Origin of the sequence: Enterobacter sp. MGH 24 (genome assembly GCF_000493015.1) — a bacterium.
GTDB lineage: Bacteria > Pseudomonadota > Gammaproteobacteria > Enterobacterales > Enterobacteriaceae > Enterobacter.
The window spans coordinates 2,857,633-2,972,975 of sequence record NZ_KI535657.1 but is presented as its reverse complement, the minus strand read 5'-3'; the positions used below and the strand labels follow the sequence as shown (position 1 = coordinate 2,972,975).

106 protein-coding genes and 4 pseudogenes (2 of these 110 only partly in view) are annotated in these 115,343 nt (G+C 54.4%); 58 read left to right on the top strand and 52 right to left on the bottom strand.

The annotated features are described in order from the left end of the window. Nucleotides 1-443, bottom strand: partial view of a type II secretion system secretin GspD gene (gene gspD / locus L370_RS07930; RefSeq protein ID WP_023335083.1) — the beginning only. 1,483 nt of this gene lie to the left of the window's left edge; 443 of the gene's 1,926 nt are visible here — the first part of the coding sequence; it begins with the start codon at nucleotides 441-443; its stop codon lies beyond the left edge, outside the window. Nucleotides 444-456: 13 nt separating this feature from the next. After that, on the bottom strand, nucleotides 457-1,188 hold the full coding sequence (gene gspC, locus L370_RS07935; RefSeq protein WP_032666585.1) for a type II secretion system protein GspC: 732 nt from the start codon (nucleotides 1,186-1,188) through the stop codon (nucleotides 457-459). Between the two features lie 300 nt (nucleotides 1,189-1,488). Between gspC and L370_RS07940 the strand changes: the two genes are divergently transcribed. Both L370_RS07940 and L370_RS07945 read left to right on the top strand, forming a co-directional pair. Then, the gene (locus L370_RS07940; RefSeq protein WP_023335081.1) at nucleotides 1,489-3,054 is read left to right on the top strand and encodes an ExeA family protein; all 1,566 of its coding nucleotides are present in this window, start codon (nucleotides 1,489-1,491) and stop codon (nucleotides 3,052-3,054) included. After that, nucleotides 3,054-3,683: a hypothetical protein gene (locus L370_RS07945; protein WP_023335080.1), complete on the top strand. Its 630-nt coding sequence runs from the start codon at nucleotides 3,054-3,056 to the stop codon at nucleotides 3,681-3,683. Before L370_RS07940 ends, L370_RS07945 begins: the two co-directional genes overlap by 1 nt. On the opposite strand, the gene L370_RS07950 is transcribed toward L370_RS07945, so the two are convergent. The 3 genes from L370_RS07950 to L370_RS07960 all read right to left on the bottom strand — a co-directional run bounded on the left by L370_RS07950 (nucleotide 3,684) and on the right by L370_RS07960 (nucleotide 5,729). Beyond that, complete coding sequence (locus L370_RS07950; protein ID WP_023335079.1) at nucleotides 3,684-4,307, bottom strand: helix-turn-helix domain-containing protein; 624 nt, start codon at nucleotides 4,305-4,307, stop codon at nucleotides 3,684-3,686. A 271-nt stretch (nucleotides 4,308-4,578) separates the two neighbouring features. After that, a complete protein-coding gene (locus tag L370_RS07955; protein WP_023335078.1) occupies nucleotides 4,579-5,409 on the bottom strand; it encodes an N-acetylmuramoyl-L-alanine amidase in 831 nt (276 codons plus the stop codon). Beyond that, complete coding sequence (locus L370_RS07960; protein WP_023335077.1) at nucleotides 5,406-5,729, bottom strand: heavy metal-binding domain-containing protein; 324 nt, start codon at nucleotides 5,727-5,729, stop codon at nucleotides 5,406-5,408. Before L370_RS07960 ends, L370_RS07955 begins: the two co-directional genes overlap by 4 nt. Before the next feature lie 97 nt (nucleotides 5,730-5,826). On the opposite strand from L370_RS07960, the gene L370_RS07965 reads away from it, so the two are divergent. The 6 genes from L370_RS07965 (at nucleotide 5,827) to artJ (ending at nucleotide 10,369) form a co-directional block, all read left to right on the top strand. Next, nucleotides 5,827-6,345, top strand: coding sequence for a lipoprotein (locus L370_RS07965; protein ID WP_023335076.1), 519 nt, complete (start codon nucleotides 5,827-5,829; stop codon nucleotides 6,343-6,345). Nucleotides 6,346-6,571: 226 nt separating this feature from the next. Continuing rightward, nucleotides 6,572-7,300 carry an arginine ABC transporter ATP-binding protein ArtP gene (gene artP, locus L370_RS07970; RefSeq protein ID WP_023335075.1) on the top strand — a complete coding sequence of 243 codons (729 nt, stop codon included), beginning with the start codon at nucleotides 6,572-6,574 and terminating at the stop codon, nucleotides 7,298-7,300. A 19-nt stretch (nucleotides 7,301-7,319) separates the two neighbouring features. Beyond that, a complete protein-coding gene (artI, locus tag L370_RS07975) occupies nucleotides 7,320-8,051 on the top strand; it encodes an arginine ABC transporter substrate-binding protein ArtI (protein WP_008500032.1) in 732 nt (243 codons plus the stop codon). 6 nt (nucleotides 8,052-8,057) lie between these two features. Further along, a complete protein-coding gene (artQ, locus tag L370_RS07980; protein WP_023310941.1) occupies nucleotides 8,058-8,774 on the top strand; it encodes an arginine ABC transporter permease ArtQ in 717 nt (238 codons plus the stop codon). Next, nucleotides 8,774-9,442: an arginine ABC transporter permease ArtM gene (artM, locus tag L370_RS07985; RefSeq protein ID WP_023335074.1), complete on the top strand. Its 669-nt coding sequence runs from the start codon at nucleotides 8,774-8,776 to the stop codon at nucleotides 9,440-9,442. Before artQ ends, artM begins: the two co-directional genes overlap by 1 nt. A gap of 195 nt (nucleotides 9,443-9,637) precedes the next feature. After that, nucleotides 9,638-10,369, top strand: coding sequence for an arginine ABC transporter substrate-binding protein ArtJ (gene artJ / locus L370_RS07990; protein ID WP_023335073.1), 732 nt, complete (start codon nucleotides 9,638-9,640; stop codon nucleotides 10,367-10,369). Nucleotides 10,370-10,453: 84 nt separating this feature from the next. Here artJ and L370_RS07995 read toward each other — a convergent pair whose 3' ends face one another. After that, nucleotides 10,454-11,926 carry a sensor histidine kinase gene (locus L370_RS07995; RefSeq protein ID WP_023335072.1) on the bottom strand — a complete coding sequence of 491 codons (1,473 nt, stop codon included), beginning with the start codon at nucleotides 11,924-11,926 and terminating at the stop codon, nucleotides 10,454-10,456. Then, a complete protein-coding gene (locus L370_RS08000) occupies nucleotides 11,923-12,645 on the bottom strand; it encodes a response regulator transcription factor (protein WP_023335071.1) in 723 nt (240 codons plus the stop codon). Before L370_RS08000 ends, L370_RS07995 begins: the two co-directional genes overlap by 4 nt. 144 nt (nucleotides 12,646-12,789) lie before the next feature. Between L370_RS08000 and L370_RS08005 the strand changes: the two genes are divergently transcribed. From L370_RS08005 to L370_RS08015, 3 genes are read left to right on the top strand one after another with little or no spacing between them, the layout of a single operon-like run. After that, on the top strand, nucleotides 12,790-13,386 hold the full coding sequence (locus L370_RS08005) for a cytochrome b/b6 domain-containing protein (RefSeq protein WP_023335070.1): 597 nt from the start codon (nucleotides 12,790-12,792) through the stop codon (nucleotides 13,384-13,386). A gap of 9 nt (nucleotides 13,387-13,395) precedes the next feature. Then, nucleotides 13,396-14,166: a molybdopterin-dependent oxidoreductase gene (locus L370_RS08010; protein ID WP_023335069.1), complete on the top strand. Its 771-nt coding sequence runs from the start codon at nucleotides 13,396-13,398 to the stop codon at nucleotides 14,164-14,166. Between the two features lie 28 nt (nucleotides 14,167-14,194). Beyond that, a complete protein-coding gene (locus tag L370_RS08015; protein WP_023335068.1) occupies nucleotides 14,195-14,440 on the top strand; it encodes a pentapeptide MXKDX repeat protein in 246 nt (81 codons plus the stop codon). A 40-nt stretch (nucleotides 14,441-14,480) separates the two neighbouring features. Here L370_RS08015 and rlmC read toward each other — a convergent pair whose 3' ends face one another. The 9 genes from rlmC to nfsA all read right to left on the bottom strand — a co-directional run bounded on the left by rlmC (nucleotide 14,481) and on the right by nfsA (nucleotide 23,048). Beyond that, entirely contained in the window at nucleotides 14,481-15,608 is a 1,128-nt protein-coding gene (gene rlmC / locus L370_RS08020; protein WP_023335067.1) for a 23S rRNA (uracil(747)-C(5))-methyltransferase RlmC, read from the bottom strand. Between the two features lie 165 nt (nucleotides 15,609-15,773). After that, on the bottom strand, nucleotides 15,774-16,247 hold the full coding sequence (locus L370_RS08025) for a YbjO family protein (protein ID WP_023335066.1): 474 nt from the start codon (nucleotides 16,245-16,247) through the stop codon (nucleotides 15,774-15,776). Between the two features lie 65 nt (nucleotides 16,248-16,312). Continuing rightward, a complete protein-coding gene (gene potI, locus L370_RS08030) occupies nucleotides 16,313-17,158 on the bottom strand; it encodes a putrescine ABC transporter permease PotI (protein WP_023335065.1) in 846 nt (281 codons plus the stop codon). Then, on the bottom strand, nucleotides 17,155-18,108 hold the full coding sequence (potH, locus tag L370_RS08035; RefSeq protein ID WP_023335064.1) for a putrescine ABC transporter permease PotH: 954 nt from the start codon (nucleotides 18,106-18,108) through the stop codon (nucleotides 17,155-17,157). Before potH ends, potI begins: the two co-directional genes overlap by 4 nt. A 9-nt stretch (nucleotides 18,109-18,117) precedes the next feature. Further along, entirely contained in the window at nucleotides 18,118-19,251 is a 1,134-nt protein-coding gene (potG, locus tag L370_RS08040; protein WP_024907855.1) for a putrescine ABC transporter ATP-binding subunit PotG, read from the bottom strand. 98 nt (nucleotides 19,252-19,349) lie between these two features. Beyond that, entirely contained in the window at nucleotides 19,350-20,462 is a 1,113-nt protein-coding gene (gene potF / locus L370_RS08045; protein WP_023335062.1) for a spermidine/putrescine ABC transporter substrate-binding protein PotF, read from the bottom strand. 351 nt (nucleotides 20,463-20,813) lie between these two features. After that, on the bottom strand, nucleotides 20,814-21,290 hold the full coding sequence (locus L370_RS08050) for a YbjN domain-containing protein (RefSeq protein WP_014169308.1): 477 nt from the start codon (nucleotides 21,288-21,290) through the stop codon (nucleotides 20,814-20,816). Between the two features lie 63 nt (nucleotides 21,291-21,353). Continuing rightward, nucleotides 21,354-22,256 carry a 30S ribosomal protein S6--L-glutamate ligase gene (rimK, locus tag L370_RS08055; protein ID WP_032639049.1) on the bottom strand — a complete coding sequence of 301 codons (903 nt, stop codon included), beginning with the start codon at nucleotides 22,254-22,256 and terminating at the stop codon, nucleotides 21,354-21,356. A gap of 69 nt (nucleotides 22,257-22,325) precedes the next feature. Next, nucleotides 22,326-23,048: a nitroreductase NfsA gene (nfsA, locus tag L370_RS08060; protein WP_023335060.1), complete on the bottom strand. Its 723-nt coding sequence runs from the start codon at nucleotides 23,046-23,048 to the stop codon at nucleotides 22,326-22,328. Nucleotides 23,049-23,232: 184 nt separating this feature from the next. Between nfsA and L370_RS08065 the strand changes: the two genes are divergently transcribed. Then, nucleotides 23,233-23,502, top strand: coding sequence for a GrxA family glutaredoxin (locus L370_RS08065; protein ID WP_006809455.1), 270 nt, complete (start codon nucleotides 23,233-23,235; stop codon nucleotides 23,500-23,502). A 30-nt stretch (nucleotides 23,503-23,532) separates the two neighbouring features. Here L370_RS08065 and L370_RS08070 read toward each other — a convergent pair whose 3' ends face one another. Beyond that, nucleotides 23,533-23,907, bottom strand: a complete 375-nt coding sequence (locus L370_RS08070) for an inner membrane protein YbjM (RefSeq protein WP_023335059.1) — start codon at nucleotides 23,905-23,907, stop codon at nucleotides 23,533-23,535. Between the two features lie 273 nt (nucleotides 23,908-24,180). On the opposite strand from L370_RS08070, the gene L370_RS08075 reads away from it, so the two are divergent. The 5 genes from L370_RS08075 to L370_RS08095 all read left to right on the top strand — a co-directional run bounded on the left by L370_RS08075 (nucleotide 24,181) and on the right by L370_RS08095 (nucleotide 29,102). Continuing rightward, nucleotides 24,181-25,866: an aspartate:alanine antiporter gene (locus L370_RS08075; RefSeq protein ID WP_023335058.1), complete on the top strand. Its 1,686-nt coding sequence runs from the start codon at nucleotides 24,181-24,183 to the stop codon at nucleotides 25,864-25,866. A gap of 252 nt (nucleotides 25,867-26,118) precedes the next feature. After that, nucleotides 26,119-26,439 carry a metalloregulator ArsR/SmtB family transcription factor gene (locus L370_RS08080; RefSeq protein ID WP_023335057.1) on the top strand — a complete coding sequence of 107 codons (321 nt, stop codon included), beginning with the start codon at nucleotides 26,119-26,121 and terminating at the stop codon, nucleotides 26,437-26,439. 40 nt (nucleotides 26,440-26,479) lie between these two features. Beyond that, nucleotides 26,480-27,769 (top strand): arsenic transporter, encoded by a 1,290-nt coding sequence (locus tag L370_RS08085; RefSeq protein WP_023335056.1) that lies wholly within the window; start codon nucleotides 26,480-26,482, stop codon nucleotides 27,767-27,769. Between the two features lie 12 nt (nucleotides 27,770-27,781). After that, nucleotides 27,782-28,213: a glutaredoxin-dependent arsenate reductase gene (gene arsC, locus L370_RS08090; RefSeq protein WP_023335055.1), complete on the top strand. Its 432-nt coding sequence runs from the start codon at nucleotides 27,782-27,784 to the stop codon at nucleotides 28,211-28,213. Nucleotides 28,214-28,331: 118 nt separating this feature from the next. Next, nucleotides 28,332-29,102 (top strand): SDR family NAD(P)-dependent oxidoreductase, encoded by a 771-nt coding sequence (locus L370_RS08095; protein ID WP_023335054.1) that lies wholly within the window; start codon nucleotides 28,332-28,334, stop codon nucleotides 29,100-29,102. Here the strand turns inward: L370_RS08095 and L370_RS08100 are convergent. Further along, nucleotides 29,099-29,650 carry a TetR/AcrR family transcriptional regulator gene (locus L370_RS08100; protein WP_023335053.1) on the bottom strand — a complete coding sequence of 184 codons (552 nt, stop codon included), beginning with the start codon at nucleotides 29,648-29,650 and terminating at the stop codon, nucleotides 29,099-29,101. The genes L370_RS08095 and L370_RS08100 overlap by 4 nt on opposite strands. Before the next feature lie 81 nt (nucleotides 29,651-29,731). Here L370_RS08100 and L370_RS08105 point away from each other — a divergent pair, with 81 nt between their 5' ends. Further along, the gene (locus L370_RS08105; RefSeq protein WP_023335052.1) at nucleotides 29,732-30,946 is read left to right on the top strand and encodes an MFS transporter; all 1,215 of its coding nucleotides are present in this window, start codon (nucleotides 29,732-29,734) and stop codon (nucleotides 30,944-30,946) included. Next, nucleotides 30,936-31,748 (top strand): Cof-type HAD-IIB family hydrolase, encoded by an 813-nt coding sequence (locus L370_RS08110; RefSeq protein ID WP_023335051.1) that lies wholly within the window; start codon nucleotides 30,936-30,938, stop codon nucleotides 31,746-31,748. The genes L370_RS08105 and L370_RS08110 overlap by 11 nt, the downstream gene beginning before the upstream one ends. A 67-nt stretch (nucleotides 31,749-31,815) precedes the next feature. On the opposite strand, the gene L370_RS08115 is transcribed toward L370_RS08110, so the two are convergent. Then, nucleotides 31,816-33,048, bottom strand: coding sequence for an MFS transporter (locus L370_RS08115; RefSeq protein WP_023335050.1), 1,233 nt, complete (start codon nucleotides 33,046-33,048; stop codon nucleotides 31,816-31,818). A 168-nt stretch (nucleotides 33,049-33,216) separates the two neighbouring features. On the opposite strand from L370_RS08115, the gene L370_RS08120 reads away from it, so the two are divergent. The 3 genes from L370_RS08120 to deoR all read left to right on the top strand — a co-directional run bounded on the left by L370_RS08120 (nucleotide 33,217) and on the right by deoR (nucleotide 35,387). Continuing rightward, complete coding sequence (locus tag L370_RS08120) at nucleotides 33,217-33,945, top strand: phosphatase PAP2 family protein (protein WP_023335049.1); 729 nt, start codon at nucleotides 33,217-33,219, stop codon at nucleotides 33,943-33,945. 7 nt (nucleotides 33,946-33,952) lie between these two features. After that, the gene (gene ybjG, locus L370_RS08125; protein ID WP_023335048.1) at nucleotides 33,953-34,561 is read left to right on the top strand and encodes an undecaprenyl-diphosphate phosphatase; all 609 of its coding nucleotides are present in this window, start codon (nucleotides 33,953-33,955) and stop codon (nucleotides 34,559-34,561) included. Nucleotides 34,562-34,628: 67 nt separating this feature from the next. Beyond that, on the top strand, nucleotides 34,629-35,387 hold the full coding sequence (gene deoR, locus L370_RS08130) for a DNA-binding transcriptional repressor DeoR (protein ID WP_023335047.1): 759 nt from the start codon (nucleotides 34,629-34,631) through the stop codon (nucleotides 35,385-35,387). 86 nt (nucleotides 35,388-35,473) lie between these two features. On the opposite strand, the gene dacC is transcribed toward deoR, so the two are convergent. Further along, nucleotides 35,474-36,679 (bottom strand): serine-type D-Ala-D-Ala carboxypeptidase, encoded by a 1,206-nt coding sequence (gene dacC, locus L370_RS08135; RefSeq protein ID WP_023335046.1) that lies wholly within the window; start codon nucleotides 36,677-36,679, stop codon nucleotides 35,474-35,476. 240 nt (nucleotides 36,680-36,919) lie between these two features. Between dacC and L370_RS08140 the strand changes: the two genes are divergently transcribed. After that, nucleotides 36,920-37,546, top strand: a complete 627-nt coding sequence (locus L370_RS08140) for a glutathione S-transferase family protein (protein WP_023335045.1) — start codon at nucleotides 36,920-36,922, stop codon at nucleotides 37,544-37,546. On the opposite strand, the gene L370_RS08145 is transcribed toward L370_RS08140, so the two are convergent. Beyond that, a complete protein-coding gene (locus tag L370_RS08145; RefSeq protein WP_023335044.1) occupies nucleotides 37,547-38,665 on the bottom strand; it encodes a PQQ-dependent sugar dehydrogenase in 1,119 nt (372 codons plus the stop codon). A gap of 106 nt (nucleotides 38,666-38,771) precedes the next feature. After that, complete coding sequence (gene bssR, locus L370_RS08150) at nucleotides 38,772-39,155, bottom strand: biofilm formation regulator BssR (RefSeq protein ID WP_023310914.1); 384 nt, start codon at nucleotides 39,153-39,155, stop codon at nucleotides 38,772-38,774. A gap of 216 nt (nucleotides 39,156-39,371) precedes the next feature. Between bssR and rimO the strand changes: the two genes are divergently transcribed. After that, nucleotides 39,372-40,697, top strand: coding sequence for a 30S ribosomal protein S12 methylthiotransferase RimO (gene rimO, locus L370_RS08155; RefSeq protein WP_023335043.1), 1,326 nt, complete (start codon nucleotides 39,372-39,374; stop codon nucleotides 40,695-40,697). A 59-nt stretch (nucleotides 40,698-40,756) separates the two neighbouring features. On the opposite strand, the gene gsiD is transcribed toward rimO, so the two are convergent. From gsiD to iaaA, 5 genes are read right to left on the bottom strand one after another with little or no spacing between them, the layout of a single operon-like run. Further along, entirely contained in the window at nucleotides 40,757-41,668 is a 912-nt protein-coding gene (gene gsiD / locus L370_RS08160) for a glutathione ABC transporter permease GsiD (protein ID WP_023335042.1), read from the bottom strand. A 1-nt stretch (nucleotide 41,669) separates the two neighbouring features. Then, complete coding sequence (gsiC, locus tag L370_RS08165) at nucleotides 41,670-42,590, bottom strand: glutathione ABC transporter permease GsiC (RefSeq protein ID WP_023335041.1); 921 nt, start codon at nucleotides 42,588-42,590, stop codon at nucleotides 41,670-41,672. A 5-nt stretch (nucleotides 42,591-42,595) separates the two neighbouring features. Next, the gene (gene gsiB / locus L370_RS08170; protein WP_023335040.1) at nucleotides 42,596-44,134 is read right to left on the bottom strand and encodes a glutathione ABC transporter substrate-binding protein GsiB; all 1,539 of its coding nucleotides are present in this window, start codon (nucleotides 44,132-44,134) and stop codon (nucleotides 42,596-42,598) included. A gap of 23 nt (nucleotides 44,135-44,157) precedes the next feature. Further along, nucleotides 44,158-46,029, bottom strand: a complete 1,872-nt coding sequence (gene gsiA, locus L370_RS08175) for a glutathione ABC transporter ATP-binding protein GsiA (protein ID WP_023335039.1) — start codon at nucleotides 46,027-46,029, stop codon at nucleotides 44,158-44,160. A gap of 11 nt (nucleotides 46,030-46,040) precedes the next feature. Further along, nucleotides 46,041-46,979, bottom strand: a complete 939-nt coding sequence (gene iaaA, locus L370_RS08180; protein WP_032639150.1) for a beta-aspartyl-peptidase — start codon at nucleotides 46,977-46,979, stop codon at nucleotides 46,041-46,043. Nucleotides 46,980-47,167: 188 nt separating this feature from the next. Here iaaA and moeA point away from each other — a divergent pair, with 188 nt between their 5' ends. Both moeA and moeB read left to right on the top strand, forming a co-directional pair. Next, entirely contained in the window at nucleotides 47,168-48,400 is a 1,233-nt protein-coding gene (moeA, locus tag L370_RS08185; RefSeq protein WP_023335037.1) for a molybdopterin molybdotransferase MoeA, read from the top strand. 1 nt (nucleotide 48,401) lies between these two features. Further along, nucleotides 48,402-49,154, top strand: a complete 753-nt coding sequence (gene moeB / locus L370_RS08190) for a molybdopterin-synthase adenylyltransferase MoeB (RefSeq protein WP_023335036.1) — start codon at nucleotides 48,402-48,404, stop codon at nucleotides 49,152-49,154. 85 nt (nucleotides 49,155-49,239) lie between these two features. Here the strand turns inward: moeB and fsa are convergent, their stop codons facing one another. Next, nucleotides 49,240-49,902, bottom strand: a complete 663-nt coding sequence (gene fsa / locus L370_RS08195) for a fructose-6-phosphate aldolase (protein WP_023335035.1) — start codon at nucleotides 49,900-49,902, stop codon at nucleotides 49,240-49,242. Nucleotides 49,903-50,030: 128 nt separating this feature from the next. Between fsa and L370_RS08200 the strand changes: the two genes are divergently transcribed. The 4 genes from L370_RS08200 (at nucleotide 50,031) to L370_RS08215 (ending at nucleotide 55,755) form a co-directional block, all read left to right on the top strand. Continuing rightward, nucleotides 50,031-50,930: a glycyl-radical enzyme activating protein gene (locus L370_RS08200; protein WP_023335034.1), complete on the top strand. Its 900-nt coding sequence runs from the start codon at nucleotides 50,031-50,033 to the stop codon at nucleotides 50,928-50,930. Between the two features lie 4 nt (nucleotides 50,931-50,934). Further along, entirely contained in the window at nucleotides 50,935-53,367 is a 2,433-nt protein-coding gene (locus tag L370_RS08205; protein WP_023335033.1) for a formate C-acetyltransferase/glycerol dehydratase family glycyl radical enzyme, read from the top strand. Nucleotides 53,368-53,533: 166 nt separating this feature from the next. Continuing rightward, the gene (locus L370_RS08210) at nucleotides 53,534-54,349 is read left to right on the top strand and encodes a Cof-type HAD-IIB family hydrolase (protein WP_023335032.1); all 816 of its coding nucleotides are present in this window, start codon (nucleotides 53,534-53,536) and stop codon (nucleotides 54,347-54,349) included. A 149-nt stretch (nucleotides 54,350-54,498) separates the two neighbouring features. After that, nucleotides 54,499-55,755, top strand: a complete 1,257-nt coding sequence (locus tag L370_RS08215; protein WP_023335031.1) for a DUF1479 domain-containing protein — start codon at nucleotides 54,499-54,501, stop codon at nucleotides 55,753-55,755. On the opposite strand, the gene L370_RS08220 is transcribed toward L370_RS08215, so the two are convergent. After that, complete coding sequence (locus tag L370_RS08220) at nucleotides 55,752-56,825, bottom strand: LacI family DNA-binding transcriptional regulator (protein ID WP_023335030.1); 1,074 nt, start codon at nucleotides 56,823-56,825, stop codon at nucleotides 55,752-55,754. The two genes, L370_RS08215 and L370_RS08220, sit on opposite strands and share 4 nt — an antisense overlap. A 288-nt stretch (nucleotides 56,826-57,113) precedes the next feature. Here L370_RS08220 and L370_RS08225 point away from each other — a divergent pair, with 288 nt between their 5' ends. Further along, complete coding sequence (locus tag L370_RS08225) at nucleotides 57,114-58,415, top strand: MFS transporter (RefSeq protein WP_023335029.1); 1,302 nt, start codon at nucleotides 57,114-57,116, stop codon at nucleotides 58,413-58,415. Between the two features lie 17 nt (nucleotides 58,416-58,432). After that, entirely contained in the window at nucleotides 58,433-60,796 is a 2,364-nt protein-coding gene (locus tag L370_RS08230; RefSeq protein ID WP_023335028.1) for a glycoside hydrolase family 31 protein, read from the top strand. Between the two features lie 90 nt (nucleotides 60,797-60,886). On the opposite strand, the gene L370_RS08235 is transcribed toward L370_RS08230, so the two are convergent. Beyond that, complete coding sequence (locus tag L370_RS08235) at nucleotides 60,887-62,482, bottom strand: ABC-F family ATPase (protein WP_023335027.1); 1,596 nt, start codon at nucleotides 62,480-62,482, stop codon at nucleotides 60,887-60,889. Between the two features lie 222 nt (nucleotides 62,483-62,704). On the opposite strand from L370_RS08235, the gene ldtB reads away from it, so the two are divergent. After that, entirely contained in the window at nucleotides 62,705-63,625 is a 921-nt protein-coding gene (gene ldtB / locus L370_RS08240) for a L,D-transpeptidase (protein WP_023335026.1), read from the top strand. 43 nt (nucleotides 63,626-63,668) lie between these two features. Here ldtB and L370_RS08245 read toward each other — a convergent pair whose 3' ends face one another. Genes L370_RS08245 through L370_RS08255 form a run of 3 tightly spaced genes read right to left on the bottom strand, consistent with a single transcriptional unit; the run spans nucleotide 63,669 to nucleotide 67,151 of the window. Beyond that, nucleotides 63,669-64,385 carry a GntR family transcriptional regulator gene (locus L370_RS08245; protein WP_023335025.1) on the bottom strand — a complete coding sequence of 239 codons (717 nt, stop codon included), beginning with the start codon at nucleotides 64,383-64,385 and terminating at the stop codon, nucleotides 63,669-63,671. 15 nt (nucleotides 64,386-64,400) lie between these two features. After that, a complete protein-coding gene (locus L370_RS08250; protein WP_023335024.1) occupies nucleotides 64,401-65,723 on the bottom strand; it encodes a PTS sugar transporter subunit IIC in 1,323 nt (440 codons plus the stop codon). Nucleotides 65,724-65,774: 51 nt separating this feature from the next. After that, nucleotides 65,775-67,151 carry a glycoside hydrolase family 1 protein gene (locus L370_RS08255; RefSeq protein WP_023335023.1) on the bottom strand — a complete coding sequence of 459 codons (1,377 nt, stop codon included), beginning with the start codon at nucleotides 67,149-67,151 and terminating at the stop codon, nucleotides 65,775-65,777. 340 nt (nucleotides 67,152-67,491) lie between these two features. Between L370_RS08255 and L370_RS08260 the strand changes: the two genes are divergently transcribed. Genes L370_RS08260 through L370_RS22865 form a run of 4 tightly spaced genes read left to right on the top strand, consistent with a single transcriptional unit; the run spans nucleotide 67,492 to nucleotide 72,937 of the window. After that, nucleotides 67,492-68,340 carry a TnsA endonuclease N-terminal domain-containing protein gene (locus L370_RS08260; protein WP_023335022.1) on the top strand — a complete coding sequence of 283 codons (849 nt, stop codon included), beginning with the start codon at nucleotides 67,492-67,494 and terminating at the stop codon, nucleotides 68,338-68,340. Continuing rightward, the gene (locus L370_RS08265; RefSeq protein WP_032666584.1) at nucleotides 68,327-70,447 is read left to right on the top strand and encodes a hypothetical protein; all 2,121 of its coding nucleotides are present in this window, start codon (nucleotides 68,327-68,329) and stop codon (nucleotides 70,445-70,447) included. The genes L370_RS08260 and L370_RS08265 overlap by 14 nt, the downstream gene beginning before the upstream one ends. A 2-nt stretch (nucleotides 70,448-70,449) precedes the next feature. Further along, nucleotides 70,450-71,913: an AAA family ATPase gene (locus L370_RS08270; protein WP_023335020.1), complete on the top strand. Its 1,464-nt coding sequence runs from the start codon at nucleotides 70,450-70,452 to the stop codon at nucleotides 71,911-71,913. 28 nt (nucleotides 71,914-71,941) lie between these two features. After that, nucleotides 71,942-72,937 (top strand): TniQ family protein, encoded by a 996-nt coding sequence (locus L370_RS22865; RefSeq protein ID WP_023335019.1) that lies wholly within the window; start codon nucleotides 71,942-71,944, stop codon nucleotides 72,935-72,937. 441 nt (nucleotides 72,938-73,378) lie between these two features. Here L370_RS22865 and L370_RS08275 read toward each other — a convergent pair. From L370_RS08275 to L370_RS08290, 4 genes and pseudogenes are all read right to left on the bottom strand, one after another. After that, nucleotides 73,379-74,302, bottom strand: a pseudogene (locus L370_RS08275) (IS5 family transposase). A 445-nt stretch (nucleotides 74,303-74,747) separates the two neighbouring features. Then, nucleotides 74,748-75,137, bottom strand: a complete 390-nt coding sequence (locus L370_RS08280; RefSeq protein WP_023335017.1) for a hypothetical protein — start codon at nucleotides 75,135-75,137, stop codon at nucleotides 74,748-74,750. 145 nt (nucleotides 75,138-75,282) lie between these two features. Further along, on the bottom strand, nucleotides 75,283-75,708 hold the full coding sequence (locus tag L370_RS08285) for a hypothetical protein (RefSeq protein WP_023335016.1): 426 nt from the start codon (nucleotides 75,706-75,708) through the stop codon (nucleotides 75,283-75,285). A 917-nt stretch (nucleotides 75,709-76,625) separates the two neighbouring features. After that, a complete protein-coding gene (locus tag L370_RS08290; protein ID WP_021514818.1) occupies nucleotides 76,626-77,621 on the bottom strand; it encodes a LacI family DNA-binding transcriptional regulator in 996 nt (331 codons plus the stop codon). 240 nt (nucleotides 77,622-77,861) lie between these two features. On the opposite strand from L370_RS08290, the gene L370_RS08295 reads away from it, so the two are divergent. The 7 genes from L370_RS08295 to L370_RS23435 all read left to right on the top strand — a co-directional run bounded on the left by L370_RS08295 (nucleotide 77,862) and on the right by L370_RS23435 (nucleotide 86,460). Continuing rightward, complete coding sequence (locus L370_RS08295; protein WP_023335015.1) at nucleotides 77,862-79,100, top strand: MFS transporter; 1,239 nt, start codon at nucleotides 77,862-77,864, stop codon at nucleotides 79,098-79,100. Nucleotides 79,101-79,119: 19 nt separating this feature from the next. Further along, the gene (locus tag L370_RS08300) at nucleotides 79,120-80,553 is read left to right on the top strand and encodes a glycoside hydrolase family 32 protein (RefSeq protein ID WP_023335014.1); all 1,434 of its coding nucleotides are present in this window, start codon (nucleotides 79,120-79,122) and stop codon (nucleotides 80,551-80,553) included. Nucleotides 80,554-80,645: 92 nt separating this feature from the next. After that, nucleotides 80,646-81,911, top strand: coding sequence for an OmpG porin family protein (locus L370_RS08305; RefSeq protein ID WP_024127736.1), 1,266 nt, complete (start codon nucleotides 80,646-80,648; stop codon nucleotides 81,909-81,911). A 14-nt stretch (nucleotides 81,912-81,925) separates the two neighbouring features. Beyond that, on the top strand, nucleotides 81,926-83,419 hold the full coding sequence (locus L370_RS08310) for a glycoside hydrolase family 32 protein (protein WP_021514816.1): 1,494 nt from the start codon (nucleotides 81,926-81,928) through the stop codon (nucleotides 83,417-83,419). Between the two features lie 12 nt (nucleotides 83,420-83,431). Continuing rightward, the gene (locus L370_RS08315) at nucleotides 83,432-84,445 is read left to right on the top strand and encodes an OmpG porin family protein (RefSeq protein ID WP_000800716.1); all 1,014 of its coding nucleotides are present in this window, start codon (nucleotides 83,432-83,434) and stop codon (nucleotides 84,443-84,445) included. Between the two features lie 113 nt (nucleotides 84,446-84,558). Further along, nucleotides 84,559-85,521, top strand: a complete 963-nt coding sequence (locus L370_RS08320) for an aminoimidazole riboside kinase (protein ID WP_001028756.1) — start codon at nucleotides 84,559-84,561, stop codon at nucleotides 85,519-85,521. Between the two features lie 705 nt (nucleotides 85,522-86,226). Further along, nucleotides 86,227-86,460 carry a hypothetical protein gene (locus L370_RS23435; RefSeq protein ID WP_023335012.1) on the top strand — a complete coding sequence of 78 codons (234 nt, stop codon included), beginning with the start codon at nucleotides 86,227-86,229 and terminating at the stop codon, nucleotides 86,458-86,460. Between the two features lie 76 nt (nucleotides 86,461-86,536). On the opposite strand, the pseudogene L370_RS08325 reads toward L370_RS23435, so the two are convergent. Then, a pseudogene (locus L370_RS08325) lies at nucleotides 86,537-87,460 on the bottom strand (IS5 family transposase). A 516-nt stretch (nucleotides 87,461-87,976) separates the two neighbouring features. Beyond that, nucleotides 87,977-88,894, bottom strand: coding sequence for a TniQ family protein (locus L370_RS08330; protein WP_023335010.1), 918 nt, complete (start codon nucleotides 88,892-88,894; stop codon nucleotides 87,977-87,979). Between the two features lie 755 nt (nucleotides 88,895-89,649). On the opposite strand from L370_RS08330, the pseudogene L370_RS23240 reads away from it, so the two are divergent. Beyond that, a pseudogene (locus L370_RS23240) lies at nucleotides 89,650-90,797 on the top strand (IS3 family transposase). 22 nt (nucleotides 90,798-90,819) lie between these two features. Here the strand turns inward: L370_RS23240 and L370_RS22835 are convergent. The 10 genes and pseudogenes from L370_RS22835 to mntR all read right to left on the bottom strand — a co-directional run bounded on the left by L370_RS22835 (nucleotide 90,820) and on the right by mntR (nucleotide 100,524). Further along, on the bottom strand, nucleotides 90,820-91,119 hold the full coding sequence (locus L370_RS22835) for a helix-turn-helix transcriptional regulator (RefSeq protein ID WP_071787448.1): 300 nt from the start codon (nucleotides 91,117-91,119) through the stop codon (nucleotides 90,820-90,822). Between the two features lie 208 nt (nucleotides 91,120-91,327). Then, nucleotides 91,328-91,658: pseudogene (locus tag L370_RS23710) on the bottom strand (IS3 family transposase); the annotation flags it as partial. A 23-nt stretch (nucleotides 91,659-91,681) separates the two neighbouring features. Further along, complete coding sequence (locus L370_RS08340; RefSeq protein ID WP_023335007.1) at nucleotides 91,682-92,434, bottom strand: deaminase domain-containing protein; 753 nt, start codon at nucleotides 92,432-92,434, stop codon at nucleotides 91,682-91,684. A 127-nt stretch (nucleotides 92,435-92,561) separates the two neighbouring features. Then, entirely contained in the window at nucleotides 92,562-92,723 is a 162-nt protein-coding gene (locus tag L370_RS23820; protein ID WP_285124715.1) for a zinc ribbon domain-containing protein, read from the bottom strand. Nucleotides 92,724-93,515: 792 nt separating this feature from the next. Beyond that, entirely contained in the window at nucleotides 93,516-94,553 is a 1,038-nt protein-coding gene (locus tag L370_RS08345; protein ID WP_023335006.1) for an aldo/keto reductase, read from the bottom strand. 104 nt (nucleotides 94,554-94,657) lie between these two features. Continuing rightward, nucleotides 94,658-96,181: an efflux transporter outer membrane subunit gene (locus L370_RS08350; RefSeq protein WP_023335005.1), complete on the bottom strand. Its 1,524-nt coding sequence runs from the start codon at nucleotides 96,179-96,181 to the stop codon at nucleotides 94,658-94,660. Then, the gene (locus L370_RS08355; RefSeq protein WP_023335004.1) at nucleotides 96,181-97,752 is read right to left on the bottom strand and encodes a DHA2 family efflux MFS transporter permease subunit; all 1,572 of its coding nucleotides are present in this window, start codon (nucleotides 97,750-97,752) and stop codon (nucleotides 96,181-96,183) included. Before L370_RS08355 ends, L370_RS08350 begins: the two co-directional genes overlap by 1 nt. Continuing rightward, a complete protein-coding gene (locus tag L370_RS08360) occupies nucleotides 97,749-98,843 on the bottom strand; it encodes an HlyD family secretion protein (protein WP_023335003.1) in 1,095 nt (364 codons plus the stop codon). The genes L370_RS08355 and L370_RS08360 overlap by 4 nt, the downstream gene beginning before the upstream one ends. Nucleotides 98,844-98,944: 101 nt before the next feature. Beyond that, a complete protein-coding gene (locus L370_RS08365) occupies nucleotides 98,945-100,054 on the bottom strand; it encodes an anion transporter (protein WP_023335002.1) in 1,110 nt (369 codons plus the stop codon). Further along, on the bottom strand, nucleotides 100,051-100,524 hold the full coding sequence (mntR, locus tag L370_RS08370) for a manganese-binding transcriptional regulator MntR (protein WP_023335001.1): 474 nt from the start codon (nucleotides 100,522-100,524) through the stop codon (nucleotides 100,051-100,053). Before mntR ends, L370_RS08365 begins: the two co-directional genes overlap by 4 nt. Nucleotides 100,525-100,707: 183 nt before the next feature. On the opposite strand from mntR, the gene mntS reads away from it, so the two are divergent. Beyond that, the gene (mntS, locus tag L370_RS08375) at nucleotides 100,708-100,836 is read left to right on the top strand and encodes a manganase accumulation protein MntS (protein WP_014831181.1); all 129 of its coding nucleotides are present in this window, start codon (nucleotides 100,708-100,710) and stop codon (nucleotides 100,834-100,836) included. Nucleotides 100,837-101,119: 283 nt separating this feature from the next. Further along, nucleotides 101,120-102,703, top strand: coding sequence for a phosphoethanolamine transferase (locus L370_RS08380; RefSeq protein ID WP_023335000.1), 1,584 nt, complete (start codon nucleotides 101,120-101,122; stop codon nucleotides 102,701-102,703). A gap of 232 nt (nucleotides 102,704-102,935) precedes the next feature. On the opposite strand, the gene ompX is transcribed toward L370_RS08380, so the two are convergent. Then, complete coding sequence (gene ompX, locus L370_RS08385) at nucleotides 102,936-103,454, bottom strand: outer membrane protein OmpX (RefSeq protein ID WP_023334999.1); 519 nt, start codon at nucleotides 103,452-103,454, stop codon at nucleotides 102,936-102,938. Nucleotides 103,455-103,808: 354 nt separating this feature from the next. On the opposite strand from ompX, the gene rhtA reads away from it, so the two are divergent. From rhtA to ybiO, 6 genes are all read left to right on the top strand, one after another. Then, complete coding sequence (rhtA, locus tag L370_RS08390) at nucleotides 103,809-104,696, top strand: threonine/homoserine exporter RhtA (RefSeq protein ID WP_023334998.1); 888 nt, start codon at nucleotides 103,809-103,811, stop codon at nucleotides 104,694-104,696. Nucleotides 104,697-104,995: 299 nt separating this feature from the next. Then, on the top strand, nucleotides 104,996-105,499 hold the full coding sequence (dps, locus tag L370_RS08395; protein WP_010428924.1) for a DNA starvation/stationary phase protection protein Dps: 504 nt from the start codon (nucleotides 104,996-104,998) through the stop codon (nucleotides 105,497-105,499). Nucleotides 105,500-105,861: 362 nt separating this feature from the next. Beyond that, nucleotides 105,862-106,605, top strand: coding sequence for a glutamine ABC transporter substrate-binding protein GlnH (gene glnH, locus L370_RS08400; RefSeq protein ID WP_023310880.1), 744 nt, complete (start codon nucleotides 105,862-105,864; stop codon nucleotides 106,603-106,605). Between the two features lie 84 nt (nucleotides 106,606-106,689). Beyond that, on the top strand, nucleotides 106,690-107,349 hold the full coding sequence (gene glnP / locus L370_RS08405; protein ID WP_010428919.1) for a glutamine ABC transporter permease GlnP: 660 nt from the start codon (nucleotides 106,690-106,692) through the stop codon (nucleotides 107,347-107,349). Beyond that, entirely contained in the window at nucleotides 107,346-108,068 is a 723-nt protein-coding gene (gene glnQ, locus L370_RS08410; protein WP_023310879.1) for a glutamine ABC transporter ATP-binding protein GlnQ, read from the top strand. Before glnP ends, glnQ begins: the two co-directional genes overlap by 4 nt. Nucleotides 108,069-108,192: 124 nt before the next feature. Further along, on the top strand, nucleotides 108,193-110,397 hold the full coding sequence (gene ybiO / locus L370_RS08415; protein WP_023334997.1) for a mechanosensitive channel protein: 2,205 nt from the start codon (nucleotides 108,193-108,195) through the stop codon (nucleotides 110,395-110,397). A gap of 45 nt (nucleotides 110,398-110,442) precedes the next feature. On the opposite strand, the gene rlmF is transcribed toward ybiO, so the two are convergent. After that, nucleotides 110,443-111,354, bottom strand: coding sequence for a 23S rRNA (adenine(1618)-N(6))-methyltransferase RlmF (gene rlmF / locus L370_RS08420; RefSeq protein ID WP_023334996.1), 912 nt, complete (start codon nucleotides 111,352-111,354; stop codon nucleotides 110,443-110,445). 243 nt (nucleotides 111,355-111,597) lie between these two features. Between rlmF and mcbA the strand changes: the two genes are divergently transcribed. The 3 genes from mcbA to ybiJ all read left to right on the top strand — a co-directional run bounded on the left by mcbA (nucleotide 111,598) and on the right by ybiJ (nucleotide 112,799). After that, nucleotides 111,598-111,864 carry a DUF1471 family periplasmic protein McbA gene (gene mcbA / locus L370_RS08425; RefSeq protein WP_023334995.1) on the top strand — a complete coding sequence of 89 codons (267 nt, stop codon included), beginning with the start codon at nucleotides 111,598-111,600 and terminating at the stop codon, nucleotides 111,862-111,864. Nucleotides 111,865-111,986: 122 nt separating this feature from the next. Further along, a complete protein-coding gene (locus tag L370_RS08430) occupies nucleotides 111,987-112,253 on the top strand; it encodes a DksA/TraR family C4-type zinc finger protein (RefSeq protein ID WP_023334994.1) in 267 nt (88 codons plus the stop codon). A gap of 285 nt (nucleotides 112,254-112,538) precedes the next feature. Further along, a complete protein-coding gene (gene ybiJ, locus L370_RS08435; protein WP_023310874.1) occupies nucleotides 112,539-112,799 on the top strand; it encodes a DUF1471 family protein YbiJ in 261 nt (86 codons plus the stop codon). A 116-nt stretch (nucleotides 112,800-112,915) separates the two neighbouring features. Here the strand turns inward: ybiJ and ybiB are convergent, their stop codons facing one another. Further along, nucleotides 112,916-113,878 carry a DNA-binding protein YbiB gene (gene ybiB, locus L370_RS08440; protein ID WP_023334993.1) on the bottom strand — a complete coding sequence of 321 codons (963 nt, stop codon included), beginning with the start codon at nucleotides 113,876-113,878 and terminating at the stop codon, nucleotides 112,916-112,918. A 256-nt stretch (nucleotides 113,879-114,134) separates the two neighbouring features. Here ybiB and L370_RS08445 point away from each other — a divergent pair, with 256 nt between their 5' ends. Next, a complete protein-coding gene (locus L370_RS08445; RefSeq protein WP_023334992.1) occupies nucleotides 114,135-114,671 on the top strand; it encodes a fimbrial protein in 537 nt (178 codons plus the stop codon). Between the two features lie 68 nt (nucleotides 114,672-114,739). After that, nucleotides 114,740-115,343: the 5' portion of a fimbrial biogenesis chaperone gene (locus tag L370_RS08450; protein WP_023334991.1), read on the top strand. It continues 71 nt past the right edge of the window; only the first 604 of its 675 coding nucleotides appear in the window; the start codon lies at nucleotides 114,740-114,742; the stop codon falls past the right edge of the window.

The following is a 115,343-nucleotide window of genomic DNA, read 5'->3' as shown; positions in this document are numbered from 1 at the left end:
GCATCGTTAAGCTGGCGCAGCAGCGGAGCGAGTTCACGTACCGGCACATTTTCCATGCGCACCACGCGGGTGATGATCTCATCGCCTTTGCCCGGGTTTTTGCTGTCCGCCAGCGGCGCGCCGGCGGTGCGGGCTACGCTTGAGCGCACCACTTTCACCATGCCGTTGTCCATCGGGATCACCGACAGGCCGTACAGGTCCAGCACGCTCAGGAAGAACTGGTAGTACTCATCCTCCGTCAGCACGTTGTAGGTTCGCACCGACACAGAGCCCTGAACGGACGGGTCGACGAGAATGGTTTTGTTCAGATTGCGGCCTACAGTATCGATAAACTCGCGGATATCGGTATTTTTAAAGCTCGCGCTAAAGTTGGCTGCAAGCAGCGAACTCGAATATAACGACAATGCGGTCAGCGCCACGCACGCCCATGGAAATTTCTTCATGTCTGTACACTTGTTAATTGTTTAGAACATTAACCCGAATATTTTCAAGGTGAGCGTGACGCCTGACGACGACCTCCGCTTCTTTCATTTTCGACCAGCTGGCAATAATATTTTTTGCCTTAGCTTCATCGGTCATATCGACAGAATTTACTTCTACGGCCACGTCCCCTTTTTTCAGACCCGAATGGCTGTAGAAGGAGGAGGCATTCCTTGGATTAATGTTGTAGCCTTCCAGCTGGCCCTTTTCGATTAACGGCTTTAACACCAGGTAATCATTCAGATGCACGCTTTCCGCACCTGCATCTTTCGTCGATTTGGTCACCGGGCCGCTGTCAACGCCGCCCTTAAAATAATCAGGTTTATTTAATGCCAGTACCTGCGTAGCACCTTCGTAATTAACCACCACATTGTCTTTGTTAATTTCCTGAATAAAAGCATCGTTAAACCCGATCAGCGGCTCGCCTTCACGGTAGCTCTTCTGGCCACCCGGCGTTTTGATAACGGCGAACGAAAGCCAGGCGTCATCGCTGCGAACAATGCCTTCTATCTCCGCTGCCAGCGGGGCGTTTACCGCCGTTGCCGTGTTGTCCTGACGTATTGCTGCCGTGAAAAGGGTGAATGGCTTTTCGTCATGACGTTTTTTCAGCGGCTGCGCATCAGCATTAGCCAACTTATTCGTAACTTTTTTATAATCTTTAAACGTCAGATACCCTTGCTGGCCGCAAAAAATTAACAGCGCAAACATAATGCAAGGCGTTACCCACCGTGACAGAAATGAGAACCTCATTTTTCATCTGGCCTTTAACAAAGCGAAAATAAGCAGCGTCGTGCTGCGCCAATATGTGAGCAAAGAGTAATTTCACGCTGTAAAAACGACCACTGACTTTGCCGCTAACTTTCATACCGAAAAATATTGACCGTATAAAATCCAGATGTTAGGCCTCACCGGCAGGATATTTTTACCCTGTGCGCAAATTGACCACCCTATAGCGTTGCTTTACTTTCTCGTCCTGTTGCTATTCCTAATCAGAGACGGTAAGTCGTTATGTATCAGAGCCACTTTAATTTTAAAAATCCGCCCTTTCGGAAAATAACCCGCTTATCCGGGGATTTTCTGGTGCCTTATCATCAGGACGTGTTCAACCTGCTGAAAGAGAAAACCCAACGGGCGGGAATTACCGGGCTCTTTTCCAGCGATGCCCCGCTGCTGGGCCAGTTCAGCAGTGCCCTGAAATCCGCTAATCCTGGCGTGCTTGCCATCAACGCGTTTCCAAAACTGAGTGCCAGTAGCCTGCTGTACAAACTCAATCCGGGAACGAAAGAGAGCAAGAACCGGCTTCAGGCGGTGGATGCCGTTCTGCGTCAGTGGCAGGAGGGGAAAGCGAAAGCCAAAGTGCTGGTCATCGCCCATACCGAAGCGATGAAAGACAACTGCCGGGAAGTCCTGGCGATGCTGCTCACCCGCGCTCAGGAGCTGGATTTCCGGTTGTCCGTGGTGTTGATGGGCGCGGCGGATCAGGAAGCCGTTCTGAATCAGCAGCCTGAACTGCGTGAATACACGCACACACATCATACCTTGCGTCCCCTGACCTGCCGCGAATTCCTGAGCTATGTTCAGGCGCAGTGTGAGGAGCACGGGTGCGATACTTCGCCGTTAACGCCGGCGCGCGTGCGCAAGATGCATGTCCTGACCAAAGGGAGTATCAGCAACCTGAACGAGCTGGCACACCTGTCGCTGCTGGCCGCCTGGACCGAACGGGCAAGACAGGTCAGCCCGCGTCATTTACGCCTGGCGGCAGGTGAGATCCTGCCCGCGAAAAAACACGGTAAGCGCCTGGCAACCGTGGGATTATTCGCGTCCGTGCTGTTCGCCGCCTGCGGCTGGTATTTAACCTCCTCTATTAGTGCAAGACTGCCGGTTCAACTGCCCGTTCCCGTGAGCTGGCAACACCCGACGCCAAAAGTACAGGCGCCCGTGGTGCCGGTTATCGACAACGAGGTGGTGAATCAGCCGGACGCCATGCATCAGCTTTATCTGATGTGGGGGTATGACGCCTCGGCGGACGATGCCCTGTGTCAAAACGCCGCGAAGGTGAACCTGATGTGTAAGCAGGGGAACGCCTCACCGGACGCGCTGGCGCAGGAAGGCTATCCGTGGGTAAGCGAACTGAAAACCGGCAATCACCTCAACTATGCTGTGGTCGCTCGCGTCGGAGATACCTCACTCGACCTGCTGATGAACAACCGTACCTGGCAGGTGAGCCGCAGCTGGTTTAACCAGCATGCCACCGGGAACTATACCCAGCTGCACCGCCTGACGCCGGAAGGCAAAGACGCCATCAGCGCCGCCAGCGATGCAAAAGACATGGGTTGGCTCGATCGGCAGTTAAGCGTGGCCCTTAACCAGCCGCAAACCCATGCCCAGACCTGGACAACGGAGATGGTGAAACGCACCCGTGAGTTCCAGCAACAAATGCATCTGCATGTGGATGGTATTCCGGGGGAAGATACGCTGATGCAGTTAATGCGTGAAACGCATTCCACGCCGAGCGTATTAATTCAGGCCTCGCGTTCCACGCCGGACGCGAAAAAGCAGGAGAAGCATTCCTGATGTCTACCATCTGTCTTGCTGCTCAGCGCAGCTACGTTTCCGGGGAAGCGGTCTGGTTTTCGTACCGCCTCCCCAGCCTGAGAAAAATCTTTGGCAACGCCTTTTTATGGACGTTGGGCTTGTGCGCCATGCTGATGGCGGGCCTGTACGCGCATACTTACTGGAGCCTGCGCCATCCTGCGCCGGAACCGGTAAAAAAAGCGAGCGTCGCGAAACCCGAAACGCAGCTTTCCGATATGCACTACGTGTATGTCAGCAAGCCGTTCCCGCATCCGCATCCGAAACCGGCGCCGGTGCAGGCCGACGTACCTGACATGCAGGATCTGCCGATTAACAGCGATGATGCCGACTGGCAACAAGCGCCCGACGGCGCCGAACCGCACGATACGTCGCGAGATACATTACCGGGCACCGAAGCGCATGATGCCGCTCCCGCCAGCGCAGGCGGCGAGGATGCTTCTTTAACTGAGCTGTTTAAGCAGGCGTTAAAAGAACAGGAGCAGGATTATTCGCACGGCAAAATTCCCGCGCCGCCGGTGGACGAAACGCAGGATAATTTACAGTCGAGGGTGCGACATAAGGTGGATGACCGATCGCCTTTGAGTCAGAAAGGCGACCGGCTGGAGTAATTAATATTTTTCAGGCAACGTTGTCAGGTTAAGGAGTCGTCCTTTTTCCACAACAATATATTGACCCTTCTTCAGGTCGGAGAGGATTTTAATAATGGTACTACGCGCCAGGTTGGTGTATTCCTGAATATAATCGTAGATATTAATATCACGCTGATGGAGCACAATCAGTTCATTAATCTCGTACAAGAATTCACGCACCACTGAATAAGCGCTGCGGGCAACCAGCACATCGTCACGTTTGCTCAGCATGCAGATGTACCAGGCCAGCACTTTGGTCAGTTCAGGCCATAAATTGTTGTCCGTCATCAGCTGCGCGAAGACCTCTTTTTTGATCGAGCGCACCACGGTGTTAGCGCGAACGAGGCCGTACATATGGGTTGCGCTGTAGTACATAGATGAGAGACCAAAAATGCACTGGCCCGTCACCGTGAACATACACAGTTCGTCGGATTCGCGTCGGAATTCAACTTCACCGCTTACGATAATATGAATATATTGCGAATCAGACGTGGATATTTTCTGCCATTTCTTTAAGGTTTTCTCTTCAAAACCTGACGTTGCAGAAATAATGGCGTCCATTTCATGTTGCGGACGTAATTTTTTTGCATAGATGCTTAACATTGTTATACCCGATTTAAGATGTGGATTTTAAAAATGCAGGCGTAAGGCAAAAAAAGCCTTACAACTCGAATATTTTCCTGATGATGTTCTCAAGGAGAAAAATAAAGAATAAGTTCGATATGATTTTTTGCTGCATTACTTAGCAAGCTATGCATCTATCTTAAATCCGGATAATTTTAAGTCAATTAACTAAAAATGAATTGAGTTTGTACTTAAGATTAATCTGAAGGAATCAAAGAGAAAACGACTCATTCGGGGGTATTCCGAAGGATTACCCCTGTCCGTACTTCTCCAGAAGGGCTTCAGCAATGGCCATCGTTTCGACGTCCGCGACGCCGTTCCACAGGTCAGGCCTGAAATGCATCTGGAACGCCGTGATGATGCGCTTTTGCTGCGCCGGGGTGCTATCAGCCGGCACTTCATAGCCATACCGTGCGAGGAGATCGAGTAATTCCCCGGTATCCACCTGCTGATAGCGCGGACGCCCGTTTATATAGAACGCGACGCGCGCCGGATCGGGCCACGCGCCAATGCCCTGCAGAGCGAGCTGGTGCCACGGGAACAGCGGACCGGGGTCGTCTTTGCGCTGGGGCGCGATGTCCGAATGGGCCACCACGTTTTCAGGCCTGATGCTGTAGCGGGTGATAATGTCTCTGGCGAGCGGCACCAGCGCCGCAATTTGCGCAGGCTCAAACGGGGTAAAGTGCTTAACGCCGGAGGTTTTTTGCCAGCCGCGGTTCTCCAGCTCAATGCCGACAGACGTATCGTTGATGCGGTTGGTGCCGCGCCAGAAGCTGATGCCCGCATGCCAGGCCAGTTCGCTCTCAGGCACCAGCTGCCAGATGCGCGGTTTACCGTCCGGTGCCGGAGGTTTAGCCGGGATCAAATAGTGCGAGCTGACGTTCTTATCCGTCAGCGTGGCCAGCGAGCTGTCAAAGTCATCCGCGGTGTAGTGGATCACCAGCACCTTGATGCGCGGGTAAGCCGCCTGCGCCTGATGTCGCGTATCCAGCTCGTAGGCGCCTTTGTCGATGATCCCTTTTTCGGTGGCACACCCTGCCAGCAGCAGCGCCAGCAGGAGTGTCGCATACGAACGCTTCATCGCAGGGTTTTTACCGCCGTACCGCTTACGCTCACCATCAGCATGCTGGCATCTTTCCCGACCGTTTCGTAGTCGATATCAATCCCCACGACCGTATCCGCGCCGAGGGCTTCCGCCTGCTCGCCAAGCTCTTTAAAGGCGATTTCGCGCGCTTTACGCAGCTCTTTTTCGTATGCGCCCGAGCGGCCGCCAACGATGTCGCGGATACCGGCAAAAAAGTCGCGGAAGATATTGGCGCCGAGAATCGCTTCACCGGTGACCACGCCGCAATACTCGGTTATTGTCTGCCCTTCCAGGGTTGGCGTTGTTGAAAACTGCATGGTTTCTCTCCTTCTTTAGCGTTCAATGCCTTAGGCACAGCATTATCGGTTCGTTACGCTATGATTGAAAGGATAGTTAATAAATAAGGAAATCAACATGCGCTATTCTGCTTTAACACTTTTGGTGCCCTGCGCGCTGGTGCTCAGCGCCTGTACCACCACGGTCACGCCAGCCTTTAAGGATATCGGTACCCGCAGCGGCCCCTGCATCGAGGGCGGCCCGGACACCGTGGCGCAACAGTTCTATGATTATCGCATTCAGCACCGCAGCAACGATCTCACCGGCCTGCGCCCGTATCTGAGCGACGGCCTGGCAAAACTGCTTAACGACGCCACCCGCGATCCGCAGCATAACGCCCTGCTGAAATCCGACCCGTTCTCCAGCCGTACCACGCTGCCGGACAGCGCTGAAGTAGCCAGCGCGTCAACCATCCCGAACACCGATGCCCGCAATATTCCGCTGCGCGTGAAGCTGACGCAGGGAACCCAAACCTGGCAGGATGAAGTGCTGATGATCCGTGAAGGACAGTGCTGGGCGGTAGACGACGTGCGCTACGTGGGCGGCAGCGTTCATGCCCCGGCAGGCACGCTTCGCCAGTCGATTGAGAATCGCTAAACCCGCCGATGCAACCCGGTAACCCCCGTAAAATGTGCGGCATTTCATGCGGAATGCCGACATTTATACTCGCCGACCTTACCGTTCGCTATTTTGTGCTATGTTTAAGAGGAAACACGGGTTATATTTAACTTTTAACGCAGAAATATTGCATAACTATTCTGTCAACGGTACTATCTGCGGCCTCAATTGCTATAGATTGCCTGGATGAGTAAAGACTGCCCCGATGAGTATTAAACTAAACGGCATTAACTGCTTCTACGGCGCACACCAGGCGCTGTTTGACATCACGCTGAACTGCCCGGAAGGCGAAACGCTGGTTTTGCTTGGACCAAGCGGTGCAGGCAAAAGCTCCCTTCTGCGCGTCCTTAATCTGCTTGAAATGCCCCGTTCAGGTACGCTGGCAATTGCCGGTAACCATTTTGATTTCGCGAAAACGCCGTCTGATAAAGCGATTCGCGAACTGCGTCAAAACGTCGGCATGGTCTTCCAGCAATACAATCTCTGGCCGCATCTGACCGTTCTGCAAAACCTGATTGAAGCGCCGTGCCGCGTGCTGGGGTTAAGCAAGGATCAGGCGATTGCGCGTGCCGAAAAGCTGCTGGATCGTCTGCGCCTTAAGCCTTACAGCGACCGCTATCCACTGCACCTTTCCGGTGGTCAGCAGCAGCGCGTGGCCATTGCCCGCGCGCTGATGATGGAGCCAGCGGTACTGCTGTTTGATGAACCGACCGCGGCGCTGGACCCGGAAATCACCGCCCAGATCGTCAGCATCATTCGCGAGCTGGCGGAAACCAATATTACGCAGGTTATCGTCACCCACGAAGTGGAAGTGGCGCGTAAAACCGCCAGCCGTGTGGTCTATATGGAAAACGGTTATATCGTTGAGCAAGGTGATGCGGGCTGCTTCGCGAACCCGCAAACCGATGCCTTCAAAAACTATTTATCTCATTGATTGTGTCAGGGGAAATATAATGAAAAAAGTATTACTTGCCGTGCTGCTTGCTGGCGTTACCCTTTCCGCTACCGCAGCCCAGACCATTCGTTTCGCCACGGAAGCCTCTTACCCTCCGTTTGAATCCATTGATGCGAACAACAAAATTGTTGGCTTCGACGTGGACCTGGCTAACGCCCTGTGTAAAGAGATCGACGCGACCTGTACCTTCAGCAACCAGGCGTTCGATAGCCTGATCCCAAGCCTGAAGTTCCGCCGTATCGACGCCGTGATGGCCGGTATGGACATCACCCCGGAGCGTGAAAAGCAGGTGCTGTTCACCACCCCTTACTACGACAACTCCGCCCTGTTCATTGGTCAGAAAGGTAAATTCACCTCTGTCGATCAGCTGAAAGGCAAAAAAGTCGGCGTGCAGAACGGCACCACGCACCAGAAATTCATCATGGATAAACATCCGGAAATCACCACCGTTCCGTATGACAGCTACCAGAACGCGAAGCTGGATCTGCAAAATGGCCGTATCGATGGCGTATTTGGTGATACCGCGGTCGTGACCGAGTGGCTGAAAGCGAACGACAAGCTGGCGCCTGTGGGCGACAAAGTGACCGATAAGGATTACTTCGGTACCGGTCTGGGGATTGCCGTTCGTCAGGGCAACACTGAGCTGCAGCAGAAATTTAACGCTGCGCTGGAAAAAGTGAAGAAAGACGGCACCTACGAAACCATCTACAAAAAATGGTTCCAGAAGTAATTCCTGATGAATGAAATTTTTCCTTTAGCAAGTGCCGCCGGGATGACCGTCGGCCTTGCCGTTTGCGCACTGATTATCGGCCTCGTGCTGGCGATGTTCTTTGCGGTGTGGGAATCCGCGAAATGGTTCCCCGTCGCCTGGACAGGCTCCGCGCTGGTCACCGTGCTGCGTGGGCTACCGGAAATTCTGGTGGTCCTGTTTATCTATTTCGGCTCCTCGCAACTGCTGCTCACGCTATCTGACGGCTTCACGATCAATCTTGGCTTTGCGCAGATCCCGGTGCAGATGCAGATTGAAAACTTCGACGTCAGTCCGTTCCTGTGCGGCGTGATTGCCCTCTCCCTGCTCTACTCCGCGTACGCGTCGCAAACGCTGCGCGGTGCGCTGAAGGCCGTGCCGCAGGGTCAGTGGGAGTCGGGTCAGGCGTTAGGCCTGTCGAAATCAGCCATCTTCTTCCGTCTGGTCATGCCGCAGATGTGGCGCCATGCCCTGCCGGGCCTCGGCAACCAGTGGCTGGTGCTGCTGAAAGATACCGCGCTGGTGAGCCTGATCAGCGTGAACGATCTGATGCTGCAAACCAAAAGCATCGCCACCCGTACCCAGGAGCCCTTTACCTGGTACATTGTGGCGGCGGCTATCTACCTGGTGATCACGTTGCTCAGTCAGTACATCCTCAAGCGTATTGACCTGCGTGCGACGCGCTTTGAACGGAGACCAGGCTGATGCTTGAATATTTCCCCGAGTTGATGAAAGGGCTGCACACCAGCCTGACGCTGACCGTGGCGTCCATTATCGTAGCGCTGATCCTGGCCCTTATCTTTACCATCATCCTGACGCTGAAAACGCCGGTGCTGGTGTGGATTGTGCGCGGGTACATCACCCTGTTTACCGGTACGCCGCTGCTGGTGCAGATCTTCCTGATTTACTACGGCCCGGGCCAGTTCCCGTCGCTGCAGGAGTATCCGGTTATCTGGCACCTGCTCTCTGAACCGTGGCTGTGTGCCCTGATTGCCCTTTCGCTGAACAGTGCGGCCTATACCACCCAGCTGTTCTACGGGGCGATCCGCGCCATCCCTGAAGGACAATGGCAGTCCTGCGGGGCGCTGGGCATGAGCAAGAAAGACACGCTGGCGATCCTGCTGCCGTACGCCTTTAAGCGCGCGCTCTCCTCTTACTCCAACGAAGTGGTGCTGGTGTTCAAAAGTACCTCTCTGGCCTACACCATCACCCTGATGGAGGTGATGGGTCACGGACAGCTGCTCTATGGACGCACCTATGACGTAATGGTGTTCGGCGCGGCTGGCGTGGTTTACCTGGTGGTTAACGGCCTGTTGACGCTGATGATGCGCCTGATCGAGCGTAGAGCGCTGGCGTTTGAGCGCAGATCGTAGATCGGGCAAGCGCAGCGCCACCCGGCAAGAAGTGCATAAATGTGATTAATCAATGCGGATAACTTTTTGGTTATCCGCTTTTTTTTATCCCAATATAAATATTTACTCATATATATTGCATACAAATTCATTAAATGGCATTGTACATCCATGCCGCAGACACGGCGCATAAATAAGACAGACGGGAGTATTACAATGAAAAAGTTAGTTCTGGCCGCATTACTCACAGCCTTCGCCGCTGGCGCATCCGCTGCTGATAAAATTAATTTTGGCGTGTCCGCCACCTATCCGCCGTTTGAATCGCTGGATGCCAGCAATCAGATCGTGGGTTTCGACATTGACCTGGCGAAAGCGCTGTGCAAACAAATGCAGGCCGACTGCACCTTTACCAACCACGCGTTCGACAGCCTGATCCCGTCGCTGAAATTCAAAAAATACGATGCGGTGATCTCCGGGATGGACATCACGCCTGAGCGCAGCAAGCAGGTCGCGTTCACCGACCCGTACTACGCCAACTCGGCGGTAGTGATTGCGAAGAAAGGCGCTTATACCTCTTTCGATCAGCTGAAAGGCAAACGCATCGGGATGGAAAACGGCACCACGCACCAGAAGTACCTCCAGGACAAGCATCCTGAAGTGAAAACCGTAGCCTATGACAGCTATCAGAACGCGATTATCGACCTGAAAAATGGCCGCATCGACGGCGTGTTCGGCGATACCGCCGTGGTGAACGAATGGCTGAAAACCAATCCACAGCTGGGCACCGCAACCGAGAAAGTGACCGATCCGCAGTACTTTGGTACAGGTCTGGGCATCGCGGTACGTCCGGATAACAAAGCCCTGCTGGAAAAACTGAACGGCGCGCTGAAAGCGATTAAAGCGGACGGCACGTATCAGAAAATCAGCGAGCAGTGGTTCCCGCAGTAAAGTCTTTTGCCGGGTGACGGCTGCGCCTTACCCGGCCTACGGGGGGAGTTGTAGGCCGGGTAAGCGCAGCGCCACCCGGCACTCTCACAACGGCACAAAGAACCTGAACCGTGCCCCGCTCACCGACTCCATCAGCCTGATCCCGCCTCCGTGCAGCTCCAGCATACGTTTCACGATTAACAGCCCTAACCCGCCGCGATTCTCCCGCGATGCCTGTGGGTTTAACGCAGAAGGACGCTGAAACAGATCGTCACGCAATGCACGCTCTATGCCTGACCCGCTGTCCGCCACCTCAACCTGAAGAAGCCCATTCTCCTGCCAGACTTTTAGCAAAATCTCACCTCCTGCCGGAGTATGGCGAACCGCATTATCCAGCAAATTCGTGACCACCCGCTCAATCATCGACACATCGGCATACACCAGCGGCAGTGGGCCAGGGACGTCTATATGTATTCGCAACTGCCTTGTCTGTGTGGTCAGTTCAAATTTCTGTGCCACATCTGAAATCAACTCAGCCATCGCAAAACGCTCGCGCTGCGGTTTAATTCCCCCATGCTCAAGGCGCGCCAGTTCAAACAGCTGTTGAGAGAGATGGCGCACTTTCTGCCCCTGACGCAGCGCGATAGCCAGGTACTGCTTCTGCTCTTCTGGACTCAACGTGGCGGACTTGAGCGATAAGGTTTCAAGATACCCTAGCAGTGAAGTCAGCGGCGTACGAAGATCGTGAGAGATATTGGCGATAAACTCCCTGCGCTGGCGGTCGCTGTCAGCCAGTTGATCCCATTGTGAAGCAATCTTGCGCGACAACTCGATAAACGTATTACGAAGCAGTTCAACTTCGTTTTCAGGTGCCAGATTGACCGGCCGGGCGGCCAGACTTTTTATGGCGCTTATGCTGTCCTGCTCAAGGTCATCTACCTCGCGGGTTAACTGTTCCACTGGACGGGTAACCCATTTTTTGACTAACCACCAGGCCAACGCGCCAAAGATTAATGCCAGTAACAGCGATCCTACGATAGCGTCGGTCAAGGTCTTATGCCACGCGGTATTCGCCAGTGCATTGAGGTTTTCGCCCTGGAGAATAATATACAGGTAGGAATGCAGATTGCCGTTAAGGAGGATCGGCGCAACGCTGAACACCTTGCGCTGATCAAGACTTCTTGGGTCATCACCATACACAGGAAAAGCGGCCCCGGATAAATAGTTGTTTAACGGGGTAAGATCGATCGTTTGGCGCTTCATGTGCCCGACCGGCGCCGCGTCTGCCACAATATGCCCCTGAGGCGACACCACGTAGAGTTCAACGCTGGGATTAAGCGTCATCAGACGATCAAACAGCGATTTGAGATTCTCAGTGTTTGCTTTACCCTGGTTATCCAGAAGCGGTTCACTGTTTACTATCTGCTGCGCCAGCCCCGCAGACAGACGCTGCACCATGGCATCACCATACTGCTTACTGCTATAAAGCTGTACCCCACATGCCACGAACATGCATACAACAAGCGTGGCGCTAAAAAGAAGTGACAGACGCTGGCTTAACGTTAAGTGGCTTATCATACGTGGGGCTCCGCTTTTTCCACGGCAAATTTGTACCCTTTCCCCCACACCGTCAGAATGATATCTGGCTCTGCAGCATCTTTTTCAATTTTGACACGCAGACGGTTAATGTGCGTATTTACCGTGTGCTCGTACCCCTCATGCTGATAGCCCCAGACATGATCCAGCAACGATAAACGGGAAAATACCTCGCCCGGATGACGGGCAAACCAGTAGAGCAAATCAAACTCACGCGGGGTTAAGTCGATGGTTTCCCCTCGCAGGCGAACCTCTCGTGCCAGAGGGTCAATTTCCATGCCGTGACAGCGAATAATGCCCGCCTCGAGACGTAGATTTTGCCCCATTGCTTCCTGACGTCGAAAGAGCGCCTTGACGCGAGCAATCAGCTCCAGAACGGAGAAGGGTTTAGGGAGATAATCGTCAGCCCCCATCTCGAGCCCCAGTACACGGTGCGTCTCGCTGGTGCGTGCGCTAATGATAATGACAGGCAGATAGCGGGTCATCTGGCGGATACGGCGACAGATCTCCAGCCCGTCCACGCCAGGCAGCATCAAATCGAGAATGACTGCATCCCATTGCTGTTTTTCCAGTTGAAGCAGTGCACGTTCACCATCGGATTCGTGCACAATCTCGAAACCTTCATCTTTTAAGTTCAGGCTCAGGAAGGCGGCGATATCGCAATCGTCCTCCACCAGCAATATTTTCTTTGCGTTACTCATGACCCACGTCCACGCCGTTTCATTACAGATGAGCTTACCTAATAACGCCCGCCAGAGTTATCACATTTTATTTAAACTTCCGTGAGGATGTAGTGACCAAATTTATCTTAGGATTTGACCACGCAATGGGATAACGAGGTCACCATGTCTCAGCCAACAGCTGTTATTCATCCCCTTTGGGTCAGGGTGTGTCACTGGATTAATGCCCTTGCCATGGCTGGCATGGTATTCAGCGGATGGCGAATATATAACGCTTCGCCGTTGTTTCCCTTCTCTTTTCCCTCTTCCCTTACGCTGGGAGGCTGGCTGGGCGGCGCGCTGCAGTGGCACTTCGCCATGATGTGGGTTTTAGGCATTAACGGCCTGATCTACTGCACGTTAGGTGTTGTCACCGGTCGCTTTGCACGCACCTTTTTTCCTATATCTGTTAAGGGGTTGCTCAAGGATATGTCGCTGGCCCTGCGGGGAAAACTGCAGCATGCCGATCTCAGCCACTACAACATGGTTCAAAAGCTGGCCTACTTACTGGCCATATTAACTGGGGTAATGCTCGTGCTTTCCGGGCTGGTTATCTGGAAATCCGTGCAATTTCCGCTTTTACGCGAACTCTTTGGAGGCTATGACACCGCACGTTACATCCACTTCTTTTGCATGTCCTTCATTGTTGCGTTTGTCGTGATCCACCTTCTTATGGTGCTGCTTGTTCCTAAAACATTACTGGCCATGCTGCGCGGTCGCTAAGGGTATCTCATGAAAAAGCCTACCTTTCTCTCTTCCCGCGACGCGGAATATCTGGTGAAGGACGCCGAAAAATCCGTAAACGCACAGCGACGTCACTTTCTTAAACAGGGGCTGACGTTAGGCGGGATCATGCTGCTTACGGGGTGTGACCTGAGCGACAACGCCAGTGTTGAAACTGCACTGTTACGAATGTCGCGCTTTAACGATCGTGTCCAGGGGTTCCTGTTTAGCGACCGCCATCTGGCACCTGAATATGCCGAACGCGACATCACCCGGCCTTTTCCGTTTAACGCGTTTTACGACCGCGACCAAATTCCGCAGATCGACGGACGGGATTATCAACTCGCTATTCGTGGCCTGGTGCGCGACACCCGCAGCTGGTCCCTGCCTGAGTTGTATCGCATGCAGCAGGTAAACCAGATCACGCGCCATATTTGCGTCGAAGGGTGGAGCGCCATAGGCCGCTGGGGCGGTATCCCCTTCCACCATTTTCTGCAGGTTATCGGTGCCGACACCCGTGCCAAATACATCAGCTTCCGCTGCGCGGATGATTACTACACCAGCATTGATATGGCGACCGCGCTGCACCCGCAAACGCTGCTTGCCCTGACCTGGGATAACCAAATCCTTCCTCCTGAGTATGGTTATCCCATGAAACTCCGTATTCCGACCAAGCTGGGATACAAAAATCCCAAGCATATTCAGGTCATTGAAATCACCAATCGCTTCCCTGGCGGTTACTGGGAAGACCAGGGTTACAACTGGTTTGGTGGCAGTTAATACAACAACGTAAACGACGAGGAATACCATGAAAAAGATGATCATTGCGGCAACCATGCTTTCTGCTCTGTTTATGGCAAATGTGCAGGCGGCAGATTCCATGAGTAAAGAGACGATGGCGAAAGACAACATGTCCAGACCACACGATAAAATGTGTAAGGACAACATGTGCAAAGACGCCATGAAGAAGGATCACATGGGGAAAGACAAAATGGGCAAAATGGATAACATGAAAAAAGATGAGATGGGTAAAAAAGACGCCATGAGCCAGTAGGCCCGATCGCAGCCGGAGGGCCGCCCTCCGGCTGCTTTGCTTATTGTTTAACGAGCAGCGTCAACACTTCATAATGCGCGGTATGCGGGAACATATCGAAAAGCTGAACGCGTTCAATGCGGTAGCCCGGCAGGCTGGCAATATCTTTCGCCATGGTCTGTGCGTTACAGCTGGAATAGACGATGTACTCGGGCGCCATCTGGCTCAGGTAGTCGCACAGCGCATTCCCAATGCCGCGGCGCGGCGGGTTGACCAGCACCAGCGCCGGCACGTTGCCCTGGCCGGTGGCGAACTGCGTGGAGTCCAGCGCCTGGAAGTGCAGATTCGTTAACCCCAGCTCGGCGGCGGACTGTTTCGCGCAGGCAATCGCTTCGGCAGAAATCTCAATTCCGGTGAGCTGCATCTCGGGCGTGGCGCAGTGCAGGCCAAAGCCGCCCACGCCGCAGAAGAGATCCCACATATGCTGGATGTTTAACGCACGCACCCAGTCGCGGGCGGTGGCGTAGAGGCTGCTAGCCACGGTTGGGTTAGTCTGGAAGAAGCTTTGCGGGCGGATCCACAGCGGCACGCCGTTGAAGTTCTCGGCCAGCGCGTGCTGTTCGGTGAAGAAAATCTCTTTCTCCCCCTCCATGATCGCCATATGCACCGGCTGAATATTCGCCGTAATGACCTTCAGCTGCGGAAGCTGCGCCTGCAGCCACGGCAGCGCCGCGCGAAGCTGCTCCAGCTTGGTTTCGGAGCGCAGCACGACGCGCAGCATCATGCCGCCGTCGATCTGGCTTTCCGTCAGCAGAAGGTATTTCAGCTCGCCGCGCCTGCGGGCGACGTTGTACGGCGTTAACCCTGCACGCGCGATAAACGGTTTCAGCGCGGCAAAGACGGGCTCAAAGGAGGCGGGATACAGCGGACAGTCGGTTAAATCTTCCGGCGTGCCGTCGCGGTGCAGCATCCCCAGCAGCGGTTTTTCCACGCTGCCGCTGACCACCATCTTGGCTTTATTACGAAAACCCTGCTCCGGGCCGCTGACGGGTGCGCACCACTCGCCCACCGCGTGCGCTGCCAGCAGCTGTTGCAGGTCGGCCATTTTGGCGGTGAGTTGTTGAGAGACCGGCTGTTCTATCCACTGACAGGAGCGGCAGCGTCCGGCGTCATAGAGTGCGCACTGCATATGAAAACCTTAAGAATCACGAGGGCTGCGATTATATACACAAAATCATTCAAGTTGTATCAAGGCGGCAAGTCTGAGAATCCCCAGGAGCTTACTCAAGTAAGTGACTGGGGTGAACAGACGCTGCCAACGCAGAGACGGCTTGAAGGATGACGTGTATACACATTATTGCAGGCGGAAGAACCGCCGACTGGAGGCGGGGATAAAAAGCAGGAACAGCACCAGCATATCCGGCAATTTTTGCATAAACAGCGCGCGCAGGATCTCGCGTTTGGATTCACCGGCAATGCTGAACAGCTCCGGGTAGCCGTATCCCAGCGAGGCGGCCCACAGATAGCTGGCGGCAGTCACCTGCGTAAGCAGATAGACCCAGCGCGCCCAGTTGCGCCCTTTGACCAGCGAAAACGCGCAGTAGATCTCGATAAACACCAGCACCAGGCTGCTCAAAAAGACCAGCGTCAGATTCCACGTCTGCACGCTGCGGTGAATAAATTCACCAATGCCGCGCACGCCCAGGGTGTTCAGAATCATCAGCACATCGAGGCAGCGGATCATAATAATGGCGAGCGCCGCCACCTGAACCAGTGCAGGGACGTTAGGACGCGCGTGCGTAGTACGTGATTTTTTTAATAATCCCAATGTTTTACTTCCCTGAAAAACAGTGCCGCGTCATGCGCGGCACATCACTGGAAATTTTAAATCCTTCAGCCGCGTCTTGCACGCTGGATATCGCGCACGCGCTGCTTTTCCGCGCGCGCCATCAGATACCAGGCGATAAATCCGACAATTCCGGCCACGCCGAGGATGATGGAAGCCAGGGCGTTAATCTCCGGGTTGACCCCCATGCGCACGCTGGAGAAGACCAGCATCGGCAGCGTCGTCGCACCCGGTCCGGAGACGAAGCTGGCGATAACCAGATCGTCCAGCGACAGGGTAAACGCCAGCAGCCAGCCGGAGATCACCGCCGGCATAATCATCGGCAGGGTGATGATGAAAAAGACCTTCAGCGGCGTCGCGCCGAGATCCATCGCCGCCTCCTCAATGGAGCGATCCAGCTCGCGCAGGCGCGAGGAGATCACTACCGCCACGTAGGCCGTACAGAAGGTGACGTGCGCCAGCCAGATGGTGAGCATGCCGCGATCCGCCGGCCAGCCGATGGCGTGCGCCAGGGCCACGAACAGCAGCAGCAACGCGAGTCCGGTGATCACGTCCGGCATGACCAGCGGCGCGGTGATCATAAAGGCGAACCCGTTTGAGCCGCGAAAACGCCCGAAGCGCACCATCACCAGCGCGGCGATCGTGCCCAGCACGGATGCCATTGTCGCCGCCAGGGCGGCAATGGTCAGGCTCAGCCCCACCGCGCTCATCATCGCATCGTCGTGGAACAGCTCGCTGTACCAGCGCGTCGACCAGCCCGCCCAGACCGTTACCAACTTAGAGCTGTTGAAGGAGTAGATCACCAGCATCAGCATCGGCGCATACAGGAAGGTAAAGCCGATCACGAGGATCGCAATTCGCCACGGGGAGCGCACTACCGGTAAGTTGTTCATCCGTGGTCTCCCATCTGTTTCTGCTGATGCTTGTGGAACCACATGATCGGCACGATCAGCAGCAGCAGCATGACAATCGCCACCGCAGAGGCCACCGGCCAGTCGCGGTTATTGAAGAACTCCTGCCACAGCACGCGGCCAATCATGATGCTGTCCGGGCCGCCGAGCAGTTCCGGGATCACAAACTCCCCCACCGCCGGGATAAAGACCAGCATTGACCCGGCGATAATCCCGCCTTTGGTCAGCGGGACAATGACGCTGAAGAAGGTTTTTAGCGGGCGGGCGCCGAGATCGAGCGACGCTTCCACCAGCGAGTAATCAATGCGCGTCAGGGCCGTATAGATCGGCAACACCATAAACGGCAGATAGGCGTACACAATGCCGATATAGACCGCGAGGTTAGTGTGCAGGATCGTCAGCGGCTGATCGATAACCCCGAGCCACATGAGAAAGTTATTCAACACGCCGTTGTTTTTCAGGATCCCCATCCAGGCGTAAACGCGGATCAGGAACGAGGTCCACGACGGCAGGATAACCAGCAGCAGGAGGATGTTACGCGTCGACGGCTTGCTGTGCGCCACCGCCCACGCCAGCGGGTAGCCCATTACCAGGCAGCAGAGCGTCGAGATCGCCGCCACCTGCAGCGACTGCAGATACGCTTCGAAATAGAGCGGATCGTCGGTGAGCTGCAGGAAATTGCCCAGGTTTAAGGTCAGCGTCAGCTGCCCGTCGGCCCAGTCCAGCAGATTGGTATAAGGCGGGATCGCCCGCGCCATTTCCGCCAGGCTTATCTTGAAAACAATCAGAAACGGCAGCAGGAACAGCAGGATCAGCCACACGTACGGCATGGCGATCACTAGCTTGCGGCCGTGTTTCATCTGCATGCGCGTCAGAAAACCGGCAAAGGCGCCCGGCTTTTCTGCGCGGGCTGGAGGTTCAAGTGTGCTCATGATCGCTCCTTATACCGTCAGCACGACGCAGCTGTCAGCATCCCAGCACAGGCGCACTTCGTCACCCCAGGTCGGCTGCCCCTTGCGATAGCGATGTTCGTTCTGTAGCTGCGCGCTGAGCATCTGCCCGCTTTTCAGACGCACATGGTAAATAGACAGATCGCCCAGATAGGCAATGTGGACCACTTCGCCCACGGCAAAGTTATAGCCATCGGCAGGCGGATCCTCACAAAGCATGATTTTCTCCGGACGCAGCGCGACGTAGACCGGCACGTTGTCCACCACCGAGTTATCAGGATCGACCTTAAGCGGATGCTGCAGCCCCGGCGATTCAATGACCAGGCCATCTTCCTGACGATCTTTCAGCAGCCCTTCGAAAACGTTAACTGAGCCAATGAACTCCGCGCTGTAGCGGGTGGTTGGGTGCTCGTAAATCTCTTCCGGCTCGCCGATCTGCACGAACTTCCCGCGGTTCATGATCGCAATACGCCCGGCCATGGTCATCGCTTCTTCCTGGTCGTGGGTGACCATCACGCAGGTCACGCCCACGCGCTCGAGAATGTCCACCACTTCGAGCTGCATGCGGTCGCGCAGTTTTTTATCCAGCGCGCCCATCGGCTCGTCGAGCAGCAGCAGCTTCGGACGTTTTGCCAGACTGCGGGCCAGGGCCACGCGCTGACGCTGGCCGCCGGAAAGCTGGTGCGGCTTACGCTTCGCGAACTCCTGCATGTGCACCAGGCTCAGCATCTCGGCCACGCGCGCGGTAATTTCGGCCTTTGGCAGCTTGTCCTGCTTCAGGCCAAAGGCGATGTTCTGCTCCACCGTCATGTGCGGGAACAGCGCGTAGGACTGGAACATCATGTTAATCGGGCGCTGATACGGCGGCACGCTGGAGAGATCCACGCCATCGAGCATAATCTGCCCGGCCGTGGGCTGTTCGAAACCGGCCAGCATGCGCAGCAGCGTCGATTTGCCGCAGCCAGAAGCCCCCAGAAGGGCAAAAATTTCGCCTTTATAGATAGTCAGGCTGACGTCGTCCACGGCATGCTGGCCATCGAAAGATTTGGTGAGGTTACGAATTTCAAGAAGCGGGGTCAGCGCTTTACGGACTTTCGCCTGCGGGCGGGGGATCGCGTCATTCACGGGGTGCTCTCCGGCAGAAATCAAATCATGGTGCAGGCGCACCATAACGGTGCGCCTGTTGCCGGGGGCGATTCGCTTGCCCGGCCTACGACAAAGGGTTATTTACCGCTTTTCACCTTGGTCCACGCGCGGGTACGCACGCGGTCAATTTTTGGATCCTGAACTTTCAGGGTGAAGAGCTTGGCGAACACGTCCGCCGGTGGATAGATAGCCGGGTTGTTACGGATTTCTTCGCTCACCAGCGGCACGGAGGCCTTGTTACCGTTCGCGTAGTATACGTGGTCGCTGATGTGGGCGATCACCTCAGGACGCATCAGGTAGTTGAGGAACTGATAGGCTTCGTCTTTGTTCTTCGCATCAGCCGGCATCGCGAAGACGTCAAAGAAGGCCAGCGCCCCCTCTTTCGGAATGAAGTAAGAGACGTTCACGCCGTTTTTCGCCTCTTTCGCGCGGTTAGCCGCCTGCCACACGTCGCCCGCCCAGCCGATCGCAACGCAGATGTCGCCGTTCGCCAGGTCGTTAATGTACTGAGACGAGTGGAAGTAACGAATGTTTGGACGCAGCTTCAGCAGCAGATCGGTCGCCGGGCCGGTGTAATCATCGGCTTTACTGCTGTTCGGGTCTTTGCCCAGGTAGTTCAGCACGGTCGCGAAAATCTCTTCCGGCGCATCGAGGAAGGAGACGCCGCAGCTTTTCAGCTTCTCCAGGTTTTCCGGCTTCAGCACCACGTCCCAGCTGTCCAGCTTGACGTCCGGGCCCAGCACCGCTTTGACTTTATCCACGTTGTAGCCGATACCGGTGGTCGCCCACAGGTAAGGCATGGCGTATTTGTTGTCCGGGTCATGCTTCGCCACCAGCTTCAGCACTTCCGGATCGAGGTTTTTCCAGTTCGGTAACTTGCTCTTATCCAGCGGCTGGAAGACGCCTGCCGTCAGCTGACGCTCCAGGAAACTTGCAGAAGGCACCACAAGATCAAACCCGGTGCTGCCCGCCATCAGTTTTCCTTCCAGCACTTCGTTGGAATCGAAAACGTCGTAGACCACTTTAATGCCGGTCTCTTTTTCAAAATTCGCCACCGTGTCCGGCGCAATATAGTCAGACCAGTTGTAAACGTGCAGCGTTTTTTGTTCCGCAGCGAGCGTGCCGGCAGAGACGGCCATCAGAGCACCCGCAACCAGACCCGATAACCATTTTTTATTCAAGGCGATCATATCTTTATTCCTTCTGAAAGCTCGTTAACAAACGAACTAAAACTGTGCAATCTGAAGATATGCAATAATCATGCATAGTTTGTCGCTCTGCCTAAAATAAAAAGAAACCTCTTTACCCGGCAGCTTCCGCTCGCTTTTTTAAGCATCGCAAGAATAACTGTAGCCCGTGTCTCCGGCTATAGCCCAGACGAAAAAACGCCTTTTATCAATTTTTTATGCAGGTTATGTCTACGTGATAAGCCGAAACGGCCTTGAGGGAGGTGAAAAATTCTTTAAAGAAAGGTTAAAAGCAGCAGAAAAAATGGCCTTCTGCAGCCGCTATGGCAGCGACTGCGCAAAAGTCAGACAGGCTTAGTGAAGAAAATTGGGAGATGCATCATTATTCTCTGCATCATCTTCCGCGCTATACAGCAGATGATGCGCGTTGGCTTCCATCATGACCATCGAAATTTGCTCTTCACTCAAGCGCATAAACCAGGAGAACTGCTTGAACGACAGCCCGGCACCGGAGAATAAAGACTGGCAAACGACCAGTTTTGGCAGATTATCATCCTGTATGTCGAGAAATGCTTTCACCGTCAAAGAACTGGCGTTGATCGCTGACAGGTCGGAGGCCAGTGCCAGCAGCGCAGACGGCTTCACTTCGGCCAGCGCGGAGAAAAGGATCACGTCGTTTATGAGATCGATTTTGGCATCGAAAATGCCGTCGAAATTCTGCATATGAGGCAGATGCAGCGCCTGGCAGGAATCGCATTCGAAGAACGTAATTCCGGCATCATCAAGCCATTGACGTAACGTATCCAGTGTAGGTACGACCTGTAAATCCATCGCTGTGCAGCCTCTTTAGTAAAAACTTCGCATAGGGTACTCAAAAAGCGCGCGGTAATCCATTTAACCGCCCGTTTTAAGACAGTAGCCCGGCGTGGCATGACGCTCGATCCATGAGATCATTTTACCCGCAATATCGACACCTGTGGTTTTTTCCACGCCTTCCAGCCCCGGCGAGGCGTTCACCTCCATCACCAGCGGCCCGCGCGTCGCCCGCAGAAGGTCTACGCCCGCCACGTCCAGCCCAAGGGTTTGCGCCGCTTTGACGGCAATTTCCCGCTCCCGGTCGCTGATATCAGCGATTCTTGCAATGCCGCCGCGGTGAAGGTTAGAGCGGAAGTCGCCCTCTTTCGCCTGGCGCTCAATGGCCGCCACCACTTCATTGCCGACCACGAAGCAGCGGATGTCGCGCCCTTTTGCCTCTTCGATGTACTCCTGAACCAGAATATGGGCATTCAGTCCCCGGAAGGCGTCAATCACGCTCTCCGCCGCCTGACGCGTCTCCGCCAGCACCACGCCAATGCCCTGCGTGCCTTCCACCAGCTTGATGACCAGCGGCGCACCGCCAACCATATCAATAAGATCGCTGGTGTCGTCCGGGGAATGGGCAATCCCGGTGACGGGGAGATCGATCCCCTGACGGGCAAGCAGCTGCAGCGAGCGGAGCTTATCGCGGGCGCGGGATATAGCGACGGATTCGTTGAGCGGATAGCTGCCCAGCATCTCGAACTGGCGCAGCGCGGCGGTGCCGTAATAGGTGATCTGGGAGCCGATGCGCGGGATCACGGCATCAAAGTGCGGCAGCTTGCGGCCTTTGTAGTGAATCGACGAGGCGGCCGGGTCGATGTTCATATAGCAGGACATCGGGTCCAAGATCTCAACCTGATGCCCGCGTTTCGCCGCCGCGTCTCGCAGGCGTTTACATGAATAGAGCGTTCCATCCCGGGACAATATGGCAATTTTCACCCTGCACCTCTCTGAAGACATGGAAAAAGCCTGCATATCATATACGCAGGCAGGCGCAGGAGGAATGGACTATCGCGTCGCCCAGCCCTGTTTGTGGAGGTAATCAAGAATGAACGGGCGGTTTTCTTTAATGATGGTGCGACGAATATGGTCAGTCCAGGTATCACGACGGTTATTGCTGCCGCGCGTCATGTAGTAGTTCGCCAGCTCTTCATCATAGTGATTCAGGACGTCCTGATCGACCGGCTGGTAGTGGTTTTCGTGCACCAGCATCGCGGCAGGAATGCGCGGCTTGAGATCCGGGTTATCCGCAGGCCAGCCGAGGCACAGCCCGAACAAGGGCAGCACGTGTTTTGGCAGCTTCAGCAGCTCGGTCACGCTTTCGATGTTATTACGCAGGCCGCCGATGTAAACGCCGCCTAAACCCAGCGACTCCGCCGCCGTGAAGGCGTTTTGCGCCATCAGCGCGGTATCCACCACGCCCAGCAGCAGCTGTTCGGCCAGCCCCAGCTCGGCCTCAGGGCAGATCTGCAGGTGGCGGTTAAAGTCGGCGCAGAACACCCAGAACTCTGCCGCCTGGGCCACATGCTTCTGCCCGCCGGTCAGCGTGACCAGCTGTTCACGCATGGCCTTGTCGGTAATGCGGATAATGGAACTGCACTGCAGAAAGCTGGAGCTGGAGGTCGCCCTGGCGCTGTCAATAATCGCGGCACGCTGCGCCTCGGTTATCGGCTCATCGGTGAAGTGGCGAATGGAGCGGTGGGACTGGAGCAGGTCAATCGTTGGTGTCATCTTGTCTCTCTTTGTCTTGCTTAAACCGTATGGCAGCCAGTATAGGCAATGATTTGCGCGGTGTAATTGGCGAAACATAGCCTTACTGTATCAAAGCGACAGGCGAAACCTTCTTTAATGGCGGCCGGTTATCGGGCACTATATGTCCTATTCGCCGTCAGGCTTGTTTTTTGAGGAGAGAGAAATGTTTGCAGTAATTTTTGGTCGTCCAGGGTGCCCTTACTGTGTGCGCGCGAAAGAGCTGGCTGAGAAACTGACCGAAGAGCGCGATGACTTCAACTTCCGCTACGTGGATATCCACGCGGAAGGCATCACGAAGGCGGATCTCGAAAAAACCGTAGGCAAGCCGGTTGAAACCGTACCGCAGATCTTCCTCGATCAGAAACACATCGGCGGCTGCACTGATTTTGAAGCTTACGCCAAAGAGCATCTGGGCCTGTTTGCCGCCCAGTAATGAAAGGACGCCCTCACCGAGAGGGCGTTTTTATTTGGGGTGCCGTCGGTGTAGAAGCAGGCTGCGCACAAATAAGTAGCAGAGCGCGCCAAGAGCGCACCAGAATACGGCGCTCATCAACCATGCCAGCTCCTGCCAGAAACTTCTCGTCGACACATACAGCAAGCGCATCAGCAGCAGACACAGCGGCGCAGCCAGTATGGCACCCAGCAGCGGTTTTGCGACCTCCCCTTTACGGGAGAGAAAACTGGCTGCGGCACCCGGTAGCGTAAAAAAGAGCAGCCCCAGCTCCGGATGACCGGACGCCCTGAATGCCCCTTTCACATTAAAAGCGAGCGACATGCACACGACGGTAAACAGCAAAAAGCAGCTGATCACCCCTGCCCAGTTTCGTTTAATGTTCAAACTATCCTCCTGACTTCTCTCTATCAAATATACCTTCGTCGGGTAGACGCCCAGTCAGATAAAGCAATGCGGCAATCCTTGCCAAAGTACGCACAGGGTGATGCGATAATCAGTAGCTGTCAGTAGCTAATGCGATTAAACTACACGCCAGCTAATGTTTTAGGGAATAAAGCAGGAAACAGGGAGCGTTAACGCCTTTCCCTGACCCAGAAAACAGTAGCCCAAAAAGTCCTTTCATTCAACAACTTACTGGTAAACAAGAAGTTAGCCTCCGTGAATATAAACGTCGCAGACTTGTTAAATGGGAATTACATCCTGTTATTATTTGTGGTACTGGCGCTAGGCCTTTGCCTGGGTAAATTGCGCCTGGGTTCAGTTCAACTTGGTAATTCCATTGGCGTTTTAGTCGTCTCCTTATTATTAGGCCAGCAGCACTTCAGCATTAACACGGACGCGCTCAACTTAGGTTTTATGCTGTTTATTTTTTGTGTTGGCGTGGAAGCGGGGCCGAACTTTTTTTCAATTTTCTTTCGCGACGGCAAAAATTATCTGATGCTGGCGCTGGTGATGGTCGGCAGCGCGCTGCTGATCGCGTTAGGGCTGGGTAAACTGTTTGGCTGGGATATCGGGTTAACGGCCGGTATGCTGGCAGGCTCCATGACCTCCACCCCCGTGCTGGTAGGTGCCGGCGATACCCTGCGCCATTCCGGCATGGCCGGCACGCAGCTCTCTACCGCCCTCGACCACCTGAGCCTGGGCTACGCCCTCACCTATCTGATTGGTCTGGTGAGCCTGATCGTTGGCGCACGTTACCTGCCAAAACTGCAGCACCAGGATCTACAGACCAGCGCCCAGCAAATCGCGCGCGAGCGCGGTCTCGATACCGATTCCAAACGTAAAGTCTATCTCCCGGTGATCCGCGCCTATCGCGTCGGGCCAGAGCTGGTGGCATGGGCAGACGGCAAAAACCTGCGCGAGCTGGGGATTTACCGCCAGACGGGCTGCTACATCGAACGCATCCGCCGCAACGGCATTCTGGCGAACCCGGACGGCGACGCGGTGCTGCAGATGGGCGACGACATCGCGCTGGTGGGTTACCCGGACGCGCACGCCCGTCTCGACCCGAGCTTCCGTAACGGCAAAGAGGTGTTCGACCGCGACCTGCTCGACATGCGCATCGTCACCGAAGAGATCGTGGTGAAAAACCATAACGCCGTGGGCCGCCGTCTGGCGCAGCTGAAGCTGACCGACCACGGCTGCTTCCTCAACCGCGTGATCCGCAGCCAGATTGAAATGCCTATCGACGACAACGTCGTGCTCAACAAAGGCGACGTTCTGCAGGTCAGCGGCGACGCGCGACGCGTGAAAACCGTTGCCGACCGCATCGGCTTTATCTCCATTCACAGCCAGGTCACCGACCTGCTGGCCTTCTGCGCCTTCTTTATTGTTGGCCTGATGATCGGGATGATCACCTTCCAGTTCAGCAACTTTAGCTTCGGCATAGGTAACGCTGCCGGGCTGCTGTTCGCCGGGATCATGCTGGGCTTCCTGCGAGCGAACCACCCGACATTCGGCTACATTCCGCAGGGCGCGCTGAACATGGTGAAAGAGTTCGGTCTGATGGTCTTTATGGCAGGCGTCGGCCTGAGCGCCGGTAGCGGTATCGGCCACAGCCTGGGCGCCGTCGGCTGGCAGATGCTGGTTTCCGGACTTATCGTCAGCCTGGTGCCGGTGGTGATCTGCTTCCTGTTCGGCGCCTACGTGCTGCGCATGAACCGCGCCCTGCTCTTCGGGGCGATGATGGGGGCGCGTACCTGTGCGCCAGCGATGGAAATCATCAGCGATACCGCGCGCAGCAACATCCCGGCGCTGGGGTATGCGGGCACGTACGCCATCGCCAACGTGCTGCTGACGCTGGCGGGTACGCTGATCATCATCATCTGGCCGGGACTCGGATAACTCCTAAGTTTGCGCGTGGTGAAATTATTTTCGTTACGCGCAGAACTTTTTTATCAGGGGGCAGTCATAACTAGTGCCACTGCTTTTCTTTGATGTCCCCAATTTGTGGAGCCCATCAACCCCGCCGTTTTGGTTCAAGGTTGATGGGTTTTTTGTTGCCTGAAATTCCCCTTCCTCTAATCTCACCTTCTCTCTTGTCATCAAAACATATATGATTAAACGCATATAAAAATCACACCTGCAGGAACTCCCATGCTCCACCCGCTCCAGCTCTTCAAAACCCTCTCCGACGAAACGCGGCTCGCCATCGTCATGCTACTCCGTGAAGCCGGCGAACTGTGCGTCTGCGATCTCTGCGCCGCGACAGCCGAATCTCAGCCTAAAATCTCCCGCCATATGGCGCTGCTGCGCGAGTCCGGGCTGGTTATCGATCGCCGTGAGGGGAAATGGGTCCATTACCGTCTCTCTCCCAACATGCCTGCGTGGGCGGCAACCGTTATCGATAACAGCTGGAACTGCCTGCGGGACGAGACGCGCATGAAGCTTAAAAACCGACTTTCAGGCTCGTGCTGATAAAAACACATTCACAAAAACAGATATAACGGAGTAAAGGATGTTTCTGGCAGGGGCAATTTTTCTGTTTACGCTGGTACTGGTCATCTGGCAGCCCAAAGGGCTCAGTATCGGCTGGAGCGCCACCATTGGTGCCGTGCTGGCGCTGGCCAGCGGCGTGATTCACATTAACGATATACCTGTGGTGTGGAATATCGTCTGGAACGCCACGGCAACGTTCATCGCCGTCATTATCATCAGCCTGCTGCTGGATGAGTCTGGCTTTTTCGAGTGGGCGGCGCTGCACGTTGCCCGCTGGGGGAACGGTCGCGGGCGATTGCTGTTTACGTATATCGTGCTGCTGGGCGCAGCCGTTGCGGCACTGTTTGCCAATGACGGTGCGGCGCTGATCCTGACCCCTATCGTTATCGCCATGCTGCTGGCGCTGGGGTTCAGCAAGCAAGCCACGCTGGCGTTTGTGATGGCGGCGGGTTTTATCGCCGATACCGCCAGCCTGCCGCTGATTGTGTCCAACCTGGTCAACATCGTGTCGGCAGACTTCTTTAAGCTGGGGTTCAGCGAATACGCCTCGGTGATGATCCCGGTAGATATCGCCGCGATTGCCGCAACGCTGGTAATGCTGCATCTCTTCTTTCGCAAGGAAATTCCCCCGGAATATGACCTGGCAAAACTTCGCGAGCCCGCCCGGGCCATTCACGACCTCCCAACCTTCAGAACGGGCTGGATAGTCCTGCTGCTTCTGCTCGTCGGTTTCTTCGTACTTGAACCTCTCGGCATTCCGGTCAGCGCCATTGCGACCGTCGGCGCGCTGATTTTATTCGCTGTCGCAAAGCGCGGACATGCGATAAACACAGGGAAAGTGCTGCGCGGCGCACCGTGGCAGATCGTTATTTTTTCGCTGGGGATGTATCTGGTGGTGTATGGCCTGCGCAATGCCGGGCTGACGGACTATCACACAGGCATATTGAATAACCTCGCCGGACACGGGCTGTGGGCCACCACGCTGGGGACCGGATTCATCACCGCGTTTCTGTCATCCATAATGAACAATATGCCCACGGTGCTGATTGGCGCGCTCTCCATCGAGGGCAGTACGGCGACGGGACCCATCAAGGAAGCGATGATTTACGCCAACGTGATTGGCTGCGACCTGGGGCCGAAAATCACGCCTATCGGCAGCCTCGCCACCCTGCTCTGGCTCCACGTGCTGGCGCAGAAGAACATGACGATCACCTGGGGCTACTATTTCCGGACGGGCATCATTATGACGCTGCCGGTCCTGTTTGTGACGCTCGCCGCGCTGGCGCTACGTCTCTCCTTCACACTGTAATGAGCCACTGATATGAGCCACATCACCATTTATCACAACCCCGCCTGCGGCACCTCGCGCAACACGCTGGAGATGATCCGCAACAGCGGCACGGAGCCAGAGATTATCCTCTATCTGGAAACCCCGCCGTCGCACGATACGCTGACCGCCCTGATTGCCGATATGGGCATTTCAGTTCGGGATCTGCTACGTAAAAACGTGGAGCCCTATGAACAGCTCGGCCTTGCTGAAGATAACTTCACCGACGAGCAGCTTATCGATTTTATGCTGCAACACCCGATCCTGATTAACCGTCCGATCGTGGTAACGCCGCTGGGCACCCGCCTGTGCCGCCCGTCTGAAGTCGTTCTCGATATCCTGCCGGACGCGCAAAAAGGGGCGTTTAAGAAAGAGGATGGCGAAGCCGTCGTGGACGCCAGCGGGAAAAAAATCTCGCCAAAGTAACCCATTGATAATGGCGCAGTAAGGCCTGCCAGCCGCATACCCCACCCGCCAGACAGGTTGCATCAGCCGAAACCCGGCACATACTTCTGAGGGTTAATCCTGGTGAGGGTATGCAGGTATGGGCTTGAAAAACAAAACCGCCGTCATCTTCGGCGGCAGCGGCGCCATCGGCAGCGCAGCGGCGCACGCTCTGGCGCGCGAGGGTGCGGATGTCTACCTCGCCGCGCGCAGCCACGCCAGGCTCGAGCAGGTCGCCGACAGCATTCTCGCCGACGGCGGGTCTGCCAGCACGTTTGTTTTCGATGCGCTCGATGATTCCTCGCAGCTCCCCGACCTTGCCCGTATTGATGTCGTCGTCAACGCCACGGGCTTTATGCACGATCAGGGCAAACGCCTGGAGGCGTTAACGCTCGACGAGTTCAGGCAGGGTTTCACCCCCTTCCTGGCCGCGTACTTCAACATTGCGAAAGCCGTGTCGCCCCGCATGGGCGGCGAGCATGGCGGGGCCATCATTACCGTCGTCGCTCCCGCCGCCAACATGGCGATGGCGGGCCACCTCGGGCATATCGTCGGCTGCGCGGGAACGGAAGCCTTGACCCGAGCGCTTGCGGCTGAGCTGGGGACACACAATATACGCGTGCTTTGCGTGCGTTCGCATGCGATAGCCGACGCGGTGCAGGCGGGTTCGTATGTGGGGACCATTTTCACTGCCAAGGCGCAGGCGATGGGGATTACGGTCGAGCAGTTTCTCGGCGGTGCCGCACAAAGTACCCTGACGCATCGCCTGCCGACGCTGGCGCAGGTGGCAGACACGATTGCGTTTCTGGTCTCAGATGCGGCAGGCGCCATCACGGGAACTACCGTCAATATGACCGCGGGCGCAACCTAGCAGCCGCCCTCGCCCGCAATTCTGCCCACCATCGCCCGGATCTCTTCGCGGGTTAACGGCGCCCGGTCGGTGACATAGTGCAGCGTCATCCCTTCGATAAACGCGTCCAGCGCGCGGGTAGTGACCGGGTCGAACCACTGTTCAAGCGTGGTCTGGCTCATCTTCATCCAGTCCTGCATCACCGTTTTGAGCGCCGCGCTGCGGTGCATAAAGGCGTAGAGCTGATACATCAGCGCCATGTTGTGCGGCGTGGTCACCTGGGAGCTGTGGATCAGCGTGGTGATGGATTCACACGCCATTTCCGGCCCGGTGACGCCTGCAAAGAAATCCCGGTACTGCTGCGACATCTGCCGGGTAAACCACGTGAAGGCCTCCTCCAGCAGCGGCTCCATGCCGTCGAAATAGTAGGTCATCGACCCCAGCGGCACGCCCGCGCAGGTAGCGATTTTACGGTGCGTGACGGCGTGAATCCCGTGCTCGGCAATGGTATCGAGCGTTGCCTGCAGGATCTTCTCCCGGCGGTGCGGATCGTTCGGTGGTCTGCTCATAACTTCCTCACGTGGTTTATGTACAAATGTACACAAACTTGCTAGTGTTGTCGCTATTGTTGTACTTCTGGTGCTACCCCAATGACGCTGACCTCTCCCCGCAAAACCCTGCAGCGACGCCTGTGGGCGCTGTTTATGTTCTTCTTTATTCCCGGTCTGCTGATGGCCTCCTGGGCCACGCGCACCCCCGCCATTCGCGATATTTTGTCCGTTTCTACCGCTGAAATGGGCATCGTGCTGTTCGGCCTCTCGATAGGCTCCATGAGCGGCATTCTCTGCTCCGCGTGGCTGGTAAAGCGCTTCGGTACGCGAGCGGTGATCCGCACCACCATGTGCTTTGCCGTGTTCGGGATGGGAATATTGAGCGTGGCGCTGTGGTGTGCGTCGCCGGTGCTGTTCGCCCTGGGGCTGACGGTATTTGGCGGCAGCTTCGGTTCGGCGGAAGTTGCCATCAACGTTGAAGGAGCAGCGGTCGAACGTGAGATGAACAAAACCGTGCTGCCGATGATGCACGGTTTTTACAGCCTCGGCACGCTGGCCGGTGCGGGCGTGGGGATGGCGCTGACGGCCACCGGCGTGAGCGCGAATCTGCATATCCTGCTGGCGGCGCTGGTGTGCATCATTCCGATTCTGACCGGCATCCGGGCCATCCCGGACGGCACCGGTAAGAACTCCGCTGACGAACAGCACTCGGCCGAAAAAGGGCTGCCCTTCTACCGCGACTTCCAGCTGATACTGATCGGCGTGGTGGTGCTGGCGATGGCGTTCGCGGAAGGTTCCGCCAACGACTGGCTGCCGCTGCTGATGGTGGACGGTCACGGCTTTAGCCCGACCTCCGGCTCGCTGATTTACGCCGGGTTTACGCTGGGGATGACCGTGGGTCGCTTCACCGGCGGCTGGTTTATCGACCGCTACAGCCGCGTAGCGGTGGTACGCGCCAGCGCCCTGCTGGGCGGCCTGGGTATCGCGATGATCATCTTTGTGGATGTGGACTGGATTGCCGGGGTCTCGGTGATCCTCTGGGGACTGGGCGCGTCGCTCGGCTTCCCGCTGACCATTTCCGCCGCCAGCGATACCGGCCCGGATGCCCCGACGCGCGTCAGCGTGGTGGCAACCACGGGCTATCTTGCCTTCCTGGTCGGGCCGCCGCTGCTCGGCTTCCTCGGCGAGCACTACGGGCTGCGCAGCGCCATGCTGGTGGTGTTAGGGTTGGTCATCATCGCGGCGCTGGTGGCGCGCGCGGTGGCAAAGCCGGAAACGAATCAAACGACACTGGAGAAGGGATATGAGCGTTAAACTGATCGCCGTCGACATGGATGGTACTTTTTTAAGCGATGCCAAGACCTATAATCGGCCGCGCTTTCTGGTGCAGTACGCCCGCATGAAGGCGCAAGGCATTCGCTTCGTGGTCGCCAGCGGCAACCAGTACTACCAGCTGATCTCCTTTTTCCCGGAGATCGCGCACGAAATTTCATTCGTTGCTGAAAACGGCGGCTGGGTCGTGAGCGAAGGAGAAGATGTCTTTAACGGCGAACTGTCGAAAGCCCATTTCGAAACCGTCGCGAACGTGTTAAGCGACGTGCCGGGCATTGAGATCATCGCCTGCGGAAAAGGCAGCGCGTACACGCTGAAATGCTATGACGAGGGCTTTAAGGATATCGCGGCGAAGTACTACCACCGCCTCGAAATGGTCAGTGATTTTGATAACCTGGAGGATATTTTCTTCAAGTTCGGGCTTAACGTGTCTGACGAAGAAATACCGCGTATTCAGGCGCTGCTGCATGAAAAGCTGAGCGACATCATGGTGCCCGTCACGACCGGCCACGGCAGTATCGATCTGATCATTCCCGGCGTGCATAAAGCCAACGGTCTGCGGATCCTGCAAAAGCGCTGGGGCATAGACGATAGCGAAGTCGTGGCTTTCGGCGACAGCGGCAACGACGTGGAGATGCTGCGTCAGTCCGGGTTCAGCTTTGCGATGGCGAATGCCAGACCGCATATTAAAGCGGTGGCCCGTTTTGAAGCGCCGCACAATAACGATGAAGGCGTTTTAAACGTGATTGAGAAGGTGTTGAACGGGGAGGCGCCGTTTAATTGATACCGTGCGGTCGGATGCCCTCTCCCCTCACCCTGGCCCTCTCTCCAAAGGGGAGAGGGAAGAAAGATTAGGGTTGCAGGGCGTTTCCGACGCGTTTGTCTTTCAGGAACACCACCATCAGGCCAACCCACAGCACGCCGTTGGCGAGGTTAAACAGGCTGAACAGCCCGTTGCCGCCCAGCGCGTAGGCATGCTTGCTCACCTCGATACCGACGGTAAAAATCAGCATCTGCAGCATGCCCATCGCCGCTGAGACCGTGCCTTTACTCATCTCGCTCGCAAACAGCGTCAGGCGCACCAGCCCGGCGTTGGCCACGCCAATCCCGAAGGCATAGAGGCTCAGCCCCGCCGTCATCCACAGATAGGCGTGGGATGACGCGACGGTCGCCACCGCAGCCAGAATCAGCCCTGCCGCAATCGGCCAGCCGCCCATGATAATCAGTGAACGCACGGTGCGGCGTGACGTCAGGCGTGCCAGCACCAGGTTACCGATAATCAGCGCGCCAAAGATCGGCACCTGCAGCAGACCATACTCGTAGCTGCTGAGCTTTTCACCGCTAATGATAATAACCGGAGACTGCGCAATCCACGCCAGCAGCGGCAGGCTAACGAATCCGGTCGCCAGCGCGCCCGCCACAAAGCGGCCATTCTTCAGCACTTCTTTGTAATCCCGACCCAGCTCTTTCAGCGAGAGTTTCTCGCCGATGCGGGTGGCCGTTTCCGGCATCGCGCGGTGCAGGCCAAAGAACGCGAAGGCGGCGAGAACTGCAAAGAGCACAAACATCCCTTCCCACGGCGCAACGTGCACCCACGCGGCCCCCACCAGCGGCCCGAGTAAGGGGGCGATCAGCGCCACGTTCGCCATCAGCGCGGTAATTTTGATGCACACCGCCTCTTCAAAGGACTCCTGAATGGCGGCATACCCCACGGCGCCGATAAAGCACAGGCTCACCCCCTGCAGGAAGCGCAGCAGGGTAAATTGTTCAATGTTTTGCGCCAGCAGCGTGGCGAGACAGGTGACGATAAACCACACCACGCCCGTGAGCATTACCGGACGGCGGCCAATACGATCCGACAGCGGGCCTAACAGCCACTGTAAAAACATGCCGCCGGCCAGATAGGCGGTCATGGAGGTCGGTACCCACTCAATTCCCGCGTTGTACTGCGCCACAACGGCCAGCATACCGGGCTGGATCATATCGTTGCCGATATAGGTAGAAAATTCGTAGAGCACCAGACACAGGGGGAAAAGCAACGCCTGACGACCCAGACGTGAACCAGAAGAAGAACGGTTTAACATGCAATCTCTTAATAATGACAAAATCGCGACGAGTTTAATGAAATGCCGCTGCCCGAGATAGTGATTTATCGAGGATAAACAGAAATAAAGCACATATCGTCTTCGTTTAAGGTTTCCTTAAGTTGACAGATTTATGATAGCCCGATTACTCGTCAACGACCCCAAATTATGGCACTCACTTCCAGCCGTTCAGAATTGTCTAACTTACAGACAAATAAGACAAAACGACTTTACCGCTTGCCGGGCCGCTTTTATGGTTATCAGCTTTTCATACTGATCGCCCTTGCCGTGATTTTCACGTGGCTATCGCGCAATGAAGCGCTCGACAGATGGATCACCGGTTTTTGGTATGACGCAGCAACGCAGAGCTTTCCGCTGCAGAAAGACCACCTGCTGGATCTGCTGAACCACCGTCTGGCGAAGTACATTGCCATCGCCTTAGGCGCCGTGGCGCTGTTTTACGGCGCCTACAAGCGTAACGCAAGGCTGGTCACGGCGGCGCTGCTGATGGGCGTTGGCGCGCTGGTGGTAGGCGTGCTGAAAAGCGTGAGCCATCACAGCTGCCCGTGGGATCTGGTGGAATATGGCGGTAAGGCCGTCTCTTATCCCCTGTTCAGCGCCGTCCCTGCTGACAGCGGTCCGGGGCGCTGTTTCCCCGGCGGTCATGCCTCCAGCGGCTTTATGGTGATGGGGCTGTTTTTTGCCTTCTGGCGCGAACGTCCGCGTCTCGCCTGGTGCTTCGTCGCGCTGGGCGTGGTGTTAGGTTTGGCGATGGGCTACGGCCAGGTCATGCGCGGGGCACATTTTTTCTCTCACAACCTGTGGGCTGGGTGGTGGGTCTGGTTTTCCCAGGTGGTGGTCTACGGACTGGTTTCCGCCCGGTTTGCTAAAGAGTGATAACGCTATGTTAGAGAATTTGAATTATCAGCTGTTTTATCTGATCAACGCCACGCCAGCCTCGCCTGAGTGGACGATCGATTTTGCCACCTTTCTGGCAAAAGATCTGATCGGTATCGTGCCTGCACTGGCTGCCATCCTCTGGCTATGGGGGCCCCGCAGCCAGGTGAAGGCGCAGCGCCAGCTGGTGATTAAAGTGGCGATGGCGCTCGGGGTAAGCGTACTGCTGAGCTACATTCTGGGTCACGCCTTCCCGCACGATCGTCCTTTTGTCGATCATGTCGGCTATACCTTCCTTCACCACGCGCCGGATGACTCGTTCCCGAGCGATCACGGAACGGTGATCTTCACCTTCGCGCTGGCTTTCCTGTTCTGGCATCGCCTGTGGTCGGGTGCGGTCCTGATGGTGGCGGCTCTGGCTATCGCCTGGTCTCGCATTTACCTGGGCGTTCACTGGCCGCTGGATATGGTGGGCGGTTTCCTGGTGGGGCTGATCGGCTGCGTGAGCGCGTCTATTCTGTGGAGTCTCTTCGGTGAAGCGCTCTACCGCACGCTGTCTTCACTCTATCGCGCCATTTTTGCTATCCCGATCCGCAAAGGCTGGATACGTGACTAACCCCAACCTGACAGGTTACACTTGAACCCCCGCCCTGCGGGGGTTCACTTTTTTATCCCGAGGAACTATGGAAACACGTCGCGATGACCGCATTGCTCAGCTGCTACATGCGCTGAAGCGCAGCGATAAGCTGCATCTTAAGGAAGCCGCCAACCTCCTCGGCGTCTCAGAGATGACCATTCGTCGGGATCTGAACAGCGAAAGCGCGCCCGTCGTGCTGCTCGGCGGGTATATTGTGCTTGAGCCGCGAAGCGCCAGCCATTATCTGATCAGCGACCAGAAGACGCGCCTGGTGGAAGAGAAACGTAAAGCCGCCCGGCTTGCGGCCTCGCTGGTACAGCCGCACCAGACGCTGTTTTTTGACTGCGGCACCACCACGCCGTGGATTATCGAAGCCATCGACAGCAGCATCCCTTTTACCGCCGTGTGCTACTCCCTGAATACCTTTCTGGCGCTTCAGGAGAAACCCGAGTGCCGGGTGATCCTCTGCGGCGGCGAGTTTCACGCCAGCAACGCCATCTTTAAGCCGCTTAATCTCCAGGACACGCTCAGCAATCTCTGCCCGGACATCGCGTTTTATTCCGCCGCAGGCGTTAATGTGCGCCAGGGGGCAACCTGCTTTAATCTGGAAGAGCTGCCGGTGAAGCACTGGGCGTTGAGCGCCGCGCAGTACCATGTGCTGGTGGTTGACCACAGCAAGTTTGGTAAGGTGCGTTCGGCAAGAATGGGCGAACTGTCGCAGTTTAACGCCATCGTCAGCGACTGCCGCCCGGACGACGAGATTGTGGCGCATGCGAAGGCGCAGCAGGTGAAGTTGATGTATTGAGGTTATGCCGGGTGGCGGCTTTGCCTTACCCGGCCTACAGCGGCTCGAACGTAGGCCGGGTAAGCGCAGCGCCACCCGGCAAAAACTTAGTTGAACCAGCTGCCAAACCACCCGTGGAATTTCATCATCACGAAGTCCCACATCCGGCTGAAGAAGCCGCCCTCTTCCACCGCTTCCATCACAATCAGCGGACGCTGTTCAATCGACTTGCCGTTCAGCTGGAAATCAATCGTCCCGACCACCTGGCCTTTCTTCAGCGGCGCGGTGAGCTGCGGATCGGTCAGGGTATAGCTGGCCTTCAGGTTTTTCAGCTGACCGCGCGGAATGGTCACCGATCCTGCTTCACCCGCGCCCAGATTCACTTCGCTCTTGTCGCCAAACCAGACGCGCTGGCTGACGAACGTGGCATCCGGTTTAATCGGCGTCACGGTTTCATAGAAGCGGAAGCCCCAGGTCAGCAGTTTTTCTGATTCGTTAAAGCGAATACGGTCGGTTTTGGTCCCCAGCACCACCGAAATCAGACGCATGTCGCCCTGCGTCGCGGAGGCCACCAGGTTATAGCCTGCACCCGCCGTGGTGCCGGTTTTCATCCCGTCCACGTTAACGTTGCTGCTCCACAGCAGACGGTTGCGGTTCGGCTGGCGGATTTTATTGAAGGTAAACTCTTTCTCTTTATGGATGGCGTATTCATCCGGCACGTCGTGAATAAGCGCTTTCCCCAGCAGCGCCATGTCGCGCGCGGTGCTGAACTGGCCCGGCGCATCCAGGCCGTGAACGGTTTTAAAGGTGGTGTTGGTCAGGCCCAGCTTTTGCGCGTAGCCATTCATCAGACCGATAAATGAATCCTGACTTCCCGCGACGTAATCCGCCAGCGCAATACAGGCGTCGTTCCCGGACTGGATAATCACCCCTTTATTCAAATCAGATACGGAAACCTGATCGCCCGGCTTCAGGAACATCACGGAAGACCCGCGCAGCGCCGGGTTGCCGGTCGCCCAGGCATCCTTCCCGATGGTAACCATATCGTCCAGCTTAATTTTGCCCGCTTTCAACGCCTGGCCGACCACATAGCTGGTCATGATTTTGGTCAGGCTTGCCGGATCGAGTTTCTCATCCGCATTCCCTTCCGCCAGCACTTTACCGCTGGAATAATCCATCAGGATCCAGGCGCGCGCATCCACAGGCGGCGCTTCGGGTGCAGCCTGCTCAGCTGCATAGAGAGTTGGTGCAAACAGGAAAAGGAGCGCAGAGCCTGCCGCCAGGCTGCGCAGAGAAGTCATTTTACGCGTCATAAATGCCACCCGAGTGTCCATTCAAAAATTACGTCACATCACCGTGTCGCAAGAAGCGATGAGTAATAGCGCACTAAAACGGTTAAAGAAACCCAACGAGGGTAAAGTTATTAAAGTTTATGCAATAACATCCAGATACGCTTTGATTAAGACGATTTTTTTGTCTTCTGTTGCGTAATTGTTAGGTTTATCTCACCATGGCGAAAGCTGACCCGGATTCACATCTCATCAGGAGTAAATATGATTACGCTTTGGGGCAGGAACAACTCGACCAACGTTAAAAAAGTGCTCTGGACGCTGGAAGAGCTGGATTTACCGTTCAATCAAATCATGGCCGGCATGTCGTTCGGCGTGAACAAAGAGTCCGACTATCTGGCCATGAACCCGAACGGCCTGGTGCCGCTGCTGCGCGATGATGAAACAGACGCGACGCTTTGGGAATCCAACACCATTGTGCGTTACCTCGCCGCCCAGTATGGTCAGGGCCGCCTGTGGGTAGAAAGCCCGGCCCGTCGCGCCCAGGGTGAAAAGTGGATGGACTGGGCGAATCAGACCCTATCGCCAACCCACCGCGTGATCCTGATGGGGCTTATCCGTACGCCGGAAGCCGAGCGCGACTATCCGGCCATTCATGCCGCTCAGGACGCGTGCGAAAACCTGTTTGCGATGATGGATGACGAGCTGGCGAAGCACGCCTGGTTCTCCGGTGAGGCGTTCGGCGTGGGCGATATTGCCGTGGCGCCGTTCGTCTGGAACCTGACCAATATGGGCCTGACGTGGACGCCGCGCCCTCACCTTGAGCGCTGGCTAAAACAGCTGAGCGATCGCCCGGCATACTGCAACGTGGTAATGATCCCGGTCACCTGATCACGCGCCGGACGGGCTGACTTTCAACAGCTGCCCGTCCGTCTCGTCGGTCAGCACATATAAATAGCCGTCCGGCCCCACCCGCACATCACGAATACGTTGATTCCGGTCGCCCAGAATTCGCCCGTCCTCCGTTACCTTATTGCCCTCCACGCTCAGCACGATAACGTCCTTTTCCTTCAGCGCCCCAATAAACAGCTTGTTTTTCCACTGCGGGAAAACGTCGCTGTTGTAGAACGCCATGCCGCTCACGGCAGGTGACACTTTCCAGACGAACAGCGGTTTTTCAGTTCCCTCAACGTGCTCGCCTTTGGCTTCCGGAATTTTCAGACCGCTGTAGTTAATGCCGTGCGTCGCCAGCGGCCAGCCGTAGTTCTTTCCTTTCTCCGGGATGTTGATCTCATCCCCGCCGCGCGGGCCGTGCTCATTCAGCCACAGCGCGTCGCTCCAGGGGTTCATCGCCATCCCCTGCGGGTTGCGAATACCGTAAGACCAGATTTCGGGCCGCGCGCCGGGAGTATTCACAAAGGGGTTATCCGGCGGCACTTTGCCGTCTTCGGTGAGGCGCACCACTTTACCCTGTAATTTGTCCAGGTCCTGCGCCGTGGGCCGCTGGTTATTCTCGCCGAGTCCGATAAAGAGCGCGCCTTTGCCGTCGAACACCAGTCGCCCACCAAAATGGTTACCGGTAGAGAGTTTCGGCATCTGGCGGAACACCACCTGGAAGGCTTCAATGCGCGTAAAGTCGTCGCTTAACCGGCCATAGCCCACCGCCGTGCCGGCTTTGCCGTCACTCCCGGCCTCGGCGAAGCTCAGCCAGATGCGGCGCGATTGTTCAAAATCCGGGGCGAGGACTACGTCCAGTAATCCTCCCTGACCGTTTGCCCAGACCTTCGGCACGCCGACAATCGGATCGGACAGCCCTTTGCCGGCCTGCCAGCGTTTGAGCTGACCGCCCTTCAGGGTCACCAGCAGGCCTTTATTGTCCGGCAGAAACGCCAGAGACCAGGGGTGATCGAGTTTATTTTGCAGCACCTCGACCTTGACGGCCTCTGGCGCGGCAAGAAGCGAAAACGGAATGAACAACGCAGGCAGGGAAATTAGCGAGGATCGAGGCATAACGCGCTCCTTTATCGGCATATGGCATAAAGGTTAGCCACTGCATCCGGGCGCGTTACCACTTTTACAAAAGCTTAATCAGAAGGGGGAGTTGCCTCCCCCTGGGTCAGTGCTGTTCAAGCTTCTCGTGCTCGTTCAGGCACATGATGCATAGAGAGAGCGTGGTCAGGCAGTTTTCAAGCTTCTCCGCGTTAACAGCGATAAAATTCGGGCAGTCGTGGCGTCCATTCATCAAACATACCCCAGCGATGGAGAGCACCTCAGCGGCGCGTCGCAGGGCGATTAGCTCACTTTCGCCGTATTTCGCCTTCAGGGTCGGTGCTTTTTCACGCATGAAATTGCAAAGTTCAAACAGGTTATCACGCAGATGTTCGCTTTCGCTGACTGACATATACCCTTTTGCCTTCCTCAACTGCAGGTACGCGGCCAGGTCGATTCGGGCGTTGATCAGCTTGTTAAGCAGATCGCGTTTTAGTCTGTCAACGGTCATGCTCTTTCCTCCTCTGTCAGCCATTGTGCATAATCAGGATAAGTACATTTTTTGTACAGTTTAATGCCTGGGATCAATTTTTATTAACTGATTAACATTATTTACAATGTTACAACGTCTGCCCGACGCATCCGCCTTGCAAAGAGTGTATAAATCCCCCGCGATACGCTGTAAAATCCCGCCCTGATAACTCCATAATTGATGAATTTTTAACCTATGAGCAATGTTACGCACCAGCCGAAAATCGGCTTCGTCTCCCTGGGCTGCCCGAAAAACCTGGTGGATTCAGAACGCATCCTGACCGAACTGCGCACCGAGGGCTATGACGTGGTGCCAAGCTACGACAACGCCGATATGGTGATCGTGAATACCTGCGGGTTTATCGACAGCGCGGTTCAGGAGTCACTGGAAGCCATCGGTGAAGCCCTGACGGAAAACGGCAAAGTGATCGTCACCGGCTGTCTGGGCGCGAAAGAAGACCAGATCCGCGAAGTGCACCCGAAGGTGCTGGAGATCACCGGCCCGCACAGCTACGAGCAGGTGCTGCAACATGTTCATCACTACGTGCCAAAACCAAAGCACAACCCGTTCCTGAGCCTGGTGCCGGAACAGGGCGTGAAGCTGACGCCGCGCCACTACGCGTACCTGAAAATTTCCGAAGGCTGTAACCATCGCTGCACCTTCTGCATCATCCCGTCCATGCGTGGCGATCTGGTGAGCCGTCCGATTGGTGAAGTGCTGGCGGAAGCTAAACGTCTGGCCGACGCGGGCGTGAAGGAGCTGCTGGTCATCTCCCAGGACACCTCCGCCTACGGCGTGGACGTTAAGCATCGCTCTGGTTTCCACAACGGCGAGCCGGTGAAAACCAGCATGGTGGGCCTGTGCGAACAGCTGTCTAAGCTTGGTATCTGGACGCGTCTGCATTACGTCTATCCATACCCGCACGTTGACGACGTGATCCCGCTGATGGCGGAAGGCAAAATTCTGCCGTACCTGGATATCCCGCTGCAGCACGCCAGCCCGCGTATCCTGAAGCTGATGAAGCGTCCTGGCTCCGTTGATCGCCAGCTGGCGCGCATCAAGCAGTGGCGCGAGATCTGCCCGGATCTGACCCTGCGCTCCACCTTCATCGTCGGCTTCCCGGGTGAAACCGAAGAAGACTTCCAGATGCTGCTCGATTTCCTGAAAGAAGCCCGTCTGGACCGCGTAGGCTGCTTCAAGTACAGCCCGGTAGAAGGCGCAACCGCCAACGAGCTGGCGGACCAGGTGCCGGAAGAGGTGAAAGAGGAGCGCTGGAACCGCTTCATGCAGCTGCAGCAGCAGATCTCTGCCGAGCGTCTGCAGGAAAAAGTGGGCCGCGAGATCATGGTCATCATTGACGAAGTGGACGAAGAAGGCGCGATTGGCCGCAGCATGGCGGATGCCCCTGAAATCGACGGCGCGGTGTACCTGAACGGCGAAACCAGCGTTAAGCCGGGTGATATTATTCGCGTGAAGGTTGAAAACGCGGACGAGTATGACCTGTGGGGTAGCCGGGTTTAATCTCCCCCTCTGTTGTAGGCCGGGTAAGGCGTAGCCGCCACCCGGCACATTTCACTGCCCTACCCCTTAATCCTCGGATCCAGCGCGTCGCGCAGCCCGTCACCCAGCAGGTTAAACGCCAGCACGGTCAGGAAAATCGCCAGGCTCGGGAAGATGGCCACGTGCGGTGCAATCACCATATCCGCCCTCGCCTCGTTCAGCATGGCGCCCCACTCCGGCGTTGGAGGCTGCGCCCCTAACCCCAGAAACGACAGGCTGGCCGCCGAGATAATCGACACGCCGATACGCATGGTGAAATAGACCACGATGGACGACACCGTACCCGGCAGAATATGGCTGAACAGGATCGTGGCGTCGCTGGCCCCCATGCTGCGGGCGGATTCGATAAAGGTCTGCTGCTTCAGCACCAGCGTGTTGCCGCGCACCAGGCGCGCGAACGCCGGAATCGAAAAGACCGCCACCGCGATAATAACGTTCGCCATGCCGCTGCCCATTATTGCCACCACCGCTATCGCCAGCAGAATGCCGGGGAAGGCAAACAGCACATCGCAGATGCGCATGATGATGCGGTCCCACCAGCCTTCGTAATACCCGGCAACCAGACCCAGCACGGTACCGATGGCCGCGCCGATCAGCACCGCGAACACCCCGGCGGCGAGCGAGATCTGCGCCCCGACCAGCACGCGGCTGAAGATATCGCGCCCGAGGGAGTCCACGCCGAACCAGTGCAGCATTGAGGGTCCGTCGTTCAGACGGTCGTAGTCAAAATAGTTTTCCGCATCAAACGGCGCCACCCACGGCGCAACGATCGCCACCGCGATCAGCAGCAGCACAAACAGCCCCGCCGCCATTGCGACCGGCTGACGGCGAAAACGCCGCCAGAATTCTGACCACGGCGTGCGGATATGTTCCGGTTTGAGCCCCGGCATAGCGTTTAAAACGGCCTGACGTCGCCAGTTCAACAATCGCATCTTACTTGTACCTGATGGCCGGGTTAATGGCGGCGTAGAGCACATCCACCACTAAGTTGATAAGGATAAACTCCAGCGAGAAAAGCAGGACTTCCGCCTGAATGACCGGGTAGTCGCGCATCTCGACGGAATCGACCAGCAGGCGTCCCAGCCCCGGCCAGTTGAAGACCTTCTCCACGACGATAGAGCCGCCCAGCAGGAAGCCAAACTGCAGCCCCATCATCGTCACCACCGGGATCATCGCATTGCGAAACCCGTGCTTAAGAATGACCCACTTCTCGCTAACCCCTTTCGCCCGTGCGGTGCGAATATAATCTTCGCTCAGCACGTCAACGAACGAGGCGCGGGTAAAGCGGGCCATTACCGCCGACACGGCAGCCCCCAGCGTCATGGAAGGCAGGATGTAATGCTTCCAGGTATCGGCCCCGACGGTCGGCAGCCAGCCCAGTTCGACGGAGAAGATCTGCATCAGCAGCATCCCCAGCGCGAACGCCGGGAAGGAGATGCCGGTCACCGCCAGGGCCATGCCGAGCTTGTCCGGCCAGCGGTTGCGCCAGACGGCCGCGACAATCCCGGCGCCAAGCCCAAACAAGACCGCCCAGCTCATGCTGGCAATCGTTAACCAGAACGTCGGCATAAAGCGGCTGGCAATCTCCTCCGACACCGGACGGCGCGACACCATCGAGATACCAAAATCGCCCTGCAGAACGTTGCAGATATAATGGATGAACTGCAGATACAGCGGCTGGTCGAGGCCAAGCTGTTTACGCACCATGTCAATAACGGTGGCATCCGCTTCGGGCCCGGCAACCAGGCGCGCCGGATCGCCCGGCAGCATATGGACAAATAAAAACACCAGAACCGCCACAATCAGCAGCGTCGGAATAAGCCCCAGCAGGCGTTTACAAACATAATTCAGCATGAGGTTTATTTTAAATCCGCATCGTCAAAGCTAAAGCCCGTGTCCGGCATGATGTAGAACCCGGTTAACGCTTTGTTATGGGCTGACACCAGTTTCTCCACCACCAGCGGCACCCACGGTGACTCTTTCCAGATAATATCCTGCGCGTCTTTGTAGAGGCGCGCTTTCTCTTCCGGTTTGGTGGTTTTCAGGGCATCGGCCAGGTCTTTGTCCACCTGCGGGTTGCTGTAAAACGCGGTGTTGAACAGGGTTGGCGGCCAGTTCTGCGAGGCGAACAGCGGCGACAGCGCCCAGTCGGCTTCGCCGGTCGAGGCCGACCAGCCGGTATAGAACATCCGCACCCCGCTCTCTTTCTGCCCTTTCCCCTCTACTTCTGCCGCACGCTGTCCGGCATCCATCGCGGTCACCTGCGCCTTGATGCCGACCTGCGCCAGCTGCTGCTGGGTAAACTGCAGCACCTTCTGGGCGGTACTGTGGTTATGCGACGACCACAGCGTGGTGCTGAACCCGTTCGGGAAGCCCGCCTCTTTCAGCAGCTCGCGCGCTTTTGCCGGATCGTACGGCCACGGCTGATAGCTCTGGGCATATGCAATAGCAGGAGGCAGTACGCCGGTGGCCGGGGTGGCATAGCCCGCAAAGGCGACCTTCACCAGTGCCTGGCGGTTAATGGCGTAGTTGATGGCCTCACGCACCTTCGGGTTATCAAACGGCTTTTGCGTGACGTTCATGCTGATGTAGCGCTGCATGATAGACGGGCTGGCGACCAGCTCCAGCTTGCTGTTTTTCTGCAAAATGGCGGCCTGCTCGTACGGGATCGGGAAGGCAAACTGCGCCTCGCCGGTTTGCAGCATCGCCGCGCGGGTGTTGTTGTCCACCACCGGACGCCAGGTGATGGTGTCCAGCTTCGGCAGCCCTTTCTGCCAGTAACCCGCGAATTTCTTCACCTTCACAAAATCGGTCTGGTTCCAGGTGAGCAGTTCGTAAGGGCCGGTGCCAACAGGGTGGAAGCCGATCTCCTTGCCGTATTTCTTCAGCGCGGCGGGGGAAATCATCGCCGTTGCCGGATGCGCCAGAATATTGATAAACGCGGAGAACGGCTCTTTCAGAGTGATTTTTACCGTTGCCGGGTCGACCACCTCGGTGCTGGCGATATTTTTATACAGGTTATAGCGCTTGAGGCTATTTTCCGGATTGCTGGCGCGATCGAGGTTAACCTTCACCGCCTCCGCATTGAAATCGGTACCGTCCTGGAACTTCACGCCGGAGCGGAGCTTAATGGTATACACCAGCCCGTCGTCGGAGACGGTATACCCCTCCGCCAGCACGTTTTTGAGCTTCATCTCTTTATCCAGACCGAAAAGGCCCTGATAGAACGATTTCGCCACCGCCTGAGAGAGCGTGTCGTTGGCGTCATACGGATCGAGCGTGGTGAAATTCGAGCCGACGGCAACCACCACGTCTTTGGCAGCGAACGCGGGGGCAGCGGCCAGGGCTGCCGTCACGCTCGCGGCTAACAACCATCTACGCGCTACAAAAGTAACCATTGTGTTCTCCTGCCTGTTGTAAGTTATAACCGCGAAAACGCATTGTCCTGACGCGGGGGAGCCACGAAATGACCCGGACCGACCTCGCGAAGCGTCACGCGCTCGACGGCCTCGCCGCGTTTACGAATATTGCTCGGCATTTCATCCTGCAGCAGCACGCGCTGGCCGTGACGGTGCGCCGGATCGGCAACCGGGACCGCCGCGATAAGCTTGCGGGTGTACGGGTGCTGCGGGTTCTCAAACACCGCCCTTCGCGGCCCAATCTCCACGATCTGCCCCATGAACATCACCGCCACGCGATGGCTGATGCGCTCGACAACGGCCATATCGTGCGAGATAAACAGGAAGGCGATGCCCATATCCCGCTGTAAATCCAGCAATAAGTTGATGATCTGCGCCCGGATAGAGACATCCAGCGCCGAAACGGACTCATCGGCAATCACCACTTTCGGGTTCAGCGCCAGCGCGCGGGCGATGCAGATACGCTGCCGCTGTCCGCCGGAAAATTCGTGCGGATAACGCCAGGCGTGCTCCGGCTTCAGGCCGACGCGCTCCAGCAGCCAGGCCACGCGACGCTGTGCCGCTTCGCCGTCGAGCAGGTTATGTACCCGCAGCGGCTCCATGATCGAATACCCCACCGTATGGCGCGGATCGAGGGAGGCATACGGATCCTGGAAAATAAACTGAATATCCCGCCGCACCGCCTGCAGCCTGCTGTCCGGAAGGGTATCAATGCGCTCACCGTTAAAGGTAATGCTGCCTTCCTGTGATTCCACCAGACGGAGCAACGCGCGCCCGGTGGTGGATTTACCGCAGCCGGACTCCCCTACCAGCGCCAGCGTTTCGCCCGGCCAGAGATCGAAACTGACGTTTTCCACCGCGTGCACTTCGCGCTTCACGCGGTTCAACACGCCGCTGCGCAGCGGAAAACGGCTGACCAGATTGCGCACCTCCAGAATGGGCTTGCCCGGCACCACGGTGTCCTGCTCGCGCGCATCTTCCTGCGGCTCAGACGCCTTAAGAGAAATCAGGGGGAAGCGGCGCGGCAAATCGCTGCCGTTCATCGCCCCCAGACGCGGAACCGCCGCCAGCAGCGCTTTGGTGTAAGGATGCACGGGCGCGTGGAAAATCTGCTCGACCGGGCCGGTTTCCACCGCGCTGCCCTTGTGCATCACCAGCACCCTATCGGCGATATCGGCGACCACGCCCATATCGTGGGTGATGAAAATCACCCCCATCTCCATCTCCTGCTGCAGTACTTTGATGAGCTGCAGGATCTGCGCCTGAATCGTAACGTCCAGCGCCGTCGTTGGTTCATCGGCAATCAGCACCGCCGGACGGCAGGAGAGCGCCATGGCAATCATCACCCGCTGGCGCATGCCGCCGGAAAGCTGATGCGGGTAGCGCCCCAGAATGGCCTGCGCCTCCGGGATGCGCACCAGCTCCAGCATCCGTCGGGCCTCTTTGAGCGCTTCATCGCCGCTCAGCCCCTGGTGCAGGCGGATAGACTCGGCGATTTGTTCCCCGACCGGAAAAACCGGGTTCAGGGAGGTCATCGGCTCCTGGAAGATCATCGCAATATCCGCCCCGCGCACGCCCTGCATCTGCGAACCGCTTAGCTCATTTAAATCAATGACCTGACGGTTGCGGCGGCGCAGGAGCATTTTCTCACTGCTGATTTGCCCGCCCGTCTGCTCCAGCAGGCGCATCAGCGCCAGCGCGGTGACCGATTTACCGGAGCCGGATTCACCCACAATCGCCAGCGTCTCGCCGCGCCTGAGCGTGAACGATAAATTCTGTACTGCGGGGATGAACTGCCGCTCTTCCTGAAACGCAATATTGAGCTGATGGACAGCCAGCACTTCGCGGTTGTCCAGTTCGTCACTGTGCGGCACGCGCTGCCCCCTTATTCACGATAGATGCCCGTGCTCGGTTCATCACCGGCATAACCCCAGGCGCGATACATGCCTTCACTGTTGAACGGCAACGCCACGTTGCCCTCACGATCCACAGCAATGAGTCCGCCAACGCCGCCCAGGGCAGGCAGTTTCTCCATCACCACGCGCTCGCAGGCTTCGCTGAGGCTTAAACCGCCGTAATCCATCAGCGCGGTGATGTCGTAGGCCGCCAGGGCGCGGATAAAAACTTCCCCGGTTCCGGTACACGACACCGCCGCCGTCGCGTTATTGGCATAGCAGCCGGCGCCCGGCAGCGGGCTATCGCCGACGCGCCCGGGCAGCTTGTTGGTCATCCCGCCCGTTGAGGTCGCCGCCGCGAGGTTTCCGGCCTTATCCAGCGCCACCGCGCCGACCGTGCCCATTTTGGTGGTTTCATCCAGCGGCGCAGTGTGGTCAAGCTGCGTCATGCCCGCCGTACGGGCTTCCAGCAGTTGCCGATAGCGTTCTTCCGTGGAAAACAGATCCGGCGATACCGGTTCCATCCCGTGCTCGAAGGCAAACGCCTCTGCCCCGGCCCCCGTCAGCAGCACGTGCGGGCTCGCTTCCATCACCAGACGCGCCGCCAGCACCGGATTGCGCAGATGGCTCACGCCCGCCACGGCGCCCGCCTTCAGGGTGACGCCGTCCATCACGCAGGCATCCAGCTCGTGGGTTTCATCCCGGGTAAAGACCGAACCGATTCCGGCATTAAAGAGCGGGCACTCTTCCAGCAGGCGCACCGCCTCGGTGACCACGTCCAGCGCGCTTTCGCCCGCTTCCAGCATTCTCTGGCCCGTTTCCACAATGGCGTACAGCGCGTCGATATAGCGCTTTTCCTGCTCGGGACTGAGCTGTGCTCGGGTGATTGCCCCGGCGCCACCATGAATTGCGATTACCGCATTAACCATTCGCATCACCCGTTAGCCTGATTTGCGGCTTTTTCTATAAATATCATTATCGTCGATGAAACTTCAGATGATTTTTGAATATAGAAAGACGTAACTGTGATGTAAAGCGTACACCCATCGGGTCATACAGTTAGCCGCACTTTTCTGCCATAATGAGCGCTTTCGTTGTTACTCCGCAGGAGCCCACCATGGATTTTACCGCCGGACTGATGCCGCTTGAGACGGCACTCACGCAGATGCTTGACCGAGTTTCCCCGCTGCATGACGTTGAGACGCTGCCCCTCGTGCGCTGTTTTGGCCGTATTGCCGCACGCGATATCGTCTCTCCGCTTAACGTGCCGGGGTTTGATAATTCCGCGATGGACGGTTACGCGGTACGCCTGGCGGATCTCCAGACGGGTAACGCCCTGCCGGTGGCGGGTAAAGCCTTTGCGGGGCAGCCGTTTAGCGGTGAGTGGCCTGCAGGCACCTGCGTACGCATCATGACCGGCGCGCCGGTTCCGGCTGGCTGCGACGCCGTGGTGATGCAGGAAGAGACCGAACAGACCGACGACGGCGTGCGTTTTACCGCCAGCGTCAAAGAGGGCCAGAACATCCGCCGCACGGGCGAAGACATCACCCTTGGCGCAACGGTCTTTGCCGCCGGGCAAAAGCTGACGGTCGCGGAGCTGCCGGTGCTGGCCTCGCTCGGCATCGCGGAAGTTGACGTTATCCGTAAGGTGCGCGTTGCCGTTTTCTCCACCGGCGACGAGCTGCAGCTTCCGGGCCAGCCGCTGCAGGACGGCCAGATTTACGATACCAACCGCCTGGCGGTACACCTGATGCTGGAGCAGCTGGGCTGCGAGGTGATTAACCTCGGCATCATTCCTGACGATCCGGAAAAACTGCGCGCCGCGTTTATCGAGGCGGATAACGCTGCCGACGTGGTCATCAGCTCGGGCGGCGTCTCCGTGGGCGAAGCGGATTACACCAAAACCATCCTCGAAGAGCTGGGCGAGATCGCCTTCTGGAAGCTGGCGATCAAGCCGGGCAAACCGTTCGCGTTTGGCAAGCTCACGCACGGCTGGTTCTGTGGCCTGCCGGGTAACCCGGTCTCGGCGGCGCTCACCTTCTACCAGCTGGCGATCCCGCTGCTGGCGAAGCTTTCCGGCAACAAGGCTAACCCGCTGCCGGAACGCCAGCGCGTGCGCGCCGCCACGCGCCTGAAAAAATCCCCGGGCCGTCTCGATTTCCAGCGCGGCATTCTGGCGCGCAACGCGGACGGTGAGCTTGAAGTGAGCACCACCGGGCACCAAGGCTCGCACATTTTCAGTTCCTTCAGCCAGGGCAACTGTTTTATCGTCCTGGAGCGCGAGCGCGGCAATGTGGAAGCGGGCGAATGGGTTGAGATCGAGCGCTTTAACCACCTGTTCGGAGGCTGACATGACGGTGGAACTGAGCGACCCGGAGATGATGCGCTACAACCGCCAGATTGTGCTGCGCGGGTTTGACTTCGAGGGTCAGGAAGCGCTTAAGGCAGCCAATGTGCTGGTCGTCGGTCTCGGCGGGCTGGGCTGCGCCGCCGCGCAGTACCTTGCCGCAGCGGGCGTGGGCAGGATGACGCTGCTGGATTTCGATACCGTGTCGGTGTCTAACCTGCAGCGCCAGACGCTGCACAGCGACGCGACGGTTGGACAGCCGAAAGTGGACTCTGCCCGAACGGCGCTGGCGCGCATTAACCCTAATTGTGAATTCACCCTGATTGACGCGATGCTGGATGACGACGCGCTGTCCGCGCAGATTGCGCAGCACGACCTGGTGCTGGACTGCACCGATAACGTCGCCGTCCGTAACCAGCTCAACGCGGGCTGTTTTGCCCACAAAATCCCGCTGGTCTCCGGCGCGGCGATCCGCATGGAGGGGCAAATCAGCGTCTTCACGTACGCGGAAGGCGAACCCTGCTACCGCTGCCTGAGCCGCCTGTTCGGCGAGAACGCCCTGTCCTGCGTTGAGGCGGGCGTGATGGCGCCGCTGGTCGGCGTGATTGGCTCACTGCAGGCGATGGAAGCGATCAAAGTCCTGGCGCGCTACGGCACGCCTGCCGCGGGGAAAATCGTGATGTATGACGCGATGACCTGCCAGTTCCGCGAGATGAAGCTGATGCGTAACCCGGGATGTGAGGTTTGTAGCAAATAAAAAGTCGGGTGGCGGCTCCGCCTTACCCGACCTACAACGGCTCGAACGTAGGCCGGGTAAGCGCCAGCGCCACCCGGCAACAGCATTAGATAGACGTCCGTCCAAACGCCCCCTGCCAGTCCTGCTCAAACTTCACAATCGCCGCATCCACGGCCGGAGAGGTAATAAACTGCTGCGCCACGTCCAGCGGCAGCGTGATGGACTCGCACCCTGCCAGCAGGCAGTCCAGCGCCTGACGCGGCGTTTTAAAGCTCGCGGCCAGCACTTTTGACTGCGGGGCGTGCAATGTCAGCAGTTGCTGTAATTCCACAACAGTCTGGATCCCGTCTCCGCCCTGCGCGTCCACGCGGTTAACATAGGGTGCCACATACTCCGCCCCCGCCAGCGCGGAGAGCATCCCCTGCGCGGCACCGTATACCGCCGTACCCAGCGTCGGGATCCCTTCCGCTTTTAGCATCTTGATTGCCGCCAGCCCCTCTGCGGTCAACGGCACTTTCACCACCAGGTCGTTAATGATGGCGCGCAGCCTGCGCGCGTCCTCCACCATCCCTTCGGCAGTGGTCGCCATCACCTGAGCAAACAGACGGCCTTTCCCGCCCAGCGCGTCGTGCAGCGCAGGCAGCAGCTCGTCCAGCGGCGTTTTGCCTGCCGCCACAATGCTTGGGTTGGTGGTCACGCCCGCCAGCGGGAAGATACGCGCCAGCTTTTTAACTGCCGCAACGTCAGATGTGTCGAGATAAAGTTCCATGATGTCACCCTCAAATTTAGCCTGCACTTACCCTATCACGACAAAACCTGCTCAGTAGTTGACCTGCATCAAGATAACTTTCATTCGAAAGTCATTTAATCTTCATATGCAAGATGCGAGGCGAAATCATGATCTTCAATATTCAGCGTTACTCTACCCACGACGGCCCCGGTATTCGAACCGTGGTATTCCTGAAAGGCTGCTCGCTGGGCTGTCGCTGGTGTCAGAACCCGGAAAGCCGCTCCCGCAGCCGGGACGTGCTGTTTGATGCGCGTCTGTGCCTGGACGGCTGCGACCTGTGCCAGCAGGCGGCACCGGGCTGTGTCGAACGTGCGCTGAACGGGCTGGTCATCCACCGCGAAAAGCTGAGTGAAGAGACGCTCAATGCCCTCACCGACTGCTGCCCGACTCAGGCGCTCACCGTCTGCGGTGAAGAACAGCAGGTCGAGGAGATCATGGCGACCGTACTGCGCGATAAACCCTTCTACGACCGCAGCGGCGGCGGGATCACCCTCTCCGGCGGCGAGCCGTTTATGAACCCCGAGCTGGCGCACGCCCTGTTTAAAGCCAGCCACGAACAGGGGATCCACACCGCCGTCGAAACCTGCCTTCACGTGCCGTGGCACTATATTGAGCCGTCATTACCCTACGTCGATCTCTTCCTCGCCGACCTGAAGCACGTCGACGGTGACGTCTTCAAGCAGTGGACGGACGGTTCGGCTAAGCGGATCCTGGACAACCTGAAGCGCCTTGCCGCGGCCGGGAAAAAAATCACCATCCGCGTGCCGCTGATCCAGGGCTTTAACGCCGATGAAGCCTCTGTTACCGCCATTACCAATTTCGCTGCCGACGAGCTCGGCGTCGAGGATATTCATTTTCTGCCGTATCACACGCTGGGCATGAACAAATACACCCTGCTCGGCCAACCCTACTCTGCCCCTGACAAACCGCTGGATAACCCTGCCCTGCTGGACTTCGCGCAGCAGTACGCCTGCCAGAAAGGGTTAACCGCGACCTTACGAGGATAAACCTATGACCACCCTGAATCTCAACACCCTCAGCGAGCGCATTAAGGCGCACAAAACGGCCCTGGTGCATATCGTTAAGCCGCCGGTCTGTACCGAGCGCGCACAGCACTACACCGAAATGTACCAGCAGCACATGGACAAGCCGATCCCGGTACGCCGCGCTCTGGCGCTGGCGCATCACCTGGCTGAACGCACCATCTGGATCAAACACGACGAGCTGATTATCGGTAACCAGGCAAGCGAAGTGCGCGCCGCGCCGATTTTCCCGGAATACACCGTCTCCTGGATTGAGAAAGAGATCGACGATCTGGCGGACCGCCCGGGCGCAGGCTTTGCGGTGAGCGAAGAGAACAAGCGCGTGCTGCATGAGATCTGCCCGTGGTGGCGCGGCCAGACGGTGCAGGACCGCTGCTACGGCATGTTCACCGACGAGCAGAAAGGCCTGCTGGAAACCGGCATTATCAAAGCCGAAGGCAACATGACCTCCGGCGACGCGCACCTGGCAGTGAACTTCCCGCTGGTGCTAGAGAAGGGTCTCGACGGCCTGCGCGCTAAGGTGGCCGAGCGCCGCTCGCGCATCAACCTGACGGTGCTGGAAGACCTGCACGGCGACCAGTTCCTGAAGGCGATTGATATCGTGCTGGAGGCGGTGAGCCTGCACATCAAGCGCTTTGCCGACCTGGCGCGTGAAATGGCGTCCACCGAAACCCGCGAAAGCCGCCGCAACGAGCTGCTGGCGATGGCGGAAAACTGCGACGTGATTGCCCACGAGCCGCCAAAAACCTTCTGGCAGGCGCTGCAGCTGTGCTACTTCATCCAGCTGATCCTGCAGATTGAGTCCAACGGCCACTCCGTCTCCTTCGCGCGCATGGACCAGTATCTCTATCCGTTCTATCGCCGCGACGTGGAGCTGAACCAGAGCCTCGACCGCGAGCACGCCATTGAGCTGCTGCACAGCTGCTGGCTGAAGCTGCTGGAAGTGAACAAGATCCGCTCCGGCTCGCACTCCAAGGCTTCCGCTGGCAGCCCGCTGTACCAGAACGTCACCATCGGCGGCCAGAAGCTGGTCAACGGCGAGCCGGTGGACGCGGTCAACCCGCTCTCCTACGCGATTCTGGAGTCCTGCGGTCGCCTGCGCTCCACCCAGCCAAACCTGAGCGTGCGCTACCATGCGGGCATGAGCAACGACTTCCTCGACGCCTGCGTGCAGGTGATCCGCTGCGGCTTCGGGATGCCGGCGTTCAATAACGATGAAATCGTTATCCCGGAATTCATCAAGCTCGGCGTCGAGAAAGACGATGCCTATGACTACGCCGCGATTGGCTGCATCGAAACCGCCGTCGGCGGTAAATGGGGCTATCGCTGCACCGGCATGAGCTTTATCAACTTCGCCCGCGTGATGCTCGCCGCGCTGGAAGGCGGCCGCGATGCCACCAGCGGCAAGGTGTTCCTGCCGCAGGAGAAAGCGCTCTCTGCCGGTAACTTCGACAATTTCGAGGAGGTGATGGCGGCCTGGGACAGCCAGATCCGCTACTACACCCGCAAATCCATCGAGATTGAGTACGTGGTGGACACCATGCTGGAAGAGAACGTCCACGATATTCTCTGTTCGGCGCTGGTGGATGACTGCATTGAACGCGCGAAAAGCATCAAGCAGGGCGGCGCGAAGTATGACTGGGTCTCCGGTCTGCAGGTGGGCATCGCCAACCTCGGCAACAACCTGGCGGCGGTGAAGAAGCTGGTGTTCGAACAGGGCATCATCGGTCAGCAGCAGCTGGCGGCCGCGCTGGCGGATGACTTCGAGGGGCTGACCCACGAGCAGTTGCGCCAGCGCCTGATCAACGGCGCGCCGAAGTACGGCAACGACGACGACAGCGTGGATATGCTGCTGACCCGAGCCTATCAGACCTATATTGAAGAGCTGAAGCAGTACCACAACCCGCGCTATGGCCGCGGCCCGATTGGCGGTAACTACTACGCGGGCACCTCCTCGATTTCCGCAAACGTGCCGTTTGGCGCGGCGACGATGGCCACCCCGGACGGACGTAAGGCGCACACCCCGCTGGCGGAAGGGGCAAGCCCGGCTTCCGGTACGGACCACCTCGGCCCGACGGCGGTCATTGGCTCTGTAGGGAAACTGCCGACGGAAGCGATTCTCGGCGGCGTGCTGCTGAACCAGAAGCTGAACCCGTCGACGCTGGAAAACGACAGCGATCGCCAGAAGCTGATGGTGCTGCTGCGCACCTTCTTCGAGGTGCATAAGGGCTGGCATATTCAGTACAACATCGTCTCGCGCGACACGCTGCTGGAAGCGAAGAAACACCCGGATCAGTATCGTGACCTGGTGGTGCGCGTGGCGGGCTACTCGGCGTTCTTCACCGCCCTGTCGCCGGATGCGCAGGACGATATTATCGCCCGTACTGAGCATACGCTGTAAAAAAACGCCCGGTGGCGCTGCGCTTACCGGGCCTACATTGTCTCCCCGTAGGCCGGGTAAGGCGAAGCCGCCACCCGGCTTTCTGACTTTCATTCGAAATTAAATTTGTGCTCCCCGTCACCTTGTTATTAGAATGTTTCAAAAAGCAGTGACCCAGGAGCACAGTATGACCGTTAAAGTTATCGTCACCGATATGGACGGAACTTTCCTTGATGATGCCAAGCAGTACGATCGTGACCGCTTCCAGGCGCAGTTTGAGCAGCTTAAAGCCCGCGACATTGAATTTGTGGTCGCCAGCGGCAACCAGTATTACCAGCTCATCTCCTTCTTCCCGGAGCTGAAAGACAGGATCTCCTTCGTGGCGGAAAACGGCGCGCTGGTGTTCGATCGCGGCGAACAGATTTTCCACGGCGAGCTGACGCGTCATGAATCGCAGATCGTGATTGGCGAACTGCTGAAGGACAAAGGGCTGAACTTCGTGGCCTGCGGGCTGGAAAGTGCCTACGTCAGCGACCAGGCCCCTGAAGCGTTCGTGGCGCTGATGTCAAAGCACTACCACCGCTTAAAGCGCATCAGCGATTACCGCGACATTGACGACGTGCTGTTTAAGTTCTCCCTGAACCTACCGGATAGCGATATCCCGAATCTGGTGGATAAACTGCACGTCTCCCTGGACGGCATCATGAAGCCGGTCACCAGCGGCTTTGGTTTTGTCGATTTAATTATCCCCGGACTGCACAAGGCCAACGGCATTAGCCGTCTGCTGAAGCGCTGGAAAATCTCCCCGCAGGCGTGCGTGGCCATTGGCGACAGCGGCAACGATGCCGAGATGCTGAAGCTGGTGAAATATTCCTTTGCGATGGGTAACGCGGCGCAGAGCATCAAAGAAATCAGCCGCTACAGCACCGACGACAACAACCATCAGGGCGCGCTGAACGTCATTCAGGCCGTGCTCGACAACCACTCCCCGTTCGACGTCTGATCCTCTCCTCGCCGGAGCCTCGCTCCGGCCTCTCACTCTTTTTCCGTCCTGTGGCTTGCGTCAAGTTTTTAAACTTGCATTAACTTAATTTTAACTTAAAGTATCACTTGTAGATATTTTTACTTTCGAATGAAAGATGCGAGGCGGTTATGACCTTTACCAGTGAAACTTTGCCAGCGGATCACAAAGCGGCAATCCGTCAGTTGAAACGTGAGCTGCGCGCGCAGATCGGCGACGTGCAGGCGGTGTTTAATAAGCTCAGCGATAAAATTGCCACCCGCGTGGCGGAAATCAACGCCCTTAAGAACAAAGGCGAATCCGTCTGGCCGGTGATTCCGTTTGCGGACGTGAAAAACGGCACTATCACCGACGTACAGCGCGAGGCCGTTAAGCGCCGCGGCTGCGCGGTGATTAAAGGTCACTTCCCGCGCGAGCAGGCGCTGGCGTGGGATCGGTCGATGCTCGACTACCTCGATCTGAATAAATTTGACGACGTGTACAAAGGGCCTGGCGATAACTTCTTCGGCACCCTGACGGCCTCCCGGCCGGAGATTTACCCGATTTACTGGTCACAGGCGCAAATGCAGGCGCGCCAGAGCGAAGAGATGGCGCAGGTGCAGTCGTTCCTGAACCGTTTATGGACATTCGAGAGCAACGGCAAGCAGTGGTTCGACCCGGACGTGAGCGTGATTTACCCGGACCGTATCCGCCGCCGTCCGCCGGGAACCACCTCGAAAGGGCTGGGCGCGCATACCGACTCCGGCGCGCTGGAGCGCTGGCTGCTTCCGGCTTATCAACAAGTTTTCGCCCGCGTGTTTGACGGCAACGTCGATAAGTACGATCCGTGGAACGCCGCGCACCGTACCGAAGTGGAAGAGTACACCGTCGATAACACCACCAAATGCTCGGTGTTCCGCACCTTCCAGGGCTGGACGGCGCTGTCGGATATGATCCCCGGTCAGGGCTTGCTGCACGTGGTGCCAATCCCGGAAGCGATGGCCTATATCCTACTGCGCCCGCTGCTGGACGACGTGCCGGAAGACGAGCTGTGCGGCGTAGCGCCGGGGCGCGTGCTGCCGGTTTCCGAGAAGTGGCACCCGCTGCTGATCGAGGCATTAAGCAGCATTCCTGCACTCGAGGCGGGCGATTCGGTGTGGTGGCACTGCGATGTGATCCACTCCGTCGCGCCGGTGGAAAATCAGCAGGGCTGGGGCAACGTGATGTACATCCCTGCGGCGCCGATGTGTGAGAAGAACCTCGCCTACGCGAAGAAGGTCAAGGAAGCGCTGGAAACCGGCGCGTCCCCGGGAGACTTCCCGCGCGAGGATTATGAAAAAACCTGGCAGGACCGCTTTACCGTGAACGATCTCAACATCCACGGCAAGCGCGCGCTGGGCATGGTCTAGCTGTCATACAGCCCTTCCCGCTCCACGGCGGTGCGTCGTTTCCCCTGACGTATCCGCCGTACCGATTCCCGTACGGCCAGCATGCCGTTAAGCAGTAACGTTCCTACCGGCGCGTCCGGACGCATCAGCCGCTGCTGGAGCATATAAACCGCTTCTGTTCCCAGCTCATCGCGCGGAACGTGCACCGCCGTCAGAGGCACATCCTGGATTGCCGCCAGGTTAAACCCGTCAATGCTCATGACCGACACGTCCTGCGGCACGCGCAGGCCGTGGTTTTGTAATGCGCTAATGGTGCCCGCCGCCATAAAGTCACCGCCGACCAGAAACGCCGTCGGCAGGTCTTTTCCCTTCTGCTGGTTAAGCCACTCGCTGACCATCTGTTCCGTTTCGCGAGCGCTGAAGCTGGGCACCACCAGCAGATCGCGCTTGTCGTTGAACGTCAGATTATGGGACTGCCAGGCGTCGCGGATCCCCGACAGGCGCAGCTCCATGGTGTAGCGACGCAGGCACAGCACGTTCATCACCTCACGGTGCCCCATCTCGAACAGATATTCCGCCGCCCGCTCGCCAATCGCGCGATGATCCGGCGCAACGGCAGGCAGACGCATGTGGCGGTCGCGGCAGTTAATCAGCATGCAGGGTTTTCCCACGTCCACCGCCAGATCGTGAATATGGGGATCGTCGATGCCGAGAAGGATTGCCGCCTGGGCGTCCGCTTCATTCATGCGTGCCAGAAACAGCTGCGCGTCGCTGTCGTTCTCCTCCAGCGCGCAGTAGCGAAGGCGCACATCGTGCGAGGCAAGGCCTTTACTCACGCTCTGGATCACGCGGTAGTAAAAGATGTCGGACCGCTCGTCAAACGCCCGCTGCGGGGCAAAAACCACCAGGCTGTTGAGCAGCAGCCGTCCCGCCGCCATGCCGTCCATCACCCCCAGTTCCCGCGCGCACGCCAGCACCTTTGCACGCGCTTTTTCACTGGTATTCGCTTTTCCCGCCAGCACCCGCGACACGGTACTGATCGACAGCTGCGTTCGGGCCGCGATTTCGGTGATCTTTAGCCTTTTGTCCATTTTGTGATCTGGCTCCATTTGCGAAATGAAAAAATTTTCATAGCGTATCCATCAGTAGATAACTGACATAGAGGCCATCATGCCAGAGGGTTTACGTCAGTTATGAGAAATTTTGCACAAAATCCACTTTTGCCCACTGATTTTCTTCCTTAAGGTGAACTTGTCACACAACTTCCATACTAGTTGCATACCAACTTAAGCATATTAAACGGATAGAAATCAAAGGCATAAAAATCCGTGTGACACCTGAACCTCCGTCCCCTTACCGTCCGTCTTGTGGAGAGTAAAATGAGTCAGGACATCAATAACACCGTAGCGACAAGCAAAACCCGTCGCGTCATCAAGAACCTGCGCTGGTACGTGCTGGTGCTGTTCTTACTTGGCGTCACCGTTAACTACATCACCCGAAACTCCCTCGGGATCCTCGCCCCGGAACTGAAAGAGAGCCTCGGGATCACCACCGAGCAGTACTCCTGGATCGTCGGCGCGTTCCAGATCGCCTACACCATTTTCCAGCCCCTGTGCGGCTGGCTGATTGACGTCATCGGCCTGAAGATTGGCTTCATGGTCTGCGCCGGGATCTGGGCGTTGATGTGTATCTTCCACGCGGGCGCCGGAAGCTGGCTGCACCTGGCGATTCTGCGCTTCTTTATGGGTGCGTCTGAGGCCGCGGCTACCCCGGCGAACGCCAAAACCATCGGCGAATGGTTCCCGAAATCAGAGCGACCCGTTGCCGCCGGCTGGGCGGGCGTGGGCTTCTCCATCGGCGCGATGCTGGCCCCGCCTATCATCTACTTTGCTCACGCGTCATTCGGCTGGCAGGGCGCGTTCATGTTTACCGGCGTGCTGGCGCTGCTGTGGGTGATCCTCTGGTGGGCGTTCTACCACAACCCGGAACAGCATCCGAACCTGAGCAAGGACGAGCTGGCGTTTATCAAGCAGGATAATGAACCGCCTGCGGTGAGACTGCCCTTCCTGACCGCGCTGAAAACCGTCTCGAAAAACAAACGATTCTACGGTATTGCCATCCCGGCCTTTATGGCGGAACCGGCCTGGGCGGTGCTGAGCTTCTGGGTGCCGCTGTACCTCGCCAAAGAGCACGGCATGGATCTGAAGCAGATTGCGATGTTTGCCTGGCTGCCGTTCCTCGCCGCCGACCTCGGCAGCGTGGCGAGCGGCTACCTGACGCGTCTGTACACCCGTCTGTTCGGCTGCTCGCGCGTTAACTCGGTCGTTGCCAGCTCCGTGACGGGCGCGTTCCTGATGATCTCGTTGGGCATCGTGGCCATTACCCGCGACCCGTATATCACCATCGTGCTGATCTCCATCGGCGGCTTCGGGCACCAGATCATCTCCTGCATGCTGAGCGCCCTGGTCGTGGAGTCGTTCGACAAAGGCCAGATGGCGACCGTCAACGGCATGCGCGGCTCTGCGGCGTGGATCGCCAGCTTCCTGTTCTCGCTGTTAATCGGTGTGACCGCCGACAAAATCGGCTTTAACCCGCTCTTTATTGCCATGGGCTTCTTTGACCTGATTGGCGCTGTATTCCTGGTAGCATTTATTGCTGAACGTCGCGCCAAGCGCGCCTGATAGTGGATGTATTGCATATGAAAACCCTGAAAAACTGGACCGTAGATAAGCAGTCAGCAAACCATCTGGAACTGCTGGTCGATAACCAGCACCGCCTGTGCCTGTATGTGCTGGAAGAGAACCTGTTCCGCGTGCTGATCAAACGCAAAGGCGAGCTGGCGCTGGACCGCACCTGGAGCATCGCGCCGGAAAAAGACGTACCGTGGGAAGGCCGCTGTCGTGACGACATAAGCGGCTTCTCATGCCCGGCCTGGACCCTGACGCGGCAGGATGAGACGCTAACCGTGGCCACCGAACGGCTGCGCGTGACCGTCCACCAGCCGCTGTGGCTGGAGTGGCACTACCGCAATGAGGCGGGCGAGTGGCAGCCGCTGGTCAACGACCGCCCGACCAGCGCCTACCTGCTGAACGCCCACGGCGACGGCGTGGCGCACTACCTCAGCCGCCGCAAGGACGAGCGTTTCTACGGCCTGGGCGAAAAAGCGGGCGATCTGCAGCGCAACGGCAAGCGCTATGAGATGCGCAACCTCGACGCCATGGGGTACAACGCGGCCAGCACCGACCCGCTCTACAAGCACATTCCGTTCACTATCGCCCGCCGCGACGACATCAGCTACGGCCTGTTCTATGACAACCTGAGCAGCTGCTGGCTGGATCTGGGTAACGAAATCGACAACTACCACACCGCCTACCGTCGCTGGCAGGCGGAAGCGGGCGACATCGACTACTACATCTTTACCGGCACGCGCGTGCTGGACGTCACCAAAGCCTTTGTGCGCCTGACCGGGAAAACGCTGTTCGGACCGAAGTGGAGCCTGGGCTACAGCGGCTCGACCATGCACTACACCGACGCGCCGGACGCGCAAAACCAGCTGATGAACTTCATCCGCCTGTGCGAAGAGCACGCCATTCCGTGCGACTCGTTCCAGCTCTCCTCCGGCTATACCTCCATCAACGGCAAGCGCTACGTCTTCAACTGGAACTATGACAAGGTGCCGCAGCCGAAGGTGATGAGCCAGGCGTTCCACGACGCGGGGCTCAAGCTTGCGGCCAACATCAAGCCGTGCCTGCTGCAGGATCATCCACGCTATAACGAAGTGGCGGAGAGCGGCCTGTTTATTCGCGATTCAGAAACCGATGCGCCGGAACGTTCCAGCTTCTGGGATGACGAAGGCTCGCACCTCGACTTTACCAACCCGCAGACGGTGCAGTGGTGGCAGAACGGCGTCACCACGCAGCTGCTGGAGATGGGCATCGACTCCACCTGGAACGATAACAACGAATATGAAGTGTGGGACGGGGAAGCCCGCTGCTTTGGCTTCGGCAAGGAGATCGCCATTAAGCACATTCGCCCGGTGATGCCGCTGCTGATGATGCGTGCCTCGCTGGAAGCGCAGCAGCGCTTTGCGCCGGAGAAACGTCCGTATCTGATCTCCCGCTCCGGCTGCGCCGGGATGCAGCGCTACGTTCAGACATGGAGCGGCGACAACCGCACCAACTGGGACACGCTGCGCTATAACATCCGCATGGGGCTGGGCATGAGCCTGTCCGGGCTGTTCAACGTCGGCCACGACGTCGGCGGTTTCTCCGGTGACAAGCCTGACGCCGAGCTGTTCGTGCGCTGGGTGCAGAACGGCGTGATGCACCCGCGCTTTACCATTCACTCGTGGAACGATGATCACACCGTGAACGAGCCGTGGATGTACCCGGGCGTCACGCCAGCCATTCGCGGTGCGGTTGAGCTGCGCTACCGCCTGCTGCCGTACCTCTACACCCTGCTCTGGCAGGCGCACGCCGACGACGAGCCGATGCTGCGCCCGACCTTCCTCGATCACGAGCACGATGCCCAGACCTTTGAAGAGTGCGATGACTTCCTGCTGGGCCGCGACCTGCTGGTCGCCAGCGTCGTCGAAGCCGGGCAGCGCGAGCGCCGCGTCTGGCTACCGGATAACGCCACCGGCTGGTACGATTTTTACACCCACGCGTGGTATGCGGGCGGACAATCAGTCGTCCTCGATGCGCCGCTGGAAAAACTGCCGCTGCTGGTGCGTGCGGGAGCCGGTCTGCCGCTGAGCGAGCGCATCACGCATGTGAGTGCCGAAAAAGATACGGCACGCGAACTGAAGCTGTTCCCGGTAAAAGGCGTCGGGACAACCTCCGGCATGCTGTTTGAAGACGACGGCGAAAGCTGGGGCTACCAGAACGGCAGTGCGCTGTGGGTGGAGTGGGAAATGGTGTGCGACGGCGCAACCATCAACCTGAAGGTCAACGCGCGCGGGGATTATCGTCCGGCGTGGAAGGCGCTGAAGGTGTCGTTACCGGCGGGAGAAAAACGCAAGCTGCTGGTGAACGGGGTTGAAGGGAGCGAGTGGGTGATGTAGTGCGGCCTGATGCCCTCACCCTAACCCTCTCCCACAGGGAGAGGGAATAGAACGTAGGCCGGGTAAGGCGAAGCCGTCACCCGGCTTTTTTTAGTTCTCGATACCTTTACTGCGCAGGTAATCTTCATAGTTACCGGTGAAGTCCACCACGCGCTCTGGCGTAATTTCGATCACGCGGGTCGCCAGCGAGCTGACGAACTCACGGTCGTGAGAGACGAAGATCAGGGTGCCCTGATACATCTCCAGCGCCATGTTCAGGGATTCGATAGATTCCATGTCCAGGTGGTTAGTCGGTTCGTCCATCACCAGGATGTTTGGTTTTTCCATCATCAGCTTGCCGAACAGCATGCGGCCCTTCTCACCACCGGAGAGCACTTTAGCCGGCTTTTTGATGTCGTCCTGGCTGAACAGCAGACGACCCAGAATGCTGCGTACCGCCTGCTCGTCGTCGCCTTCCTGCTTCCACTGGCTCATCCAGTCGAAGACGGTGAGGTCGTTTTCGAACTCGTACTCATGGTCCTGCGCGTAGTAGCCAATCTGCGCGTTTTCAGACCACTTCACGGTGCCGTTGTCCGGCTGCAGTTCGCCCACCAGGGTTTTCAGCATGGTGGATTTACCCACGCCGTTGGCACCGAGGATGGCAATCTTCTCGCCCACTTCCAGCAGCAGGTTGAAGTTTTTAAACAGCGGGCCGTTCTCAAAGCCTTTTGCCAGGGCTTCCACTTCCAGCGCGTTACGGAACAGCTTCTTGTCCTGCTCGAAGCGGATGAACGGGTTCTGACGGCTGGAGGCTTTGACTTCGTCCAGCTTGATTTTGTCGATCTGACGCGCACGCGAGGTCGCCTGACGCGACTTAGAGGCGTTAGCGCTAAAGCGGCTGACGAAGGACTGCAGGTCAGCAATCTGCGCTTTCTTCTTGGCGTTATCCGCCAGCAGACGCTCGCGCGCCTGGGTGGCCGCCGTCATGTATTCGTCGTAGTTGCCCGGGTACACGCGCAGCTCGCCGTAGTCCAGATCCGCCATGTGCGTACAGACCATGTTCAGGAAGTGACGGTCGTGCGAAATGATGATCATGGTGCTGTCGCGATCGTTCAGCGTCTGCTCCAGCCAGCGGATGGTGTCGATGTCCAGGTTGTTCGTCGGTTCGTCGAGCAGCAGGATGTCCGGGTTAGAGAACAGCGCCTGTGCCAGCAGCACACGCAGCTTCCAGCCTGGCGCCACTTCGCTCATCGGGCCGTAATGCTGTTCAACCGGAATGCCGACGCCCAGCAGCAGTTCGCCCGCACGCGCTTCCGCAGAGTAACCGTCCATCTCGCCGTACTGCGTTTCCAGATCGGCCACTTTATAGCCGTCTTCTTCGCTCATTTCGGCCAGCGCGTAGATGCGATCGCGCTCCTGCTTCACTTCCCACAGTTCCCCATGCCCCATGATCACGGTGTCGAGCACGGTGAACTCTTCGAAGGCGAACTGATCCTGACGCAGCTTACCGATACGCTCGTTAGGGTCGAGCGATACGTTGCCAAGCGTCGGCTCCAGGTCACCGCCGAGGATCTTCATAAAGGTGGATTTTCCGCTACCGTTGGCACCAATCAGGCCGTAACGGTTGCCGCCGCCAAATTTGACGGAAATGTTTTCGAACAGCGGCTTACTGCCAAACTGCATAGTGACGTTGCTGGTAACTAACACGGGGAGATTCCTGCGAAAAGTGTGATAAACACGTCATTATGCCACAATTCCGAATTGAGATCCCGTGTTGCGGCAATCCGCTAAACTTTAACAAAATCGAAAAAAATGTGATTTCGTACACATCTGAATTCCCTGTGAGCGGGAATGCACATATAATGCGCTCCCATCACAGATTCAGACTTATCAACTCATCGCCGGAATGGCTTAGATACCTCGCACAACATGAACATGAAATTAACAACGCTTTTTGCGGCGGCGTTAGCCGTAGTAGGTTTTTGTAAGACCGCGTCTGCGGTGACGTATCCCCTGCCAACAGACGGTAGCCGTCTGGTAGGCCAGAACCAGGTTGTGACGGTACCAGAAGGTAACTCTCAGCCACTGGAGTATTTCGCTGCGCAGTACCAGCTGGGCCTGTCTAACATGCTGGAAGCGAACCCGGGCGTTGACCCGTATCTGCCGAAAGCGGGTACCGTGCTGAATATTCCTCAGCAGCTGATCCTGCCGGATACGGTTCATGAAGGTATCGTGATTAACAGCGCCGAAATGCGTCTGTATTACTACCCGAAAGGTACCAACACCGTTATCGTGCTGCCAATCGGTATCGGCCAGCTGGGTAAAGACACCCCAATGAACTGGACCACCAAAGTTGAGCGTAAGAAAGCGGGCCCAACCTGGACGCCGACCGCCAAAATGCACGCGGAATACATCGCTGCGGGTGAACCGCTGCCAGCCGTTGTGCCGGCAGGCCCGGATAACCCAATGGGTCTGTACGCGCTGTACATTGGCCGTCTGTACGCTATCCACGGTACCAACGCCAACTTCGGTATCGGCCTGCGCGTGAGCCACGGCTGCGTGCGCCTGCGTAACGACGACATTAAGTTCCTGTTCGAAAACGTGCCGGTCGGTACGCGCGTGCAGTTCATCAACGAACCGGTGAAAGCGACCTCCGAGCCAGACGGCAGCCGCTACATCGAAGTGCACAACCCGCTGTCCACCAGCGAAGACCAGATCAACAACAACGAAGTCGTTCCTGTGACGCTGAACAGCGCGGTGCAGGCGGTGACGTCTCAGCCAGACGTAGAAACGGCGATTGTTGACCAGGCCGTGCAGAACCGCTCCGGTATGCCGGTGCGTTTGAACTGATAATGAAGCATTAAAAAAGCGGGCCTCGTTGCCCGCTTTTTTTTTACCCGTTATTCACGATCACGATCCCGCCGTGGTCGTACCGATAGTGGCAGTGGGCATACTCCAGCGGCGTGCCATCCTCCAGATAAATCACCTGCTCCACTTCCAGTACGGGATCGGTCTGCTCGCAGACCAGATGCTCCCTGTCCAGCGCGTTGGGCTTAAGCGCCCGCACCACCCGATACGACCCCATTATTTTCAGCCCCAGCGTCTCCTGCACGTACTGGAACACTGAACCTTCAAGATGGTTTTTCGTCAGGCCCGGCACCAGATTCATCGGCATCACCGTGGAGTCCAGCGACATCGGCTCGCCGTTCAGCAGGCGGAGTCGAATGAAGTCATAGATCGGCGCATCGGCGTTAACCATCAGCGACGCCTGCTCTTTTTCGTTCGGGAAACGCAGCTCGAAATGCACTACCCGGCTGGTCACCGTGCCCAGATGTTCCCATGTTTTAGTCGCGCCAAAGTAGTCGCTGCCGGAAAGATCCCACTGCGAGAGCTGGAGGAAATTTTTACGGATGAACGTGCCCTGCCCCTGGCGGGTATAGACCAGACCTTCGACGATCAGCTGGCGCATCGCCTGCTGAATGGTCATCCGGCTGGAGCTGAACTCCGCCGCCAGCGCAAACTGGTCCGGCAGGGGTTCGTTGGCGGCGTACTGCTGGCTGATAATGCGTTTCTTAATTTCCCGCGCTATGGTGATGTACTTCGCCGCCATCGTCCTTCCTTTCAGTTAGTTTTCTATCCCGCTGTTTTTCAACGCCACTCTCTCGGCAATCTTGAGGAAAGGCAGGTAGAAGAATACACCAAATACGATGATTGCCAACTGTACCACCACCGCCCGCCAGTCCCCCGCCGTGGCCAGCCAGGCGCTGAGAATGGGCGGCGTGGTCCACGGGATCATCACCACGCAGCGCGACATTAACCCCAGCGTGGTACAGAGCCAGGCGAAATAAATGCCGATGGCGGGCAGCAGCACAAACGGGATCATCAGCGGCAGGTTAAACACGATCGGCAGGCCAAAAATCACCGGCTCGTTGATGTTGAATAAACCGGGTGCCAGCGACAGACGCGCCACCTGCTTCGCCGACTTTTGCCGGGAGAAGATAAAGATGGCGATCAGCAGCGAGATCGTGCTGCCCGTGCCGCCCACCATGCCAAACGTCGGCACGAAGATGTTGTTGATGATGTGCGGGATCGGCTGTCCGTTGGCGAAGGCCAGCATGTTCTCGTTGGTGTTGATCAGCAGGAACGGCTCCAGCACCACGCTGTTAACGACAGACTGATGAATACCCAGCGTGAACAGGAAGTTACCGAAGCTGTAGATGAAGATCGTTCCCGGCAGGCTGGTGTTGATCAGCCGCAGCGGCTGCTGGATAAAGGTCGTAATAAGATGGATCAGGTCCGTGTGCAGCACGTTTGCCAGCACGGCCGCCAGCACCGCAAACAGGGAGAGCGTGAAAATGGTCGGGATCAGCGCGGTAAAGGATTTACTCACCGCCGGAGGCACGTTTTCCCCGAGGGAAATGTGCAGCGCCTTCAGCCGCGAAATGGCGATAAACACCTCCGTTGAGAGCAGCCCGATCAGTACCCCGGCGAAAATCCCGGTTGAGCCAATATTGGCGAACGTCAGCACCTGGGTGACGTTCACCGCGGCGTCGCTGCCGACGGGCGTAATCTGCAGGCGCATCGGCATCATGATGATGAAGCTGCTAACGGCGATAACCACTGCCGAGACCGGATTGTCAAAATCTTTGTTGCGCGCCAGCGACCAGGCAATCATCGGGGCCAGCAGCAGCGCGGCGATGTTTAGCGTGCCGTTGATAATCGCCTCGCCCCACACCTTGAAGTGTGCGAGCGTGTCGCCGTGAAAAATCCACGGAAACACCACGTTGTTCACCAGCACCGCCAGACCGGCAAGGATGAAAATCGGCATCACCGTGGCGAAGGCGTCGCGCAGGGAGCGAAGGTGCACCTGGTTTGCCAGGCGCGCCGAGAACTCAACAAACTTATCGACAAAGGACTGCATGTGCGGTGTTATTTTTGTTTCAGACATAGCGGATAGTTCCCATCAATCAGTCACAAAAACGGCCCGGCAGCGTACGGCTTACATCTCGCGTCCGTTGGTATGGATAACCTGTTTTAACCACGCGTAGCTCTTCTTCGGCACGCGCTTCAGGTCTTTCAGGTCGTGGTTTTCCCGGTTGACATAGACCACGCCGTAGCGCTTACGCATGTCGCCCTGGGAGCTGAGAATGTCGATCAACCCCCAGCCGAGGTAACCGATCACCTCTGCCCCGTCCTCGAACATCGCCTCCTTCATGGCCTCGATATGCGCCCGGTGGTAGTCGATGCGGTAGGTGTCGTTGATCGGGTTTACGCCGTCCCAGGACTCAATCACCCCAATGCCGTTCTCGATCGGGAACACCGGCAGGCGCCAGTCGTTGGCGTAGCGGGTGATGATGGTGCGAAAGCCCAGCGGATCGATCTGCCAGTTCCACTCGGTGGCCTTCAGGTACGGGTTGTTTTTCTCGCCGTGCAGCAGGTAATAGTTCACCGGCGTGCCTTCCGGGATGGCATCGCTGTCCAGCGTTTTGCTGGCGTAGTAGCTGAAGGCCATAAAGTCGTTTCTGGTACGCGCCAGCAGCGCGAGATCCTCGGCGCGATAGATATCGTCAAAGCCCTCCTGCTCCACCACCGCCATCACCGCCGGGCTGTAGCCCTGTCCGGCGAAGACGCGCAGCAGGTTCTGGTTGAGAAATTCGTCGTACTGCTGGGCGCAGAAGATGTCACGCGGTTTGCAGGTGGCCGGATAAATCAGCTGGTGCGCCAGCATGCCGCCCATCAGCTTGCCCGGCTTAGTCTGGTGCAGGTATTCGGTCAGCGCCATGTGCGCCACCATCGCATGGTGCTGAAGCTCGTACAGCTCGCGCAGGGTTTGCTCGCCTTTCATGTAACCGGAAATGCGAAACGCTTCCGGCATATGGAAGATGTTCTGCTCGTTGAAGGTCAGCCAGTACTTCACCCGGTCACCGAAGCAGTCGATCATCTTTTTGCCGTAGCGGATAAAGGCGTCCATTACGCGGCGGTCGTTGAAGCCGTTGTACTCCTGCGCCAGCGCCAGCGGCATATCGAAGTGGTAGAGACACACCATCGGCTCGATGCCGCGGGCGATCAGATCGTCGATAAAGCGGTCATAAAACGCGATGCCCTCGTCGTTAAAATCGCCGTCGCCCTGCGGGCAGACGCGGCTCCATGAAATCTGAAAGCGGTAGCAGTTCATGCCCAGATCCTGCATCAGGTCGAAATCTTCCCGGTAGCGGTGATAGGAGTCGGTCGCGACTTTCCAGTCGGAGATGTTTTCCCCGGCTTCGCGAATGTCGTACACCGACATGCCTTTCCCGCCCTCGTTCCAGGCCCCTTCCGTCTGCATGCTGGATACGGAGTTGCCCCATAAAAAGTTGGCTGGTAGCTGATTATTCATGTTCACTCCCTATATGACTAGTCATTTAAAATCTCATGACTAGTCATATAGGCGAAGATGAAATATGGATCAAAGAGGAGGATCGTTTTTTGTGAGATGGATTGAAATAATGACCAGGGATGTCGTGTCATATTAAAGTTATGTCACTAATGCAGAAGTTATGTCACTAATCAATCTTATCATAAATAAGTTATGTCATTATTTTTACTATAAGTATGATTCATCAATAATTTTTCATCTCTTTCTTTGCCATGTTCACTTTGTAAACTGTGCGTATGCAACTAAACTTAAAAAAGATGAAAGTCGTAACTAATTCGCCTTAGATTTTATCGAGATCGGTATGACTAGAGGAAGACGGTTTACATCTTTTGAGAGCTATGAAAAAGCACTCAGGGACGGGATTGGCCTTGGAACCGGGGAAAACTATCAGCCCTGGATACGGCCACAAGATTTTACAAACTCAACGGGTATCCGCTCAGCCATACGCGGTTTGAAAACGTTCAGACAGCACAACACGCTGTCCGGGATTGAAAGCGAGTTTTATTACCTTGCCGAATTCAATGATTCAGTAATTGACATTCGCGAACAGTTTCCGCTTCTCCCCGTCACGCTAACGCAAAAGATAGCCAACATTCTCAATGTCCCCCATCCGGCATTACGCAGGAAAGTCTGCGACACAGATAAGCCAGCAGTGCCCGCCGTCATGACAACAGATTTCGTTCTGACATTCAGAAACCAGGACGGAACCATCAAATATAAGTCTTATTCAGTGAAACCTGATGAAATCATTTCCAAACGTGATGCCGAAAAACAAGAAATTGAGAGACTGTTCTGGGAGGGCATTAATGTATGTTTTCAGATATATACAGGGTCAGAGGTTACCAGAATAAAAAGTGGCAATATTAGCTGGTTTACTGCTCCTTTCAGGATGAACGGACTGCCCGATTATCATCTTGATGTGTCCTTATTAAGGGAGTTTCCTCCCGGTCAGTATATTCTTCTTCATATGGTAAAAAAAATAGCTTCATCTTTAAGGATCAGCACTGATGATGCCTTCATCGCGCTGAAATTTATGTTAGCAACCAAAAGCATCGAAGTTGATCTCACCTCGGACATCGTTAGCAATGGATGTATTGTCGTTTTACGAAACAGCGCATGTGACATGGGATTAGCATATGAAAATAATTAAGAATTCCGTCTGGTCAGTTTCAAAAACTGAAGGGCTCCCCGATGCCCTGTACCGAGTCCTTGCCCTGTACAAGGAAACAGGAACCATGATTTTGTATGAACTCAACGACAACAAAATCACACGTCCGAAACTGTTTTACATTGAACCATTTAAGTTGGGAGTTCAGGAAAGAAACATTGTGCACTTCAACTATCCTATTCCTGTATGGATGATGGTCACAGACAATGATATTCCGGATAAAAACAGGATCCGGAGAGATAAGAATTTCGCCCTGATTAGCCCACTGTTGTCTGATCCTGATTTTCTCTTTTTGTACGCTCTGAACGAGCGAAGTCCTTTGTTAAGAAATTATGCAAAGGACAACAACGCCAGCTATTCCACAATAAAAAAATTATTATCGAACTGCTGGAAGTACGGAAGAGGTAAACAGTCCCTGACGCCAGCATACGCCAGGAGTGGAGGGAATGGGGTCAAAAAAACAGTTAAGTCTGTTTCTGTTGGTCGTAAAAAGAAAGGGCGCGCCCTCATTGACGGCAGAGCAGAAACCTACATCATGCGAGAACGGGACTCAGCTAGCATAAAAAAAATCCTGAAAAAACACTACCTCAAACCGAAGGGCAAAAGCCAAGCTGAATGCTGGCGCATCTATCTTGAAGAATACTTCCCTCAACTGGCTTCAATAACTCAGGACTGCGCCATTTCCTATCCTTCTCTGGCACAGTTCAGATATCGCATCACTAAACTTTTCTCTCTTACTGAGATTGCACGTCGGCGCACAACAGAAAGAGATTTTTTACTTAACAAACGGGCTTTAGCGGGGTCTTCTGCTGACTCTGATACACTGCCGGGCTCAGTATTCGAAATTGATGCGACAGTTGCTGATGTGCATCTGGTATCTGAATTAACAGGAGATGTGGTTGGACGACCGACAGTGTATCTCGTTGCTGATCGTGCAACCCGGATGATAACCGGCATGCATGTGTCTTATCTTTATGCTTCCTGGCGAGCAGCATCTCAGGCACTTGCTAACTGCTTTTCACCGAAAGGACAGTACTGTAGGTTATTTGGTGTCAATGACATCAGTGACGACCGCTGGCCATGCTCACATGTACCAACAAAGTTACTTTGCGATAATGCAGAAATGTTGGGTCTTAAAACGCAGTCTGCAGTTGTTCCCTTCACGGAATTAATGTTTGCTCCTTCCTACAGGGCTGACCTAAAAGGCGTCGTTGAAAGCAGGTTCCGCATACTTAACCAAAAGGCAATCCATAAGCTTCTGGGTACGACAAGAGGGGGATTTGTTGTCAGGGGTGAGACCCGGCCACAATTAAGGTCATGTTATACGCTTAAAGCGTTTACAGAAATCATGATACGTGCCGTTGATGAGTATAACCATGCCCTGAATACAGAACTTCTGTATATTAACCCTCTTCTTCTTGAGCATAATCTGATCGCTACCCCCGTCAATAGCTGGAATGTCAGTATTAATAACTTCCGTTTTGGTGGTTATCAGATCACTGAGCACGAAATTATATCAAGACTTCTGTACCCGGATAGCGCAAGTATTACTGGCAAGGGAATTCAGTATGGTAATCGATTCTATGAGTGTTCAGAGGATGAGATGGTCGGGGCCAGAAGTTTCGGTCAGACACGTGTTGATGTTCGGATTAATGATAACTCCATGGATAAAATTTATATAAGAAGCGGAAAAGATACCGTTTTTTCGCAACGAGAACTGCTGTCCAGGCGAAAAATATTTCAGGGCCTTCCTCATATGGAAGCAGAAGTTGTTTCTGATATTGTCGATATGCATAAAAGCAGTAATGTTATTACACCTGAGTCGATGGCATTGCGTAATCTGATTGAAGCTAATGAACAGGAAGGCGAGATTTTGCTGGCAGCACTGAGGAAAAAGGGTCGTGGGCGCTATAAAAACATAAGGGAAAATCGTAGAAAAGAAGTGCTGTATGCTCAACAGGGAGACTCCAGAAAGACCAGTGAGAATTACAAACTTCCCCCCGCAAACAACATTGTGATTTTGCCAGGTCCCGAAGCGAGGAAAGCGTGGCTTACAAAACAAAACGATCCTTACAAGAAGGATAAATAGCCATGGCTGTGAATGCAAAATATCACCAGGCAGATTTGCCAGAATACAGAGGTAACCCTCTAATTGAAGCACTCCCTCCCCTGATGTCCCGGGAGGATGTCATGCTGGCTCTCAGCAACTTTCCTGAAATTAATGCAAACGAGCGTGAACTGAGCACTGAGGTGCGTGAACAGTATGTTGATCGTATAGATGCCTTCCGCTGTCCTCAGGGAACATTCTTCGACTGTTACAAGGCAATAGTACGACTTCTGCGAACAGGTTATACAACCCGTAACCCACTTGATATTCACACGGTTCGGTTTCTTCATTACAGCGTAGAGGGAAGCTTAGGTGAAGCTCTCGGCGATGGATTTCATCGACCCCGGGCAGGGACTTTTTCCATTACCGGCATAAGCGGTGTGGGTAAATCAACCATGCTTGAGCAGGTACTGGGACATTTTCCACAGATCATAGACCATAATGTTTATCAGGGCCACGATCTTACCCCTCTTCGTCAGGTTGTCTGGCTTAAAATAAATTGCCCTCCAAATTCGAAAGCACGTGACCTGACGGAAATCTTACTTACCGCTATCGACGATGCACTTGGGCTTGAGCGTACCATCCCGCCATCAAGGACTGGTACGTTACTCCGGCTCATTGCTCAGAAAATTAAGTCGGCCTTCATTGGCGTGCTGGTTATTGACGAAATGCAAAGACTGACCCGCACAAACGGTGATGAACAGCTTATCAATTTTCTTCATGACATCGTCGATACATTAGGTGTCCCGCTAGTCTTTTGCGGAAATCCAGAATTCGAAGACAAAATGCGCCAACGGTTACGTTTCGCCAGACGTGCAGAAACCGCAGGTTTCATTCGTCTTAATCCGCTCGCGTACCAGACGACAGACTGGCAATCTTTCATTCAGTATCTGTGGCGCTATCAGTGGACTAATGTCTACACTCCCCTGAATGATGAGCTCAACATAAAAATGCATAAGCTGTCGAAAGGAAATCTTGCGATAGCACAGCGATTATTTGTTACTGCGCAATTAAAAGTTATTGGTACCGGTAATGAAGTCATTACACCCGCTTTGTTGGGTCTTTCCGAATCAGTATTAACCAGTCGCGCAGACGAATTTATCCAGGCAGATGCTCTCATTTATGGCGAGGAACTGCCAGAATTATCAGAATCTGAAGAGACAGTATTACCTCAGAAGAATAACGGCAAAAGCTTTCTCAAAAGCCGTGAAATCAGGCAAAAACCGGTCAGACGGGTGCATAAATCATTCACAGTCACAGCCGATTTGAACCGCCCCCAGCATGAGGAGTTTGCGGAGGAGTTAAATAACTATACTGCACAAACTGAGGCGATCCTGGCCAAAAGGTGTGAGCCTGTCCTGTTCCGTGCACTCTGGCAAAACAAATGTCGTTACAGTGCCCTGGAACACTACGACCGGCTTTGCAACGATCCTTCAACAGAAACATGATGTATTACATAGGAAGGCGTGGTGGTATATGTTGTTAAAGGCATTCCCGGGAGAAATCCTCTTTAGTCGGCTTTGTAGAAGCTTGTCAGTAAGTGGACTGCCGGTGCAGAAATTTTCAAGGAGCCTCGGCCTGGAAGCCCGGTCCTCGTTTCATCCTTTCCTGACACAACATCTGACAGAGATTGCTCAGACTAGTCACGAAAACGCTGAGCTTCTCTGGGCGGAACAAACCCTGTTCCCTCTATGGGTATGGTCAATGCCCGGTTATGCAAAAGCACTTCGGCAACTGACGGGCCCTCCGGCGCGTTTGCTATGGTTTTATCAGCTTACAGGCAACCACTCATCCCAAAGGATGCAACTTCATTTTTGCCCTGTATGCGCAAGGGAAGATGCAATGGGATATGGTGTCCCTTACTGGCATTGTGAACATCAGATCCCGGGAGTGAGCATCTGTAACCGCCACTGTTGCCGGTTAATGCCCAAGCTGGTTCCACCCAGTCCTCACATTGCTGTTGAATTTTACCCCGACAATTTCAATACCATGATCCTCAGTAAGAACATAGAAAATGATTTTGCAGTCTTTGCCAACCAGATATTGACTCACCTGGCGCATGGTGAAGAAATATCAGATAATTACTTTTCCGGTTTTACCTCGACCAGAACTGATTTGAAGAACATGAAGCACAGCGGCAACGAAAAACTCTTCCTGTCTTTGAATGACCTGATTAGGCATTTGTGGGAGGAAAATTCTGACCCTGTTATCTCTGACAAATCACACTTCCTTTATTACATCATTTCTCATTTTGAAAATATTTTCCCAGCACAAAAATTACTTCTCTTATTTTATTTACAGCGCATGCACAGCATAAGACAAAATGCTAGTAGAGAGCACATCCCCTCAAACAAAATGAATAAAGAAAACACAAACAATGAAATACACAAGCCCGTAATGGAGTTAAATTACCTGATGGTTAGACTTTGGCCTTCAACAAAATTCATCGCCGACCTGAGAACTCAAACATAATATATTCCACAACCAAGAAAACCATCACCCCTTTAAAATATAAATTATTTAACTTTCGACACATAGTAAAAACAAGAGCAGAAAAAATCTAGACATCATTCATAACCGCGCACGCCTAATTAACATTAAAATTTGGACACCGACCATACCATAAAATACCCAACAAGAATCCCCCCTGGTTTTAAATGCTTATCGTATACTATATTTTATGTCGCACTCTGCAATTTCACTTAAGTTACAAGATCAACAATTCAGACAGTTTATGTTTTTTGATTTCATCACTTTAAATCTGAAGTCATCATCACTAGACACGTCATATTTTTCTCTGGCATTTTTTATGGTTTGAGAAAGAAACACACCAAAATCCTTAAGATTAGCATTTTATTGGGCTTTGTTGAATAAATCGGATTTAGATAAAAGCTTCCCTTGTCGCTGACTTCCTCAGGCAATCCGTACGCTTTCTGGCATGCCTGCGCGCGTTATTTTGTTTAATGCGCGGATCATGGCCATCGCCTCCCCAACCTGCGCATCATAATCCCGCAACGTAAGATGCCCACCAAACAGCTGTTTGACACGGTACATTGCCGTTTCAGCCACCGAACGTCGGTTGTAAGCCGTGTGTCATTTCCAGTACGCATTGCTTCCTGTCAGCCGTTGCCGGGCAACCGCCTGATTTCTGTCGGCATATTCAGCCGGCCAGTAACCTGCGCGGGTTCGCGGCGGGATAAGCGCCCTGATTTTCTTCCGCCGCAGTTCGTCGTGGCACCGCCTGGTGTCATAAGCTCCGTCGGCTGAAGCGACCCTGATTTTCCGGTGTGTCTGGCGGATAAGCCCCGGGAATGCCTCTGCATCAGTCACGTTGTTCAGGGACAGGTCAGCACAGATAACCTCATGCGTACCGGCGTCCAACGCCAGATGCAGTTTTCGCCAGACGCGGCGCTTTTCCTGACCGTGTTTTTTCACCTTCCACTCCCCTTCACCGAAGACTTTTAATCCGGTGGAGTCGATAACCAGATGGGCAATTTCGCCGCGTGCAGGACTTTTGAAAGGGATACTGACGGACTTAGCCCGCCTGCTGACGCAGGAATAATCCGGGCAACGGAGCGGGAGCTTCATCAGGATAAAAATGGAATCAATGAATCCCTGCACAGCGCGCAGCATGAGGCGAAAGATGCGTTTGAGCATCAGAACGGTAGAAATAGCCAGCTCAGAATAATGTTGCGGACGACCACGTGAAGAGGTTTTGGGTTTGTCATAGCAGGCCTGAATGGCCGACTCATCAAACCAGAATGTCAGTGAGCCCCGGTTGACGAGGGCTTTGTTGTATAGGTTCCAGTTGGTGATTTTGAACTTTTGTTTTGCCATGTGATATCGCTGCAAGATCGGGAGTGTAGTGATCTGATCCTGACTACGGCCAAAAGTTCGATTTATTCAACAAAGCCCCTGGTACGATAAGAACAACGGCGGTTGGTTTTGAAGTTGGAGTGAGTAACGTCCCTTTCAAAGAACCTTTTGTCCCAGCAGCATCCACGACAGTTTCGGAAAAGGTCACCGGCACAGCCACCAGTCGTACAAATGTACACGCGCTTAAAAAAGCAATGGAAGCGGTAATATGTATCGGTAATGTTCCTGTAATAATTAGCGCACCAGTCAATTTATATTAAAAATATGACCTGCTCTTCATGGATTAATACATCAGCGGCGTTGGTAAAGTCCGCTCTTGGCACACGTCAAAGGTCTCATCCGCATAGTTAAATGCGCCCTGAAGGGACCAGTCGCTCACAGGCTATAATTAGAAGCTTGTGTGTAGTCACTGTAGTTGCTTCAACGGATAAGAATTGGAGCTGCTGGAACCGTCGCTGTAGGCCTCAGTAATAATGATTTTTTTATCCTCAACAGCATATCTGACCGTGCTGTCTGCAGGATCATCCCGCCAGCGACCGGTGCTGTCAGGATTGTCAGATGCCCACATCACTTGATTGCCGATAAGTTTGCACTTGATGGCCCAGCGGGTTCCATCGTTCTGTCGGATATAATGTACGTAAGCAATACCTGACTCGACTTTATCCAGCCGCATGATTTTGAGATAATGGCCGAACATAGCCGCAGAAGCAGCCTTGCAAACCTGCCCCACCGTCACTTCAGAAGCCAGTACCGGAGCAGCAAACACGAGCGGAACAAGAAGCAGGAGTTTCTTCATGCGGATCCATCCTTTTGGTTATGTTCATGAATAACGCTTAATGTATATTTCGGCAACCTGAAGCATTTCTTGACGAGAAATTAGCGTTGCGATGACAGGAGTGACTAACAGGATCCCTGGCGTAATCTCAGACACTCCCCGAATGTCAACCATGCTCCTGCTGTGCATCCTCAGCGTTATACGCGAACAAAACATCGGGCATGAGACCCGTTTTTTCTACCATCGCCAGCACAGACTGCGTTGAAGCCTCGGAGATAACCTTCATCGCCTCATCACGAATTTCAACATACGCAGGGTCTTCACGGGGCACGAAAGGCTCCAGGAGGTGGGCAATGGCCTTACCATTAACAGACAGGCTGAAGGTGCAAGCGGCACGATCCACATTCCAGATGTAGATGAGTGGCCATAACCCCAGATCGTCACATTCGGCCTCACTGCGGATCCCCGGCAGGTACACGGGCATAGACAGCTTTTCATCATTCAGCGTCAATGCGATAAACTGGTTTGCCGTAAGACGGGGGCCTTGCCTGGGCTCAACGTCAGTTTTTTTCTTTTTAAAGAATCCGAACATGGTGCTTTCCTTGTTTATGACGAATCGGAGGGATAATCACTGTCTTACTGAGAGTGTTTATCAGAGCTTCTTTGACCTCAGCGCAGACTCGCGGTAACTCTCATTCAGCAAAAGTTATTTTTACACGGTTCATGCCACCTGAAACGAGAATTACATATCGCTTTTCTTGGCAAGTTAACCGCACGATAACCAACACACAACAGGCGTGGATGATGGCACAGTAATGAAGAAACGAGGGGGGATTTTTCGATTACACTCGCAGCATTGTTCGGCTGCCGCTGTACCAGGCTTGTACATAGTCAATCGTCATAACGTCTCCTAACGCTTTATTCCGCCAGATCGAACCTGATAAAGTTGCTTTCAAATCAGCGATATTCAATGGCGGGCCATGAGTGGTTCACGCTGCATTTCAAAGGCGACAGCCCTATGAGCGAACATTCCGTTCAGAGACCAGCCGTTCATGCAGACCAGATGCCCAAACGTCTTCTTCTTGCTGCAAACCAATCCTGTCACGAATCCATTTGATAAGGCCGCTTTGAGCGATCAACGGACATTGCTAACAACCTTCTGTGTGAATTCTCAGGGAGCAGGTCAAAACGAACTGAACTGAAGGTCCGCTTTGAGCGCGGAGCTGAGCGTTACACTCATCATCACCCTCGGATAGATGCATTACGAATATAGCGCCGCATTAATCAACGGGGCTGCTCAACTTAAGCGTGTACGCTAACTCTGTACTAAGATGCTTAACCAACAGTTACTTTATGATAACCGCGAATCAGCGCCACGCTGTCCAGAATACGTGAATTCTGAATGCATCAAATCACAAAGGCAACAGTGATCGTTATAAACACCTTAGTGAAGTCATCCTCGCAGGTAAGGCAACACATCCGTAAGGTATTTGGCCAAATCAAATACAACTAGATTGACTCGCGGGGAAGCCAGGGACTCTCAACTATCACTTTATCCCGGTGGGTGTCACCATTGATAATGTGCAGTGTACTTAAGCGCCCAATTTCATAATGCGGTAGCTGGACCGTGGATAATGGGGGTAAAAATAAGTTTCCAATGCCTACAAGATTGTCATAGCCAAGAACGGCAATATCCTGTGGGATTCTGATACCCTGCGTTAACAATGTTTGATACACCATAAATGCAATACGATCGTTACCACAGATGACCGAATCAAATCGCGGTTTCCCCTGTTCGATATGCGCCAGCAACATCTCCGGAATATCTCGGTAGTGCTCATCGCCGAATTGCATATAGCAGTGCTCAAGCGTATCAGGATCGATACTGGCTTCCCTGCAGGCGCGATCAAGCCCACGACGACGACGACGCGTCGCCAGATGGTTGACGGGTAAATGCAGGCATAGAGGGCGGCTGTATCCTGCTGCCAGCAGTGCCTGTACGGCCGTATACTGGCCATGTTCATCGTCAGGTATATAGCTGGCAACCGGCTCTCCCTTGTTCTCGCAGTTGGCCAGAACGCAAGGAAGCTCCAGTAACCGGGGAGGAATACTGACTTCACGCAGCCCCATGGTAGTAAAAATGATCCCCCCGGGTCGATGGGCGAGCAGCAGGTCGACAATATCGTCAGGATTATCATCGGTAAACATATTCACCACAAAGCTGTTCCAGCCATACGCCCGCGCGGTTTCTTCAATAGACAGCGTGATTTCTACTGAAAAAGGAGTGGTGACGGTATCCAGCGCAAGCACACCAATCGTTTTGTTCCGGGTGCCAACACGACGAATCTGCTGGGCAGAAAGGTCTGGCACATAATTTAACTGCATGATCGCCTCCTGCACCCGAGCCAGAGTCTCAGGCTTTACGCGTTTCGGGTCATTCAGCACCCGTGAAACCGTCATGAGCGATACATTGGCCAGTTTGGCCACATCCTTTAAAGACGCCATAGTTTTCCATTATCTGAATGCATACACCCGGTAAGGTGTTGTGAGCAAATGCGAATGCCCTATTCTAGGCATGGACACCCAGGGTTATGCAGACCACTCTGATAAATTTGAGCTAGATCTCAACATTTCAATGTTAACGTTAACTTTTGTGATTAACATCGACAAACAAATCAAAATCGGGTGTCCCCCCAAAATGATAACGTTACCATATTAGCATATCCTTCTTACGAGATTACGTAGATGAAAAAACGGCCTACTCGAAGTTACATGCTGCTCAGCGCTCTGCTGTTCTTTTTCTTTGTGACCTGGTCCTCATCAAGTTCACTGCTCTCAATCTGGCTTCACCAGGAAGTGGGGCTAAAAGCATCGGAAACCGGCATTATTTTTTCAGTATTATCCGTCTCCGCGCTCTTCGCGCAGGTCTGTTATGGCTTTATTCAGGACCGACTTGGTCTGCGCAAACATTTGTTATGGTTAATCACCGCGTTGTTGATCCTCTCCGGCCCGGCTTATCTGCTTTTTAGTTATTTGCTGAGCGTTAATATTCTGCTGGGCAGCGTATTCGGGGGCTTATTTATCGGGCTGACGTTTAATGGGGGTATCGGCGTTCTGGAGTCCTATACCGAGCGCGTCGCGCGTCAGAGTACCTTTGAGTTTGGGCGGGCACGCATGTGGGGGTCTCTGGGCTGGGCGGTTGCCACGTTTTTTGCCGGGTTACTGTTTAATATCAACCCTGACCTTAACTTCCTGGTGGCTTCATGCTCAGGGTTAATCTTCTTCTGCCTCCTGGCCCGATTAAAGGTGGCCGCGCCGGCAAGCATGGAGAAACTCGAAATTGGCGCTAAAAAAGTTTCTCTGGAAGACGCCCTGCGTCTGCTTACTCTGCCGCGCTTCTGGGCACTGATATTCTTCGTGGTCGGAACCTGCATTTACGGCGTATACGATCAGCAATTCCCGGTCTATTTCTCATCACAGTTCCCGACATTACGCGAAGGGAACGAGATGTTTGGCTATTTAAACTCTTTCCAGGTCTTTCTCGAGGCCGCAGGTATGTTTTGTGCGCCGTGGCTGGTTAATCGCATTGGTGCTAAAAATGGTCTGATATTCGCAGGAATGGTGATGGCGCTGCGCATGATTGCTTCAGGGCTGGTGGAAGGCCCCCTGCTTATCTCCATTACCAAACTGCTTCACGCGGTCGAACTGCCAATATTGTTAGTCGCCATATTTAAATACAACAGTCTGAATTTCGACAAACGTCTCTCCTCCACCATTTATCTGGTGGGATTTGCCTGCACCAGCTCCGTCATTGGTACCGTATTGTCCCCGCTGGCAGGCTTTAGCTATGAGAGATTTGGCTTCGCCCAATCCTATCTGATCATGGGCATCATGGTGTTCAGCACCACGTTTATTTCCATTTTCCTTTTGCGCTCAACTAAATCCTCATCTGAGCCATCTTTTCTGCAGCAAAAAGCTGTGTAATGTACTGAGAGTAAAGACGATGACATCCTTATTAGAACAGGTTGAACAGGTGCTTGAAAAAGCACAATCCGGGATTAATCCGCGCTGGTATCCGCGCTATCACCTCGCCCCTCGCGCAGGCTGGATGAATGATCCTAATGGCCTGGTATGGTTTGACGGCTGGTATCACGCCTTTTATCAACACCATCCCTACTCCCCGAAATGGGGTCCGATGCACTGGGGGCACGCCCGAAGCAAAGATCTGGTGCATTGGGAACATTTGCCCGTCGCGCTAGCGCCGGAAGGCCCGGCGGACAAAGACGGCTGTTTCTCAGGTTCCGCCGTGGTGGACGGCGATACGCTGGCGCTCATCTATACCGGACATAAATTTCACGGCCCGTCGGACACTGACGACAACCTCTACCAGGTGCAGTGTCTGGCGACCAGTCGTGACGGAATCCATTTTGAACGGCACGGCAAGGTGATTGATACACCGCCCGGACTGCATCACTTTCGCGATCCGAAGGTGTGGCGCGAAGGTGAGTTCTGGTACATGGTTGTCGGTTCCCGCGTGGAAAATACCGGTCAGGTGCGCCTGTACCGTTCCACCGATCTCCGCGAATGGCATGACGAAGGTATTTTCGCCGAGGCTGATGAAGGCAAGGGCTTTATGTGGGAATGCCCGGATTTCTTCCCCCTGGGAGAGAAGCGTGTCCTGATGTTCTCGCCGCAGGGCATGGCGGCGGAAGGGTATCACTATCGCAACCTGTTCCAGAGCGGCTATTTACTTGGGGACTGGCAGCCAGGTCAACCGTTCACCCACAGCGGACAATTTACTGAGCTGGACCACGGCCACGACTTTTATGCCCCGCAGAGTTTCCTGACCCCGGATGGCCGACGCATTGTCATCGGGTGGCTGGATATGTGGGAATCATCGATGCCCGAACAGCAGGATGGCTGGGCCGGAATGCTCTCGCTTCCTCGCGAATTAAGCCTTGTCGATGGTCGTGTGAGAATGAAACCTGCTGCCGAAGTGACCGCGCTGCGTGGCAGCTATTATCCCACGCCCGTCCGCTGTCTGAACAATCAGAACGTCCTTGTCGCGGCAAATGCCGACGCGGTCGAAGTTCAGTTGGCATGGGATTTGAGCGCATCGACGGCTGAACAGTTTGGTATCGCGTTGGGCGACGGGTTGAGAATTTACGTCGATGATCAGGCTGGGCGTCTGGTGGTGGAGCGCCGCTATCCGGAATATTCGCTGGAAGGCACTCGCAGTATTCCGCTTCCAGCAGACAGCGTTCTGTCACTGCGAATTTTTATTGACCGCTCATCGGTGGAAGTTTTTGTTAACGATGGTGACGCTTGCTTAAGCAGTCGTATTTATCCGCAGCCGGGCGAGCGTGATATTTCATTGTTTGCAAATCTGGGGAAGGCCTCATTATACGATGCGGGATACTGGTCTTTAGATAAATAATTCTCCGTTCCGACCGGTTTCTTGCAGGGTGAGTTTTTATTTCTGCCAGTCTCTGGCTGGCATGTTATTGTCTGGAATAATGAGAGAGCAAAATGGATGAAAGCGTAATACCTCAAAATTGCATTACCTCGAAAGATAAAAATATATTTGTTCCAGGAAAACAGATGCTGGCATTAATGGTGACATTAGCAGCATTTCCTGCCATTGCTGAAGACGTTACAGGAAACTATCAAAGCTATTTTCAGGATGAATCAGACACCAACGGTACGAGTGTTTCATTAGCCAATCAAGGCAATGAAAAATCATCCCTTAGCGCTTCATCTTCTCCGGTTGCTGCAGGTCAAAAACCTGAACTCACGACCTCGTCAAAGCCAGTGACGTTATCGGCACCAATGGAGAATAAGAAAACTGCAGTAGAAAAACGTCCTAAAGGGGATAACCCTGAAGATGTCAGTCTGTTGCGTTTAAGGCAGGAAGATCCGCCGGTTCACTGGAACAGTATTGGTCGTAACATGGAAGTGGGTGGCTTGCATGGGAACATTGGATCTCAGATAGAAATTGACGATGTTCGCTGGAGCAATAATAAGAAAAACAGCGGCAAGTTTAAACTCGCCACCATTCAGGCTTTTTTAAGGCACGATGAATTGCCTAACTGGTATTTCGGTTTCTGGAATGCCAGAGAAGACAGTTATAAAGGACAGTTCAGTAATCAGGACTATAAAGGCACCAATACCATCAATGAATTTTTTGTGGGCCATATTTTCGAAACCTGGCGGGGTAATATCGGTACGGAAGTCATGGTCGGCTCCGAAACGGCAACTAAACGCTGGAAAAACCGGTTCAAAGTCTGGCAGGACCTGCGACTGTCCAACAAATGGAGCCTGGCCGGATACGCGTATGGCGAGTATCAGCCTCAGGGGAACGAACCGGGGAATGGCGATCTGGAGCAGTACATTTTCGAAATTGAGCCAGCCATTCAATACCGCGTGAATCCGGATCTCGGACTCTATTTGCGGCCCTATTATTACCATAACCGCCAGGAGCGTCAGAGCTGGGGCGACATTGTAGAAGAAGAATGGAAAGTCACGGCCGGGCTCTGGCGAAACTGGTATCCATTATTAACCTCCCTGTATGTTGGATTTGGCCAGGACAAAATAGATAACGCCAGCAATGCCAGCGAAGTTTTCTATGACGGCCGTTATAAGTTTATCGGTGGAACGCTGAGTTATCCGGTATTTGGTGAGGTGCGATTATATGGTGAATTCAAGGCACAATTTACGAAAGAAACCGGACTTTGGACATCAACCGGTCACTCATGGAATCCGTTTACCGTGGTTGGCGTGAATTATAACTTCTGATATTCAGGTGTAGCATGAAAAAATTAATAGTTGCGGCATCTTTCGCTCTGCTTGCGCTTTCGCTCGGCAATAACCCTGCCTGGTCACAGCCTTCGAAAGAGACATTACAGAATAAAAGCATCACCCATATTAATGGCTTTTTTCCGAGGGTTGAAGGTTCATTCGTGGGCGACCCTATGCCCGTTTTTAACGATGGCAAATTTGATATTTATTATCTTAATGATGTCCGAGGCGGCAGCGATCTGGGGGTACATGCTTTTCATCTCTTGTCGAGTGCCAACTTGTATGATTATCAGAACCATTCGGAAGTGATCCCCTACGTTAACGACGTTGACGATCCTGAACTGTTATTGGGAACCGGTTCGATTATTAAAGTCGGCGATACCTGGCATGCCTGGTACACCGCACACAATGAAAATGTGTTCCCGGTTGAGTCTGTTATGCACGCGACCAGTAAGGACCGCCTTCACTGGGTGAAACACCCGCAGGACACCCTGTTACCCGGCGGTAACTATCGGGGTAATGATTTCAGGGACCCTCACGTCGTTTGGGTTGAGGAAAAGAAAGAATACTGGATGTTAATTACTACGCGCAGTAACGGTCGTGGGGTTATTGCCCGATACAGTTCAACGGATTTAAAGCACTGGGAAGATCGCGGCGTATTTTTTGATAACGACACCATCACCAGCAATGCCAACCTCGAATGCCCGACACTGGTTTACTTCAACGGACGCTGGTATCTCAGCTTTAGCGACCAATGGCCGTTACGCCTGACACAATACCGGGTTGCGGACAATCCGGAGGGGCCGTGGCGGAAACTGGACAATTATGTGGTCGACGGCTCAGGTTTTTACGCGGGTAAACTGGTTCTCAAAAACGATCGGCTGTTTGTTTTCGGCTGGATCCCGACGAAAGCCGGTAACCGTGACAGCGGCAACATTGATTGGGCAGGGAATCTGGTTGCTCATGAGCTCACCGCAGATGCCCAGGGCCAGCTCAACAGCATCCTCCCCCAGGAGCTTCAGAAGGTCATCAGTGAGAATCCTGGTCCGGAAACCACCTTGACGAGCACTAAGACGCTCAAAACGGACACGTCGTTCGGCCCCTTACAGTCGGCGCTGTACCCGGCCTTGCCTGAGCGCGGTGAGTTGAGTGCTACCATCGATGTTCCTTCTGCCGGAATGGTGATGAGCTTTGGTCTGACCGACGACAGAGTCAGTGATGCGATGCTGAACGTTGTGTTCAATAAGAGCAAAGGAAAAGTCTATTTTTTCAACGCGCCGCTAGCGTCGATTCATCAGGCTAACGCGGAATCCTGGGTGGACATTCCGATCGGGGAAAAAATTGAGTTACGCGTTCTCATGCAAAACTCAATTGCTGTCTTTTATATAAACAACAAAGTGGCATTCAGTACCCGGATGTATTCCATGCAGGAGAAACCGTGGAGTATTAGCCTGCCTCAAAACGACCATTTTCACGCGACGTTGAAAATAAAAGAAATGATTTAACGGGATATTATTATGAAAAACTATCATGCCCTGTCTGTTATTTTTACTCTTATGTTACCCGCGCTGGCGAATGCGAGCATGAGCATCATGAAGGATCCGTCTGGAAAGGTTATCGCCGTGGACCCGTGGTCATATCTTGATGAAGATGTTATGTGGACCTCAGCCCGCTCCTCCAATCCTGCCGGTGGCCGCGTTCATGGCCAACTGAAAATGAAATATGCCATTGAGGATAATAACTGGCGTAACAGCCATTTCCACAACGGGAATGATTCGCTGACGTTTGTACAAGGTGTGATGCGGCACGATGCGTTACCCGGTTGGTATCTGGCTTTCTCTGAGGGCAGAACCACTAACTATAACGGGACGTGGGAGGATCAGTCTTACCTCAGCCAAAACCAGTGGACTCAGTTGATCATCGGCCATGAATATTTTTACAAGCGTCTGCGCTATGGCTGGGATGTGATGGGAGGAAGCGCCTCAATCGAAGACCGCTGGCAAGGCCGCGTTAAGTTCTTTACCGATCTTCGGGTTACGGATAATTTCTCATTCTTTAACTACCTGTATCAGCAGATCGATCACCGGCGCAGCGGTGGGTCGCAAAACGACCGTGACGTGCGTTCATTTCAGATTGAGCCGGGCGTGCAATACATTATTAATAACAACACCGGTGTCTGGTTCCGCCAGCAGTTCGCATCTGCCATTTTAGACAGGGCGCAGTGGGGCGATATCGACGAAAAAAGCTGGACCACGTCAGTCGGCGTCTGGCGAAACTGGGGGAAGTTATCCACAACGCTCAGCGGCGGTTATGGTCATTATAAGAAATACAATGCGCAACCTGAGGATGGCGAAGTCTTTCAGAATACCCGCAATCGCTTCCTGAAGGTATCGGCAAATTATCCTTTGACCTCTCGTTTTACCGTGTCCGGAGAAGTTACTGGTTCGTTGATCAAACAGAACGGAAGTTGGGTCACTAACGGTGAGGCCATTACCACTGAGTATAAGCTGATGCTGGATTATAACTTTTAAACCGTACGCTGGATAATCCATGCCACCTGAACACGCTGAAGCGTTAGTAAAAATAGTGACCTTACCGCAGGTCACGTTTAAAAAAACAAGTTAATTATTATTAAGGAAATATCATGAATATCTGGACTCTTGGCGATGCTGTTGTTGATCTTCTACCCCTTACAGATATGCAATTTCGTGCTTGTGCAGGAGGTGCGCCATTTAATGTTGCGATAGGTACTGCACAATTGAAATGTCGTACCGGCTTTATAGGTCGCGTAGGGGATGACGATTTTGGCCATTTCCTGAGAAAAACTCTCGAAGATTCAGGAGTTTCTACACAATGTATCCAAATGGATAAATATCATCGTACAAGTACAGTACTGGTTTCTCTTAAAGATCAGGGAGAACGTGGTTTTACATTTCTTACGAACCCTTCAGCCGACCAATTTCTAACACAAGATGCCCTTCCAGCTTTTAGTGATGATATCCTGCATTTTTGTTCACTTGCGCTGGTTGCTGCAGATTGCCGCACGACTTTGACTAAAGCAGTCCAGGAAGTCATTGACCACGGTGGACTTATCAGCTTTGATGTTAATTTACGAGACCAAATGTGGCGTGATAAGGAAGAAATGTTTGCGACGGTGAGTCAATTCGCTGAAAAAGCCGATATCCTTAAACTCTCTGAAGAAGAGTGGTACTGGTTAATGGGTACACATGATTATACAGAGGCGTTAGAAGCACTCAAAACCCATCCTGCCAGATTAAAAGTGGTCACCTTTGGTGCGAGAGGTTCATTGGTATTATGGCAAGATATGGTGATACATTTCAGAGGATTTAATGTTAAAAGTATTGACACAACAGGCGCTGGAGATGCTTTTATGGCTGGGTTACTTGCCAGCATCGCCAATAAAGGTTTGCCAATGAATTTTCCAGAACTTCAATTAGCAATCACTCAGGCCAGTGCCACCGGAGCGCTCGCAACTACCAAAAAAGGTGCACTTACCGCCCTTCCTGATACAGCCGCACTGGAAACGTTCATTAATCATTTTCCATTACCGGGCTATGAGATCCTTGGAGCAACCGCTACGGTGTAACAACTTTTCATGCTGTATGGTGTAGGAATATAGCAAACGTATCTTCAATTGTTAGTTATGACCTCTAGAAGTATGAGATATCTTTTGTAGATAATCATGGCTGTGTATGGGCAGCCTTATACTGCCCCTTTTTCTATTACCTTAAGAAAGATAAGTACAGCTTGCTTTCCTGGAGATTAATGCATGCTCTGGATAGCAATCCTCAACTATCAGCAGAAAGTAGATAAAATTTCAGGGTGGCCCTATAAAAATCATTAGATGCGTTTCTGACGTTACTTAGGTAAAACTTTAACAAACCACCCGATGATGGACGTCAGAAACGCAGGAGTGTAATTTACTCTACATTATAGGCTTGTCAAACAAACATAATGTAATAGCATGTATAAGTTAGTTTTTACCCAGAATGTAAGAGCCCAGAAGTTGGCCAGTGACTACTATGCCAATGTCCTGATGCAGATGAAGATCGCTACAATCAAAAAGTTACTTAACAACTATCAGTCTGGCATCCCACTAGTTTGTTTCCTGTAAACCGAGCAAACCTACCTGTACAACATTTATTAATAAATTTAATGAGTTAATACATTCATCAAGCCAGCTGCCCCTACAATTAATTCCATATCGCTATCAATAATGATTCTTCAATGCGATTAATAGAGTTAGGTTAATGGAGTATAGTTCTCCTACACCAACTATTGAGGATTAATTATGAAAAACGCTCTTATGACAATACTGCTTTCATCTCTAATTATGTCTTTCTCCGTTAATGCAGAGACAGTTACTGGATGTGGCTATTCAATCGACTCAGCTGAAAATATGATTAAAGAAAAAGCAAAAGCAAAAGCAAAAGCAAAAGCAAAAGAAAAAGGAGTTACAAATTATGTAATTACCTCAGCACACATGGGTAATTATACCACCATGAGCGCAAAATTAATTAAATAACGCCTCGCCATGTATGATTTGCGGCTTTGTTGAATAAATCGGATTTAGATAAAAGCTTCCCTTGTCGCTGACTTCCTCAGGCAATCCGTACGCTTTCTGGCATGCCTGCGCGCGTTATTTTGTTTAATGCGCGGATCATGGCCATCGCCTCCCCAACCTGCGCATCATAATCCCGCAACGTAAGATGCCCACCAAACAGCTGTTTGACACGGTACATTGCCGTTTCAGCCACCGAACGTCGGTTGTAAGCCGTGTGTCATTTCCAGTACGCATTGCTTCCTGTCAGCCGTTGCCGGGCAACCGCCTGATTTCTGTCGGCATATTCAGCCGGCCAGTAACCTGCGCGGGTTCGCGGCGGGATAAGCGCCCTGATTTTCTTCCGCCGCAGTTCGTCGTGGCACCGCCTGGTGTCATAAGCTCCGTCGGCTGAAGCGACCCTGATTTTCCGGTGTGTCTGGCGGATAAGCCCCGGGAATGCCTCTGCATCAGTCACGTTGTTCAGGGACAGGTCAGCACAGATAACCTCATGCGTACCGGCGTCCAACGCCAGATGCAGTTTTCGCCAGACGCGGCGCTTTTCCTGACCGTGTTTTTTCACCTTCCACTCCCCTTCACCGAAGACTTTTAATCCGGTGGAGTCGATAACCAGATGGGCAATTTCGCCGCGTGCAGGACTTTTGAAAGGGATACTGACGGACTTAGCCCGCCTGCTGACGCAGGAATAATCCGGGCAACGGAGCGGGAGCTTCATCAGGATAAAAATGGAATCAATGAATCCCTGCACAGCGCGCAGCATGAGGCGAAAGATGCGTTTGAGCATCAGAACGGTAGAAATAGCCAGCTCAGAATAACGTTGCGGACGACCACGTGAAGAGGTTTTGGGTTTGTCATACCAGGCCTGAATGGCCGACTCATCAAACCAGAATGTCAGTGAGCCCCGGTTGACGAGGGCTTTGTTGTATAGGTTCCAGTTGGTGATTTTGAACTTTTGTTTTGCCATGTGATATCGCTGCAAGATCGGGAGTGTAGTGATCTGATCCTGACTACGGCCAAAAGTTCGATTTATTCAACAAAGCCCCGGCAGCCATGAGTCTGGTTACGCAGACGGAGGATCGTCCAACTACAAGTAAATCATCCAACGCTGCTAACGTAATAGAGAGAAAGCAATAACCCACGCTGTGCTGACAAAACAGCAAAAATCCTCAAGATGGATTGACCTGTAGAATAGCAGGTCAATTTTATTGTTCGTAAATCGGTAGTTGACACCAGCGATATAACCCCTCATACGGAACAACCCCCTGCTGTTCGCTTTTAACTTAAAATCTTCTATAACCGGGCCAGGCGCCAAAGTCATCTCGGCAGCGTAAGTTCGGAGGCCATCGAGCAGATCTTGTCGTGAGGACATAATTTGTCTACTGTTGTGGGGTAAGTCCAAATACCTAAAGTTATCTTGGTATTAATTAATCAGAATTACTTAAACCAAACTAACATTTAAACGACTGAAGGTTCACAATATTTAAAATTTATTTTGCAACTTACAATCCCTCGGCGATAATTTTTCAGCGCAGTCTTTACAATTTATCATCTTTGCCTTTAAACACCGAAAAACAAAACTATCCTTTCGTAATACTCCATACTTTTCTTTTATTACACATGTATTCTGTGCTACATAATCTTTAAAAATAACAAGGCTTTCATCGTGTCTTTTGTGATAAAGTTTTGAGACGTACCATTCAGGGTACAGTGTGAGCTGTTTCAATAGCACGTCCTTTTGGAGATCATATAGCTTTCTCTGAAGCAATTCAGTTAATATAATTCTGTTTGCATAAATCCATTCTTTCATTAAAAATGAAGCACACGGTTTTATATAAAGAGTGGATAAGGGTGTTATCTTCTGTTTTTTTATTCCCTTCAATTTGATTTTCTCCAGGGGAGATATAACAAGAACATCATTTTCAGGTACCCCCCCCTGCATAATATCACTCATAGCTTTAACTGTTTTTATATATGAACAAGAAATGATTTCAGACAACGGCAGTTTGTGTTTAAAACAATACCGAGAAAACTCCCAATCTTTTTTAAGGTAACCCACACCATACTTTTTTTTGCTTTCCAAAATACAAACATTGCAAAATCTGATTGTTCTGTCAGGCCGACCATTAATATAAGCTGTACCATGCTCAGTAAATTCTTTAAACTCTCTCAAATTTGAATATGGGGAAGAAAAAGTGGTGTGTGGATGCTCACTCGAATTTACAACATTAAATAACTTAAATTCATTAAATCGATGGTAAACTGGCAAGAGCTCCTTCCTGGCAATTATTTTATATGCAACCCAGCCGCCAAGAGTAATTAGATTTCTGAAATTATGATAGCCATAAACAAGTTGAGTCCTGTAAAGGAAACTGAACAAACTTTCGTCATTGAAAAACATAATAAACCTCTATCATTATCATTCCTGTTTATCAAATAACTTCTCCACGTTTAGTATAGTATAATCCACCAAGAAACTGTGAATAGTAGCCTGTCTATCCTTTTCGTGTCCAAAGGGTAGCGTCCCTGTGGCAGCGTCCAGGCCAATGTACATAGGCCGGACGGATGTAATTGTCACTTTTAAAACCATCTCATGCAATCCATTGCATGAAAATTTTAATTCCCTGTGATAGGAATAATCACGAGATGTAGCATTAAGCTAGGATACATACCTCTAAGCATTCGAGGTTCTGCAGTTGCATCGTGTGATCAGCATTACCGAGTCGTAAATTCTGAATCGTCAGCCTAGCAGAGCTATCTAAAGCTGGCTGGGGCGAGTCTTATAAAGACGTCTCCCCAATACTGTCTACTAGAATATTCTCCTGGCCCGCAAAGATTTCAGGAAAGTCGCTGACAGTAAGGAAAATTTTATCATCACCGTACCCAGACAGGGGTTCCGGTTTAATGAAACCATGCCGGTAACTGTCAGTGACACCAAAGACAATTTCGCTTCAACTCCAGATGAATTTACGTCTGAATAAAACAGTGAAGAAAATGGCAATCTGTTGTTCAGACAAGATGTTTATTCACTGCTATTACGTCTTGTATTTTTAGTCTCAAAGAACTGGCGAGAAAAAGTCGTTCCATTCAAACTGAATCGCCACAGGTTTAACAGACACCTCAGAGTCATTTAAGATGGCTTAAAGAGAGGTGCCCATGAGCGGTAAGCGTTATCCCGAAGAGTTTAAAATTGAAGCAGTCAAACAGGTTGTCGATCGCGGTTATTCTGTTGCCAGCGTTGCAACACGTCTCGATATCACCACCCACAGCCTTTACGCCTGGATAAAGAAGTACGGTCCGGATTCTTCCGCTAATAAAGAACAGTCAGTTGCTCAGACCGAGATCCGCCGTCTCCAGAAAGAGCTGAAGCGGGTTACCGACGAACGGGACATATTAAAAAAAGCCGCGGCGTACTTCGCAAAGCTGTCCGACTGAGGTACGCCTTTATCCGTGACAACACCTGTTGCTGGCCTGTTCGCCTGCTCTGTCTGGTGCTGGATGTTCATCCCAGTGGTTTTTACGCCTGGCTTCAGCAGCCGCATTCACAACGCCATCAGGCAGACCTGAGACTGACATGACAGATTAAACAGTTCTGGCTGGAATCGGGATGCGTCTATGGTTATCGCAAAATCCATCTGGATCTGCGGGACAGCGGGCAACAGTGCGGAGTGAACAGAGTCTGGCGACTGATGAAACGTGTCGGGATAAAGGCTCAGGTCGGATACCGGAGCCCGCGGGCACGTAAAGGCGAGGCCAGTATCGTGTCGCCCAACAGGCTCCAGCGACAGTTCAATCCGGATGCTCCGGATGAGCGTTGGGTAACGGACATAACCTACATCAGGACCCACGAAGGCTGGCTGTATCTTGCCGTGGTTGTTGATCTGTTCTCACGCAAAATTATCGGCTGGTCCATGCAATCCCGGATGACAAAGGACATTGTCCTGAACGCACTGCTGATGGCTGTATGGCGGCGTAATCCCCAAAAACAGGTGCTGGTTCATTCGGATCAGGGCAGTCAGTACACAAGCCATGAGTGGCAGTCGTTCCTGAAATCACACGGTCTGGAGGGCAGCATGAGCCGTCGCGGTAACTGCCATGATAATGCGGTTGCAGAAAGCTTTTTCCAGTTGTTGAAACGCGAACGGATAAAGAAAAAGATCTACGGAACGCGGGAAGAAGCCCGCAGCGATATTTTTGATTACATCGAAATGTTTTATAACAGTAAGCGTCGGCATGGTTCTAGCGATCAGATGTCACCGACAGAATATGAAAACCAGTATTATCAACGGCTCGGAAGTGTCTAGATTATCTGTGGCTATTCAGATGTCACCATGACTCCCACCTTGCAGGAAGCGCTGTATCTTGCTGCTTTGAAATGAGTTGGGGCTTTGAATCCGCTAATGGTTCCCTTGAGGAAAGTACGAGCTCAACCCCCAGCAGACTAAACACTTTATACAAGCGCTCAAAACTTGCAGTTGCTGGGTTTGCTTCCAAACGAGCATAAGTTTGCTGTGTTACACCCAATCGTCCAGAAAGCTCTTTTTGAGTAAGTCCCCTAGCTTTGCGGAAACCAACCAGAACGGGGCGTAACTGATTCAACGTTTTCAAATAGTATTGAGTGCTCATGATGACAATCCGTACTGATTAATATGAATAAAAAACTTAATGCTTTAACAGTCTATAAGCTGTTAATGCACATAACAGTCCACAAGCTGTTAACCCTTATTAACCAAGTTTTGCAGGGCAACGGAAACAGGGTTTGAAGGCCATTTAGGCATCTTGTAACATTTTACAAATGTTACCTGCTTTTCATCAATGAACATAGGTACTTTAGGGGTTTACGTCGCCACGCGGTCATCAGAAGCGCATATAGGTCAATTTCTTTTGTCATCCGGGGTTGCATTTACCAGCCGATTACCTTGCGTGAAAACAGTCCAACAACTACGGCCAGCCTTCGTGGGTTCGGATATAAGCTATGTCCGTTACCCAACATTTATCCGGTACTTCCGGGTTGAACCGCCGCTGGAGCCTGTTGGTGTCACGATACTGGCTACATCTTTACGAGCTCGTGGGCTTCGCTCCCCGACCTTTGCCTTTATCCCGGCACGCTTCATCAGGCACTAGCCACGGTGAATCCCGCATTGTTGCCCGCGATCTCGCAGGTCTATTCATTCACCTCGAGTTGCAGTCAATTTACCGTCCTGTCTATAACGTCAATTACTCCGCCCCGAAGCTCGATAATATGTTTTACCGACAGACGTCCCAAAATATCGGGTGCGGTTTTTAGTTGCTCGCTAAAGCTCTCATAACCGCGGCCAGACCATGCCCGCCCCGAGGAGTAACAGTACGCCAGAATCAACTTAACATCATGTTGGGTCAGAAAATCGATAATAACCTTTGTACAACTGACGCATGGGATACGTTCAGTTAGTAAAATCACCCGGTCAAAGATGAAGTCTTTGTTCACGATTAGACTATGAATAACATTTAGCAGGATCCTTTCAGAGTCATGAACTCGGTCGTATTCACCTTTATATTCAATTTCATAAAGCGCAAAAGTTGATGCAGGATACGGTGCAGCGACCCAGATAGGATCTGACTGTGAATACCATTCCTGATTTGCCCTACTCTGCCGTAAGGCTAAACTGGCTACCGTAGTGGGTAAAGTATATCCGTGCCGATCCGAGAGCATTTGAATATCTCTGACTTTTTCCGCGCCCTTTACGCTCGTTGCAAACAGGCTATTCATTATGACTGTTTCGCCCATCATCAATGAACAATTTGCATAGTTGGCAGGTAAAAATTTCTGTACAGCGAAAATATCATCATCATTGATAACAGCTTTACTCTGATGTCTAAGATATTCAGCTGGTTTTCTATAACTTAGCAAGTGATTAAAACAATTTATAATTTCACAATATTCCGCAGGGCTAATATCCATTTACCATGATCCGTTATGTTAAGCGAGCGACCATACTTTGACTGCTCCTAGCCCTTTCAGGGCAAGGAGCCCCATATCAAGGCAACCAACCTAATCCCCACTAAGCTACTTCAGGGCTTACAGCCGCTCAGTGGACTAACACTGCCAACTCGGCAGCTTTATTATTTTTCGCGGCATTTACGTCACGATCATGGGTTTCTGCGCATTCCTGGCAATTCCACGAACGAACGTTAAGCACCAGTTTCGGCAGCGTATAGACGCAACCGCCACAAAGTTTCGTTGACGGGATAAACGGGTCAATTGCAACCAGGAGCCGTCCCCACCAATTCGGATTTGTACTTCAACTGGCGCATGAATTCAAGGGCGTTTTTCGTGGTGAGAAGTGAAAGCTACTGGGCTTTCCGAGGTAGGGGACAATATGAAGTGTATAACCAAGTCAAACAATCCAAACAAACACTCAAAGCTTGCAATTTCGGGGTTTGTCTCCAAGTTTGCTGTGTTACCCCCAATCGTCCTGTATGCGCTCTTTTGAAAAGTCCTTTGACTTTGCAAAAACCGACCATATCGATGCGTAAATGATTCTAAATTTTCAAGTTGTATTGTGTATTCGTGATAACCACTTGTATTGATATATATATAAACAAATAGCTTAAAAATAAACAGCCTATAAGCTGTTTATTTATATAACAGATTATAAGCTGTTAAACCTTACTCGCTTAGAAGTGCAAAATACTTACACAGGTTTTATCTGCAGTTTTGGCGACTTATGACGTTTTATGTCTTTTAACAACATTTCATGCCTTTTACCAATAAAGAGATACATTTTCAAGGGTCAACAGTGTAGTCCTCGAAAGATACAATCCACATCGTTTTTTGTCAGCCAGATCTTACGCTCTTAAAAAATAGTGTTCAAAAGGATTCTCAAAGAAGATCTTTGATATAACATCTATATATATCAGATATTTAATATATTTAGTGACATAACTTTAATTGTCCAAAAATGAATAGTGACATAACTCTAATATGACTCCACAAGGGAAGTAGCCCCGGTAAGCGAAGCGCCACCGGGGGAGAAGGGATATTACTGTGCGAGCTGATTGCGGCGATATTCACCCTGCCGCTCCAGCATCCAGCCCGGGTATTCGCGCGGCAGCACGCTCACCGCATCAAGCTGTTTAAGCTCGTCTTCGCTCAGTCGAATCCCGGTCGCGGCGATATTGTCGTCCAGCTGATCGACGCGTTTCGCACCAATAATCACGCTGGTCACGGCTTTTTGATGCAGCAGCCAGGCCAGCGCGATTTGCGCGACGGAGACGCCCTTGCTTTCGGCGATAGTACGCATCACGTCCACGCAGTCGAAGGCGCGATCTTTATTCACCGGCGGGAAGTCGAACTCCAGACGACGACCACCGGCTTCGCTCTGCCCGTCCCGGCCATATTTTCCGCTCAGCAGGCCGCCCGCCAGCGGGCTCCAGACCATCAGCCCGACGCCTTCGCTCTGCATCATCGGCACCAGTTCGCGCTCCAGATCGCGTCCGGCAATGGTGTAATACGCCTGCAACGACGCGAAACGCGCCAGCCCAAGGCGCTCGGAAATACCGAGCGCCTTGGCAATCTGCCACGCCGCCCAGTTCGAGACGCCGATGTAGCGCACGTGGCCGTGCTGCACCAGGTTATCGAGCGCATAAAGCGTCTCTTCGATCGGCGTGGCGGGGTCGAAGCCGTGAAGCTGGTAGAGATCGATATGATCGAGCTGCAGGCGGCGCAGGCTCTCCTTCACGCTGCTGATGATGTGATAGCGCGAGCTGCCGCGCGAGTTCACCCCTGCCGTTCCCGTTTCGCCGAACACTTTCGTGGCGACCACCACGTTCTCGCGCGGGATTTTCAGGTTTTTCAGCGCCTGACCGGTGATCTCCTCCGATCGTCCTTCCGAGTAAACGTCCGCTGTGTCGATAAAGTTGATCCCGGCATCCAGCGCGCGGCCCACCAGCTGCTCGGCCTCACTTTGCTGGAGCTGGCCAATCTTGCCCCACATGCCGCCCTCGCCGCCGAAGGTCATGGTGCCGAGGCACAGTTCAGAAACGAACAGACCGGTGTTGCCCAGTTTTTGATAACGCATCAGTTATTCCTCGCATGTCGATTGGGTACCCAATCGTTATACCCGCCCCTCAGCCCTCGCGAATGTGGTGTTCCTGCTCATTTCTTGCCCAATCCTCTGAATATTTATCCGCGCGGGGCGTCGCCAAAGACGCTGTAGTCCGGTAGTTGCACCTGCTGATACGGCTCCCAGCCGCCGCCGAGCGCCTTATAGAGCGCCACCAGATCGAGCGCGCTCTGGACCTGCGCCTGCGCCCGCTGCTGCTCGGCCTGCGCCAGCTGACGCTGGGCGTCCAGCACGTCGATAAAGCTGGCGATGCCCTGCCGATAGCTGTCGCTCGCCAGGTCAAAGGCGTTTTGCAGGGCGTCGATCGTTTTTGCGAGACCCGCTTCACGCTGCTGGTCGGTGCGATAGCTCACCAGCGCGTTTTCAACATCCCCGAGCGCGGTCAGCACCGTCTGGCGATAGTCCAGCACCGCCGCTCCCTGCTGCGCGCGCGCCACCTTGACGCTGGAGACCAGTCGACCGCCCTGGAAGATGGGAATGGAGACCTGCGGGCCGAAGCTGTAGAAGTGGCTGCTCCAGTCGGTCAGCCAGTTAGTTTCGCTGTTGCGCAGGCCAAACTGCCCGGAAAGCGTAAAGCTCGGGAACAGCTCCGCCACCGAGACGCCGATTTGCGCCGTGGCGGCATGAAGATTCGCCTCTGCTTCACGCACGTCCGGACGACGTCGCGCCAGCGTGGACGGAATGCCCGTTTGCACGATATCCGGCAGCGCGGGCATCGGCTGCGCAGACTGGAGTTCGCCGTCCAGCGCCCCCGGCGGCTTGCCGAGCAGGATCGCCAGGCCATTCATCGCCTGCCGCTCCTGCGCCTGATATTGCGGCAGCTGTGCCTCAAGGTTGCCTAACTGCGCCCGGGCGTTTTCCACGTCCATCTGCGGCGACAGCCCGCCGCGCTGGCGGCTTTCGGTCAGATCCAGCGTCTGCTGCGCGCTTTTAATCTGGGTGTTCAGCGTGGCGATAATGCTCTGCGCCCCGCGCAGTTGGAGCCACGCGCGCGCCACTTCGGCTTCCAGCGACACCAGCGCGTCGTTACGCTGCTCGATAGCCGCTTTCTGCTGCGCTTCGGCGGCTTCCACCTGACGACGCACCTTACCCCACAGGTCGATTTCCCACTGGGCGTCGAAGCTGCCCTGGTAGAGGTTAATCGGCTGCGTCAGCGGCCCCAGCGCGCCTTTCAAATTGGGATCGATGCTGTCCACCTGGTCGTACACGCCGTGGGATTTCAGCTCCCCTTCCAGCCCAAGCTGCTGGCGCGTCGCCTGCAGATTGCCGTTGACCGACGGATAAAACGCCCCGCCCGCCTGGTTAATCTGTTCACGCGCTCCGGCGATGCGCAGCACCGTCTGCTGCAGCGTCAGGTTTCCGGCGATGGCGCGCTCAACCAGGCTGTTGAGCTGCGGCGAGCCGAAGGTCTTCCACCAGCGCGGATTGGTCGCGGCGGAGGTCGTCTGCGATTTCACCGCGCCGTCACCCTTATCGTTCCAGTGCGTAACGGCAGGCGGCGCGGGCGGCTGGTAGTCCGGCCCGACGGCGCAGCCCACCAGCAGCATCATTATCATCAGAGGGTGTAAACGTCTGTGTATCATCAATGTGCTCCTGCACTCCCCTCGCTCTTAACCGGCGAGAGCAACAAACAAAACGGAATCAGTAACAAGGCCACCGCGCTCAGAATGGTGAAGACGTCGATGTAGGCCAGGAAGCGCGACTGCTCAATCATGGTCTGGTACATGCGCCCGGTGGCGATGCCGGTGGGATCGCCCACCTGGGTGGTGAAGTTCTGGATCGCCTGGGCGCTTTCGCGTATCGCCTGCTGGAACTGCTCGTTAAACGGCGAGGCGTGGTACGCCAGATGGGCGCTGTGCGCCTGCGCGCGTTCGGTAATGGCGGCCGTCGAGAGTGAAATCCCAATTGAGCCGGCCACGTTGCGGAACATGGTAAACAGCGCCGCCGCGTCGGCGTTGAGCCGCCTCGGTATCGAGATGAAGGCAATGGTAGTCAGCGGCACAAACAGGAACCCCAGCCCAATCGACTGGGCGCTGCGGAACAGGACCAGCGTTTCGAAGTCGATATCCGGCGTGAGCGTGCGCGACCAGAAGAACGACACCGCCAGACAGGTAAAGCCAAAGGCAATAATCCAGCGCGTCTGCACCACCGGCATCAGCTTCAGCACCAGCGGGATCGTTAAGACGATCAGCACCGCCCCGGGCGACAGCACCAGCCCGGACCAGGTGGCGGTATAGCCCAGGTCCTGCTGCGCCAGCTGCGGGATCACCACCGAACTGCCATAGAGGATCATCGCCATCCCCGCCATCAGCAGGCTGGAAATGGCAAAGTTGCGGTCCTTCATGCAGTGCAGATCCACCACCGGCTTTTTGGCATACACCAGCCAGTAGATGGCGCCGATAATGCCGATAAGCGTTAATACCGCGAAAGTGCGGGTAAAGTTCGAGTTAAACCAGTCTTCATCTTCCCCCCGGTCGAGCATCACCTGCAGGCAGCCCAGACCCAGCGCGATCAGGCCGATCCCCGTCCAGTCGATACTCAGCTTCTCTTTCGATTTGCTCTCCCACGGCGGATCTTCCAGCAGCTGGTAGATCGCCAGCACCGTCACAATCCCCACCGGAATGTTGATAAAGAACACCCAGCGCCAGGAGTAGTTATCGGTGATCCAGCCGCCCAGCGTCGGGCCGAGGACCGGCGCAACGATAATCGCAATGGAGGAGAGACCAAACGCTTTGCCCCTGTCCTCGGGCTTGAAGTAGTCGAGCAGCACCGACTGCTGCGTGGGCTGCAGCCCGCCGCCAAAAAAGCCCTGCATCACGCGGAACAGGATGATCTGCCACAGCTCGGTGGCGATGCCGCACAGGAACGAGCAGACGGTAAACATGACGATGCAGATCAGGAAGAACTGCTTGCGGCCGAACACCCGGCTCAAGAACGCCGAGATGGGCAGCACAATGCCGTTCGCCACCAGATAGCTGGTTAACACCCAGGTAGATTCGTCATAGCTGGACGAGAGCGAGCCTGCCACATGGGGCAGCGCCACGTTGACGATGGTGGTGTCCAGAATTTCCATGAATACCGCCAGGGTGACAACAATCGCCACCGCCCACGGGTTGCTGGCAGGTTTCCAGGTATCGTGGCTGTGATCCGTCATTCCACCGTCACCTTCGGTGCAACCGACAGCCCCAGCGGCAGCGGTTTGTTCGGATCGAGGCCTTTATCAATCACGATTTTGACCGGCACGCGCTGCACAATTTTGACGAAGTTACCGGTGGCATTTTCTGCCGGGAAGGCGGAGAAGCGCGAGCCGCTGCCCTGCTGGATACTGTCGACGTGCCCCTCAAGCTCCATATCCGGCCACGCATCCACGGAGACGGTGACCTTATCGCCGGGCTTCATGCGCTCAAGCTGAGACTCTTTAAAGTTAGCCACCACCCAGACGTTGGGTGAGACCAGCGAGAACAGCGCCGTTCCCGCCTGCACCAGCGTCCCCGGCTGCACATTGCGTTTGGTGACAACGCCGTCGAACGGGGCGCGAACTTCGGTATAGGAGAGGTTCAGGTTGGCCGTTTCCAGCTGCGCTTTAGCCTGATCGACCTGACGCTCGCGCGCTTCAACGTTGGTTTCCTGCTGGCGGATTTGCAGCTGTACCTGTTCCGCCACTTCCAGCTGCGCCTGGGCGCTCGCCAGCCCTGCCTGTGCGCTGCGCAGTTGAGCATTCGCGGAATCAATACTTTGCTGGGTGGTCGCTCTCGGGTCGACGCCGCGCTGGCGACGATACTCCGCCTGCGCGTTGGCCAGATCGGCCTGCGCTTTCAGCACCTGGGCTTTGGCTTCATCACGCTGGGCCGGATACTGGACTTTTGAAAGCGCCAGCTGCGCCTGAGCCTGATGCAGCTGTGCGATAGCCAGCCCAAGCTGGGCCTGGGCCTGATCGCGCTGCGCGGTGGTATCACGCGGATCGATGACCACCAGCAGATCGCCCTTTTTCACGCGCTGGTTATCGCGCACGCGCAGCTCGGTAACGTAGCCTGCCGTTTTCGGGGCAATCGTCACCACGTCGCCGTCGGTAAAGGCGTCGTCGGTCGTCTCTTCGTTACGGGTTAAAAACCACCAGACCAGCGCCACGACGACCATTACCACCACGACAATGCCGAGGATAATTAACGGTTTCTTGCCCGGGCGCTTACGCTCATTATTGTTTTTGTCCTGCTGGTCAGCAGGCGGGTTTTGATCTTCAGCCATAGTTCAGCAACGGTCCTGTCAGTGAGCGGCATCACACTATGCCGTTCACTAAAGCTAGGACGTTGCTATACGTTTGCCAGGAAAAACTGACAAATTGCGCACTATATGAGAAGGAATATTCCGAAACCGATCGCCGCGGCCCAAGCCAGCATCGGAATCGACCAGACGTGGAAACGCCACCAGATACGCCGGTCGTTGGCCATACGCAGGGCAATCAGGTTTGCCAGCGAACCGGGCAGCAGCCCAAACCCGCCGATGTTCACCGCCCAGGCCAGCAGCGTATCGGGCGGAACATAGTTGAGCAGCAGAATGGTGGACGGCACGTTGCTGATAAACTGCGACAGGCCAATCGCCGTCAGCCACAGTCCCGGCTGCGACAGCGTACTGACGCTGTGCAGCACGTTTTGCAGCACCGGAAGCTGGATAAGGAGATGCACATCAATAAACATCGCCATAAAGACCAGCAGCAGCGTCCAGTCCACGCTCACCAGAACGCGACGCGCCAGGACGACAAACCCTGCGGCAACGAGCAGGACGCCCGCCAGCTCATACTTCAGCTCCAGCGCGAACAGAAAGACGATGTATAACCCGAGACAGCTCCACACCAGACGAGGCTGCCACTGCGGGCCCGTTGTGCCGCTGTGGTACTGCAGCTTTTTATCCGGAAACGCAAACCAGCACACCGCCATCAGCGACAGCATCATCACCAGCGCCAGAGGGGCCATCTGCCAGGTAAAGGCGGCAAACGACAGCCCGGACCGTCCCCAGAGAAGGATATTTTGCGGGTTGCCGATTGGCGTCAAAAGTGAGCCGGCATTGACGGCCAGCGCTTCAAAGATGATCAAACGGCTGACCGGGATCTCGCACAGCTTTCGCAGCGTGAGCGTGAGGGGCACGATGATAAACAGCGCTACATCGTTGGTCAGAAACGTCGACAGCACCGCGGCGGAGAACACCATAAACAGGGACAGCCTGCGTTCGGTGGCAAAGCGGCGCACCATTTTACGTCCCAGGACGTCAAAATAGCCGCTCAGCTCGACCCCTTTGGTGAGCATCATCAGCCCGCTCAGGGTAATAATGGTGCGCCAGTCAATCGCGGCGGGCCAGGCGTGTGGGGCAAACGGCACAAAGAGGCTTAACGCTGCGCCAATGAGTAATAAGAGATGGAAGAAACGATCGCGTGCCAGAGCCTGCAGTCCAGGGATTTTCATTCAGCGGAGGGACCATATTTAAGCGTAAATTCACGAAACTTCACCAGCGTCTCTTCGCTAACGTGATGTTCCATTCCTTCCGCATCCCGGCGGGCGATCTCCGGGCTAACGCCCAGCACCAGCAAAAAATTCTCGACGAGCTGATGACGCTCGCGGCTCTCCTGCGCGAGTTTCTCCCCTTCCGGCGTCAGAAAAACACCGCGCCAGGGGATCATTTCGATTAAGCCCACGGAGGCCAGGCGTTTTAACATTTTTGCGACAGTCGGCTGTGAAACCCCCAGCCTGGCGGCCATATCGACCTGGCGCGCTTCACCGACCTCACGAATAAGATCGGAAATGAGTTCAACATAATCATCAATCAGTTCACGCCGGTGCGCTTCACGGACCTGGCGAAAACCTTCGACATGTTCTTCAACATTCACCAGTTGCGTCGTTTTCCTCATTGTTGGCTTACCTGCGCGACGGTTCATTGTACTTCCTCAGTGGGGTGACGCTTCCAGCGCCCGGTATCGAGAGCGCACATTGTAAACCATCCCTTCACAAGCACAAAAAATTAACGAAATAGCCATAGCTATACAATATAGCCTGTGCTATATCTGTATGTAATGCAGTCACCCTTCACGGATCGAAGGGATCAAAACTCAGGAGGTCTTATGAACGAATTCAAGAGGTGCATGACCGTGTTTACCCACTCTCCCTTTAAAGTGCGCTTAATGCTGTTGAACATGCTGTGCGATATGTTTAACAACAAACCGCATCAGGACGATAAACCTTCCCACTAAGCGGCGTTGCGGTACGCCGCTTCATTTTCCCGTCACAATCCCGCTGTAAACTGGCTTCCAGCCGCCTTATTCCCGACCTTTTTTACGGATTTGCAATCCCCTTCGCAAAACATCTGCTTAGCAACTGTTGATATTATTTAGCGCTCGCACTATCTTCTTGCAGCCCTGCACAATTTGCGGCTCGCTGAAGCGGACCCTCATTCCCTCTCCACGCACTGTCAGGCAGGTTATGACCCTTGACGCCAGGGTGAGCACATGGCGTTTTCATCCATGATAGTGACCTATGAATGTAACCCTGATAGATACCGTTGTGACCCGCAGCCGGGCCTTAAGCCCGTGGACGGGTTTTTACTTTTTGCAGTCATTACTGATTAACTTTGCGCTGGGTTATCCCTTTAGTCTGCTCTACGCGGTGGCGTTCACCTGCGTTCTGCATGTGCTGTGGCGAGCCGCACCGCGCGTGCAAAAAGCGTTAATCGGGATCTGTTCGCTGGTTGCTGCACTCTATTTCCCGTTTGGTCAGGCTTACGGCGCGCCAAACTTTAATACCCTGCTGGCGCTGCACTCGACCAATATGGAAGAGTCGACGGAGATCCTGACGATCTTCCCGTGGTACAGCTATGTGGTCGGGCTATTTATCTTCGCGTTGGGCGTTATTGCCATCCGCCGTCAGTCGGGCGAGAAAAAGTCCTGGGGTAAGATCGAAATACTCTGTCTGGTGTTCAGCGTTGCCGTGGCGTTTGTCGCCCCCATCCAGAATATTCCCTGGGACGGTAAGCTCAGGCTCATCAATATCGGCTATCCGGTTTTCCGCTTCGTGAAAGACGTCGTTGTTAATAATAAAGAGGTTCTCGACGAACAGGCGCGCATGGCTGAGCTTTCCAACATGAAAGACACCTGGAACGTGCTGGCCGTTAAGCCGAAATATCACACCTATGTGGTGGTAATCGGCGAAAGCGCACGTCGCGATGCGATGGGTGCGTTTGGCGGACACTGGGATAACACACCGTTTGCCAATTCGGTTAAAGGCACGCTGTTTACCGATTATGTTGCGGCCAGCGGCTCGACGCAGAAATCGCTCGGCCTGACGCTTAACCGGGTCGTCGACGGCAAACCTCAGTATCAGGATAATTTTGTCACCCTGGCAAACCGCGCGGGTTATCAGACCTGGTGGTTCTCCAATCAGGGGCAAATTGGCGAATACGATACGGCCATCGCCAGTATCGCCAAACGAGCCGACGAAGTGCAGTTCCTGAAGAACGGTGACTTTGAAGCCGACAAAAACACTAAAGATGAAGCGCTGTTGAAAATGACGGCACAGGTCTTCGCCACCCCGCGCACCCAGCCTCAGCTGATCGTCCTGCACCTCATGGGGTCACACCCGCAGGCCTGCGATCGGACCGGCGGGAAGTATGCGGAGTTCGTGCAGTCCAAAGAGACGTCTTGCTATCTCTACACCATGACGCAAACCGACGACCTGCTGAGCAAGCTGTACGATCAGCTACGCAATACGGGCGACAGCTTCTCCATGGTCTATTTCTCGGATCACGGGCTGGCGTTTAAAGAGCGTGGTAAAGAGGTGCAGTACCTGGCGCACGATGACAAGTTCCAGCAAAACTTCCAGGTGCCGTTTATGGTGCTGTCGAGTGATGATAAAACGCATCGCGTCATTAAAGCGCGCCGTTCGGCAAATGATTTCCTGCAGTTCTTCTCGCAGTGGACGGGGATTAAAACCGAGCAGATAAAAAACGCTTACCCGTTTGTCTCGAACAAGAAAGCTCCCCCAGTGTACGTTACCAACTTCAAGTTACAGAAAGTTGACTACAACCATCTGGGTACGGATATTTTTGATATTAAGAGCAAGTAGCGGTCTTTTTCCCTCTCCCACGGGGCTGAGGGTTCCCCACAAAATAATGCCTGCACGGACGACTCCCTCTCCCTTGAGGGAAGGGCATCGCTGTAACCCATTCATTTTCCTGAAGCAACGTTCACCGCTTCCGGTTAAAAAATTACCGGGGATCCCTCAGCCCACAGGGAGAAGGAAAAAGACAAAAAAAATCCGCCACATGGGCGGATTTTTTATTAGCTCACCGGAGTGATTAGAAGCGGTAACCTACGCCCGCGATCCAGGTGCCAACGTCAACGTTGCGGATACGGCTCTGCTCATAGGAGAAATCCAGAGCAACGTCCTGGATTGGGTTGAACTGCAGGCCTGCGCCATAGGAGAAGCCATAGTCGCTGTTGCTTGCAGTGCGGTTCAGACCCTGGTTTTCGGTCTGCTGGAATTTACCGTAGCCAACACCTACAACACCGTAGATGCTCGCCCAGTCATTCAGACGGTAAGCTGGACCAGCGGTGATACCGTAGTACTGGCCTTTATTGTATACGCCGTTTTCAGAACGATCTTTCTCGGTGTAGGTGAAAGAACCGATCACGCCCAGTGGGTTGTTATCCTGCTCGTAGCGATACTTCAGGTTGAAGCCGTTAGCTTTGTTCATCACGCCCTGATAGTCGCTCTGAGCGTAACCACCAGTAACAGTAGAAGTAGCAGCTACAGCGGTACCTGCGGAAACAGCCAGTACAGCGGCCAGTGCTGAAAGACATGCAATTTTTTTCATAACCACCTCAAATGTGCTTCAAGTAAGTCCGTAAGTTTTAAATATATCAAAAAAATTTGCGAAACTCTTTGTGATTCGTGATGTCTAATGAAACCTTTCCTGTAACAGAACGTTTCCAGCGTCAGCTATCTCTTTCAAATCACATGCAATTTTCACTACTAAATGCGCATAGTGCGCGCACGCGCCGTTACATTCATCCAGATTATTCCTAATCTATCAGGCGATAAATCCACCAGCGCTTAACCATTTTACGGATTTCACGAGGTTTTTTTTCAACAGCGCCTCAACCGTTGCCGCTTATTTCCTTTACACTGCAACCTTTACCTCATTTGACATAAGCTGACAGGAGAAAGGATGCCTGGGTTATCCCGCACGTCGTCGGTTTGGCTGCCGGTCGCAGTCATACTCATTGCCATGTTGTCCATTCAAAGCGGTGCTTCGCTTGCAAAATCACTTTTTCCGCTGGTCGGTGCGCCTGGGGTGACAGCCCTGCGTATCGTGCTGGGCACGGCGATACTGGTGGTCATTTTCAAACCCTGGCGTCTGCGCTTCAAAAAGGAGCAGCGTTTGCCCCTGCTGTTTTATGGGCTCTCCCTGGGGGCGATGAACTATCTGTTCTACCTCTCTATTCAGACGATACCGCTGGGGATCGCCGTCGCGCTGGAGTTTACCGGCCCGCTGGCGGTGGCGCTTTTCTCCTCGCGACGTCCGGTCGATTTTATCTGGGTCGTGTTAGCCGTGCTGGGGCTATGGTTCCTGCTTCCCCTGGGCCAGAGCGTCGCTGAGATCGATCTGACGGGCGCAGCGCTGGCGCTGGGTGCAGGCGCATGCTGGGCCGTCTATATACTCACGGGCCAGCGTGCAGGAGAAGAGCACGGTCCGGCGACCGTCGCGTTGGGGTCACTGATCGCAGCTATCGTCTTTGTGCCCATCGGCATGGCGCAGGCGACCGAATCGATATGGCAATGGTCGGTTATGCCCATCGGGCTGGCGGTCGCGATACTCTCTACCGCACTCCCCTACTCTCTGGAAATGATAGCCCTTACGCGTCTGCCGACACGCATATTTGGCACCCTGATGAGCATGGAGCCTGCGCTAGCCGCCATTTCAGGAATGGTGTTTCTCGGTGAAACCCTGACGCTGACCCAGACGCTGGCGCTCTGCTCGATTATCGCAGCATCAATGGGATCAACGCTCACCATGCGCCCTGAACCTAAAGTTGAGAAGGTTGATATCAGCTAAGGCCATATATTCTGCATGGCTTCAATGCCATGCAGAATAAAGGCCAGAAAAACAGTCGTTATAATTTCTTACACACTTTGCGCTATTTCCGAAATATCTCTCTGCATTTACGTCCCCCTGCAGCAATTAAGATTGATCTGTATCAATTTAAAAATTACCCATTAATTTCAACACATTAAATTCTCAACTTCCTTCTCGCTATTAAACCGATAGGCACAGCCAAACCGCAGACAAAAAATCCGGTGCTATACTTAGTTCCGTAATTACCTGGGACATAAACATCAAGAGGATATGAGATTATGAGTACCGCTAAACTGGTGAAAACGAAAGCGTCTAATCTGCTTTATACCCGTAACGATGTATCGGATAGCGACAAAAAAGCGACCATTGAGTTGCTGAATCGCCAGGTGATCCAGTTCATCGATCTTTCGCTGATCACCAAACAGGCCCACTGGAATATGCGCGGTGCAAACTTTATTGCCGTTCATGAAATGCTGGATGGCTTCCGCACAGCACTGGTTACCCACCTCGATACCATGGCAGAACGTGCCGTTCAGTTAGGCGGCGTGGCGCTGGGTACCACGCAGGTGATCAACAGCAAAACACCGCTGAAGAGTTATCCGCTGGATATTCATACCGTTCAGGATCACCTGAAAGAGCTGGCGGACCGCTACGCGATTGTGGCCAATGACGTGCGTAAAGCGATTGGTGAAGCCAAAGACGAAGATACCGCAGATATTTTCACCGCCGCATCCCGCGACCTGGATCAGTTCCTGTGGTTTATCGAATCTAACATCGAATAATTCATACGAATTTTCTATCAAACCCTCGCCCTCTGGTGAGGGTTTTGCACATCTATGGTGCACAGTTTTTGCCTGCATACCTGCAAAAGTGAACGAAATGTAATAATCACCTCACACAACCGTTAACGGAAGATTGTTTTTTCGTCAGAATTTACGCTAAATATCTCCCCGTCAGTTGAGCCAAACGAAGCGCACCAAAACAGTGCTCCACTTTGGTGCAATAAAACCTCATTGCCCCATTTATTGTGCAATGCATGACATCATCCCCTTTGCAAAACAATAGCTTGTAAAGTTGGCACGATTTTTTCATTGTGCCACCTGTTCTCGCAGGGGATCGCCCCGTGGATATAAAAGGAAATGCTATGAAGTCTGTATTAAAAGTTTCACTGGCTGCACTTACCCTGGCTTTTGCAGTGTCCTCTCAGGCTGCCGACAAACTGGTTGTGGCGACCGACACGGCGTTCGTTCCGTTTGAATTCAAACAGGGTGATAAATACGTTGGTTTTGATGTGGATCTGTGGGCCGCTGTCGCAAAAGAACTCAAGCTGGATTACACCCTGAAGCCGATGGACTTCAGCGGCATCATCCCGGCACTGCAAACCAAGAACGTCGATCTGGCGCTGGCAGGCATCACCATTACCGACGAACGTAAAAAAGCGATCGACTTCTCCGACGGCTACTACAAAAGCGGCCTGCTGGTCATGGTCAAAGCCGATAATAACGACGTAAAAAGCGTGAAAGATCTCGACGGCAAAGTGGTGGCAGTGAAGAGCGGCACCGGTTCGGTTGATTACGCGAAAGCCAATATCAAAACCAAAGACCTGCGTCAGTTCCCGAACATCGACAACGCGTACATGGAACTCGGCACCAACCGTGCTGACGCTGTTCTGCACGACACGCCGAACATCCTGTACTTCATCAAAACAGCCGGTAACGGCAAGTTCAAAGCCGTTGGCGAGTCTCTGGAAGCCCAGCAGTACGGTATCGCGTTCCCGAAAGGCAGCGACGACCTGCGCACGAAAGTTAACGGCGCGCTGAAAACGCTGAAAGAGAACGGCACCTATAACGAAATCTACAAAAAATGGTTCGGTACCGAGCCTAAATAATAAGACGTAAAAATGACGTTCACTCGGGGGCGACCTTTCGCCCCTGCTATTTTTGAAACACGGTAACAGTAACAGGAAATTATCATGCAGTTTGACTGGAGCGCCATCTGGCCTGCCATTCCACTCTTGCTTGAAGGCGCTAAAATGACTCTGTGGATTTCGGTCCTGGGTCTGGTTGGTGGGTTGATTATCGGTCTTGTCGCCGGTTTCGCTCGCACCTACGGCGGCTGGATCGCAAACCACATCGCACTGGTTTTCATCGAAGTGATCCGCGGCACGCCTATTGTCGTGCAGGTCATGTTCATCTACTTCGCCCTGCCAATGGCATTCAATGACCTGCGCATCGACCCGTTCAGCGCAGCCGTCGTGACCATTATGATCAACTCAGGCGCCTACATTGCGGAAATCACCCGCGGTGCGGTGCTGTCGATTCATAAAGGCTTCAGTGAAGCCGGCCTGGCGCTGGGTCTTTCTCGTCGCGAAACGATCCGCCACGTTATTCTGCCGCTGGCGCTGCGCCGCATGCTGCCACCGCTCGGTAACCAGTGGATCATCAGCATCAAAGATACGTCGCTGTTCATTGTTATCGGCGTGGCAGAGCTGACCCGTCAGGGGCAGGAGATCATTGCTGGCAACTTCCGCGCGCTGGAAATCTGGAGTGCGGTAGCCGTTGTCTACCTGATCATTACTCTGGTTCTGAGCTTCGTTCTGCGTCGTCTTGAAAGAAGGATGAAAATCCTGTGATTGAATTTAAAAACGTTTCCAAGCACTTTGGCCCAACCCAGGTGCTGCACAATATCGATCTGAACATCAAACAGGGTGAAGTGGTGGTTATTATTGGACCATCCGGCTCCGGTAAATCCACCCTGCTGCGCTGCATCAACAAGCTGGAAGAGATCACCAGCGGTGACCTGATTGTCGACGGTCTGAAGGTGAATGACCCGAAAGTGGATGACCGTCTGATTCGTCAGGAAGCGGGCATGGTGTTCCAGCAGTTCTACCTGTTCCCGCACCTGACGGCGCTGGAGAACGTGATGTTTGGCCCGCTGCGCGTGCGCGGTGCCAGCAAAGCGGCGGCGGAAGCGCTGGCAAAAGATCTGCTGGCAAAAGTCGGCCTGGCAGAACGTGCGCACCACTACCCTTCCGAGCTGTCCGGTGGTCAACAGCAGCGTGTGGCGATTGCCCGCGCGCTGGCGGTCAAACCGAAAATGATGCTGTTTGATGAGCCTACGTCCGCACTCGACCCGGAGCTGCGCCACGAGGTGCTGAAAGTCATGCAGGATCTGGCGGAAGAAGGGATGACGATGGTTATCGTGACCCACGAAATCGGCTTTGCTGAGAAAGTGGCGTCCCGCCTGATCTTTATTGATAAAGGCCGTATCGCGGAAGACGGTAACCCTCAGGAGCTGATTGCGAACCCGCCGAGCCAGCGCCTGCAGGAGTTCCTGCAGCACGTCTCCTGATCCCTCGCTTTACGCTAAGCCGGGCATGCCCGGCTTTTTTACGCCAGATTGTTCCCAAAAATCCCCCTCCGCGTCCCGACTTCTATACTTATCATTTTGTTCGACATTTTCACCGGAGGACGCCGTGCCGTGGATCCTGTTGCTGTTGATAAGCCTGTGTAGTGCGCCATCGTTCGCCGTCTCGATCCCCGGCGTCACCACCGGAACCCAGCAAAGTACGCCACCTCCGGAGCCCGATGCCGAACAGAAAAAAGCCGCCTACGGTGCCCTTGCCGACGTCCTCGAGAACGACACCTCCCGGCAGGAGCTCATTGGTCAGCTGCGGAAAGCCGCCGCCACGCCGCCGCAGGCGTCGGTGCCAACCCTCACCCCTCCGCAGGTTGAGGAGCAAAAAACGGTGCTGGAGAACGTCACCGACGTGAGCCGCCGCTATGGGGAAGCGTTCTCCTCGCGCTTCGCTCAGCTTTACCGCAACCTGATTGGCTCACCGCATAAGGCATTTAACCCGCAAACGTTTATCGCCGCCGCCACGCAGTTCCTGATGCTGGCGGGTGCGGTATTTCTTTTTTACTGGCTGGTGCGCCTGTGCGCGTGGCCGCTGTACCGCAAAATGGGGCAATGGGGACGCAGGAAGAATCAGCATAAAAGCAGCTGGCTGCACCTGCCGTTGATGATCGCCTCCGCGTTTATCATTGATTTACTGCTGCTGGCGTTGACGCTGTTTTTAGGCCAGATGCTGGCCGACAGGCTAAATGCAGGCAACAAAACCATCGCCTTTCAGCAGTCGCTTTTCCTGAACGCCTTTGCCCTGATTGAGTTCTTCAAGGCGCTGCTGCGGTTACTCTTTTGTCCGCACGTGCCGGCGCTGCGTCCTTTCTCCATTCGGGATGCGAGCGCGAGGTACTGGGCGCTGCGTCTGAGCGTGCTCAGCGGGTTGATTGGCTACGGCCTGCTGGTTGCCGTGCCGATCATCTCCAACCAGGTGAACGTCCAGTTTGGCGCGCTGGCAAACGTGCTGATCATGATCTGCATTACCGTCTGGTCGCTGTATCTTATCTTCCACAATAAAAAAACCATCACCCAAAGCCTGCTGAATCTGGCCGATCGCTCCCTCTCGTTCTTTAGCCTCTTTATTCGCGCGTTCGCCCTGGTGTGGCACTGGCTGGCAAGCGCTTACTTCATCGTGCTGTGCTTCTTCTCGCTGTTTGACCCGGGCAATAGCCTGAAATTTATGATGGGGGCGACGTTTAAAAGCCTGGCGATTATCGGCATCGCGGCCTTTGTGTCGGGGCTGCTGTCGCGCTGGATCTCGAAAACCATCACCCTGTCGCCGCAGGTCCAGCGTAATTACCCGGAACTGCAAAAACGGGTAAACGGCTGGATGTCGGTATCACTCAAAGTGGCGCGCATTCTCACCGTCTGCGTGGCGATTATGCTGCTCCTGAATGCGTGGAGCCTGTTTGATTTCTGGAACTGGCTGCACAACGGTGCGGGTGAAAAAACGGTCGATATCCTGATTCGCATCGCGCTGATTTTGTTCTTCTCCGCCGTCGGCTGGACGCTGCTGGCGAGCCTTATTGAGAACCGTCTTGTCTCGGATATTCACGGCAGGCCGCTACCCAGCGCGCGGGCAAGAACGCTGTTAACACTTTTCCGCAACGCGCTGGCGGTCATTATCAGCACCATCACCATTATGATCGTGCTGTCGGAAATCGGCGTGAACATCGCCCCGCTGCTGGCGGGTGCCGGTGCCCTGGGGCTGGCCATCTCCTTCGGCTCACAAACGCTGGTGAAGGATATTATTACCGGCATCTTTATCCAGTTTGAAAACGGGATGAACACGGGCGATCTGGTGACCATCGGGCCGTTAACCGGCACCGTGGAGAGGATGTCCATCCGCTCGGTTGGCGTGCGTCAGGACACCGGGGCGTACCACATCATTCCCTGGTCTTCGATCACCACCTTCGCCAACTTTGTGCGCGGCATTGGTTCCGTTGTGGCGAACTACGATGTGGATCGCCACGAGGATGCGGACAAAGCGAAGCAGGCGCTGCGGGATGCGGTAGAAGAACTGATGGAGATGGAGGACATTCGCGGGCTGGTGATCGGAGAGCCGTCATTTGCCGGCATCGTCGGGCTGACGAACACGGCATTTACCCTGCGCGTGTCGTTCACCACCCAGCCGCTGAAGCAGTGGACGGTGCGCTTTGCGCTCGACAGCATGGTGAAAAAACACTTTGATCTGGCGAACGTGCGGATGCCCGTGCAGACCTATCAGGTATTGCCGCCGCCCGCATCGCCGCTCCCTCCGCAGGAGCCGACGCTGTAACCGAGCCGGGTGGCGGCTTCGCCTTACCCGGCCGACGACGGCGTGCTATTTGCGACGTTTGCTATTGTCCATAAACGTCCAGGCGATAAAGCGGCTCTGTTTCTGGCCCTGCGCCATCTCTTTTTTCACCACTTTTACGGCGCCCGCTTCGGTCAGCGCGCGGTAGAGCGGGGGCAGGTTATCCCCCCGGGAAACCAGCGTCGTGAACCACTTCACCTGACGGCCAAACTGCTTGCTTTCCGCTATCATGCGCAGGATAAACGCCACTTCGCCCCCTTCACACCAGAGCTCCTGCTGCTGACCGCCGAAGTTCAGCGCCGCATCTTCAGCCTGACCCAGGTTACGACGCTTGCGCTCGCTGCCCGCACGGGCCGATGCCGCCGAATCATGGAACGGCGGATTGCACATCGTGGCGTCATAGCTTTCGTTTTTGTGAATAATGCCGTTGAAGATCGACGCCGCGTCTTTCTGACGACGCAGGCGAATGGCGCGGCTCAATCCCGGGTTAGCGCTGATAATCGCCTGGGCGCTGGCAAAGGCCTCGTCACCGATTTCGCTTCCGGTAAAGCGCCACTGATATTCATGCGCGCCGATCAGCGGGTAAATCAGGTTCGCCCCGGTGCCAATATCCAGAATGGTGGCCTGCTGTGGAACGACACCCTCATTCCCTTCGGCAAGAAGATCGGCAAGGTGATGAACGTAATCCGCGCGGCCCGGCACGGGTGGACAGAGAAAGCCTTCCGGGATATCCCAGTGAGCTACACCGTAAAAATGCGCCAGCAGGGCTTTGTTCAGCATTTTAACCGCCTGCGGGTCAGCAAAGTTGACCGAGGGTTCACCCGCAGGGGTCTGAACAAGATAGTCCTGCAGCGGCGGACAGCTCAGGCATAACGCGTTCATGTCGTAGCGGCTGCGGTGGCGATTTCGCGGGTGTAATCCCGGCTTTTGGGCAGTCATGGCATTCTCCTTTAAACAGCGGCGTAAGATACCCTTTGCTGGCCCAGCGGTAAATCTTTCTCTGCGCCGCTCAAAAAAACGCCATAAATCAAACACCTTTATGTCTATGATCCGTCAACGAATTGTCAACTTATATCGTTCAAAAAATAAGCAGATCATCATCAAATATTTGCGCTAAGTCACACTCGTCAGGCTTCTAAACTTAGAGGGAATCACCTGTTGTTTCCTCATGAGGATGTGATTATGAAAAAGTACCTGACCCTTGCTGTTATCGCAGCCGCCCTGGCGACCGCGTCCTTCTCTGCCATGGCCGTTCAGTCACTGACCCAAAGTACCGATACGAGCCAGCTACGTCCTGCGGGCACCGTTTCGGTAAGTCGTGCCAGTAACCTCGACGATCTGCAGGATAAGCTCGCCGAAAAAGCCCGTCAGGAAGGTGCAAAAGGATTCGTGGTGAACTCCGCTGGCGGAGATAACCATATGTACGGCACTGCGACCATTTATAAATAATCTGTCTCTTCCACAAGACTGCATCTGCTCAACGGGTGCAGTTCACTTCTCCCTTCGTCTTGATTGTTCATTTTTTAACCCCATAGTAAACATATGGCTTAAACCGATTTCAGGAGGACGCTATGGCTTCCGGCTGGGCAAATGACGACGCTGTTAACGAACAGATCAACAGTACTATTGAAGATGCGGTTGCGCGTGCCCGCGGTGAAATTCCGCACGGCGAAAGCTTAACGGAATGCGAAGAATGCGGAGAACCCATTCCAGAGGCGCGCCGAAAAGCCATTCCCGGCGTACGGCTTTGCATCACGTGCCAGCAGCAGAAAGATTCAAAAAATGCATCACACTCAGGATATAATCGCAGAGGTTCGAAAGACAGCCAGCTACGTTGACTTTGCTTTACCCAAGTTAACCGGGCACGTGCGTTCCTTTACGCTCACGATTTTTAGCCAGACGCGTAGCAAAACGTGCCCTTCATATCGCTTCTGTAAAGCGCATCCGCAAGAAGTGTAAAGCGGTACTTTGAATTTATTAATATTCAATAAGTTATTTGTCATTCAATTTTTTTGAGCAACCACGTCAATTCTCTTCGATTTTATCACTCGCAAAAAACCGTGATACTTATCACATCGACGGAACATCGTCCCCTTAACAGAAACACCTGCGAGAGATTAATTATGAAAACCATCAAATATGCTGTAGCTGCTGTTGCCCTGTCCGCTCTGTCTTTCGGCGCTTTCGCTGTAGAGCCTGTCTCTTCTACTCAGGCACAGAACATGAACAAAGTCGGTGTGGTCAGTGCTGATGGCGCCACCACGCTGGACGGTCTGGAAGCCAAACTGGCTGAGAAAGCCGCTGCTGCCGGTGCAAGCGGATACACCATTACCTCCGCTAACGGCAATAACAAGCTGAGCGGTACCGCAGTTATCTACAAATAATCGCCTGAACGAATGCTGTACCCTCGCCATACCCTCTGGTGAGCTGCTCCACCCTCATTGACCCTGTTGTTGTTACCCTTGCTTGCCCGTCCGCCACTGGACGGGCTTTTTTTTGTCTAAAACGCCTGCGCCACGCGTTCAAGCCCGGCCTGGACGGATTCCACTTCTCCGGTTGCCAGCAAGCAGCAGGCCATCTGCAGCTTGATCGAATGCGGAACAGGCACATTTCCGGCAAGGCACTGCTCAATCCAGTGGGCCGTAGTATGGGGATCTTTTGCCTCAGGCAATATCACACCGGTATTTTCTTCCCCGCGTTCCAGAATCGCGCGCGTACCTGCAGAATCAATCAGCATCACCTGCGGGCAGCGCTGCGGGTTCGCATAAACCTCACCTTCGGTGCCGTGCATCAGTAACGCCCTTCCGCCAATGGCCTCAAAGAACTGCCCCACGCGCGCCACGTATTCCGGGTGCGAGACGCTGGAGAGACGCAGGGCGGCATCTTCGCCAAACGGCGTGGCCAGTTTTGCCAGCGTGTGTGCGCTGTTACGCACGCCCATGCGCCAGCGCATATCAAGCTGCTTTTCCAGCGGCGGGCAGAGCGTGCCGACCGGGATATAAACAGGCTGATGACCGTCCAGCTTCGCCTGCGCCTGACCGGCATGACGCGTTGGCTCGATGCCCAGCATTCCGAAAATAGTCTCCGTCAGCACGCGGGTGGGATCTTCGCTTACGCCGTGCACTACCACCGGGAACCCCAGCTTGTGTAATAAGATAGCGAGCAGCGGGGTTAAATTTGCCTGCTTGCGCGCGCCGTTGTAGCTCGGGATCACGATCGGCATGGGCTTTGCCACGGGCGGCGTTAAGCGCAGCGTTTGCGCCTGCATGGCTTCATAGAACCCGCGCATCTCCGCCTCACCTTCCCCTTTGATGCGCAGCGCGATCAGAATGCCCCCCATTTCCAGATCGGGGACGTCGCCCTCAAGCATACGGGTATAAAGCGCACGCGCGGTTTCATGGTCCAGATCGCGGGCATGATTTTTCCCGCGCCCTACCTCTTTGATAATTTTGCGATAATCCACGACTTCTCTCCTGACAGCATCATCATGTCAACAATATAGCCCTGATGATTGCCTGGCCGTTAGTGTTTTATCCCCTAACCCAATGCTCTGTATTAATGATAAAAAATAAACACAAGCAATTTTTCAATTATTTGTGATTTCTAAAGAACATTCTTAGCCATGCCTTTTTTGATTAAATAACCAGCGGAAAGTCATTTAGGGTCAACGGTGAAAACGTCCAGGCAACGTTCTCACCCGAAATATACCAGGATTGTTTATGAACAAGGTTGCTTTAGGTTTATTTATCGCCGCAGCGGTGGGATGTTCTGCATCCGCTTTTGCGGCAACAGACGGTGAAGGTCAGATCAACTTCACCGGGGAAATTATTGATTCAGCGTGTCAGGTGGTTAACGGGTTGAGTAATCCGTTAAACGTTCAGTTAGGCAAAGTCTCTAAAACGGTATTTGCCGGTGCAGGCTCTACCAGCACGTTAACGAAGTTCGATATTCAGTTAAAAGATTGTCCAGAAACCGTTACCTCCGCAGCGATTAACTTCGGTGGAACGCCGGATGCGAATAACAACGCCACGCTGGCATTAACGCCGGACGTGGATGCGGCCACGGGTGTAGCCATTCAGCTGGTTGACGCTTCAGAACAGCCGGTGAGTCTGTATACCCCTTCTCAGCAATATCCGTTAGCCTCCGGCACGGCGGTAAACGACCTGATATTCGGTGCTCGTTATATTCAAACCGGAGCCGCGATTACCGCAGGTCCGGCTAACTCCGTATCGACCTTCACCGTTATCTATAACTGATATTTTCAATCCTGAGATATTAACGCGTTTATAGGCGTTAATATCTCTTCTATTATTGAGAAATATTTATGCGCCACGGTTATTTACTGAGCACGCTTTTACTGGCGGCCGCCACTGCACATGCAGGTGTCATTATTAATGGCACACGTCTGGTCTACCAGGGAGATAAAAAGGAATCGTCTCTTGGTCTTTCAAACCCGGATACAACGGATTATCTGGTGCAGTCCTGGGTCGACTCTGGCGGTAAAAACCTGGCCAAAGCCCCTTTTCTGATCACTCCCCCGCTTTTTCGCCTTGATGCGAAAGAGGATAACGTTCTGCGCGTGGTGCGCACCGGCGGTAATTTACCGGAAGATCGTGAATCCATGTACTGGCTGAATATCAAAGCCATCCCCTCGTCAAAGCACGTTGATGGGATCAATACCCTGCAAATTGCCATTAATACGCGCATTAAATTGTTGTATCGCCCACCCGCGGTGAAAGGCAAACCTGAAGATGTCGCCAATAAACTTGAGTGGCATCGCGAGGGCAACGATTTGGTCGTCAATAACCCGACGCCTTTCTATATGAATTTCCAGAAGGTGACGCTGAACGGCCATAAAGTGGATAAAGCCACATGGGCAATTCCGGAAACGGAAACGCATTTTGCCTTACCGGGCAACGTCAGCGGTT

Excerpts from the sequence above, each read along its gene's own strand:
- mntS (WP_014831181.1), top strand. The coding sequence starts at position 100,708 with ATGAACGAATTCAAGAGGTGCATGACCGTGTTTACCCACTCTCCCTTT.
- L370_RS08245 (WP_023335025.1), bottom strand. The coding sequence starts at position 64,385 with ATGGCGGCGAAGTACATCACCATAGCGCGGGAAATTAAGAAACGCATT.
- L370_RS08065 (WP_006809455.1), top strand. The coding sequence starts at position 23,233 with ATGTTTGCAGTAATTTTTGGTCGTCCAGGGTGCCCTTACTGTGTGCGC.
- L370_RS08110 (WP_023335051.1), top strand. The coding sequence starts at position 30,936 with ATGAGCGTTAAACTGATCGCCGTCGACATGGATGGTACTTTTTTAAGC.
- L370_RS08250 (WP_023335024.1), bottom strand. The coding sequence starts at position 65,723 with ATGTCTGAAACAAAAATAACACCGCACATGCAGTCCTTTGTCGATAAG.
- L370_RS08225 (WP_023335029.1), top strand. The coding sequence starts at position 57,114 with ATGAGTCAGGACATCAATAACACCGTAGCGACAAGCAAAACCCGTCGC.
- L370_RS22865 (WP_023335019.1), top strand. The coding sequence starts at position 71,942 with ATGTTGTTAAAGGCATTCCCGGGAGAAATCCTCTTTAGTCGGCTTTGT.
- artQ (WP_023310941.1), top strand. The coding sequence starts at position 8,058 with ATGAATGAAATTTTTCCTTTAGCAAGTGCCGCCGGGATGACCGTCGGC.
- deoR (WP_023335047.1), top strand. The coding sequence starts at position 34,629 with ATGGAAACACGTCGCGATGACCGCATTGCTCAGCTGCTACATGCGCTG.
- artJ (WP_023335073.1), top strand. The coding sequence starts at position 9,638 with ATGAAAAAGTTAGTTCTGGCCGCATTACTCACAGCCTTCGCCGCTGGC.
- L370_RS08445 (WP_023334992.1), top strand. The coding sequence starts at position 114,135 with ATGAACAAGGTTGCTTTAGGTTTATTTATCGCCGCAGCGGTGGGATGT.
- L370_RS08230 (WP_023335028.1), top strand. The coding sequence starts at position 58,433 with ATGAAAACCCTGAAAAACTGGACCGTAGATAAGCAGTCAGCAAACCAT.
- nfsA (WP_023335060.1), bottom strand. The coding sequence starts at position 23,048 with ATGACACCAACGATTGACCTGCTCCAGTCCCACCGCTCCATTCGCCAC.
- L370_RS08305 (WP_024127736.1), top strand. The coding sequence starts at position 80,646 with ATGGATGAAAGCGTAATACCTCAAAATTGCATTACCTCGAAAGATAAA.
- fsa (WP_023335035.1), bottom strand. The coding sequence starts at position 49,902 with ATGGAACTTTATCTCGACACATCTGACGTTGCGGCAGTTAAAAAGCTG.
- L370_RS08265 (WP_032666584.1), top strand. The coding sequence starts at position 68,327 with ATGAAAATAATTAAGAATTCCGTCTGGTCAGTTTCAAAAACTGAAGGG.
- L370_RS08380 (WP_023335000.1), top strand. The coding sequence starts at position 101,120 with ATGAATGTAACCCTGATAGATACCGTTGTGACCCGCAGCCGGGCCTTA.
- artM (WP_023335074.1), top strand. The coding sequence starts at position 8,774 with ATGCTTGAATATTTCCCCGAGTTGATGAAAGGGCTGCACACCAGCCTG.
- bssR (WP_023310914.1), bottom strand. The coding sequence starts at position 39,155 with ATGACCGTTGACAGACTAAAACGCGATCTGCTTAACAAGCTGATCAAC.
- ybiJ (WP_023310874.1), top strand. The coding sequence starts at position 112,539 with ATGAAAACCATCAAATATGCTGTAGCTGCTGTTGCCCTGTCCGCTCTG.
- L370_RS08115 (WP_023335050.1), bottom strand. The coding sequence starts at position 33,048 with ATGTTAAACCGTTCTTCTTCTGGTTCACGTCTGGGTCGTCAGGCGTTG.
- gspC (WP_032666585.1), bottom strand. The coding sequence starts at position 1,188 with ATGTTTGCGCTGTTAATTTTTTGCGGCCAGCAAGGGTATCTGACGTTT.
- L370_RS07945 (WP_023335080.1), top strand. The coding sequence starts at position 3,054 with ATGTCTACCATCTGTCTTGCTGCTCAGCGCAGCTACGTTTCCGGGGAA.
- L370_RS08205 (WP_023335033.1), top strand. The coding sequence starts at position 50,935 with ATGACCACCCTGAATCTCAACACCCTCAGCGAGCGCATTAAGGCGCAC.
- L370_RS08285 (WP_023335016.1), bottom strand. The coding sequence starts at position 75,708 with ATGTTCGGATTCTTTAAAAAGAAAAAAACTGACGTTGAGCCCAGGCAA.
- L370_RS08140 (WP_023335045.1), top strand. The coding sequence starts at position 36,920 with ATGATTACGCTTTGGGGCAGGAACAACTCGACCAACGTTAAAAAAGTG.
- L370_RS08220 (WP_023335030.1), bottom strand. The coding sequence starts at position 56,825 with ATGGACAAAAGGCTAAAGATCACCGAAATCGCGGCCCGAACGCAGCTG.
- dacC (WP_023335046.1), bottom strand. The coding sequence starts at position 36,679 with ATGACGCGTAAAATGACTTCTCTGCGCAGCCTGGCGGCAGGCTCTGCG.
- L370_RS08015 (WP_023335068.1), top strand. The coding sequence starts at position 14,195 with ATGAAAAAGATGATCATTGCGGCAACCATGCTTTCTGCTCTGTTTATG.
- glnP (WP_010428919.1), top strand. The coding sequence starts at position 106,690 with ATGCAGTTTGACTGGAGCGCCATCTGGCCTGCCATTCCACTCTTGCTT.
- L370_RS07965 (WP_023335076.1), top strand. The coding sequence starts at position 5,827 with ATGCGCTATTCTGCTTTAACACTTTTGGTGCCCTGCGCGCTGGTGCTC.
- glnH (WP_023310880.1), top strand. The coding sequence starts at position 105,862 with ATGAAGTCTGTATTAAAAGTTTCACTGGCTGCACTTACCCTGGCTTTT.
- potF (WP_023335062.1), bottom strand. The coding sequence starts at position 20,462 with ATGATCGCCTTGAATAAAAAATGGTTATCGGGTCTGGTTGCGGGTGCT.
- rimO (WP_023335043.1), top strand. The coding sequence starts at position 39,372 with ATGAGCAATGTTACGCACCAGCCGAAAATCGGCTTCGTCTCCCTGGGC.
- L370_RS08365 (WP_023335002.1), bottom strand. The coding sequence starts at position 100,054 with ATGAAAATCCCTGGACTGCAGGCTCTGGCACGCGATCGTTTCTTCCAT.
- rlmF (WP_023334996.1), bottom strand. The coding sequence starts at position 111,354 with ATGACTGCCCAAAAGCCGGGATTACACCCGCGAAATCGCCACCGCAGC.
- L370_RS08095 (WP_023335054.1), top strand. The coding sequence starts at position 28,332 with ATGGGCTTGAAAAACAAAACCGCCGTCATCTTCGGCGGCAGCGGCGCC.
- L370_RS08350 (WP_023335005.1), bottom strand. The coding sequence starts at position 96,181 with ATGATACACAGACGTTTACACCCTCTGATGATAATGATGCTGCTGGTG.
- L370_RS08295 (WP_023335015.1), top strand. The coding sequence starts at position 77,862 with ATGAAAAAACGGCCTACTCGAAGTTACATGCTGCTCAGCGCTCTGCTG.
- potH (WP_023335064.1), bottom strand. The coding sequence starts at position 18,108 with ATGAGCACACTTGAACCTCCAGCCCGCGCAGAAAAGCCGGGCGCCTTT.
- L370_RS07960 (WP_023335077.1), bottom strand. The coding sequence starts at position 5,729 with ATGCAGTTTTCAACAACGCCAACCCTGGAAGGGCAGACAATAACCGAG.
- rlmC (WP_023335067.1), bottom strand. The coding sequence starts at position 15,608 with ATGCAGTGCGCACTCTATGACGCCGGACGCTGCCGCTCCTGTCAGTGG.
- gsiD (WP_023335042.1), bottom strand. The coding sequence starts at position 41,668 with ATGCGATTGTTGAACTGGCGACGTCAGGCCGTTTTAAACGCTATGCCG.
- L370_RS08000 (WP_023335071.1), bottom strand. The coding sequence starts at position 12,645 with ATGAGTAACGCAAAGAAAATATTGCTGGTGGAGGACGATTGCGATATC.
- artI (WP_008500032.1), top strand. The coding sequence starts at position 7,320 with ATGAAAAAAGTATTACTTGCCGTGCTGCTTGCTGGCGTTACCCTTTCC.
- L370_RS08215 (WP_023335031.1), top strand. The coding sequence starts at position 54,499 with ATGACCTTTACCAGTGAAACTTTGCCAGCGGATCACAAAGCGGCAATC.
- L370_RS07955 (WP_023335078.1), bottom strand. The coding sequence starts at position 5,409 with ATGAAGCGTTCGTATGCGACACTCCTGCTGGCGCTGCTGCTGGCAGGG.
- L370_RS08430 (WP_023334994.1), top strand. The coding sequence starts at position 111,987 with ATGGCTTCCGGCTGGGCAAATGACGACGCTGTTAACGAACAGATCAAC.
- L370_RS08210 (WP_023335032.1), top strand. The coding sequence starts at position 53,534 with ATGACCGTTAAAGTTATCGTCACCGATATGGACGGAACTTTCCTTGAT.
- L370_RS08200 (WP_023335034.1), top strand. The coding sequence starts at position 50,031 with ATGATCTTCAATATTCAGCGTTACTCTACCCACGACGGCCCCGGTATT.
- rhtA (WP_023334998.1), top strand. The coding sequence starts at position 103,809 with ATGCCTGGGTTATCCCGCACGTCGTCGGTTTGGCTGCCGGTCGCAGTC.
- potI (WP_023335065.1), bottom strand. The coding sequence starts at position 17,158 with ATGAACAACTTACCGGTAGTGCGCTCCCCGTGGCGAATTGCGATCCTC.
- dps (WP_010428924.1), top strand. The coding sequence starts at position 104,996 with ATGAGTACCGCTAAACTGGTGAAAACGAAAGCGTCTAATCTGCTTTAT.
- L370_RS08270 (WP_023335020.1), top strand. The coding sequence starts at position 70,450 with ATGGCTGTGAATGCAAAATATCACCAGGCAGATTTGCCAGAATACAGA.
- L370_RS07995 (WP_023335072.1), bottom strand. The coding sequence starts at position 11,926 with ATGATAAGCCACTTAACGTTAAGCCAGCGTCTGTCACTTCTTTTTAGC.
- gsiB (WP_023335040.1), bottom strand. The coding sequence starts at position 44,134 with ATGGTTACTTTTGTAGCGCGTAGATGGTTGTTAGCCGCGAGCGTGACG.
- L370_RS08340 (WP_023335007.1), bottom strand. The coding sequence starts at position 92,434 with ATGGATATTAGCCCTGCGGAATATTGTGAAATTATAAATTGTTTTAAT.
- L370_RS08010 (WP_023335069.1), top strand. The coding sequence starts at position 13,396 with ATGAAAAAGCCTACCTTTCTCTCTTCCCGCGACGCGGAATATCTGGTG.
- L370_RS08300 (WP_023335014.1), top strand. The coding sequence starts at position 79,120 with ATGACATCCTTATTAGAACAGGTTGAACAGGTGCTTGAAAAAGCACAA.
- arsC (WP_023335055.1), top strand. The coding sequence starts at position 27,782 with ATGAGCCACATCACCATTTATCACAACCCCGCCTGCGGCACCTCGCGC.
- L370_RS08320 (WP_001028756.1), top strand. The coding sequence starts at position 84,559 with ATGAATATCTGGACTCTTGGCGATGCTGTTGTTGATCTTCTACCCCTT.
- L370_RS08355 (WP_023335004.1), bottom strand. The coding sequence starts at position 97,752 with ATGACGGATCACAGCCACGATACCTGGAAACCTGCCAGCAACCCGTGG.
- L370_RS08050 (WP_014169308.1), bottom strand. The coding sequence starts at position 21,290 with ATGGATTTACAGGTCGTACCTACACTGGATACGTTACGTCAATGGCTT.
- L370_RS08290 (WP_021514818.1), bottom strand. The coding sequence starts at position 77,621 with ATGGCGTCTTTAAAGGATGTGGCCAAACTGGCCAATGTATCGCTCATG.
- ldtB (WP_023335026.1), top strand. The coding sequence starts at position 62,705 with ATGAACATGAAATTAACAACGCTTTTTGCGGCGGCGTTAGCCGTAGTA.
- L370_RS08310 (WP_021514816.1), top strand. The coding sequence starts at position 81,926 with ATGAAAAAATTAATAGTTGCGGCATCTTTCGCTCTGCTTGCGCTTTCG.
- mntR (WP_023335001.1), bottom strand. The coding sequence starts at position 100,524 with ATGAACCGTCGCGCAGGTAAGCCAACAATGAGGAAAACGACGCAACTG.
- L370_RS08100 (WP_023335053.1), bottom strand. The coding sequence starts at position 29,650 with ATGAGCAGACCACCGAACGATCCGCACCGCCGGGAGAAGATCCTGCAG.
- L370_RS08005 (WP_023335070.1), top strand. The coding sequence starts at position 12,790 with ATGTCTCAGCCAACAGCTGTTATTCATCCCCTTTGGGTCAGGGTGTGT.
- L370_RS08105 (WP_023335052.1), top strand. The coding sequence starts at position 29,732 with ATGACGCTGACCTCTCCCCGCAAAACCCTGCAGCGACGCCTGTGGGCG.
- L370_RS08145 (WP_023335044.1), bottom strand. The coding sequence starts at position 38,665 with ATGCCTCGATCCTCGCTAATTTCCCTGCCTGCGTTGTTCATTCCGTTT.
- artP (WP_023335075.1), top strand. The coding sequence starts at position 6,572 with ATGAGTATTAAACTAAACGGCATTAACTGCTTCTACGGCGCACACCAG.
- L370_RS08120 (WP_023335049.1), top strand. The coding sequence starts at position 33,217 with ATGGCACTCACTTCCAGCCGTTCAGAATTGTCTAACTTACAGACAAAT.
- L370_RS08330 (WP_023335010.1), bottom strand. The coding sequence starts at position 88,894 with ATGTTTTTCAATGACGAAAGTTTGTTCAGTTTCCTTTACAGGACTCAA.
- L370_RS23435 (WP_023335012.1), top strand. The coding sequence starts at position 86,227 with ATGAAAAACGCTCTTATGACAATACTGCTTTCATCTCTAATTATGTCT.
- gsiC (WP_023335041.1), bottom strand. The coding sequence starts at position 42,590 with ATGCTGAATTATGTTTGTAAACGCCTGCTGGGGCTTATTCCGACGCTG.
- L370_RS08360 (WP_023335003.1), bottom strand. The coding sequence starts at position 98,843 with ATGGCTGAAGATCAAAACCCGCCTGCTGACCAGCAGGACAAAAACAAT.
- ybjG (WP_023335048.1), top strand. The coding sequence starts at position 33,953 with ATGTTAGAGAATTTGAATTATCAGCTGTTTTATCTGATCAACGCCACG.
- L370_RS08080 (WP_023335057.1), top strand. The coding sequence starts at position 26,119 with ATGCTCCACCCGCTCCAGCTCTTCAAAACCCTCTCCGACGAAACGCGG.
- L370_RS07940 (WP_023335081.1), top strand. The coding sequence starts at position 1,489 with ATGTATCAGAGCCACTTTAATTTTAAAAATCCGCCCTTTCGGAAAATA.
- L370_RS08315 (WP_000800716.1), top strand. The coding sequence starts at position 83,432 with ATGAAAAACTATCATGCCCTGTCTGTTATTTTTACTCTTATGTTACCC.
- L370_RS08345 (WP_023335006.1), bottom strand. The coding sequence starts at position 94,553 with ATGCGTTATCAAAAACTGGGCAACACCGGTCTGTTCGTTTCTGAACTG.
- L370_RS08280 (WP_023335017.1), bottom strand. The coding sequence starts at position 75,137 with ATGAAGAAACTCCTGCTTCTTGTTCCGCTCGTGTTTGCTGCTCCGGTA.
- mcbA (WP_023334995.1), top strand. The coding sequence starts at position 111,598 with ATGAAAAAGTACCTGACCCTTGCTGTTATCGCAGCCGCCCTGGCGACC.
- iaaA (WP_032639150.1), bottom strand. The coding sequence starts at position 46,979 with ATGGTTAATGCGGTAATCGCAATTCATGGTGGCGCCGGGGCAATCACC.
- L370_RS22835 (WP_071787448.1), bottom strand. The coding sequence starts at position 91,119 with ATGAGCACTCAATACTATTTGAAAACGTTGAATCAGTTACGCCCCGTT.
- L370_RS08085 (WP_023335056.1), top strand. The coding sequence starts at position 26,480 with ATGTTTCTGGCAGGGGCAATTTTTCTGTTTACGCTGGTACTGGTCATC.
- moeA (WP_023335037.1), top strand. The coding sequence starts at position 47,168 with ATGGATTTTACCGCCGGACTGATGCCGCTTGAGACGGCACTCACGCAG.
- L370_RS08255 (WP_023335023.1), bottom strand. The coding sequence starts at position 67,151 with ATGAATAATCAGCTACCAGCCAACTTTTTATGGGGCAACTCCGTATCC.
- ompX (WP_023334999.1), bottom strand. The coding sequence starts at position 103,454 with ATGAAAAAAATTGCATGTCTTTCAGCACTGGCCGCTGTACTGGCTGTT.
- L370_RS08260 (WP_023335022.1), top strand. The coding sequence starts at position 67,492 with ATGACTAGAGGAAGACGGTTTACATCTTTTGAGAGCTATGAAAAAGCA.
- L370_RS07950 (WP_023335079.1), bottom strand. The coding sequence starts at position 4,307 with ATGTTAAGCATCTATGCAAAAAAATTACGTCCGCAACATGAAATGGAC.
- moeB (WP_023335036.1), top strand. The coding sequence starts at position 48,402 with ATGACGGTGGAACTGAGCGACCCGGAGATGATGCGCTACAACCGCCAG.